The 111334-nt window shown below is 71.0% G+C and carries 122 protein-coding genes (2 of these 122 only partly in view); 81 read left to right on the top strand and 41 right to left on the bottom strand.

Going from position 1 to position 111334, the window contains the following annotated elements:
* From EWH70_RS10405 to EWH70_RS10390, 4 genes are all read right to left on the bottom strand, one after another.
* On the bottom strand, positions 1 to 318 hold the start of the coding sequence (locus tag EWH70_RS10405) for a DUF3987 domain-containing protein (RefSeq protein ID WP_240686904.1). 1059 nt of this gene lie to the left of the window's left edge; only the first 318 of its 1377 coding nucleotides appear in the window; it begins with the start codon at positions 316 to 318; the stop codon falls past the left edge of the window.
* A gap of 278 nt (positions 319 to 596) precedes the next feature.
* The gene (locus tag EWH70_RS10400; protein WP_130475081.1) at positions 597 to 992 is read right to left on the bottom strand and encodes a hypothetical protein; all 396 of its coding nucleotides are present in this window, start codon (positions 990 to 992) and stop codon (positions 597 to 599) included.
* Positions 989 to 1396: a hypothetical protein gene (locus EWH70_RS10395; RefSeq protein ID WP_130475080.1), complete on the bottom strand. Its 408-nt coding sequence runs from the start codon at positions 1394 to 1396 to the stop codon at positions 989 to 991. The genes EWH70_RS10400 and EWH70_RS10395 overlap by 4 nt, the downstream gene beginning before the upstream one ends.
* Before the next feature lie 2 nt (positions 1397 to 1398).
* Positions 1399 to 1671: a helix-turn-helix domain-containing protein gene (locus tag EWH70_RS10390; RefSeq protein WP_130475079.1), complete on the bottom strand. Its 273-nt coding sequence runs from the start codon at positions 1669 to 1671 to the stop codon at positions 1399 to 1401.
* Between the two features lie 181 nt (positions 1672 to 1852).
* On the opposite strand from EWH70_RS10390, the gene EWH70_RS10385 reads away from it, so the two are divergent.
* Positions 1853 to 2206, top strand: a complete 354-nt coding sequence (locus EWH70_RS10385) for a GntR family transcriptional regulator (protein ID WP_130475078.1) — start codon at positions 1853 to 1855, stop codon at positions 2204 to 2206.
* Here EWH70_RS10385 and EWH70_RS10380 read toward each other — a convergent pair.
* Positions 2203 to 2403, bottom strand: a complete 201-nt coding sequence (locus EWH70_RS10380; RefSeq protein WP_130475077.1) for a hypothetical protein — start codon at positions 2401 to 2403, stop codon at positions 2203 to 2205. The two genes, EWH70_RS10385 and EWH70_RS10380, sit on opposite strands and share 4 nt — an antisense overlap.
* 291 nt (positions 2404 to 2694) lie before the next feature.
* Between EWH70_RS10380 and EWH70_RS10375 the strand changes: the two genes are divergently transcribed.
* From EWH70_RS10375 to EWH70_RS10350, 6 genes are all read left to right on the top strand, one after another.
* Entirely contained in the window at positions 2695 to 4152 is a 1458-nt protein-coding gene (locus EWH70_RS10375; protein ID WP_130475076.1) for an XRE family transcriptional regulator, read from the top strand.
* Complete coding sequence (locus EWH70_RS10370) at positions 4149 to 5027, top strand: phosphotransferase family protein (RefSeq protein ID WP_205669078.1); 879 nt, start codon at positions 4149 to 4151, stop codon at positions 5025 to 5027. The genes EWH70_RS10375 and EWH70_RS10370 overlap by 4 nt, the downstream gene beginning before the upstream one ends.
* A 107-nt stretch (positions 5028 to 5134) precedes the next feature.
* Positions 5135 to 5413 (top strand): hypothetical protein, encoded by a 279-nt coding sequence (locus EWH70_RS10365; protein WP_130475075.1) that lies wholly within the window; start codon positions 5135 to 5137, stop codon positions 5411 to 5413.
* 256 nt (positions 5414 to 5669) lie between these two features.
* Positions 5670 to 6383 (top strand): type IV toxin-antitoxin system AbiEi family antitoxin domain-containing protein, encoded by a 714-nt coding sequence (locus EWH70_RS10360; RefSeq protein WP_130475074.1) that lies wholly within the window; start codon positions 5670 to 5672, stop codon positions 6381 to 6383.
* Entirely contained in the window at positions 6380 to 7273 is an 894-nt protein-coding gene (locus tag EWH70_RS10355; RefSeq protein WP_130475073.1) for a nucleotidyl transferase AbiEii/AbiGii toxin family protein, read from the top strand. The genes EWH70_RS10360 and EWH70_RS10355 overlap by 4 nt, the downstream gene beginning before the upstream one ends.
* 34 nt (positions 7274 to 7307) lie before the next feature.
* Complete coding sequence (locus tag EWH70_RS10350) at positions 7308 to 8123, top strand: MBL fold metallo-hydrolase (RefSeq protein WP_240686903.1); 816 nt, start codon at positions 7308 to 7310, stop codon at positions 8121 to 8123.
* On the opposite strand, the gene EWH70_RS10345 is transcribed toward EWH70_RS10350, so the two are convergent.
* Together EWH70_RS10345 and EWH70_RS10340 are read right to left on the bottom strand one after the other, a co-directional pair.
* A complete protein-coding gene (locus EWH70_RS10345; protein WP_130475072.1) occupies positions 8116 to 9543 on the bottom strand; it encodes an amino acid permease in 1428 nt (475 codons plus the stop codon). The genes EWH70_RS10350 and EWH70_RS10345 overlap by 8 nt on opposite strands.
* Before the next feature lie 10 nt (positions 9544 to 9553).
* Complete coding sequence (locus tag EWH70_RS10340) at positions 9554 to 10183, bottom strand: TetR/AcrR family transcriptional regulator (RefSeq protein ID WP_205669077.1); 630 nt, start codon at positions 10181 to 10183, stop codon at positions 9554 to 9556.
* 80 nt (positions 10184 to 10263) lie between these two features.
* Between EWH70_RS10340 and EWH70_RS10335 the strand changes: the two genes are divergently transcribed.
* Complete coding sequence (locus tag EWH70_RS10335; protein WP_130475070.1) at positions 10264 to 10881, top strand: maleylpyruvate isomerase family mycothiol-dependent enzyme; 618 nt, start codon at positions 10264 to 10266, stop codon at positions 10879 to 10881.
* Here EWH70_RS10335 and EWH70_RS10330 read toward each other — a convergent pair.
* Complete coding sequence (locus tag EWH70_RS10330) at positions 10837 to 11334, bottom strand: nucleoside 2-deoxyribosyltransferase domain-containing protein (protein ID WP_130475069.1); 498 nt, start codon at positions 11332 to 11334, stop codon at positions 10837 to 10839. The two genes, EWH70_RS10335 and EWH70_RS10330, sit on opposite strands and share 45 nt — an antisense overlap.
* Positions 11331 to 12470 carry an epoxide hydrolase family protein gene (locus EWH70_RS10325; RefSeq protein WP_130475068.1) on the bottom strand — a complete coding sequence of 380 codons (1140 nt, stop codon included), beginning with the start codon at positions 12468 to 12470 and terminating at the stop codon, positions 11331 to 11333. The genes EWH70_RS10330 and EWH70_RS10325 overlap by 4 nt, the downstream gene beginning before the upstream one ends.
* A gap of 77 nt (positions 12471 to 12547) precedes the next feature.
* Between EWH70_RS10325 and EWH70_RS10320 the strand changes: the two genes are divergently transcribed.
* Positions 12548 to 12925: a VOC family protein gene (locus EWH70_RS10320; RefSeq protein WP_130475067.1), complete on the top strand. Its 378-nt coding sequence runs from the start codon at positions 12548 to 12550 to the stop codon at positions 12923 to 12925.
* Here EWH70_RS10320 and EWH70_RS10315 read toward each other — a convergent pair.
* A complete protein-coding gene (locus EWH70_RS10315; protein WP_130475066.1) occupies positions 12922 to 13323 on the bottom strand; it encodes a hypothetical protein in 402 nt (133 codons plus the stop codon). The two genes, EWH70_RS10320 and EWH70_RS10315, sit on opposite strands and share 4 nt — an antisense overlap.
* Positions 13324 to 13485: 162 nt before the next feature.
* On the opposite strand from EWH70_RS10315, the gene EWH70_RS10310 reads away from it, so the two are divergent.
* A complete protein-coding gene (locus tag EWH70_RS10310) occupies positions 13486 to 15258 on the top strand; it encodes a tetratricopeptide repeat protein (protein ID WP_130475065.1) in 1773 nt (590 codons plus the stop codon).
* Here the strand turns inward: EWH70_RS10310 and EWH70_RS10305 are convergent.
* The 3 genes from EWH70_RS10305 to EWH70_RS10295 all read right to left on the bottom strand — a co-directional run bounded on the left by EWH70_RS10305 (position 15223) and on the right by EWH70_RS10295 (position 20861).
* The gene (locus tag EWH70_RS10305; protein WP_130475064.1) at positions 15223 to 16791 is read right to left on the bottom strand and encodes a hypothetical protein; all 1569 of its coding nucleotides are present in this window, start codon (positions 16789 to 16791) and stop codon (positions 15223 to 15225) included. The two genes, EWH70_RS10310 and EWH70_RS10305, sit on opposite strands and share 36 nt — an antisense overlap.
* A gap of 231 nt (positions 16792 to 17022) precedes the next feature.
* Positions 17023 to 20001 (bottom strand): PQQ-dependent sugar dehydrogenase, encoded by a 2979-nt coding sequence (locus EWH70_RS10300; RefSeq protein WP_130475063.1) that lies wholly within the window; start codon positions 19999 to 20001, stop codon positions 17023 to 17025.
* Between the two features lie 188 nt (positions 20002 to 20189).
* Complete coding sequence (locus tag EWH70_RS10295; protein ID WP_130475062.1) at positions 20190 to 20861, bottom strand: TetR/AcrR family transcriptional regulator; 672 nt, start codon at positions 20859 to 20861, stop codon at positions 20190 to 20192.
* A gap of 114 nt (positions 20862 to 20975) precedes the next feature.
* On the opposite strand from EWH70_RS10295, the gene EWH70_RS10290 reads away from it, so the two are divergent.
* Positions 20976 to 21419 carry a nitroreductase family deazaflavin-dependent oxidoreductase gene (locus EWH70_RS10290; protein ID WP_130475061.1) on the top strand — a complete coding sequence of 148 codons (444 nt, stop codon included), beginning with the start codon at positions 20976 to 20978 and terminating at the stop codon, positions 21417 to 21419.
* 159 nt (positions 21420 to 21578) lie between these two features.
* Here EWH70_RS10290 and EWH70_RS10285 read toward each other — a convergent pair whose 3' ends face one another.
* From EWH70_RS10285 to EWH70_RS10260, 6 genes are all read right to left on the bottom strand, one after another.
* A complete protein-coding gene (locus EWH70_RS10285) occupies positions 21579 to 21875 on the bottom strand; it encodes a hypothetical protein (protein WP_130475060.1) in 297 nt (98 codons plus the stop codon).
* A gap of 63 nt (positions 21876 to 21938) precedes the next feature.
* Positions 21939 to 22592 (bottom strand): response regulator, encoded by a 654-nt coding sequence (locus tag EWH70_RS10280; RefSeq protein WP_130475059.1) that lies wholly within the window; start codon positions 22590 to 22592, stop codon positions 21939 to 21941.
* Entirely contained in the window at positions 22589 to 23713 is a 1125-nt protein-coding gene (locus tag EWH70_RS10275; protein WP_130475058.1) for a sensor histidine kinase, read from the bottom strand. The genes EWH70_RS10280 and EWH70_RS10275 overlap by 4 nt, the downstream gene beginning before the upstream one ends.
* The gene (locus EWH70_RS10270; RefSeq protein WP_130475057.1) at positions 23710 to 24546 is read right to left on the bottom strand and encodes an alpha/beta fold hydrolase; all 837 of its coding nucleotides are present in this window, start codon (positions 24544 to 24546) and stop codon (positions 23710 to 23712) included. The genes EWH70_RS10275 and EWH70_RS10270 overlap by 4 nt, the downstream gene beginning before the upstream one ends.
* Before the next feature lie 2 nt (positions 24547 to 24548).
* Complete coding sequence (locus EWH70_RS10265) at positions 24549 to 25085, bottom strand: TetR/AcrR family transcriptional regulator (RefSeq protein WP_240686902.1); 537 nt, start codon at positions 25083 to 25085, stop codon at positions 24549 to 24551.
* Complete coding sequence (locus EWH70_RS10260) at positions 25082 to 26440, bottom strand: amidase (RefSeq protein WP_130475056.1); 1359 nt, start codon at positions 26438 to 26440, stop codon at positions 25082 to 25084. The genes EWH70_RS10265 and EWH70_RS10260 overlap by 4 nt, the downstream gene beginning before the upstream one ends.
* Before the next feature lie 66 nt (positions 26441 to 26506).
* Here EWH70_RS10260 and EWH70_RS10255 point away from each other — a divergent pair, with 66 nt between their 5' ends.
* The gene (locus EWH70_RS10255; protein WP_130475055.1) at positions 26507 to 27973 is read left to right on the top strand and encodes a hypothetical protein; all 1467 of its coding nucleotides are present in this window, start codon (positions 26507 to 26509) and stop codon (positions 27971 to 27973) included.
* A gap of 72 nt (positions 27974 to 28045) precedes the next feature.
* Here the strand turns inward: EWH70_RS10255 and EWH70_RS10250 are convergent, their stop codons facing one another.
* Together EWH70_RS10250 and EWH70_RS10245 are read right to left on the bottom strand one after the other, a co-directional pair.
* Entirely contained in the window at positions 28046 to 28708 is a 663-nt protein-coding gene (locus tag EWH70_RS10250; protein ID WP_130475054.1) for a DUF998 domain-containing protein, read from the bottom strand.
* A gap of 74 nt (positions 28709 to 28782) precedes the next feature.
* Positions 28783 to 29544 (bottom strand): PP2C family serine/threonine-protein phosphatase, encoded by a 762-nt coding sequence (locus EWH70_RS10245; protein ID WP_130475053.1) that lies wholly within the window; start codon positions 29542 to 29544, stop codon positions 28783 to 28785.
* A 63-nt stretch (positions 29545 to 29607) separates the two neighbouring features.
* Here EWH70_RS10245 and EWH70_RS10240 point away from each other — a divergent pair, with 63 nt between their 5' ends.
* Together EWH70_RS10240 and EWH70_RS10235 are read left to right on the top strand one after the other, a co-directional pair.
* Positions 29608 to 29817, top strand: coding sequence for an RNA polymerase sigma factor sigma-70 region 4 domain-containing protein (locus EWH70_RS10240; protein ID WP_130475052.1), 210 nt, complete (start codon positions 29608 to 29610; stop codon positions 29815 to 29817).
* 1 nt (position 29818) lies between these two features.
* Positions 29819 to 30379 carry a Clp protease N-terminal domain-containing protein gene (locus tag EWH70_RS10235; RefSeq protein ID WP_130475051.1) on the top strand — a complete coding sequence of 187 codons (561 nt, stop codon included), beginning with the start codon at positions 29819 to 29821 and terminating at the stop codon, positions 30377 to 30379.
* Here the strand turns inward: EWH70_RS10235 and yczE are convergent.
* A complete protein-coding gene (yczE, locus tag EWH70_RS10230; RefSeq protein WP_130475050.1) occupies positions 30376 to 31026 on the bottom strand; it encodes a membrane protein YczE in 651 nt (216 codons plus the stop codon). The genes EWH70_RS10235 and yczE overlap by 4 nt on opposite strands.
* 62 nt (positions 31027 to 31088) lie before the next feature.
* On the opposite strand from yczE, the gene yczR reads away from it, so the two are divergent.
* Positions 31089 to 32528, top strand: coding sequence for a MocR-like transcription factor YczR (gene yczR / locus EWH70_RS10225; RefSeq protein WP_165436223.1), 1440 nt, complete (start codon positions 31089 to 31091; stop codon positions 32526 to 32528).
* 375 nt (positions 32529 to 32903) lie between these two features.
* Here the strand turns inward: yczR and EWH70_RS10220 are convergent, their stop codons facing one another.
* Complete coding sequence (locus EWH70_RS10220; protein ID WP_130475049.1) at positions 32904 to 33905, bottom strand: hypothetical protein; 1002 nt, start codon at positions 33903 to 33905, stop codon at positions 32904 to 32906.
* A 338-nt stretch (positions 33906 to 34243) separates the two neighbouring features.
* On the opposite strand from EWH70_RS10220, the gene EWH70_RS10215 reads away from it, so the two are divergent.
* Complete coding sequence (locus EWH70_RS10215; RefSeq protein WP_130475048.1) at positions 34244 to 34792, top strand: RNA polymerase sigma factor; 549 nt, start codon at positions 34244 to 34246, stop codon at positions 34790 to 34792.
* On the opposite strand, the gene EWH70_RS10210 is transcribed toward EWH70_RS10215, so the two are convergent.
* Positions 34768 to 35955 (bottom strand): pyridoxal phosphate-dependent aminotransferase, encoded by a 1188-nt coding sequence (locus EWH70_RS10210; protein ID WP_130475047.1) that lies wholly within the window; start codon positions 35953 to 35955, stop codon positions 34768 to 34770. The genes EWH70_RS10215 and EWH70_RS10210 overlap by 25 nt on opposite strands.
* A 29-nt stretch (positions 35956 to 35984) precedes the next feature.
* On the opposite strand from EWH70_RS10210, the gene EWH70_RS10205 reads away from it, so the two are divergent.
* Positions 35985 to 37280, top strand: a complete 1296-nt coding sequence (locus tag EWH70_RS10205; RefSeq protein ID WP_130475046.1) for a DUF445 domain-containing protein — start codon at positions 35985 to 35987, stop codon at positions 37278 to 37280.
* 200 nt (positions 37281 to 37480) lie between these two features.
* Here the strand turns inward: EWH70_RS10205 and EWH70_RS10200 are convergent, their stop codons facing one another.
* Entirely contained in the window at positions 37481 to 38107 is a 627-nt protein-coding gene (locus EWH70_RS10200) for an LppU/SCO3897 family protein (protein WP_165436222.1), read from the bottom strand.
* Positions 38108 to 38164: 57 nt separating this feature from the next.
* On the bottom strand, positions 38165 to 38638 hold the full coding sequence (locus tag EWH70_RS10190; RefSeq protein ID WP_240686901.1) for a CGNR zinc finger domain-containing protein: 474 nt from the start codon (positions 38636 to 38638) through the stop codon (positions 38165 to 38167).
* A 77-nt stretch (positions 38639 to 38715) separates the two neighbouring features.
* On the opposite strand from EWH70_RS10190, the gene EWH70_RS10185 reads away from it, so the two are divergent.
* From EWH70_RS10185 to EWH70_RS10175, 3 genes are read left to right on the top strand one after another with little or no spacing between them, the layout of a single operon-like run.
* Positions 38716 to 39084, top strand: a complete 369-nt coding sequence (locus EWH70_RS10185; protein ID WP_130475042.1) for a VOC family protein — start codon at positions 38716 to 38718, stop codon at positions 39082 to 39084.
* 22 nt (positions 39085 to 39106) lie between these two features.
* Positions 39107 to 39484: a TFIIB-type zinc ribbon-containing protein gene (locus EWH70_RS10180; protein ID WP_130475041.1), complete on the top strand. Its 378-nt coding sequence runs from the start codon at positions 39107 to 39109 to the stop codon at positions 39482 to 39484.
* A complete protein-coding gene (locus EWH70_RS10175) occupies positions 39484 to 40170 on the top strand; it encodes a nucleoside kinase (RefSeq protein WP_240686899.1) in 687 nt (228 codons plus the stop codon). The genes EWH70_RS10180 and EWH70_RS10175 overlap by 1 nt, the downstream gene beginning before the upstream one ends.
* Here EWH70_RS10175 and EWH70_RS10170 read toward each other — a convergent pair.
* Entirely contained in the window at positions 40100 to 41263 is a 1164-nt protein-coding gene (locus EWH70_RS10170; RefSeq protein WP_130475040.1) for a methyltransferase domain-containing protein, read from the bottom strand. The genes EWH70_RS10175 and EWH70_RS10170 overlap by 71 nt on opposite strands.
* Positions 41264 to 41374: 111 nt before the next feature.
* On the opposite strand from EWH70_RS10170, the gene EWH70_RS10165 reads away from it, so the two are divergent.
* From EWH70_RS10165 to EWH70_RS10135, 7 genes are all read left to right on the top strand, one after another.
* On the top strand, positions 41375 to 41809 hold the full coding sequence (locus tag EWH70_RS10165) for a helix-turn-helix domain-containing protein (protein WP_130475177.1): 435 nt from the start codon (positions 41375 to 41377) through the stop codon (positions 41807 to 41809).
* A gap of 5 nt (positions 41810 to 41814) precedes the next feature.
* A complete protein-coding gene (locus tag EWH70_RS10160; RefSeq protein ID WP_130475039.1) occupies positions 41815 to 42504 on the top strand; it encodes a hypothetical protein in 690 nt (229 codons plus the stop codon).
* 81 nt (positions 42505 to 42585) lie between these two features.
* Positions 42586 to 42882 (top strand): DUF2516 family protein, encoded by a 297-nt coding sequence (locus tag EWH70_RS10155; protein ID WP_130475038.1) that lies wholly within the window; start codon positions 42586 to 42588, stop codon positions 42880 to 42882.
* A 14-nt stretch (positions 42883 to 42896) separates the two neighbouring features.
* Positions 42897 to 43451 (top strand): YbaK/EbsC family protein, encoded by a 555-nt coding sequence (locus tag EWH70_RS10150; RefSeq protein WP_130475037.1) that lies wholly within the window; start codon positions 42897 to 42899, stop codon positions 43449 to 43451.
* Positions 43452 to 43462: 11 nt separating this feature from the next.
* A complete protein-coding gene (locus EWH70_RS10145) occupies positions 43463 to 43900 on the top strand; it encodes an SRPBCC family protein (protein ID WP_130475036.1) in 438 nt (145 codons plus the stop codon).
* The gene (locus EWH70_RS10140; protein ID WP_130475035.1) at positions 43897 to 44898 is read left to right on the top strand and encodes an NADP-dependent oxidoreductase; all 1002 of its coding nucleotides are present in this window, start codon (positions 43897 to 43899) and stop codon (positions 44896 to 44898) included. Before EWH70_RS10145 ends, EWH70_RS10140 begins: the two co-directional genes overlap by 4 nt.
* Positions 44891 to 45133 carry a glutaredoxin family protein gene (locus tag EWH70_RS10135; protein ID WP_130475034.1) on the top strand — a complete coding sequence of 81 codons (243 nt, stop codon included), beginning with the start codon at positions 44891 to 44893 and terminating at the stop codon, positions 45131 to 45133. The genes EWH70_RS10140 and EWH70_RS10135 overlap by 8 nt, the downstream gene beginning before the upstream one ends.
* Here the strand turns inward: EWH70_RS10135 and purU are convergent.
* From purU to EWH70_RS10115, 4 genes are all read right to left on the bottom strand, one after another.
* Positions 45130 to 45972 carry a formyltetrahydrofolate deformylase gene (gene purU / locus EWH70_RS10130; protein WP_130475175.1) on the bottom strand — a complete coding sequence of 281 codons (843 nt, stop codon included), beginning with the start codon at positions 45970 to 45972 and terminating at the stop codon, positions 45130 to 45132. The two genes, EWH70_RS10135 and purU, sit on opposite strands and share 4 nt — an antisense overlap.
* Complete coding sequence (locus tag EWH70_RS10125; RefSeq protein WP_130475176.1) at positions 45969 to 46631, bottom strand: DedA family protein; 663 nt, start codon at positions 46629 to 46631, stop codon at positions 45969 to 45971. Before EWH70_RS10125 ends, purU begins: the two co-directional genes overlap by 4 nt.
* 50 nt (positions 46632 to 46681) lie before the next feature.
* Positions 46682 to 47488 carry a class I SAM-dependent methyltransferase gene (locus EWH70_RS10120; protein ID WP_130475033.1) on the bottom strand — a complete coding sequence of 269 codons (807 nt, stop codon included), beginning with the start codon at positions 47486 to 47488 and terminating at the stop codon, positions 46682 to 46684.
* Positions 47489 to 47615: 127 nt separating this feature from the next.
* Positions 47616 to 48113, bottom strand: coding sequence for a DUF2505 domain-containing protein (locus EWH70_RS10115; RefSeq protein WP_130475032.1), 498 nt, complete (start codon positions 48111 to 48113; stop codon positions 47616 to 47618).
* A gap of 26 nt (positions 48114 to 48139) precedes the next feature.
* On the opposite strand from EWH70_RS10115, the gene EWH70_RS10110 reads away from it, so the two are divergent.
* From EWH70_RS10110 to EWH70_RS10015, 20 genes are all read left to right on the top strand, one after another.
* Positions 48140 to 49219, top strand: coding sequence for a UDP-N-acetylmuramate dehydrogenase (locus EWH70_RS10110; protein ID WP_130475031.1), 1080 nt, complete (start codon positions 48140 to 48142; stop codon positions 49217 to 49219).
* 113 nt (positions 49220 to 49332) lie between these two features.
* Positions 49333 to 50493: a L,D-transpeptidase gene (locus EWH70_RS10105; RefSeq protein ID WP_130475030.1), complete on the top strand. Its 1161-nt coding sequence runs from the start codon at positions 49333 to 49335 to the stop codon at positions 50491 to 50493.
* Between the two features lie 379 nt (positions 50494 to 50872).
* Positions 50873 to 51715 (top strand): alpha/beta fold hydrolase, encoded by an 843-nt coding sequence (locus EWH70_RS10100; RefSeq protein WP_130475029.1) that lies wholly within the window; start codon positions 50873 to 50875, stop codon positions 51713 to 51715.
* Between the two features lie 21 nt (positions 51716 to 51736).
* A complete protein-coding gene (mshA, locus tag EWH70_RS10095; RefSeq protein ID WP_205669076.1) occupies positions 51737 to 53053 on the top strand; it encodes a D-inositol-3-phosphate glycosyltransferase in 1317 nt (438 codons plus the stop codon).
* Positions 53053 to 53544 (top strand): type III secretion system chaperone family protein, encoded by a 492-nt coding sequence (locus EWH70_RS10090; RefSeq protein ID WP_130475028.1) that lies wholly within the window; start codon positions 53053 to 53055, stop codon positions 53542 to 53544. Before mshA ends, EWH70_RS10090 begins: the two co-directional genes overlap by 1 nt.
* Before the next feature lie 46 nt (positions 53545 to 53590).
* Complete coding sequence (locus EWH70_RS10085; RefSeq protein WP_130475027.1) at positions 53591 to 54439, top strand: DUF4349 domain-containing protein; 849 nt, start codon at positions 53591 to 53593, stop codon at positions 54437 to 54439.
* 414 nt (positions 54440 to 54853) lie between these two features.
* On the top strand, positions 54854 to 55597 hold the full coding sequence (locus EWH70_RS10080; protein WP_130475026.1) for a phosphoglyceromutase: 744 nt from the start codon (positions 54854 to 54856) through the stop codon (positions 55595 to 55597).
* 159 nt (positions 55598 to 55756) lie between these two features.
* The gene (locus EWH70_RS10075) at positions 55757 to 56668 is read left to right on the top strand and encodes a GNAT family N-acetyltransferase (protein ID WP_130475025.1); all 912 of its coding nucleotides are present in this window, start codon (positions 55757 to 55759) and stop codon (positions 56666 to 56668) included.
* 578 nt (positions 56669 to 57246) lie between these two features.
* Positions 57247 to 58449 (top strand): sensor histidine kinase, encoded by a 1203-nt coding sequence (locus EWH70_RS10070; protein WP_165436221.1) that lies wholly within the window; start codon positions 57247 to 57249, stop codon positions 58447 to 58449.
* Positions 58446 to 59135 carry a response regulator transcription factor gene (locus EWH70_RS10065; protein ID WP_130475024.1) on the top strand — a complete coding sequence of 230 codons (690 nt, stop codon included), beginning with the start codon at positions 58446 to 58448 and terminating at the stop codon, positions 59133 to 59135. The genes EWH70_RS10070 and EWH70_RS10065 overlap by 4 nt, the downstream gene beginning before the upstream one ends.
* 37 nt (positions 59136 to 59172) lie before the next feature.
* Positions 59173 to 60174: a Ppx/GppA family phosphatase gene (locus EWH70_RS10060; RefSeq protein WP_130475023.1), complete on the top strand. Its 1002-nt coding sequence runs from the start codon at positions 59173 to 59175 to the stop codon at positions 60172 to 60174.
* Between the two features lie 109 nt (positions 60175 to 60283).
* Positions 60284 to 61639, top strand: a complete 1356-nt coding sequence (locus tag EWH70_RS10055) for a hypothetical protein (RefSeq protein ID WP_130475022.1) — start codon at positions 60284 to 60286, stop codon at positions 61637 to 61639.
* On the top strand, positions 61636 to 62427 hold the full coding sequence (locus EWH70_RS10050; protein ID WP_240686898.1) for a sugar phosphate isomerase/epimerase family protein: 792 nt from the start codon (positions 61636 to 61638) through the stop codon (positions 62425 to 62427). Before EWH70_RS10055 ends, EWH70_RS10050 begins: the two co-directional genes overlap by 4 nt.
* Positions 62428 to 62473: 46 nt before the next feature.
* Positions 62474 to 63397: a proline dehydrogenase family protein gene (locus EWH70_RS10045; protein ID WP_130475021.1), complete on the top strand. Its 924-nt coding sequence runs from the start codon at positions 62474 to 62476 to the stop codon at positions 63395 to 63397.
* A gap of 41 nt (positions 63398 to 63438) precedes the next feature.
* Positions 63439 to 64212, top strand: coding sequence for a thioesterase family protein (locus EWH70_RS10040; RefSeq protein WP_130475171.1), 774 nt, complete (start codon positions 63439 to 63441; stop codon positions 64210 to 64212).
* A 10-nt stretch (positions 64213 to 64222) separates the two neighbouring features.
* Positions 64223 to 65023, top strand: coding sequence for a pyrroline-5-carboxylate reductase (proC, locus tag EWH70_RS10035; protein ID WP_130475020.1), 801 nt, complete (start codon positions 64223 to 64225; stop codon positions 65021 to 65023).
* A gap of 159 nt (positions 65024 to 65182) precedes the next feature.
* On the top strand, positions 65183 to 65395 hold the full coding sequence (locus tag EWH70_RS10030) for a helix-turn-helix domain-containing protein (RefSeq protein ID WP_130475019.1): 213 nt from the start codon (positions 65183 to 65185) through the stop codon (positions 65393 to 65395).
* 105 nt (positions 65396 to 65500) lie between these two features.
* A complete protein-coding gene (locus EWH70_RS10025) occupies positions 65501 to 65602 on the top strand; it encodes a 30S ribosomal protein bS22 (protein WP_017986394.1) in 102 nt (33 codons plus the stop codon).
* Positions 65603 to 65852: 250 nt separating this feature from the next.
* A complete protein-coding gene (locus tag EWH70_RS10020) occupies positions 65853 to 66914 on the top strand; it encodes an NAD-dependent epimerase/dehydratase family protein (RefSeq protein WP_130475018.1) in 1062 nt (353 codons plus the stop codon).
* A 31-nt stretch (positions 66915 to 66945) separates the two neighbouring features.
* Entirely contained in the window at positions 66946 to 67902 is a 957-nt protein-coding gene (locus tag EWH70_RS10015; protein WP_130475017.1) for a lysophospholipid acyltransferase family protein, read from the top strand.
* Positions 67903 to 67908: 6 nt separating this feature from the next.
* Here the strand turns inward: EWH70_RS10015 and EWH70_RS10010 are convergent, their stop codons facing one another.
* Genes EWH70_RS10010 through EWH70_RS10000 form a run of 3 tightly spaced genes read right to left on the bottom strand, consistent with a single transcriptional unit; the run spans position 67909 to position 70352 of the window.
* A complete protein-coding gene (locus EWH70_RS10010) occupies positions 67909 to 68832 on the bottom strand; it encodes an HAD family hydrolase (protein ID WP_130475016.1) in 924 nt (307 codons plus the stop codon).
* 54 nt (positions 68833 to 68886) lie between these two features.
* Positions 68887 to 69678 (bottom strand): DUF5667 domain-containing protein, encoded by a 792-nt coding sequence (locus tag EWH70_RS10005; protein ID WP_130475015.1) that lies wholly within the window; start codon positions 69676 to 69678, stop codon positions 68887 to 68889.
* Between the two features lie 44 nt (positions 69679 to 69722).
* On the bottom strand, positions 69723 to 70352 hold the full coding sequence (locus tag EWH70_RS10000) for a sigma-70 family RNA polymerase sigma factor (protein WP_130475014.1): 630 nt from the start codon (positions 70350 to 70352) through the stop codon (positions 69723 to 69725).
* Between the two features lie 192 nt (positions 70353 to 70544).
* Between EWH70_RS10000 and EWH70_RS09995 the strand changes: the two genes are divergently transcribed.
* The 18 genes from EWH70_RS09995 (at position 70545) to EWH70_RS09910 (ending at position 89259) form a co-directional block, all read left to right on the top strand.
* Positions 70545 to 72086: an AMP-binding protein gene (locus EWH70_RS09995; RefSeq protein WP_130475013.1), complete on the top strand. Its 1542-nt coding sequence runs from the start codon at positions 70545 to 70547 to the stop codon at positions 72084 to 72086.
* Between the two features lie 11 nt (positions 72087 to 72097).
* Positions 72098 to 72355 (top strand): glutaredoxin family protein, encoded by a 258-nt coding sequence (locus tag EWH70_RS09990; RefSeq protein WP_130475012.1) that lies wholly within the window; start codon positions 72098 to 72100, stop codon positions 72353 to 72355.
* 46 nt (positions 72356 to 72401) lie between these two features.
* Positions 72402 to 73919, top strand: a complete 1518-nt coding sequence (locus tag EWH70_RS09985) for a molybdopterin-dependent oxidoreductase (RefSeq protein WP_130475011.1) — start codon at positions 72402 to 72404, stop codon at positions 73917 to 73919.
* Between the two features lie 659 nt (positions 73920 to 74578).
* A complete protein-coding gene (locus tag EWH70_RS09980; protein WP_130475010.1) occupies positions 74579 to 75364 on the top strand; it encodes a redox-sensing transcriptional repressor Rex in 786 nt (261 codons plus the stop codon).
* Positions 75364 to 76665, top strand: a complete 1302-nt coding sequence (locus EWH70_RS09975; protein WP_130475009.1) for a glutamyl-tRNA reductase — start codon at positions 75364 to 75366, stop codon at positions 76663 to 76665. Before EWH70_RS09980 ends, EWH70_RS09975 begins: the two co-directional genes overlap by 1 nt.
* A complete protein-coding gene (gene hemC / locus EWH70_RS09970) occupies positions 76662 to 77606 on the top strand; it encodes a hydroxymethylbilane synthase (protein WP_165436218.1) in 945 nt (314 codons plus the stop codon). The genes EWH70_RS09975 and hemC overlap by 4 nt, the downstream gene beginning before the upstream one ends.
* A gap of 67 nt (positions 77607 to 77673) precedes the next feature.
* Positions 77674 to 79206 (top strand): bifunctional uroporphyrinogen-III C-methyltransferase/uroporphyrinogen-III synthase, encoded by a 1533-nt coding sequence (locus EWH70_RS09965; RefSeq protein ID WP_130475008.1) that lies wholly within the window; start codon positions 77674 to 77676, stop codon positions 79204 to 79206.
* Between the two features lie 53 nt (positions 79207 to 79259).
* Complete coding sequence (gene hemB / locus EWH70_RS09960; RefSeq protein ID WP_130475007.1) at positions 79260 to 80231, top strand: porphobilinogen synthase; 972 nt, start codon at positions 79260 to 79262, stop codon at positions 80229 to 80231.
* Positions 80232 to 80294: 63 nt separating this feature from the next.
* Positions 80295 to 80756 carry a hypothetical protein gene (locus EWH70_RS09955; protein WP_130475006.1) on the top strand — a complete coding sequence of 154 codons (462 nt, stop codon included), beginning with the start codon at positions 80295 to 80297 and terminating at the stop codon, positions 80754 to 80756.
* Positions 80753 to 81199: a hypothetical protein gene (locus EWH70_RS09950; RefSeq protein ID WP_130475005.1), complete on the top strand. Its 447-nt coding sequence runs from the start codon at positions 80753 to 80755 to the stop codon at positions 81197 to 81199. Before EWH70_RS09955 ends, EWH70_RS09950 begins: the two co-directional genes overlap by 4 nt.
* Positions 81196 to 81507: a hypothetical protein gene (locus EWH70_RS09945; protein WP_130475004.1), complete on the top strand. Its 312-nt coding sequence runs from the start codon at positions 81196 to 81198 to the stop codon at positions 81505 to 81507. Before EWH70_RS09950 ends, EWH70_RS09945 begins: the two co-directional genes overlap by 4 nt.
* A gap of 29 nt (positions 81508 to 81536) precedes the next feature.
* A complete protein-coding gene (gene hemL / locus EWH70_RS09940; RefSeq protein WP_130475003.1) occupies positions 81537 to 82844 on the top strand; it encodes a glutamate-1-semialdehyde 2,1-aminomutase in 1308 nt (435 codons plus the stop codon).
* Positions 82841 to 83467, top strand: coding sequence for a histidine phosphatase family protein (locus EWH70_RS09935; RefSeq protein WP_130475002.1), 627 nt, complete (start codon positions 82841 to 82843; stop codon positions 83465 to 83467). The genes hemL and EWH70_RS09935 overlap by 4 nt, the downstream gene beginning before the upstream one ends.
* The gene (locus EWH70_RS09930; protein WP_130475001.1) at positions 83464 to 84039 is read left to right on the top strand and encodes a TlpA family protein disulfide reductase; all 576 of its coding nucleotides are present in this window, start codon (positions 83464 to 83466) and stop codon (positions 84037 to 84039) included. Before EWH70_RS09935 ends, EWH70_RS09930 begins: the two co-directional genes overlap by 4 nt.
* A 551-nt stretch (positions 84040 to 84590) precedes the next feature.
* Positions 84591 to 85364 (top strand): cytochrome c biogenesis CcdA family protein, encoded by a 774-nt coding sequence (locus EWH70_RS09925; protein WP_130475169.1) that lies wholly within the window; start codon positions 84591 to 84593, stop codon positions 85362 to 85364.
* A 47-nt stretch (positions 85365 to 85411) separates the two neighbouring features.
* Positions 85412 to 86917, top strand: coding sequence for a cytochrome c biogenesis protein ResB (gene resB, locus EWH70_RS09920; protein WP_130475168.1), 1506 nt, complete (start codon positions 85412 to 85414; stop codon positions 86915 to 86917).
* Positions 86918 to 86919: 2 nt separating this feature from the next.
* Entirely contained in the window at positions 86920 to 87882 is a 963-nt protein-coding gene (gene ccsB / locus EWH70_RS09915) for a c-type cytochrome biogenesis protein CcsB (RefSeq protein WP_130475000.1), read from the top strand.
* A gap of 63 nt (positions 87883 to 87945) precedes the next feature.
* Positions 87946 to 89259 carry a MinD/ParA family ATP-binding protein gene (locus tag EWH70_RS09910; protein ID WP_130474999.1) on the top strand — a complete coding sequence of 438 codons (1314 nt, stop codon included), beginning with the start codon at positions 87946 to 87948 and terminating at the stop codon, positions 89257 to 89259.
* Between the two features lie 9 nt (positions 89260 to 89268).
* Here the strand turns inward: EWH70_RS09910 and EWH70_RS35430 are convergent, their stop codons facing one another.
* Both EWH70_RS35430 and EWH70_RS09905 read right to left on the bottom strand, forming a co-directional pair.
* Positions 89269 to 89445 carry a hypothetical protein gene (locus tag EWH70_RS35430; protein ID WP_165436217.1) on the bottom strand — a complete coding sequence of 59 codons (177 nt, stop codon included), beginning with the start codon at positions 89443 to 89445 and terminating at the stop codon, positions 89269 to 89271.
* Between the two features lie 90 nt (positions 89446 to 89535).
* A complete protein-coding gene (locus EWH70_RS09905; RefSeq protein WP_130474998.1) occupies positions 89536 to 89736 on the bottom strand; it encodes a BldC family transcriptional regulator in 201 nt (66 codons plus the stop codon).
* 135 nt (positions 89737 to 89871) lie between these two features.
* On the opposite strand from EWH70_RS09905, the gene EWH70_RS09900 reads away from it, so the two are divergent.
* From EWH70_RS09900 to cds1, 3 genes are read left to right on the top strand one after another with little or no spacing between them, the layout of a single operon-like run.
* Positions 89872 to 90345: an Lrp/AsnC family transcriptional regulator gene (locus tag EWH70_RS09900; protein WP_130474997.1), complete on the top strand. Its 474-nt coding sequence runs from the start codon at positions 89872 to 89874 to the stop codon at positions 90343 to 90345.
* Positions 90346 to 90356: 11 nt separating this feature from the next.
* Entirely contained in the window at positions 90357 to 90629 is a 273-nt protein-coding gene (locus tag EWH70_RS09895) for a DUF4229 domain-containing protein (protein ID WP_130474996.1), read from the top strand.
* On the top strand, positions 90626 to 91702 hold the full coding sequence (gene cds1, locus EWH70_RS09890) for an L-cysteine desulfhydrase Cds1 (RefSeq protein WP_130474995.1): 1077 nt from the start codon (positions 90626 to 90628) through the stop codon (positions 91700 to 91702). Before EWH70_RS09895 ends, cds1 begins: the two co-directional genes overlap by 4 nt.
* 4 nt (positions 91703 to 91706) lie before the next feature.
* Here cds1 and EWH70_RS09885 read toward each other — a convergent pair whose 3' ends face one another.
* The 4 genes from EWH70_RS09885 to EWH70_RS09870 all read right to left on the bottom strand — a co-directional run bounded on the left by EWH70_RS09885 (position 91707) and on the right by EWH70_RS09870 (position 96319).
* Positions 91707 to 92579 carry a 1,4-dihydroxy-2-naphthoate polyprenyltransferase gene (locus EWH70_RS09885; RefSeq protein ID WP_130474994.1) on the bottom strand — a complete coding sequence of 291 codons (873 nt, stop codon included), beginning with the start codon at positions 92577 to 92579 and terminating at the stop codon, positions 91707 to 91709.
* Positions 92580 to 92612: 33 nt separating this feature from the next.
* On the bottom strand, positions 92613 to 93647 hold the full coding sequence (locus tag EWH70_RS09880; RefSeq protein ID WP_130474993.1) for a hypothetical protein: 1035 nt from the start codon (positions 93645 to 93647) through the stop codon (positions 92613 to 92615).
* Positions 93648 to 94286: 639 nt separating this feature from the next.
* On the bottom strand, positions 94287 to 95396 hold the full coding sequence (gene menE / locus EWH70_RS09875; RefSeq protein WP_130474992.1) for an o-succinylbenzoate--CoA ligase: 1110 nt from the start codon (positions 95394 to 95396) through the stop codon (positions 94287 to 94289).
* A complete protein-coding gene (locus tag EWH70_RS09870; RefSeq protein ID WP_130474991.1) occupies positions 95396 to 96319 on the bottom strand; it encodes a 1,4-dihydroxy-2-naphthoyl-CoA synthase in 924 nt (307 codons plus the stop codon). The genes menE and EWH70_RS09870 overlap by 1 nt, the downstream gene beginning before the upstream one ends.
* Positions 96320 to 96388: 69 nt before the next feature.
* Between EWH70_RS09870 and menD the strand changes: the two genes are divergently transcribed.
* The 4 genes from menD to EWH70_RS09850 all read left to right on the top strand — a co-directional run bounded on the left by menD (position 96389) and on the right by EWH70_RS09850 (position 101787).
* On the top strand, positions 96389 to 98056 hold the full coding sequence (gene menD, locus EWH70_RS09865; RefSeq protein WP_130474990.1) for a 2-succinyl-5-enolpyruvyl-6-hydroxy-3-cyclohexene-1-carboxylic-acid synthase: 1668 nt from the start codon (positions 96389 to 96391) through the stop codon (positions 98054 to 98056).
* Between the two features lie 71 nt (positions 98057 to 98127).
* Positions 98128 to 99627 (top strand): M1 family metallopeptidase, encoded by a 1500-nt coding sequence (locus tag EWH70_RS09860; RefSeq protein WP_130474989.1) that lies wholly within the window; start codon positions 98128 to 98130, stop codon positions 99625 to 99627.
* Between the two features lie 117 nt (positions 99628 to 99744).
* Positions 99745 to 101286, top strand: coding sequence for a M1 family metallopeptidase (locus tag EWH70_RS09855; RefSeq protein ID WP_130474988.1), 1542 nt, complete (start codon positions 99745 to 99747; stop codon positions 101284 to 101286).
* A gap of 69 nt (positions 101287 to 101355) precedes the next feature.
* The gene (locus EWH70_RS09850) at positions 101356 to 101787 is read left to right on the top strand and encodes a DUF3592 domain-containing protein (protein WP_240686897.1); all 432 of its coding nucleotides are present in this window, start codon (positions 101356 to 101358) and stop codon (positions 101785 to 101787) included.
* On the opposite strand, the gene EWH70_RS09845 is transcribed toward EWH70_RS09850, so the two are convergent.
* Positions 101784 to 102614 (bottom strand): inositol monophosphatase family protein, encoded by an 831-nt coding sequence (locus tag EWH70_RS09845; protein ID WP_130474986.1) that lies wholly within the window; start codon positions 102612 to 102614, stop codon positions 101784 to 101786. The two genes, EWH70_RS09850 and EWH70_RS09845, sit on opposite strands and share 4 nt — an antisense overlap.
* 121 nt (positions 102615 to 102735) lie before the next feature.
* Here EWH70_RS09845 and EWH70_RS09840 point away from each other — a divergent pair, with 121 nt between their 5' ends.
* The 9 genes from EWH70_RS09840 to nuoE all read left to right on the top strand — a co-directional run.
* Positions 102736 to 103854, top strand: a complete 1119-nt coding sequence (locus tag EWH70_RS09840) for a glycosyltransferase family 4 protein (protein ID WP_165436216.1) — start codon at positions 102736 to 102738, stop codon at positions 103852 to 103854.
* Between the two features lies 1 nt (position 103855).
* A complete protein-coding gene (locus EWH70_RS09835) occupies positions 103856 to 104962 on the top strand; it encodes a glycosyltransferase (protein ID WP_130474985.1) in 1107 nt (368 codons plus the stop codon).
* A 37-nt stretch (positions 104963 to 104999) separates the two neighbouring features.
* Positions 105000 to 105704: a demethylmenaquinone methyltransferase gene (locus EWH70_RS09830; RefSeq protein ID WP_130474984.1), complete on the top strand. Its 705-nt coding sequence runs from the start codon at positions 105000 to 105002 to the stop codon at positions 105702 to 105704.
* Positions 105701 to 106984 carry a geranylgeranyl reductase family protein gene (locus EWH70_RS09825; RefSeq protein ID WP_130474983.1) on the top strand — a complete coding sequence of 428 codons (1284 nt, stop codon included), beginning with the start codon at positions 105701 to 105703 and terminating at the stop codon, positions 106982 to 106984. Before EWH70_RS09830 ends, EWH70_RS09825 begins: the two co-directional genes overlap by 4 nt.
* A gap of 579 nt (positions 106985 to 107563) precedes the next feature.
* On the top strand, positions 107564 to 107962 hold the full coding sequence (locus tag EWH70_RS09820) for an NADH-quinone oxidoreductase subunit A (RefSeq protein WP_130474982.1): 399 nt from the start codon (positions 107564 to 107566) through the stop codon (positions 107960 to 107962).
* Positions 107963 to 107965: 3 nt separating this feature from the next.
* Positions 107966 to 108514 (top strand): NuoB/complex I 20 kDa subunit family protein, encoded by a 549-nt coding sequence (locus EWH70_RS09815; RefSeq protein ID WP_130474981.1) that lies wholly within the window; start codon positions 107966 to 107968, stop codon positions 108512 to 108514.
* A gap of 6 nt (positions 108515 to 108520) precedes the next feature.
* Positions 108521 to 109273, top strand: a complete 753-nt coding sequence (locus EWH70_RS09810; RefSeq protein ID WP_130474980.1) for an NADH-quinone oxidoreductase subunit C — start codon at positions 108521 to 108523, stop codon at positions 109271 to 109273.
* Positions 109270 to 110580: an NADH-quinone oxidoreductase subunit D gene (locus EWH70_RS09805; protein WP_130474979.1), complete on the top strand. Its 1311-nt coding sequence runs from the start codon at positions 109270 to 109272 to the stop codon at positions 110578 to 110580. The genes EWH70_RS09810 and EWH70_RS09805 overlap by 4 nt, the downstream gene beginning before the upstream one ends.
* Positions 110577 to 111334: the 5' portion of an NADH-quinone oxidoreductase subunit NuoE gene (gene nuoE, locus EWH70_RS09800; protein ID WP_130474978.1), read on the top strand. The gene runs 97 nt beyond the window's last position; the window shows 758 of its 855 coding nt (coding positions 1–758); the start codon lies at positions 110577 to 110579; its stop codon lies beyond the right edge, outside the window. The genes EWH70_RS09805 and nuoE overlap by 4 nt, the downstream gene beginning before the upstream one ends.

The following is a 111334-nucleotide window of genomic DNA, read 5'->3' as shown; positions in this document are numbered from 1 at the left end:
CACGATCAGCGGCCACACCAGCAGCGGGTGCAGGTCATCACCCGCGCGCACGTGCGGGCCTTGCCCGAGGTTCACCCCGGTCACGCAGATCAGCGACGCCAGCACGTTGACCGGGTCGCCCTCGGTCCACTCGGCCACCGACCCGACGACGTCACCGAGGTAGCAGTCGAACGCGGCCGGGTCGATCGAGGGCAGTCCGGCGCGAGCCTGAGCGATCTCGGCCGCCATGCGATCCGCCAGCGCGGCCCGGTCGGCCGGGCCGGTCGGGGTGTGGTCGTTCACCGCCCGCAGGCGGCGATCTGGATGCGGCGAAGGCACAAGCAACTCCCTTGACGTACGAGAGGGGTCGGGGTCGACCGATGCAGGTCAAGCCGGTCGGTCGGGCCGACATGGGCGGCCGGGGCAAGTCGGTGGGCTCCGGTCGGTGGGCGCGTTCAGCACCGTGGGCCGGGGTCGGCTGGTGTGGTGGGTCGGATGGGTCCCACCGGCCGGAGCCGGGGTCGACGTAACCCGGTGAGCCGGGGGGTCGGCCGGGTAGCTGGCAGAAGGGGCGTCGGGGTCGACGGTTGCTGGTCAGCCGGGTCGGCTGAGCCTGTTCAGTCGAGTCGGGGGCCGCGGTGCGCCTTGCGTGCCAGCTCGTCGGCTTGGCGCAGGCACTTGGTCTGGTACCCGGCCGGCCAGATCTCCAGCTCGTTGCCGACCCGCCACCGCTCGACCAGTCGGGCCAGCTCGCCCCGGCCGATGGCTGCGACTCCTGCCAGCGTCTTGCGGGCGGTGTCGTCGAGCAGCCGGTAGCCCCACTTGCTGGGGGCTTCCCCGCAGTGGGCCAGGGCGAGGGCGACCTCATCGGTGGACAGCACCACCGGCCCCCGCCGGGTGACCGGGTCGTCGTCGGCCCAGATGCCCACCCGGTCGACCGGCTGCCCGTCCGGCCCCGGCCGCGCCGGTGCGGGGACCAGGCGTACCCCGCTGGTGGTGGTCAGGCAGCTCACCGACCCACCCCCGCAGTACGGGCGCGGCGCGGTGACGGGACGGTCGGCCCGAACACGTCGGCAGCCAGATGGCGGAGCCGGTCGGCGACCTCACCACGATGGGTGCCGCGCCGCGCCTGGCTCAGTTCGTCGGCAGCGGCAGCGATGTCCACGCTGGCTTCGTCCAGCAGCGCTGAGACAACCAGGAACCGGGCGTCGGCCGGGTCGGCCAGGTCGGCCAGGGCCACACCGCCCCGCCATACCAAGAACCACAGCGCGCCCTCGATCTCCCGCAACGACACCGGAACCGTGAACGTCAGCCGCAGGTCAGCCGCGTTGTCCGCACCGTCACGCAGTGCGGTCGGGAACTCAGTGTCGCGCCCGCCGATGGTCGCGGTGGCCAGCTGCGAAGTCCGCTTCCCCATGATCAGGCCACCTCCACCGTCTCGCCGCCGTCGACGTCGGCCAGCTCGGGCGACTGGTCACCCTCCACGAACTGGGCGTACGCAGCGTCGAAGCACTCGCCCAGCCAGGCGTTGACCGCCCAACCCGGCAACCGCAGCGCACCCTTGCTGGTGGTCCCGAACTTCAGCGCGGACAGCTCACCGGACTTCACCGCCCGGTACACCGTCGACCGGTGAATCTTCAGCCGGTCCGCAACCTGCTTCACGGTGAAGAACTCGTTACGCTCGAACTGCATCGTTTCCTCCGAGGGTTTCGGTGCAGGCCCCGGCCGGTGCTGCAACACCGCCGGGGCCGCTTGCGTTTGGTGCGCCTTGTGCGACAACAGGAACGTTAGCCAACGTAGAATAAAGAGCCAAGCTAGCTCGGCTGTTATCACTCAGATGGAGTAGTCGACTGAGTGACGTAGGCTGCTCGTCATGGACAAACTCGACCCCAGCGACCCCCGCGCGCCCTATGTACAGGTCGCGGAGCGACTGCGCGGCCAGCTCCGCGAAGAGGCGTACCGCGTCGGCGACAAACTTCCACCGCACCAGGCGATAGCCGACGAGTTCGGCGTGTCGGTTGGAACCGTCAAGCGCGCCTACGGCTTGCTCCAGGAAGAGGCCCTGATCGTGACTCGGCAGGGACAGGGGACCTTCGTGCGGGCCACGGGCGCCGATGTGCCGGCCGATGCCCCCGCGCCACCGGATGCACTGACCCGGCAACTCGCTGACGTGCAACGACGGCTTGAGGCGCTTGAACGTCACGTTGGGCTGCGTCCGCATGGCTAGCTCCCGATGCCCCGGAAGAACGCGACGAATCCGTCGATGCCGTCAGCCACCGTGCTGCCGATGCCCTTGGCCCACGATGCAGCGTCGCTGGGGTACTTGACCACCAGGACCACCAGTGCGATGAGCACAGCCACGCCGATCAGCTTCGAGAGGATGCCGCGGGATGTCTCCAGACCCGGGATCTTCTGCTTCGCCATGATTCCTCCACGTTCGCTTCGAGCGCTGCGGGCTTCTCGTGTTGCCCGTGTCTCAATTCAAGGCCGTTCGCGGTTGAATCACCCTCCCCGCTCGGGGAGACTTAACCCCCATGATCAAAGGGCGTTGACCTGCGGAAACGGTGGAACTGAGGTCGGTTTTCCCGCCGGGGGATGTACCGTGCGTCTCAGTGGGTCGTGTTGCCTGCCAGTCGTGTGAGTTCCGGGGAGGGAATCCACTTGGTACGAGCGAAATCAGGGAGCAAGAGCGAGCGGGACGCGCTACGAACGACCATGCTCGGGCAGGGATGCGACGTCGATGCGATCGCAGCGGAGATGCGCGCACGCTGGGGCTTCGGCATCCGGGCCGCTTACCGGTACGCCAACGGCCTGACGCTCGATCAGGCAGCTGAGCGGTTCAACGCCGCTGCGAACGACTCAGAGGCGCGCACGACTGGGGCCCGGGTCTCTGACTGGGAGGGGTGGCCGCAAACCGGGAGACGTCCATCGGCCTTCAACCTCGTGGTCCTGGCGCGGGCGTACGGCACCGCGGCCCGTCGGCTGATCGCGCCGGACGAGTGGGACGGACTGGACGAACGCGAGCGCCTGATCCTGGACGAACTGAACCACCAACCGGCCGATGGGCAAGGCGCGCTGGAGTCGGGAATCGTCGTTGCTCATGGGCGGGCCGACGTGGTGGCGGCCGTCGAGGAGCACGACGAACGGCAAGATGCGTCGGCCTTGGCGGCGGACGCGGCCAAGGCCGCGCTGGACTTCGCCACCTGGGCAGAAGCATCGAACGTCAGCTCAGGCACCCTGGATCACCTGGCGTACGAGTTGGGGAGGATCGCGACCAACTACGTGCATGCTCCGCTGGTTCCGTTGTTCCGGGACCTGACCGAGCTGCGTGGGATCGCCTTCGACCTGCTCAAGAATGGCCGCCAGCATCCGTCACAGGCCCGGGAGCTGTTCTTCCTGGCAGGCACGAGCTGTGTCCTGCTCGCGCACGGAGCCCAGAACCTCGGTGACTCCCACTCAGCCATGGCGCAGGTGCGAGCAGCCCTGACCTGTGCCGAACAGGCTGACCACGACGGTTTGCGGGCATGGACGCACGGGACCGCCGCGCTTATCGCTGAGTGGACCCACCAGCACCGGCGAGCGCTCGACTTCGCAGAACGAGGCCAGCAGTTCGCCGTCACTGCGGATTCCCGGGTTCGCTTGGCCTCCCTTGAGGCTCGGGTCGCGGCGCGTGCCGGCCACCGTGACCGCGCCATGGCCGCACTTGAGCGCGCCCTCCATGCGCGGGATACCGCCAGCGTGGGCGACGAGCTGGAAGAGTTCGGTGGGCTGCTGACGTTTCCCATCGTGAAGCAGAGGTACTACGCAGGGAGCGCGTACGCGCTTCTCGGGGAAGCGGAACAGGCAGAAGGGAACGCGCTGTGGGCGATCGAGCAGTACGAGACCGGACTACCAGAGGAGCGATCGTACGGTGACGAAGCGATAGCGCGGGTGGACGTATGTACCGCACGGCTGACCCTCGGTGACCTGGAAGGAGCGCAAGAGGCTCTGCGTCCGGTTCTCGACCTACCAGCGGAACGGCGAATCGAACAGCTGGCGGTCGGGCTGGGAAGGGTGCGCAGCGCGTTGACGAATCCCCGATATACCCGGGTGCATATCGCGCGTAACCTGACGCAGGAGATTGACCAATTCAAGGCGGAAGCCATGAGTAGGAAGCTGCTAAAGGATAGATGACTGTACGCGAAGCGATCGTTACAGCTCTACACGAAGCATGTGCACAGGTCGGTGTTGAACACGAGGAACCTATTTCGTTGCGGGAGCATGCGAATTCGTTGTTTCTCCTGCCGTCGCAGCAAATCGTTGTGCGCCTATCGGGCGATTCGAGCACGGTAGAATGTGCGCGGCGGAACGTTTCTCTTTCCAAGTGGCTCATAAGTCAAGGTTTTCCGGCGCCTGCACCGTCGAGCGTGGAACAACCCGTGCAGGTCGGCAACAACGTGGTGACTTTCTGGCGGCATTACCCGCAAGGAGATAGGCCCCGGCCGGGTGCGAGTGCGCTCGGTGTACTTCTCAGGCAGCTTCACCAATTGCCTTCGCCGCCCGTGAAGCTCGAACCGTACCAACCGCTCCAGTCGTTAGGTGTCACGCTCGAAAAGAGTGTCGGGCTTTCGGATAGTGACAAGACGTGGTTGTTCGAACGTCGTCATGTGCTGCTCACGGAATACGGACAGCTAGAATTTCCGTTGGGCGTCGGCTTCATTCATGGTGACGCTTATCCGGGAAACACGCTGTGGGATGGTTCTCGTCCATTGCTCGGCGACTGGGACGAATTTGGCACCGGGCCGCGCGAACTCGACCTCGCTAATACCCATCAAGGAGCGCGGTTTGGTCGCACGCAAGAAGAGCGCGATGCCTTCGCCGCGTCCTACGGGTATGACGTAACTTCCTGGGAAGGCTTTGGGGTGCTTCGCGAAATGCGGGACCTTCACACCTTGGGTGCGTACATTCGCCGCGCCGACGCGGGCGACGATGATGCGGCAGCCGAACTGGCCTTCCGCGTGGACACCCTCCGTCGCGGTGATACGGCCGCGCGGTGGAACGCCCGCTAGCAGGGGCGTGAAGCAGGGGCCCGCCAGCACCCTCCCCAGCTGGCGGGCCCCGAACGAGCTGGACGTTGGGCGCCTTGTCGGCGAGGGCAGGAAGTAGGATCAACGACATGGCTGACGAAGACCTGGCTGGGCGTGTAGCCCGCCTGGAACGGCAGGTGGCTGAGCTGGCTGAGCGGGCCGCCGACAGCGCCGCCGCTCGCGTGCTCGCGGCCGGGGCTGACCGCGACGTGGCTGAGGTGCGCGCAGAGCTGCGGGCCCACACGGGCGCCCTCAATGCACTTCGAGAGAACCAGATCGACCTCCGCGAAGAGATGCGACGGGGCTTCGCCACCGTGAACACGTCACTCAGCCAGATCATCGAACTTCTGGGCCCTGGCGGCCGGTAGCCCGTCTCAGTCTCCGTCTCAGTTCAGGTTTGTCCACGGTGTCGCCGAGGTTCCAGGCGTTGCGTGTCTGCCCAGGTCAGGGCCGTTCTGAACGACGGTGGACGGACGGCCCGAGATCTGAAAAGCGGAAGGTCGCCGGTTCGACCCCGGCCCTGGCCACTCCAGATAGCCCCTGACCAATGGTCAGGGGCTTCTTTATTGACAGCGCAGCGGCTGCGGTGCTGCAAAATGTAGCGATACCGCTATACTATGCAGCATGCCGCGGGCTCAAACGCTGGGTTTGCTCTCTGATCTCGCTGAGGACCAGTGGGGCCTCTTCACGCGACGGCAGGCTGAAGCGACCGGGATGGCGTGGAGCACTCTGGCTCGGCTGGCTGCCGAGGGCGGCCCTGTGGAACGCGTTGCCCACGGGGTGTACCGCCTCAGGGGGGCACCCGCTGTCGAGCACGTCGACCTGCGGGCGGCCTGGCTGCAGCTTGCCCCGGACGTGCCGTCCTGGAGTCGCGCGGCCGACACCGGTGTGGTGTCCCACCGGTCCGCGGCCGCCATCTACAACCTTGGGCACCTGGCTGCCGACTTCCATGAGTTCACCCTGCCGGTCCGGCGGCAGACCCGGCGTACGGACGTGCGACTGCATCGGGGCTGGCTCGAGCCTCGGGAGTGGACTACGTTGCAAGGATTGCCCGTCACCCGGCCGGCCCGGATCGCCGCGGACCTGCTCGCCGAACGAGAGGATCCGGGAGCCGTCGGGTATCTCCTGGCTGACGCCTTGCGCGCCGGCCACGATCACCCCGGCGACGTCGCCGCTTCCCTCGCTCCACTCGCTGCTCGATTTCGCCTGCCCGGCAACGACGGTTCGGCCCTGCTGCGCTGGCTTCTCGAACTGGCCGACGCGCCGGAGACAAAGCAGTGGCTCGCCGAGGCAACGGGGCAGGGCGGCATCGTGGAAGGAACAGACGCGACCCGATGACCCTGCCCTACGGTTCACCCGCCGCGTTCCGCCGAGCCCTCACGGATCGACTGCGTCGGATGGCCCGGCCGCACGGGACCTGGACGTTGCCCGATCTGCAACGGCAGTTCGCCTACGACCGGTTGGTCGCGCGACTGTATGCGGTCGACGACCGGTGGATCATCAAGGGCGCCACCGCGCTGCTGGCTCGTGAGATCGCGGTCCGCCACACGATCGACATCGACGTGTACAGGGCGGTCAACCGGGATCAGGCTGAGCGTGATCTACGGGCTGCTGCCGAGCAGGACCTCGGTGACTGGTTCCGCTTCGAGACCGGACAGGCCATCCGGGTGGCCGACGTGGCCCAAGGCGTCCGGGTACCGGTGGTGGCCGTCCTCGGCGCGACGCCGTGGACGAGATTCCACGTCGACGTTGTCTGCGAGGGTATTCGGATGACCGGGGTTCCGGATGACGTGACGTCGCTGGTTCCGGTCATGATTCCCGGGCTTGAGCAGCCCGCCTACCGCGTCTACCCGTTGGTCGACCACATCGCGGACAAGCTCGCCGCCATCTTCGAGCTGTACGGCGAGCAACGGCGTCCGTCAGCACGCTTCAAGGACCTGGTCGACCTCGTCGCGGTTGTCGGTCAGGCCAGTGTGGACGGACGGGCGCAGCGGGAGGCGCTCCGATCGGAAGCCGTTCGCCGTGGGCTTTCCTTACCGGCGCGGTTCGATGTGCCCGACCGGGCCTTGTGGAAACCCGGATACGAAGCAGAGGCCCGGCGAGCCGCGGGCCTCTCCGCCCGCACTCTGGATGACGCCCTGCGGCTCGTGGTGCCGTTCGTCGATCCGCTACTGGACGGCACCGCCGCCGGCCGGTGGAACCCGGCCACCGGAGCCTGGGAGGCTTGACCTCCAGCGCGCTGGAGGTTGCACGCTGTCGATCATGTGGATTTGCGACAGGTGCGGCATCGAACATCCCGGCACCGCGGAGCCGGCCCGCTGCGTACTGGACCGGGGCGAGGTCGGCATCGAGGAAGCCGGGGACCTCGGCGCGCACACGGGGCGGTGGTGGACCCACGAGGAGCTGACCGCCGAGCCGCACAAGACCCTGCACCGCGACCACGGCCGCGGCCTGCACAGCGTGAAACGGGAGCCGCACTTCGCCATCGGGCACTGGTCGTTCATCGCGGTCACCCCGGCGGGCAACCTGCTGTGGGACCCGCCGTCCTGGCTGGACGACGAGGTACTCGACGTCGTCCGCGGCCTTGGCGAGGTCGCCGTGATCGCCACCAGCCATCCGCACATGTTCGGCGCCCAGCTCAGCTGGAGCCGGGCGCTGGGCGGAATCCCGGTGCTGGTCAACGAACGCAACCGCGAATGGCTGCCAGCGGCCGATCCGGCCTTCGACTACTGGGACGAGCACATCCAGCCGCTGCCGGGCGTCGACCTCGTGCGGCTCGGTGGGCACATGCCGGGCAGCGCCGTGGCCCGCACCCCGGACGGCAGCATCCTGGCCGGGGACACCATCAGCGGCGGGCTCGCGCCGAACTGGGTGTCGTTCCAGCGCAACTTCCCCAAGCACATCCCGATGTCCGCCGCGGTGGTCCGCCGGATCGTCGACCGGCTCGACGACTTCCCCTACGACCGGTTGTACACGCTCGGCGGCGACACCATCGACAGCGACGCCCGGGCCGTCGTGCACCGCAGCGCCGAGACCCACATCCGCTGGGTGAGCGGCGAGTTCGACCACCTCACCTGAGCTTCGACCGCCGGATGCCGTAGGCGAAGTACAGCACCAGGCCGAACGCCATCCAGCCGGCGAAGGTGAGCCAGGTGGCGACGTCCAGGCTGAACATCATGTACCCGCAGCACAGCACGCCCAGCAGCGGCGTGACCGGCGCGAGCGGTACCCGGAACGTCCGGGGCATGTCCGGACGCCTGCGGCGCAGCACCAGCACGGCGACGTTGACCAGGCCGAACGCGAACAGGGTCCCGATGCTGGTCGCATCGGCCAGGTTGCCGAGCGGCACGAACGCGGCGAGCACCGCGACGAAGCCGGACACCACCAGGGTGTTGATCCGCGGGCTGCCGGTCTTCGCGTGGACCTTCGACAGCGCCTTCGGCACGAGGCCGTCGCGGGACATCGCGAACAGGATGCGGGTCTGTCCGTAGAGGACGGTCAGCACGACGCTGGAGATGGCCACCAGCGCGCCCACCGCGAGCAGGATGGCCCACAGTTCGTTGCCCAGCACGGTGGTCACGACGTAGGACAGCGCCGCCTCGGCGCCCTCGAAGGCGGTCCAGTTCAGCGCGCCGACGGCGGCCAGCGCGACCAGGCAGTAGAGCAGCGTGACGATGCCGAGCGAGAGCAGGATGGCGCGCGGCAGGTCGCGCTGGGGATCGCGGGCCTCCTCGCCCGCGGTCGACGCGGCGTCGAAGCCGATGTAGGAGAAGAACAGCTTCGCCGCGCCCGCGCTCATCCCGGCGAGGCCGAGCGGCAGGAACGGGCTGAAGTTGCCCGCCCGCACGGCGGTGAACGCGATCACGCAGAACAGCACCAGCGTGGCCACCTTGATGACGACCATGACCGCGTTGGCCCGGGCGCTCTCCCTGGCCCCGGCGAGCAGCAGGAACATGGCCAGCACCACAATCACGATCGCGGGCAGGTTGACGATGCCACCGTCGCCGGGCGGGCTGCTCAGCGCGGCGGGGATGGACACGCCCAGCGTGAGGTCGAGCAGCTCGTTGATGTACTGCCCCCAGCCGACCGCGACCGAGGCCACCGACACCCCGTACTCCAGTACCAGGCACCACCCGCAGATCCACGCGGTCAGCTCGCCGAGCGTGGCGTAGGCGTAGGTGTAGGACGAGCCGGACAGCGGGATCATGCCGGCCAGCTCGGCATACGACAGCGCGGAGAACAACGCGGTGATCCCGGCGAGCACGAACGACAGCACCACGGCCGGACCGGCCACCGGAACGGCCTCGCCGAGGACGACGAAGATCCCGCTGCCCAGCGTCGCACCGATGCTCAGCATGGTGAGCTGGCTCAGGCCGAGCGTCCGCCGGAGCGTGCCGCCCTCGCCGTGGCCACCCTCGGCGAGCAGGACGTCCACGGGCTTACGACGCGTCAGCGCGGCTCGTAACCCGACGCCGGACTTCTCGGTAGGGCGGTTCACCGTACGAACGTTATCGTTTCCGCCTGTAGCGGCTCAGGAACAGGTCCACACCCTCGGTGACCAGGCGTTCGGTGAGGTCGCGGGGGAACTCGCCACCGATGGACCCCGCGATCAGGTGCGGGTAGATGGTCAGGCTGAAGAACTGGATGACGGCCACCTCGACGTCCGCGATCTCCAGCAGCCCGCGGCCGCACAGGTCGCCGAACAGCTCACCCAGCGCCGACGCCGAACGCGCCGGGCCGCGCTCCTGGTACGCGCGGCCCAGCTCGGGGAAGCGGCGCAGCTCGCCGGTGACGAGGTTGCGCAGTGCCAGCCGCGACGGGTCGGTCGCCGCCGCCAGCAGGACGCGGGCGGTGTGCAGCAGGGCGTCGCGCACGTCCGCGGTGCCGGCGAGGTGGGCGCGGACCTCGGCCATCGTCGTGTGCGCCTCACCCATGGCCTGCCCGACGACCTCGGTGAACAGGTCCTCCTTGGTGCGGAAGTGGTTGTACACCGTCACCTTGGACACGCCCGCCGCCGCGGCGACCTGGTCCATGCTGGCCTCGAACCCCTCGCGGACGAACACCTCGCCCGCGGCGGTCACGATGGCCTGCCGGCTGCGTTCGGCGCGCTTGCCCGTGGGGCCGTTCTCCTTGCTCACCTCCAGCATTCTAAGGCAACTGAACCCTTGAGTACAGGAGCATCTGTCCTGTACGGTTCAGTTCAGTTGAGGGAGGAAGCATGAACGAACTCTGGACCGTGGTCCACGCCGAACGCGAAGCGCTGATCGCCGACCTGGAGACGGTGCCGGCCGACCGGTGGAGCACGCCGTCGCTGTGCCCCGGCTGGGACGTGCACGACCTGCTGGCGCATCTGGTCGACGACGCCAGGACCACGAAGGCGAGCTTCCTGTTGCGGTTCGCCGCCGCCCGCTTCGACTTCGACCGCTACAACAGGGCAGGCGTCGAGCGGGAACGCGCGAGCGAACCACGGCTCACGCTCGACGCGTTCCGCGCGGCCAGCCGCCGGACCACCGGCGCGCCCGCGCCGAAGGCCACCCGGCTGGTCGAGGCGTTCGTGCACGGCGAGGACATCCGGCGGCCGCTCGGTATCAGCCGCGACTACCCGGTCGAGCCGGTCGTCACCGCGCTGCGGTACCAGCTCCGCACCAGCGTGGGCGCGGGTGGCGGCAAGCAGCGGGCACAGGGCCTGCGGCTGGTGGCGACCGACTCCGAGGTCGACCACGGCGACGGACCCGAGGTCCGCGGGACCACGCTCGCGCTGCTGCTGGCGGTGTCCGGACGGCCCGTCGGCTCAGCCGAGCTGACCGGCTCCGGCGTCCCGGCCCTGACGCGCTGACAGCAACGCCAGCGCAGCCTCGACCGTGCCGGGCAGCGTCGTGGTGACCGGAACGCCGTGGCGGCCCGCCAGCCAGATCAGGTAGCGGTTGCGTTCCGGGTTCGGGCAGTCCGGTGGGCAGCCGAGCACGACCTTCCCGGACCGCACCCAGAGGCCGAACTCGACGTTGGTCGTGAAGCCGGGCATCGTGGCCAGGTCGCGGGGAATCCAGAACAGGATCACGTCGGCGGCCTCGAGCGCGGCCGCCTCCCAGTCGACCTGGTGGTGGTACTCCCGCGGACGCTCGTCGTGCCGCGACTCCGGGCTGAACACGGTCAGCCCGCGACCGGCCAGCTCGGCCAGCGCCGCCGGACGCCACGACGGCACGGTGCTGCTGCGGGGCGTCGGCCCGGCGAGGAAGACGCTCGGGCCCGGCTGGGCGGGCAGCGGCTCCCGCGCGTACACCACGTTCATGGCCGCACTGTACGGAAGAACTGCCTGACCTCGCCGACGAACAGCTCCGGCTGCTCGAACGCGCCGAAGTGGCCACCGCGGTCCAGCTCGTTCCAGTGGCGGATGTCCGGGTACCGCCGTTGGGCCCAGCGGCGGGACGGTCTCGGCAGCTCCTTCGGGAAGATCGAGCAGCCCGTCGGTACCTCGACCGTGTCCACTGTGGACTCGGTGAACAGCCGTTGCACGTCACGGATGCTTTCCCAGTACAGCCGCGCGGCCGACGCCGCGGTGCCGGGCAGCCAGTAGAACATCAGGTTGTCCAGCAGGTCGTCCCGGGCGAGCACGGCCTCGAGGTCGCCGTCGTGGTCGCTCCAGGTCCAGAACTTCTCCAGCAGCCACGCGCACAGTCCCGCCGGCGAGTCGACGAGGCCGTAGCCGAGGGTCTGCGGCCGGGTGGACTGCTGCACGCTGTAACCGTCCTCCCACTCCTGCCTGCGCCGCAACGCTTCCAGGGACGCGTGCTCGTCGGCGGTCAGCTCCTCGCCAGGCAGCGGCGCCGCCAGTGGTGGTGTCAGGTGGATCCCGGCGACGTGCTCGGGATCCTGCTGGGCGAGGCTCGTCGTGATGGTCGTGCCCCAGTCGCCGCCCTGCGCGCCGTAACGCTGGTAACCCAGCCGCGCCATCAGGGTCTTCCACGCGCCGGCGATCCGCTCGACGTTCCAGCCGGTCGTCGCGGGCTTGTCGCTGAAGCCGTACCCGGGTAGCGAGGGGCACACGACGTGGAAGGCGTCGGGGCCCTCGGTGAGCGGGCCGATCACCTTCAGGAACTCGACCACCGAGCCCGGCCAGCCGTGCGTGAGCACCAGCGGCAGTGCGTCCGGCCGCGACGAGCGGACGTGCAGGAAATGAATTCCGAGTCCGTCGATCGTGGTACGGAATTGCGGCAGTGCGTTCAACCGTGCTTCGGTCGCCCGCCAGTCGTATTCCTCCGCCCAGTACCGGCACAGTTCCCGCACGTAGTCCAGCGGCACGCCCTGCGACCAGTCCGGCACCGTCGCCGCCTCGGGCCATCGCGTCCGGCGTAGTCGTTCGCGCAGGTCAGCGAGTTGTTCTTCGGGGATGGCGAGCTGGAACCTTGTCACGGCGGCGTCGTCCATGGTCAGATAGTGCCAGCGTCGCGTGTCGGTGGCGGGCAGCGTCAGGCATGGAGGCGTGGGATTTCGAAAGGTCATTTGTGACCACTCTGTTCAATCACACCATTGTCGCCGCGCGCGACAAGAAAGAATCATCAACCTTTTTCACCGAGATGTTCGGGCTGGCTCCTGCCGAGGACAGCCCCATCTTCAGCACCGTCCGTCTCGACGGTGGGGTCATGCTCCAGTTCGCCGAGCCGGGGATCGAGTTTCCCCCGCAGCACTATGCCTTCCTGGTGACCGAAGAGGACTTCGACGCCATCTACGGGCGGATCACCGAACGCGGGCTCGAGCACTGGGCCGACCCGAGGGGCGAGGTCAGCGGCCGGTACAACACCAACCACGGCGGGCGCGGGGTGTACTTCTGTGACCCGTCGGGTCATTACCTGGAAGCGATCACCCAGCCCTACCGCGACTAATGGTGCCGGGCCGCGTCCAGCTGACTCCACCCGCCGCCACGCGCCAGCGCGTCGAGTACCTGCTCGACCAGTTCGGCGACACCGGCGAGGTCGGCGTGCAGCAGCGCGGCCCGGTCCGCGTCCAGCGGTAGCTCGTCGTCGGCCCACAGCTCGATCGCGGCGCCGGTCGACATGAACAGCGACTGGATCAGCGGCGTCAGCGTCGACCGGCGTTCCGGCTGGGTGGCCAGCAGCCCACGCTCCACCTCGTCACACCGGGCGAGCTGGGCACGCACCCGCTGGATGATCTCGGCAGGCGTTCCGGTCCAGTCAGCGGTCGGCCAGACCTGGTCGCTCAGCGCCAGCCAGAGCTGCCAGCCGGCGACCAGCTCGGCTTCGTCGCGCGGCGTCCAGTCCATGTCCCAACGGTGAGCCCACCCGGCCGGTGCGGCCAGTCGGCCGTGCGGTTTCTCACAGCGACACCACTAGAGTGGTCGCGCGACGCCGGACGGTGAGGGAGGCGCGATGGCTGACTGGGTGGCCCGACACCGCGGCAGGTGCCGCCGGGCACGGCACAGTACGTGAACAACGAACCTCAGCTCCGGCGGATCGACGAGGCGCTGCGGCGGGGCGATCAGGTCGTGTTGCTGCGCGGCGAGCCCGGGGTCGGGGCCACCGAACTGGCCTTCCAGGCGGTCCGTCGCTTCGGCGACAGGTTCGGCGACGGCCAGTTCTACGTGCCGCTGGCCGGCGCCACCGGCGACGCGGTGTTCGCCTGCCTGCGTGAGCTGCTGCGCTCGGTCGGCTGCCCGCGGGAGGACATCCCGCACAGCGCCGACGCCTGCGCCAGCCTGTTCCGGTCGTGGAGCACGGGCAAGGACGTCGTCGTGGTCATCGACGGCGCCACCAGCCTCGCGCAGGTCCGGGCGTTCCTGCCGGGCGCGGGCCGGTCCGCGGTGCTGGTGACCGAGGCGGCCCGCCTGTCCGGGGCCGCCCTCGGCGCGACCGTGGTCGAGCTGGATCCGCTGTCGGACGAGGCGGCACGCGAGCTGCTGACCCGGCTCAGCGGCCGGACCGAGGGCCTGGACGACCTGGTCCGCCTGTGCGGCGGATCGACGGTCGCGCTGTGTGCGGCGGCCGCGGTACTGGAGGACTGGCTGGTCGACCGGATCACCCGGATCGGTGCGTTGCGCGGACTCGCCAACGACGACGTGGACCCGAAGGCCGTGCTCACGGCCGCCTACGAGCAGCTCCCGCCCGAGGCGCGGCCGTGTTACGCCGCGCTGGGACGGCACCCGGGACCGCACGCGGTGCCGGTGCGGGCGCTCGCCGCCGCGCTCGAGGTCGGCGAGGACGAGGCCGAGGAACTCGCCGACGCCCTCGTGAAGCGACGGCTGGCTCGCCGCGACGACGGCCGCTACGTGATCGGCCCGCTGGCCCGCGAGCACGCGGCCGAGCAGGACGGCGACGACTACCGCGCCCGCTTCTCGGCCTTCTACCTCAGCCACGCCACCAGGGCAGCACAGGCGTGGCAGCCGCGGCCGTGGTTCAGGCACCTGTGGAACCTGACGGTGCGGCCCGACCTGACGGCCGAGCAGGCCAGGCAGTGGCTGACCACCGAGCGCGCCAACCTCATGGCGCTGGCCGGGCTGCTCCACGACCAGGGTGACCCCGAGCTGTGCAGGCTGGCCGTCGCGTTGTTCCCGCTGCACGACAAGGACCAGCTGCTCGACGACATGGACCTGATCAACGATCACGCCGAACAGGTCGCCGAGGCCAACGACCTGCCCGCCATCCGCAGCCTGCTGCTCACCCAGCGCGGGTTCGGCTGCCGGCACCGGGGCGAGTTCGACAAGGCTGTCGAGTTGTTCGAGCGGGCCCGCGCGGTGGCCGGTGACGACCGCGAGCTGCTGGGCAGCGCTGTCGAGGGACTGGGGCTGAGCCGCCGGGAGCAGGGCCGGATCGACGAGGCCAGGGCGGCACTGCGGCACAACCTGGAGCTGGCGGACGAGATCGGCGATCCCCGGCGGTCGGCGATGGCCCGGCTGCACCTCGGTTCGGTGGCCGAACCCGAGCTGCTGGCCGACGCCCGGCGGTACTTCGAGGACAACGGTGACGCCCACAACGCCACCAAGGCCCGGATGTGGCAGGCGATCCGGGCGGAGTCGGTGGCGGATCTGCTCGCGGCCCGTGACGAGTTCGAGCGTCTCGGTTACCCGGCCGACGCCGTGCGGTGCCTGCTCGCGCTGGCCCGGTTGACCGGCGACCGCGAGTACGCGCGGGCGGCGCTGGACGTGGCGGTCAAGCGCGGCTACCAGCTACTCGCCGAGCAGGCCAGGAGTCTCCTCGACTGAGCAGGTCACGGTCCGCCCGCCGAGCGTGAACCGCGTCGTGGGCCCGAAGTGCTGGAACGCCGCGTAGACGTGCCCGAGGTCGTCCGGGCCGTGCACCCGGACGATCCGGCCCGCGCGGTCGCCGACCAGCCAGCGGCCCGGCTCTTGCTTCGCGGCGGCGTACCGGCAGCCGGGCAGGGAGCGCAGCGTCGCACCCATCCAGGCACCCGGGTCGGCCAGCGGTCCACTGTGGACAACCGAGTCGGCGGCCTGCAGCCACTCGCGGGACGGCTCGTCGGTCGACACCACCAGCACGGTCTCCGGGACGCCACCACTGCGCAGCGCCTCCGCGGGGAAGCGCCGGACCGTGCCGTCGGCACCGACGCCGACGAGCTGGTGGGCAGGCAGCGCCGAGTCGACGACCGGTGGTGCGGCGGCGAGGGTGACGGCGGGTGTCTCGGGTTCGGTGAGGCCGATTTCCTTGTACACCAACGTTCTGATCAGAGCCGCCGCCTCACCGGGGACCGACGTGGCCAGGTCGGTGTCGTGCCGGTAGGCGGCGGCGTCGAGCTGCGGCCGAAGCGGCGCGGCAGGGTCGAGCAGGGGAGCGGCACGTAGCAGCGCCGCGATGGGTGAGGCTGGGTCGAGCGTGTCGTGTGGCGCGCTGGCCAGCAGGACCGGGGTTCCGGTCGCCGCGGAGTAGAAGCTGACCGAGCTGTGGTCGCCGATGGTCAGGTCGGCGGCGGCCACGGCGGCCTGCCAGCCCCGTACCGGCGGCAGCACGGTGACGCCGGCCGCCGAGCACGCCGCCAGCCAGCGGCGGAGCTGCCATGGCGAGTGGCCGAACCAGATGTTCGGATGCAGCGCGACCACGATGCGGTACTCGTCCAGTGGCAGCTCGGTGGCCAGCCGGAGGACCAGCCCGGGGTCGCGGCCGAACAGCGACCGCTCGCCCCAGGTCGACGACACCAGCACCAGCCGCTGGTCGTGGGCGGCGCCGAGGGCTTCCCGGTAGGTCGCCCGCAGCGGGGCACCGGCGAGGATGCGGTCGTAGGTGGGATCGCCCGCGACCACCGCGATCCCGGTCGCTTCCGGGCACGCCGCCCGCAGGCGGTCCAGCTGCTCGGAATGGGACAGCACCAGTACCGACGGAATCAGCTCACCCTCGTGCAGCAGCCACGGCGGCGAGAGCCCGAAAACGTGGTCGGCCAGCAGCTTGTTGTAACCCATTCCGTGCGGGAGGACGATCAACGGCGCACGCAGTTCGTGCAGGGGACCGCCGTGGCTGGCCGCGATGGCCAGGTCGAACTCGGCGCCGACGGCGTCGGCCCAGTCGAGCACGGTCATGCCCTGCCCGGTCAGCCACTCCACGGTGCCGCTGGTGAACGCGCTGGAGCCGACGCAGGTGAACACGGTCTGCACCCGGGTGTCGTCGGTCCACAGCGGCAGTACGTCGAGCAGCCGGGTCGCCGCGGTGACGTTGTGCACCACGGCCAGCACCAGGCGTTCGACCGGAACGGTTCGCCACGCCGGCGCCAGGGACTCGATGGGCACGACCGGCGATCCTAACAACGAGCGGGACCCGCCCTTCCGACGTGGAAGAGCGGGCCCCGCTCGTGTCCTGCGCCGGAAGTCCGGCGCGTAAGTCGGCGAGTCCAGGTTTTCGCTGGCAAGGCGCCGGTTCGCCCTCGTACTGGACCGTACTCGGGCGGACCGGCAACGCCGTCAGCGGGAAGCTGGGCCCGGCGAATTGCACGGCGGATTTCCGGCGCAGGACACTAAGGCTCAGTAGCGGCGGTCGGTCACCGCGCCGTTGCTGGCCATCCAGGTGATGTAGCCGTTCTGGAAGTTGCTGCGCCGTCCGCCGGGGATGCTGAACTCGTCACTGGTCGGGTAACCCAGGTACGAGCGCTCCCAGCCCAGCGCCGCCCAGCGCCTGCGGATCTCGCCGTACACCTCGTGTGACCCGGTGGTGGTGAACCAGTAGACCGAGCCGCCCTTGGTGAAGTGGCTGTACCGCCCGATGCCGTCCGGTGTCGGTGCCTCGTTCGTGGTCGGGTAGCCGAGCCGCCCGGTCGCCCCGCCGAGCTGGAACCACTTCTCCCGGTTCTGGCAGCAGAGCCAGCGGGCACCGGTCGACGGCGTCCAGTAGATCGAGCCGTTGTTCTCGAAGTTGAAGTACTTGCCCCAATTGTCCGAGACCGACAGCTCACTGGTGACCGGGTAACCCAGCACCGACCGCTCCGAGCCCAGCGACGACCACAGCGCCCGGACCTCACCGTTGATGCTCTGCGCACCGGTCGTCTCGGTCCAGTAGATCGCGCCGTTGGCGCCGGAGAAGTTGTTGTACTTCCCCCGGCCGTCCGGCGTCGACAGCTCGCTGGTGCTGGGGTAGGCGAGGTACGAGCGTTCCCAGCCCATCGACGCCCACTTCGCCCTGATTGGGCCGGCGATCGCGTTCGCCCCGGTGGACGGCGACCAGTAGACCGACGCGCCCATGGCGAAGTGGTTGTACCGGCCGACGCCGTCCGGCGTGGCCAGCTGGTCGGTGACCGGCGGGCCGAAGCGGGCGGCGCCGCCCTGTTCGAGGTACCTCGCCAGGATCTCGCCGTGCACCACACGCACGCCGCCGTTGGGCGACCAGTACAACCTGCCGTTCTGGTACGGCTTGTGCCTGCCGCCGCCGTCGACGACCTCCGGCCCGGTCGCGGTGCCGAGCAGCTGGCGCAGCGCCGGTTCGGCGTTGTACCGCTTGTCGATGGCCGTGACGTAGGTCGCGGTCAGCGTGGTGTCCGCCGCGGGCATGGTGATCCTGCGGGTGGCCTCCCTGCTGCCGTCGGACCACGAGTCGAACGTCGACACGCCGTCGGACGCGGTCGGCGGCGCCGAGATGTCGACGGGTGCCTTCTCCGCGACCATCGCCGAGCTGACGCCGCCCTCACCGGCGATCTGCAGCGCGGCAGGCACGTTGCTCTTCAGCGTGAGCCGGTGTTCCCTCGGCTTGGCGACGTAGGTCGCGCTCGCCGTGACGCCCATGCTGTCGGTCACCTTGGCGATGAACTCCATGCTGGAGTCCTGGTGGTCGGTGAACGTCGTGTGGTAGGTCGGTCCGCTGCCCGGGGAGCCCTTGTGGGTGTGGCAGGCCGCGGCACGCTGGCAGTGCACGACGCCCATCTCCCAGCTGATCGGCAGGGCGCCGTCCTCGGTGTCGGTCGCCGTCGCGCTGACCGATACCGGGTCTCCGACGGCGTAGTCGGCCTGGCCCGCCGCGGCCAGCGTGACCTTCGGCGTGTGGTTGGACGGAGCCACCGTCAGCTCGGTGGTGGCACTGGCGTTCTCCCGGTCGGTGACGGTGAGTTTCGCGGTGAACGTCGGCGTGCTGCCCGCGTAGCGGTGCGACGCCGTGACACCGGTGCCGGTGGTGCCGTCACCGAAGTCCCAGCGGTAGGTCAGGTCCTCCCGCTCGGGGTCGTAGGACTCGCTCGCGTCGAACGTCACGGTGCGGGTGGCCGGGTCGGTCGTGCTGGTGGCGATTGCGACCGGCGCGGCGTTGCCCGGGGCGTAGACGATGCGCCGCAGCGCGGAGCCGACGTTGTCCGCGTACACGACGTCACCGTTGGGTGCGGCGGCGAACTTGACCGGGCCGCCGATGTCGGTGCCGAACGGACTCTGCGGCGCCTGCAGCAGCGTCCCCTGCGGACTGTAGGTCAGCGTCCAGATCTTGCGGGCTTCCCAGTCGCCGAAGAAGTACGCGCCGCGGTACTCGGCCGGGTAGTTCGTGCCGTTGTAGATGATGCCGCCGGTGACGCTGGTGCCGTCGATCGGGCCGTCGGCGTGCCGGTAGGTCCATAGTGGACGGTTGTTGACCACGCCGTTGCACTGACCCCAGGTCGAGTACCCCGGCGTCGGGTTGTTGCCCTCGAAGCAGGGCCAGGAGTAGTGCTGGCCGGGCTGGACGAGATTGATCTCCTCCCAGTCGTTCCAGCCGACGTCGCCGACGACCGGCAGGCCGCTGCGCTCGTCGATGGTCAGCCGGAACGGGCTGCGGAAGCCGCCCGCGTAGGTGCGGCTGCGGACCGAGTTCGGGTTGGCGGCGTCGTAGAACGGGTTGCTCGGCACCCCGGCACCGGTGTTGGTGACGTGGAACAGCTTGCCCTCGGGCTTGTTCGGGTCGAGCACGTCGAGCGCGCGCGGGTCGGCGTAGCCGGGCGTCGCCCAGTCGCCGTTGGTGATCCACAGCGTGCCGTCCTTGGCCGCGACGACGCCGGTCAGCGCGTGCGTGGGGTACTCGCCGGGGATCTCGAAGATCGTGCGCGGGTCGGTGATGCCGGTGGGCTCGCTGCCGCCGGTGACCGTCCACCGCTCCACCCGCGCCACGAACGCGCCGTTCACCGGCGGGGTCGAGCGGACCAGGTAGATGTGCTTGGAGGTGGCGTAGTCGGGTGCCACCTCGACGCTGACGAGACCGAGGTCGCCGTCGGAGTTGACCGGGATGTTGGCGATCGTCTTCGGCTGCCCGGTCTTCGACACCCACGCCAGCCGGCCGTTCTTGCCGGTGGTGAGCACGGAGTCGTCGGGCAGGTACACGAAGTCGGTCATCTCCCACGGGCCCTGACCGGAGGGCGTGTCCTTGAGGACGAAGTTCGGCCGCAGTGCGGGGGCCGCGGCGGCCTCGGGTGCCGGCAGTGCCACGAACAGCCCCGCGGCTGCCAGGGTGGCGCAGGCAGCCCCCAGCACTGCCCTGCCGAACGATCTGATGGACATGTCGGCCCTTTCTCGCAAGCGTCATGCGCTCTTCGGCCGTACACGCCCTTTCGTTGCCGGACAGGGGATCCGGTTATCCAACCGTGTCCACAGTGTGCGGGAACCTAGATCGTTCCGAAGTGGTTGCCCGTTCACCGAACCACCGGTGAAGTGCCGTTTTCCGCTCAACCACACCGACCGTGACGGGTTCAGCGCAGACCGACGAAGTCGGCCAGCTGCAGTGTCGTGTACTCGAAGAAGTCGTCGGCCGGGTCGACGCTGTTCACGTACTGCCCGTAGAGCTCGAAGCTGATCATCCCGAACAGCTGCGTCCAGGAGATGAGCAGCCGGGTCACGGTCGCGGGCTCCGCGTCGAAGCCGACGCCCGCGAGTACCCGCTCCGCCTGCTCGCGCAGGGCAGGCGACAGGGGCGGTCCGTCGAACGCGGGCCGGAGTGGCTCCTGCGCGACCACCCGCGCCAGCGCCATCGCCACCCGCGCTGCCGGGGCGACGGTGTCCTGCGGGGCCTGGTAGCCGGGAATCGGCGAGCCGTAGATCAACGCGTACTCGTGCGGGTGCTCCAGTGCCCAGGCTCGGGTCGCCGCCCAGATCAGCTGCCACCGCCACCGCGGTGACGCGCCGGGGTCGTCGGCCCGCTCCGCTGCCGCCCCGATGGCATCGTAGGCGTCGATGATCAGCGCGGTGAGCAAATGGTCACGGCTGGGGAAGTAGCGGTAGAGCGCTGAGGACACCATGCCGAGTTCGCGGGCCACCGCGCGCAGCGACAGCCCGGTGCCGCCGGACTCGGCGAGCTGGCGCCGGGCCTCCTCCTTGATGTCCCTGGTCAGCTCGGCGCGGGCACGTTCCCTGGCGGTCGGCATGACGGCAGTGTAGAGCACCGCTCTTTTTCGAGAGCAGCGCTCTTGACTTCGCGGAGCGCCGCGTGTTCACTGATCTCTAACGAGAGCAGTGCTCTCTCAAATCGAGGAGGCCCCATGGACACCAGCACCCGCTACCTGCGTCCCGGCAAGGGCGACCTGCTGCTCGCCCGGGTCGTCGCCGCGCTGACCCGCCGGGGTATGAGCCTGTGGGGCAGCCGCATCCTGTCGGTCCGCGGCCGCAACACGGGGGAGTGGCGCAGCACGCCGGTGAACCTGCTCGACTTCGACGGCGAGCAGTATCTGGTGTCGGCGAGGGGGCACACCCAGTGGGTACGCAACCTGCGCGTGGCCGGCACCGGACGGCTCCAGGTCGGCAGGCGGATCGAGGCGTTCGGCGCCACCGAGGTCGCCGACGACGAGAAGGTGGCCATCCTGCGCGCGTACCTGAAGCGCTGGCAGTTCGAGGTCGGCCGGTTCTTCGACGGGGTGGGCCCGAAGTCCGGTGACGACGAGCTGCGCCGCATCGCTCCGGGCCACCCCGTGTTCCGGGTGTCCTAGTGCCGTGAGTCAGGAGTTGCTGCGCGGATCGGCGGATCCAGGTTTTCGCCGGCAAGGCGCCGGATCGCCCTCGTACTGGACCGTACTCGGGCGGTCCGGCAACGCCGCCGGCGGGAAGCTGGGCCGGCGAGGCGCACAGCGCATTTCTGACTCAGGGCACTAGCAAAGTTTTTTGACCTCGGCGGCGGCTTTGGCGAACTTGGTCTCGTCCGGCGACAGCAGCGCCTTGGCCGTCTTGACCAGCTCGCCGAGGTTCGCCTCGGTCGACTTCGCGGCCTCGTCGATCGCCGCGTTGAGCGTGCCGCTCAGGCTCTGCCGCACGCTCTTGTCGGCCTCGATGACCGTCTGCGCGGCACCGCAGATCATGTCCTTCTTGTCGGTGAGCGCACTGCAGCCCGCCGTGAGCAGGACGACGCCTGCGACGGCCGCGGTGACCGGGAGAAGTCTCTTTCGCATGGCGAACAGCCTGGCGTCACCCGGGTCCGGCACACGTCATCGCACGGACTGACACCGCCGTCATCACTTCGGATGAGTGGCAGGCAGCCCGGCCGCCCAGGCCCACGCCGCGATCTCCACCCGGTTGCGGGCACCCAGCTTGCCGCTGACGTTCGCGAGGTGCGTCTTCACCGTGCCGGGCGAGATGAACAGGTCCGCGGCGATCTCCGCGTTGGTGCGTCCGGCGGCGACCAGCGCGGCGATTTCCCGTTCCCGCTCGGTCAGCGGCTCGCGGGGTTCCGCGGGTGGCTCCCGGTCGGCCAGGCCGCGCAGCAGCCGGACGGTGACCTGCGGGCTGATCAGCGTGTCCCCGGCCATCGCGGCGCGAATGGCCTCGATCAGCAACGTCGGCCCGGACCGCTTCAGCAGGAATCCGCACGCCCCGTTCCGCAGGGCGGTGTGCACGTACTCGTCGTGGTCGAACGTCGTCACCACGATCACCCTGGTGGTCCCGGACAGCCTGCGGGTCAGCTCCAGACCGTCCACTTTGGGCATCCGGATGTCGGCCAGCACGACGTCCGGTCGCAGCAGCGCGGCCTGCTCCAGCGCGGCCGCGCCGTCGGCGGCCTCCCCGACGACGCTCATGTCCGGCTGGGCGTCGAGCACCAGCCGGAAGCCGTTGCGCACCATGGCGTGGTCGTCGGCGATCAGAACGCGGGTCGGGGCCACGCCGGTCATCGTGCCACCGGAAGCCGGGCCGCCAGCCGCCAGCCCGTGTCCGCAGGCCCGGCGGTGAGCGTCCCGCCGAGTGCCTCCGCCCGCTCGGTCAGGCCGACGATCCCCAGCCCGCTACTGCGCTCACCCACCGGCCCGCGCGTGTTGTTCCACACCGTCACCGCCAGGTCGTCGTCCTCGCGGCAGACCCGCACGCGGACCTCGGTGGAGTTCGGCGCGTGCCGCCGGACGTTGGTCAGCGCTTCCACGACGATCCGGTACGCCGTCGTGCCGACCTCCCTCGGCACGTCCACGGCGTCGAGGTCCAGCGTCGCGGGCGGCCCGAAGCCGGCGACCAGGTCGGCCAGCTCGTCCAGCCCGGGCAGCCGGTGCCGGGACGCGCCGGCGTCGTCGGTGAGCATGTGCACGGTCCGGTCCATCGCCGCGAGCGCCTGGAGTCCGGCCTGCTCGATGCGGTGGAACACATCGCGCGCCTCGTCCGGGTCGGTCCCGGCCACCACCTGCCCGGCCTGCGCCTGCACGACCATCCCGCTGACGTCGTGGGCCACGAAGTCGTGCAGGTCGCGTGCCAGGTCCAGACGCTGGGTGCGGCGGGCGTCGGCGATCATCCTGGTCCGCCGGGCGTCCAGCGACCGCAGGTAGGCGCCGAGCGCGGCACCGCCGATCGCGGGCAGCGACCACACGCCGACGGTGAAGGCGACGACCCCGATGCCCAGCGGCGACACCAGCCGCATCCCGATCAGTGCCTCGGTCATGCCCAGAACGACCGCGACGGCGACCGCCGCGCGTGCCGGCGCCAGCCGGCAGGCCAGGACGATCAGTACCACCAGCGCCGCCGACTCCAGCGGTGCCCACAGCACGATGCGCGAGCCGGTGTCGGTGTCCAGCGAGCGTCCGAACGCCAGCCACGTCCACGCCGAGGTGGCCAGTGAGACGGCCGCCGTCGCGGCGCAGACGGCGAGCAGCCCGCGCACCCCCAGCCGTGGCCACCACGCGAGCAGGCCGAGCACCAGCAGCAGGCACCCGGCCGAGCCCAGCCGCAGCACCGGCGTGTCGCCGTAGAACAGCCCGCCTGCCGCGACCGCGACGGCCGCGACCAGAACGGCGGGCCATCCCCGCGTCACGACAGGAAGGCGAGCAACTGCTCGGTCACCGCGTCCGGCTGTTCCTCGGCGAGGAAGTGCCCGCAGTCGGGGATGCCGAGCGCGGTGACGTCCTCGGCGTAGGACCGCCAGATGTCGGCCGTCGGCAGCGACCCGAGCAGGCCGTGGCTGCCCCACAGCGCCAGCACGGGCATCGGCAGCAGCCTGCCCGCGTCGGCCTCGTCGTGCTCGGCGTCGTCGGGGAAGGAGGCGCGGTAGTCGTCGAACCCGGCCCGCAACGCGCCGGGCGCGGAGAACGCCCGGACGTACTCGGCGATCGCCTCCGGTTCGAGGCCGTCACGGCGGTGGGTCCAGCGCTCGAAGAAGTAACCGAGGTAGGCGCCGACGTCTTTGCCCGCCAGCAGTTCCGGCAGATCCGGCTGCAGGTGGAACAGCCAGTGCCAGTACCCCCGGCCGATCCCGGCGTCCAGCCGCCGCCACATCTCCCTGGTCGGGATGATGTCCAGTACCGCCAGCCGCCGTACCTGCTCCGGCCGGTCCAGCGCCCACCGGTGGGCGACCCGGCCGCCGCGGTCGTGGCCGACCACGTCGACGGTGTCGAAGCCCAGCGAGGTCACCAGCTCGGCGACGTCGGTGGCCATGGTGCGCTTGTCGTAGCCGCCCCGCGGTTTGTCGCTGCGGCCGTAGCCACGCAGGTCCGGCGCCAGCACGGTGTGCTGCTCGGCCAGTGGCGGGATGATCTTGCGCCAGCAGTACGACGTCTGCGGCCAGCCGTGCAGCAGCACCACCGGCGGCCCGTCGCCCGCCCGCTCGTAGTACATCCGGATTCCGTTCACCACCGCGACATCGGCCATGCTCACGACACTAGCCGCGTCAGCGCCTCCGCGGCCGGTTGCGGCTCGCCGGTGGCCAGGCGGCGCAGCTGCATGCCGACGATGAGCGCCACCACCTGCGTGGCCGTCCGCTCCGGCTCGGGGACGCCGAGCGCGGTCAGCACCGTCGTGGCCAGCTCGTCGTACCCGGCGAAGCAGCGCCGCGCGGACTCCCGCAGCCCACCGTCCCGGCCCGCGTGCAGGTACAGCTCCAGCGCGGCGATCTCGTTGGTACCGAACGGAAGCTGCTCGATCACCCGCTCCACCAGCCGCGCCACCTCCTCCAGGCCGAGGCCTTCGGCGCGGTGTGCCTCCGCCAGGGCGGTCAGCTGGGCGGCCTCCTGCTCGGCGAACCGCAGCATCGCCTCCCGCAGCAGCTCGGTCTGGCTGGCGAAGTGGTAGGTCAGCGACCCCAGCGACACACCGGCCGCGGCGGCGATCCGCCGGTTGGTGAGCCCCGCGACGCCCTGTTCGCCGACCACGGTCAGCGCCGCTCGGAGTATGTCGTCCCGCGTGCTCACCGCGGCGGCCGCCGGTCCTGCCAGCGCTCGGCCGACTCCAGGTGCGCGGCCAGCGAGATCAGCCGGGCTTCGGACTCGGCGGGACCGAGCAGCTGGGCGCCCAGCGGCAGGCCGTCCTCGGTGAGCCCGGCCGGGACGTTGACGCCCGGCCAGCCCAGCACGTTCCACGGCCAGGCGTACGGGCAGGCCGCGGTGATCGCCTGGTCGGTCTCCCAGTTGGTCAGCCCGTCGAAGTGGCCGATCCGCGGCGGCGGGGTCGCGGTCGTCGGCGCCAGCACGACGTCCACCTTGCGGAAGATCGACCGGAACTGCCGGTGCAGCAACGGTTCCGCGGCCCGGACGAGCCGCAGCGCCGGGGCGAGGTGCTTGCCGTGGCGCATGTTGGCCAGCGTGCGCGGGTCCAGCAGCGAACGGTCCGGCACGCGCAGGCACCAGTCCCGGACGCCGGCCAGCGACCGTGGCAGGAAGTTCACGCCCACCAGTGAGAAGTTCGGCCGGATGTCGACGACCTCGTGCCCGAGCCCGGCGAGTACGTCGGCGATGCGGCGGGTCGCCTTCTCGACGACCGGGTCGAGGCTGGTCCGGGTGGCCGTGAACGGCAACACCGTGGACAGGCCGATCCGGAGCCTGCCCGGGTCCCGCCCGGCCGCCGCGGTGAACACGCCGTCGGTACCGGACGCCACGTCCAGCAGCAGCGCGGCGTCGCCGACCGTGCGGGCGAGTGGGCCGATCACCGTCAGGCCGTGGAACAGCTCCCTGGCCGGGGCGACCGGGACCCGGCCGGTCTGCGGTTTGATGCCGACCAGGTTCGTCCACGCCGACGGGATCCGGATCGAGCCCGCGCCGTCGGAGCCGAGTGCGGCTGGCACCACCCCGGCGGCGACGGCGGCGGCCGACCCGCCCGACGACCCGCCCGGCGTGTGATCGAGCTGCCACGGGTTGCGGGTCGCGCCGAACGCCGGGCCCTCGGTGAACGGCCACTGCCCCAGCTCGGGGGTGTTGGTCTTGCCGATGATCACCGCGCCCGCGGACCGCAGGTTGTGCACGACCGCGGAATCGCTTGTGGCGACGGGAAAGTCGCCGGGACAGCCGAACGCCGTCGGCAGGCCGGTGATGTCGACGTCGTCCTTGATCGCCACCGGCACGCCGAGCAGGGGCGCCCGCTCACCGCGAGCGAGGCGACGGTCGGCCTCGGCTGCCTCGGCCAGTGCGTCCTCCCGGCGCAGCCGGCGGAAGGCGTTGAGCTTCGGCTCGGTGGCGTCGAGGTCGGCGAACGTCCCGGCGGTCAGCTCGGCGGACGTGACCGTGCCGTCGGCCAGCCGTGCGGCCAGGTCGGCGAGTCCGGCTTCGGGCATCGGCGCCTCCTCGTTCGTTCGAACGAACGATACGTGGGGCGCAGGGTCGCTGGCTAGGCTCGATTCGTGGAGTGGGAACCGGACAAGCGGGAGAACACCGGTCGTGGGCCGGGTCTGATCGCGAGTGCGCGCATCGACGAGCTGCGGGAACGCGCCGAGGCGGGAGACAAGTCCTGCACCTACTGGTACCTGTGGCTGCTCCGGAAGGCGGGCCGGATCGAGCCGATGCGTGCGTTCATGGAGGCCGGTGCCTACCGGGCGGCGGAGATGGTCATCGCCCACTACTGCCGGCGCAGGGATCTCGGCGAACTGCGTGCGCTGACGCAGGCGGGGTATGAGGGCGCTGCCCGCGAGCTGGCCTGGGTGGCACGCGACCTCGGCGAGGCCGACGTGCTGCGTGAGCTGGCCGCCACGGGGGACAGCTGGGCGGCGTACCTGCTGGCGACGCTGCTGGCCGACCGGGGCGAGCTGGCGGAGATACGTGCCTACCTCGGCGGCAGGGATCCGTCCGTCAGGAAGCTCCTGGTGAAGGCGCTGACGGAGCGAGGGGAGATCGACGAGGCCATCGAGATGGCCCGTGCGCTGCCGCGAGATGACGAGGCTCTGCCCGCCCTGCTGGCACGCCGTGGCGCCATCGACGAACTGCGTGCCGGTGCCGCCGAGGGGTTGCATTACTACCTCCGCCACCTGGCCGACCTGTTGGTGGAGCGCGGCGAGATCGACGAGTTGCGGTCGTTCACCGACAGCCGCGCTGCACAGTCGAGGCTGGCCCGGCACTACCGGGAGACCGGCAACGAGGCGGAGTTGGTCACGCTGGCCGACACGGGATCGTGGCACTGCGAGGACGAACTGCTCAAGTTCTACCGGGAGCGCGGCGATGTCGAAGGGCTTCGCCGCCGGACGGGTCGCAAGGCGCGGGACGCCCTCGTCGAGACGCTTGCCGACCAGGGGGCGGTCGCCGAGCTGTGGGAACTCGCCCGCGAGGGCCACGGGCACCATCGCCTGGGAGAGTTGCTGAAGGAGCGGCGGGACGTGGACGGCCTGCGTGAGCTGGCCGCGATCGAGAAGTACGGCTCGGCGAAACGGACTCGGCTGAAGTTGCTCGACGAGGAGCAGTTGCGGGCCGAGGGCACCAAGGATGCCCAGGACGAACTGGCGATGCGGGTGGTGCGCAGGGGTGACCTGACGGAAATGCTGGCCTACGACTGGCCGGACACCTTCGGAGCCCCGTACGCGTTCGTCAAGGTGCTCGTCGAGCACGGCATGGAGGACGAGCTGCGCCGCCGGGCGGCGGACGGTTTCTCAGGCGCCACAACGGGTTTGCACGACCTGTTGCTGGATCAGGGGCGGGAGGACGAACTGCTGGGCGACCCCGCCGGCGAGAAGGCACTGGCGTGGCGGATGGTCAACAAACGGCGGTTCGAGGACCTGCTCGCCTGGGCCGAGCGGGGCTCCGTCGTCGCCGGGGAGGCACTGTGGGACCACCTCGACCCCGGCGACCCGAACGACGAGGAACGGCTCAGCTGGGCCTGACCGCTCGCGTTCCCCATCGACCGAGGCACGTGAAGGCCACCTTCATTACGTCTCACGTGGTGAAGGTGGCCTTCACGTGGTTTGCGGCCTGCGGGCCAGTTGCAGCAGGAAGATCAGCAGCGCGATGTCCATGCCGAGCACCACGCGCTGCACCAGGCCGATCGGCAGCAGGTCGGTCAGCAGCTCGACCTCGATCCAGTTGGCGAACGCGTAGCTCAGCCCGAACAGCGCCAGGCAGACGAGGCTCCACCGCAGCATATTGGCGAGCTGCCTGCCCGCCGCGGTGCCCCGCAGCCGGTCCAGCATGGAGAACCCGATGCCGGGCACGCTGAGGAACGCGACCAGGCTCGCGTAGAAGTGGATCATCCCGCTGGTGGCGCTGGAATCGACCGCGGTGCTGGTCGGGAACGCCGCCGCCATGGTCAGCCCGACCGCGGACGAGCCGAACAGCGTCGCCGTCGTGCGGCTGACCGGAGCCGGGCCCGCCCGCAGCATGCCGAGCACGGCGATGGTCCCGATCGCCAGCGACAGCAGCGCCGCGGCCAGCAGGCTGCTGCCGACCTCGGTGATGGCGTAGCTGCTGATCGGATCGGTCAGCGGGTTACGCAGGCCGAGCAGATGCAGCACGGCCAGCATCAGGAGTCCCCAGCCGAACGCCGCCGTGCCGGCGACGCTCCAACGTCTCAACCGGGCGGCCGGTACCGCCCTCGCTCTGTCCCCATCCACCTTCCCCATGGCGACAAGGATGACGCGAAATCGGACGATTCGGCATCCGGGAAACCCCCTGACACCTGGTAGGGGTAGCGGGTCTAATCGAACCGCAGTAGGACGAGGGCCTGGTCGTCGTGCCGCTTCGCCCTCGGCCACCGGTCGCCGTCCGGGTCGGCCAGCTCGGCCTCCCGCACCACATCCAGTACGGCCGCCGGACCCTGCCGGGTGGCGAGGTCCAGCGCGGTCTCCCAGTCAAGGACGCGGTACTCGTCGACCCCGACCGAAACCCCGTCGGTGGCCATCAGCACGGCCCGCACCTCGGCCACCGGCCAGCTCGCGCGGACGGCGTGCGTGGCGGCGTCGGGGTCGGCCTCGGCCACCCAGAATCCGCCTGCGGTATTACGCCGGTCGTGTACCGCCCCGCCGGTCTGCAGCTGGCCACCGGCACGTAGATCGGCCAGGCGGTCGTCGGAGATCACCCGCATGCCGTCCGTGGTGAACACGACGATCGGGCTGTCCGCGAGCACCAGCGCGTCGACCCGGTCGGCGCACCACCGCAGCATCGCGACGGTGCTGGACGGTGCCGACCGCGCCCGCAGTCCGTTGTCGGTGGCGACCTCGGCGATGGCGTCGGCGAGGACGTCCGCGAGGTCGGCGTCCGGGGCGGCCCGCAACCGCTGGGCGAGCGCGGTGGACAGCTTGTCCGCGTACCAGCCACCACTGGGCAGTCCCGGCCGGGTCGAGGTGGCGCCGTCCAGCAGCACCACGGCGTTGTCGAGGACGACCACGTAGTCCTCGGTGGGGCGCGGCCTGCCGTCGAGGCCGACCCCTGGCTGCTCGGCGACCTGGATGTGGGGCACGCGCGCAGCTTAACTCGTCAACGAAGGTTGACATCACCATGATGTCAACGTAGGTTGACGTACATGACCGAAGCGACAGATCTGGCCGCGCGGGCCGGCGACCGCGATCCCCGGGTGGGGTTGCGTGCCGTCGCGGCGCTGCGCCGCCTACTCGAACAACTGGAGGCCGTGCAGGTACGCAGCGCCCGCGTGCAGGGGTGGTCGTGGCAGGACATCGCCGCCGAGCTCGGGGTCAGCAGGCAGGCCGTGCACAAGAAGTACGGGAGGAGTTGACATGTTCGAACGGTTCACCCGCGAGGCCCGGATGGCCGTCGTCGACGCACAGGGGGAGGCCGTCCAGGGCGGCGAGCCGGAGATCGACGCGCTGCACCTGCTCACCGCGTTGCTGCGCAGGCCGGGCCCGGTCGTCGAGCGGCTGCTCGCCGACGCCGGAACGCGCCCCGCCGACCTCCTGGCCGAGATCGGCCGGGTACGTGGCCGGGCCGGGGTGAGCGACCAGGAGGCACGGGCGCTGGAGGAGATGGGCGTCGACGTCGAGCAGATCCTCAGCCGCATCCAGGAGCTGCGGGAGGAGACCGCCGGGATCGACCTGCCCCGGCCGCGCCGGCGCTGGTTCCGCGGTGGCGACCGGCAGCACAGGCCGTTCGCCAGGGAGGCCAAGCAGAGCCTGGAGCAGACCCTGCGGGAGGCATTGGACCTGCGGGACGACTACATCGGACTGGAACACCTGCTGCTCGCGCTGCTCCACCGCGGCGGCCCGGCCGCCGACGTGCTCACGTCGGCTGGGCTGGACTACCTGGTGTTGCGCCGGGCCCTCATCGCGGCGAGGACCTAGTGTGGCCCGCCGTCCTGCTGCTGCTCCGGCCGCGGCTTCCAGGCGACCCGCGGCAGCAGCCACTGGGTGAGCGGCCCGATCGCCAGCGCGTAGAGGACGGTACCGACGCCGACCGTGCCGCCCAGGGTCCAGCCCAGGGCGAGCACGGTCACCTCGATCATGGTGCGGACCAGTCGCACCGACCAGCCCGTCCGCGCGGCAAGGCCGGTCATCAGGCCGTCCCGCGGGCCAGGGCCAAGCCGCGTGCCGACGTAGACCGCCGTCGCCAGCGCGTTCAGGGCGACCCCGCCCACCAGTAGAACGACCTGCCACGCCAGGGTGTGCTGATCGGGCAGGACGGCCCGGACCAGGTCGACGGTCACCGAGATGATCAGCACGTTGAGCACCGTGCCGATCCCGGGACGCTGCCGCAGCGGAATCCACAGCAGCAGCACGAAAACCGACGTCACCGCCACGCTGGTGCCGTAGGTGAACCCGGTGATCTTGGTCAGGCCCTCCTCCAGCACGCTCCACGGGCTGAGGCCCAGTCCGGCCCTGGTGAGCATCGCGATGCTCGCGCCGTACAGCGCGAGGCCGCCCACCAGCTGGGTCAGCCGGCGGACGGGGTCACGACGCACACCAACGGGACGGAGATCGACTGTAGCCATGTGTCCCACTATCGAGAGGATTGGCTGTTATAACCAGAGCCAATTGTGAATAATTGGCTTTCATGAACGGCGAGATCCCACTGGGTGGACGTGTATCGGGCACGCGGTTGGCTGACCTGCTCGGCAACTGGCGTCGGCACGGCAACCGGCGAGGGGCCGCCGACCTGGCCGCCGCCATCGAGCTGCAGGTCCAGGACGGTCAACTGCCCCTGGGCACCCGCCTGCCCGCCGAGCGGGAACTGGCCGAGGCGCTCGGGGCGAGCCGGACGATGGTCGCCGCGGCACTGGACCGCCTGCGCGAGTCGGGGATGGTGGCCAGCCGCCGCGGTGCCGGGTCCTGGGTCGCGGCCAGGGCGTCCGGCCTGCCGCCCGCTCCCGCCGCCGACACCGGGCTGATCGACCTGACCAGGGCGTCACCGCCTGCCATCAGCGGACTGGTGCCCGCGTTCGACGCCGCCCGGCAACGCCTGCCCGAGCAGCTGTCGAAGACCGGCTACACCGGCCTCGGCCTGCTTGACCTGCGGGAACGCGTCGCCCAGCGCTACACCGACCGCGGCCTGCCCACCACCCCGGACCAGGTGATGATCACCAACGGCGCGCTGCACGCGTTCGTGCTCGCCCTGCGGTTGCTGGCCGGCCCCGGAGACCGGGTACTGGTCGAGCAGCCCAGCTATCCCAGCGCGTTCGAGGCCATTCGCGCCGCACACGCGGTGCCGGTGCCGGTGGCGCTCGGCGAGCGTGGCTGGGACCTCGCCGGGATCGAGGCCGCGCTGCGGCAGGCCGGTCCGCGGCTGGCCTTCCTGATCCCGGACTTCCAGAATCCCACCGGTCTCCGGCTGGACGCCGAGGGCCGGGAGCGGATCGGTACGGCACTGGCCAGGGCACGCACGCCGGTCGTGGTGGACGAGACGCTGGTCGACGTCGACCTGACCGGTGACCCCGGCGCCGCTCCACCGCCGCTGGCCGGCACCGCTCCGGACTGGGTGATCACCATCGGGTCGGCGGCGAAGTCGTTCTGGGGCGGGCTGCGGCTGGGCTGGCTGCGGGCGTCGGAGGACCTGCTCGGCCGCCTGCAGGCCGCCCGGTTCGCCGTCGATCTGGGATCCCCGGTCCTCGAACAGCTCGCGCTGAGCGAACTGCTCGCCGACGCGGAACCGTCGCTGGCCAAGCGCCGCGAGGAGGTCACAGCGCTGCGGGACGCACTCGTCGGGGCGTTGCGCTGGTACTGCCCGGACTGGGAGTTCCGGGTGCCCGACGGGGGTTTCTCGCTGTGGTGCCGGCTGCCGGAGCCGATGAGCACCCGGCTTGCCGTGGCCGCCGCCGGTCATGGCGTCCAGGTCGTGCCGGGGGCCCGGTTCGGCGCGCACGGTGGGCTGGAGCGCTGGGTGCGGTTGCCCTACTCGCTGCCGGCGGAGCAGCTGTACGAGGCCGTCCGGCGCCTGTCGGCCGCCGCCGCGTCGGTTCGCGGTTCGGCCTGTGCGCTGGACGCGCAGATCACCTGAAAAAGTGCGCCGGTGCGCTGGATGGGGGTCCGTCGCTCCAGGGAGGGAAACGGCGAGGGTCATCCAGCGCACCGGCGCATCGGCCGCGGCTCCTTCCCGGCACCGCCCCTCGACGTGCCGGAAAGTGCGCGGCTATCTGGCGTGTTCCGGGTGAACTCCGTCGCTCGGCGCGGTGAGCGACGGCACCCGGTACACGCCCTGTTCGGGCTCCGGCGTCACGGGGGCAGCGTGACGCCGGGCCCAGGCCCCGTCCCGGCCAGGCGCGGTAGGCCGGGCGGGAAATCCAGAGGTCATGACAGAAGGAACCCCGAGTTCGAAAGACACCAAGAGTTGATCTTGGTTTGGACGCACCGGTCCTGTGGGAACCGGGTCGGGTCAGTCCGGGAAGGTGCTCGGCAGGGCAGCGTCGGTGCCCACACCGGCGGCCGCGTGATCGCGGCTGGTGCCGATCAACCGCAACTGGGTCACGGTGATCTCGTTGGCGAGTACGGCGAGCAACTGACGGTTGCCGCCTGGATCATGGCCCGCGCTCGCGGCGCAGGTCGGTGCGACGGCGCCGCTGAGCGGCACGGAACGCGGACCGCCACCGGAACCGCCGCCACCGGGCAGCCCGGCGCGAACCGTCGACGGGTCGTCGGCTTCCTGCGCGGGAACCGGAGTGGGCCGCTGCCAGGTGGCCGCGGTCGACTGCGTGGCCCGCGGCTGGGCAGGCGCGATCGCGGCCGGTACGTCGGGAAGGGCTGCCGCGGCCTGCTCCGCGGCGGCGGCAGCGGCAGCCGCCGCGGCAGCGCGCTGGGCCTCGGAGCCGGGAATCAGTTCGGGAACGGCGATGGTCACCGTTCCACCGCTGGAGTCCGGTTTGGACGCTGCGGGCGGCGAGCCGACGCCGGGCAGGATGTCACCGAGGCCGGGACCGTCGGGCGCGGGCCCGCTGGGAGCCGGGTCGAGCACGCCGCCGACCGTGTCGACGAGGCCGCCGAGCAGCCCGCCGACCGCGTTGCCGACCAGGCCCAGCAGACCACCGGACTGCGGCCGGTCCTCCGGCGCCGTGCTCTTCGGCTTCGGCTTGGGCTTGGCCTTAGGTTCGGCCGACGTCGCGGCGAACGTCGACGCGGCAGGTTCTTCCTCTTCCGGCTCGGTCGCCGTGGGCGCGGCGGGCTTGTCCTCCGCGGGTTTCTCCGGTTTCTCCTCGGGGGCTGTCACCGAGGTCGAGCCCGACCCGCTGGAGGTGGTGCCGTCGGTGTCGCCGGCGGACGCGCTCGCGGATCCGAGCACCGCGCCGAGTATCCAGGCCGCCAGTACGAGCCCTCCGGTGGCCAGCACACGGACGAGGGCATGACGCAGCCGGCTGCTGGAGCGGCGTCCCCTGCTCCGCACCGCTACCACCACCGTCCGGGCCTCGGCTCACGCGGATCGCCCGCGGCCTGCCTGCGTCGTTCTTGGGCCTGTCGAAACTGCCTGATCACAGTCCCCGTGGCTGCCTTCTTTCTAGCACCGCTGGAAAGTCTTACACCTGATTTGACTTCGATCCACCCCGGAAGGCGCAACGGTCGTACCGGTCACGGTGGCGACGCGGCCGTTGTTGATCACAGAGGGTGCCGAATGGAGCAGCCCCGATTGGGCTGAGTGGTTCTACCCGATTTCGGGCGGGCCGGGAGCCGTCGTCGCACCGGTGTCGTCCCAGTCGCACTCGGTATTCGAAAGGGGATGATCCCGTGTTCGACAATGCCACGGGCGACGTTCTCGCCCGCGCGGCCGCCGGCGACTCCGGGGCACTGTCCATTGTGGCCCGGACCTGCGTGAGGACGACATTGCGGGTAGCCCGCGGGCTGCGCCTGGCGACACCCGACGCGTGGGATGTCTGCCAGGAAACCTGGCTCGCGCTGGCCTCGAAACTGACTACCGTGCGTAATGTGGGGCATTTGTCCGGTTGGCTGATCACGACGGTCAGACGGCTCGCCAACCGGCTCGTGTTTCGCAGGCGAAGACCGCCGAATCTTCCCGCATGCTGGGAAGATTCGGTCGAGACCAGGCTGCTGGCCGCCGAGCGTGACCGGGTGTTGTGGCGGTTGGTCGCGCAGCTGCCCGCCCGGCACGGGCGGCTGCTGATCCTGCTTGCCCACCGCCCCGAGCTCGGTGCCGCGGAAATGGCCGCCGAGCTGGGGATCGCCGAAAGCAGCGTGGGGCCGCTGCGCCGCCGTGCGCTCGCCCGCATGCGGAGGCTGCTGGCGGCCGAGGGCTACGACGCCGGTGACTGCCGCTGAGTGGCCAGACCGCTCAATCGGGTGATCGCCTCGTCAAGAACTTGATCGGTTTTGCAGAAGGCGAAACGCAGCACGTGTTTCCACTCTTTCGGGTGGTCTGTGAAGACCTGAACGGGTACCGCGGCGACACCCACCCGCTCGGGTAACTGCCACGCCAGCTCGGTCGCGTCGGCGAAGCCGAGCGGCCGGACGTCGACGCAGACGAAGTAGGTGCCGGCACTCGGCCAGACGGCGAAACCCGCGTCGGCGAGACCGGCGGACAGCCGGTCGCGTTTGGCCGCGAGTCCGGTCCGCAGCCGTTCTACCCAGTCCAGTTCGGACTCCAGCGCGTACGCGACGGCGGGCTGGAGCGGGCCGCCGGAGACGAACGTCAGGAACTGCTTGGCCGCCTTCACCGCGCCGACCAGTTCGGGCACCGCGCACACCCAGCCGATCTTCCAGCCGGTGCAGTTGAACGTCTTGCCCGCGCTGGAAATGCTGACCGTCCGCTCCCGCATGCCGGGCAGCGTCGCCAGCGGGATGTGCTCGGCGTCGTCGAACACGAGATGCTCGTAGACCTCGTCGGTGATCGCCACCAGGTCGTGCTCCACGCAGACGGCCGCGACGGAGGCCAGTTCGTCCCGGGTGAACACCGTGCCGGTCGGATTGTGTGGCGAGTTCACGAGAATCGCTCGCGTTCGTGGGGTGACCGCGGCACGCAGGGCGTCGGTGTCGAGTGCGAACCTGCCATCGGTCTCGCGCAGCGACACGGTCCGCCGGGTCGCGCCGGCCATGGCGACCGCGGCGGCGTAGGAGTCGTAGTACGGCTCGATCACCAGCACCTCGTCGCCCGCCTCGGTGAGGGCGAGCAGGCTGGCGGCGATGGCCTCGGTGGCGCCCGTCGTGACGAGGATCTCGGTGTCCGGGTCGTAGTGCAGGCCGTAGCGCTCGCGGTGCCCGGCGATGGCGGCGCGCAGCTCCGGCCTGCCCGGGCCGGGCGGGTACTGGTTGGCGCCGCCGTACAGGGCGTCCCTCGCCGCGTCGAGCATCTTGGCCGGGCCGTCGGTGTCCGGAAAGCCCTGGCCGAGGTTGACCGCGCCGGTCCGGACGGCCAGTGCCGTCATCTCGGCGAAGATGGTCGAGGTGAAGGGCCGCAGGCGGGGGATCAGAGCTGGTTCACGCACGAGGACCGATCCTTGAGGACAATGGGGGTGTGGAGCAACTGACCTCGTCGACCCGGCTGGCCGACCCGCCCGGCGGGACCGCGGCGCAGGAGGCCAAGCGCCAGGGCCTGCGCAGGATGAAGCTGGTGGCACTGTCGTTCCTGCTCGGGGCGACGGTGATCTTCCTGCTGGCCAGCTGGGCACAGTCGCGGGGCTGGGGGCCGTGGGTCGGCTACGTGCGGGCCGCGGCCGAGGCTGGCATGGTCGGCGCGCTGGCCGACTGGTTCGCCGTGACCGCGTTGTTCCGGCATCCGCTGGGCATCAAGATCCCGCACACGGCGATCATCCCGAGCAAGAAGGACGCGCTGGGCAGCAGCCTCGGCGAATTCGTCGGCACCAACTTCCTGTCCGAGGCCGTCGTCCGCGACAAGGTCCGGCGAGTGGACATCTCGCGCAGGCTGGGTGCGTGGCTGTCCCAGCCGGACAACGCCGAGCGGGTCACCTCCGAGCTGGCCACCGTCGTGCGTGGCGTGGTGACCGTGCTGCGGGACGAGGACGTCCAGGCGGTGATGGAGCAGGCCGTCGCCCGGCGGATCATCGACCGGCCGTGGGGCCCGCCGCTGGGCAAGCTGCTCGGCCGGGTGTTCGCCGACGGGGCGCACCACAAGCTGGTCGACCTGATCTGCGACCGCGGCTACGAATGGGTGCGCGACAACCACAGCACGATGCTGCGCGTGGTCTCCGACCGGGCGCCGAGCTGGTCGCCGAAGTTCGTCGACGAGATGCTCGCCGACAAGGTCTACGGCGAGGTCCTCTCGTTCGCCTGGGCGGTGAAGACCGACGTCAACCACCCGATGCGGCTGGCGCTGGACAAGTTCCTCACCGAGTTCAGCCAGGACCTGCAGACCGACCCGGACACGATGGCGCGGGCCGAGCAGGTCAAGCAGCAGGTCATCGAGCACCCCGAGGTGGAGAAGCTGATCGGCTCGGCGTGGTCGACGGCCAAGGACATGCTGCTGACCGCCGCCGAGGATCCGAACAGCGAGCTGCGCAAGCGGGTCCGCGAGGGCCTGGTCGTGCTGGGCAGCAGGCTGGAGTCCGACGACAGCCTGCGTGGCAAGGTCGACGGCTGGACCGAGGGCGCGGCGGCCTACGTGGTGAAGAACTACTCGGCCGAGATCACCACGATCATCACCGACACCGTGGAGCGCTGGGACGCCGAGGAGACCTCGCGGAAGATCGAGCTGCAGGTCGGCCGCGACCTGCAGTTCATCCGGATCAACGGCACCGTGGTCGGCGCCCTGGCCGGCGTGGTCATCTACACGGTCGCCCAGCTCCTGTTCTGAGCGTCCCCGGCCTGGGCACAAAGCTCGTGAAGGCCACCTTCATTACGTGTGACGTGGTGAAGGTGGCCTTCACGTGCTTGGGGTGCCCGTTTCGCCCGAACCGTCTTCTGTCCGCTAAAGCCGCTCGGGGCGGGCGGGTGACACCCGAGTGGGGGGTTTATCCACAGGCTGGCCGGTTGTGCACAGGGTTGTCCACAGGGTCAGAGCGTGTCCAGGCAGATCGTCCCCGGAACGTGGCTGAACTGCTCACCCTGGAGCACGTACGAGATGTAGCGGTCGGCCGCCTCGCCGCACTCGCTGCCCATCACCGACATGCCGGGCGCGGTCTTCACGACCTTCACCGCCGCCCGGCCGCAGTCCACCAGGGCGGGTGGCTCGGTGCCGTCGACGTTGTCGAAACAGTCGCCGACCTTGGCGTTGAGGGCGAAGCAGAACGCCAGGTTGCCGCCGCGGTTGGGCAGCTCCAGCTTGTAGAACCCCTCGGAACAGCCCCAGCCGTCGCGGGGCTCACCCTTGTTGACGACCACGTACGGCGTCGCGGGCTGGGCGCAGTCGGTCTTCGCCAGGTCCAGCTCCTTGCCGCTGCCGGTCATGCTCACGCAGTCACCCTCGGCCAGGTTCGCGGCCTGCTTCGCGGGCGGCGCGAGCACGGACGCCACGATCAGCAGCGCGCCGACGCCCAGCACGAGGACCGCCGCACCGGCGCCGATCCACACCTTCGCCTTGGTGGACAAGCCCTTCTTCGGCGGCGGCCACTGCTGCTGCGGTGGCCACTGTTGCTGGGGGTGGACAGGCTGCGGCCACTGGCCGGGCTGCTGGGGATGCATGGCGTCTCCACGGTGATCACCGATATCGACGCGGATGATACATCTAGAGGCGAAGTGTCACTCCGAACTTCGGGAACGCCATGCCCTGGCCTTCTCCCGGTTGCCGCACACCCGCATGGAGCACCAGGTCCGGGACCGGTTGCGGGACTGGTCGTAGAAGGCCCAGCGGCAGTCGTCGGCGGGGCAGATCTTCACCCGGCGCCATTCGCCGAGGACCTCCAGCCGTGCCGCCGCGGCGAGGACCGCGCCCGCCGCGCTGTCCGCGACCAGGGCAGGCCCGTCCGGGGTGAGCTCGACCCGGACGGCCGCACCGGCGGCGTCGCGGGGAAGTCCGGGATCGCCGACGGCGGCACGCAGGGCGTTCCGGGCCTGCCGGGCCGCGCCGAGGGCGCCCGGCCGCAGCCCCCGTTTCGCCGCCCACGAACGCCACGAATCGGCCTGCTGCAGGACGTCGGTTCCCGCCTCGACATCGAGGGTATTCAGGAAGTCCAGCACCAGGCGCACGTCGTCGCCGGTGGGAGTGCCGCTCACGGCGACCAGTGTATGGCGCCACCGCTTGATAACCCCCATAATCAGTTAGCAGGTTATTCGACGAACGGGAGGTTCCCATGGGTGCCGTGCCCACCTTCGGATCAGTGGTCCTGGACTGTGCCGACCCGGAACGCGTCGCCGGCTTCTACGCCGAGCTGCTGGACTGGCCGAAGGCCACCGGCCGCGCCGACTGGCTGACGTTGAACGGGCCGGGCGGCGCGCAGATCGAGTTCCAGCGGGCCCCCGACCACCAGCGGCCGACCTGGCCGACCGGCGAACGTCCCCAGCAGCTGCATCTCGACCTGCGGGTGACCGACCTGCCGGCGGCCCACGACCGCGCACTGGCGCTCGGTGCGGAACTGCTCGACGACCAGGGGATGAAGTCGACGGGCTTTCGCGTCTACGCCGACCCGGCCGGGCACCCGTTCTGTCTGTGCGCCTGCTGAAAGTATGCGTAGTCTGTGATTCGTGATTTGTCCGAAGTGCCAAGGCAGCATGAGAACGTTCGACAAGAACGGCATCCACATCGAGCAGTGCTCGGGTTGCCGGGGGATCTTCCTCGACGGTGGTGAGCTGGAGCAGATCATCAGCGCCGAGAACTCCTACTACTCGAACGCCGCCCCGCCGCCGTCGTACCAGCCGGGGCCGCCCCCGCCGATGCCGCACGGTGGGCACGCCCCGACGATGCACCACGGCTACTCCGACTCGCCGCGGGCCTACCGCGGCGGCTACGCGGACTCGCCCCGTGGCTACCGCGGCTACGGCGACTCGCCGAAGCCCTACGGGCACCACGGTCACTACGGCCACCGCCGCCGCAAGAGCTTCCTCGAGAACCTTCTCGATTAGTGCTCGACCTGAAGATCTGCCCCGCGTGCGGGGACAGGGCGCAGCGTCCTGTCGCACGTGGGGCGGTTCTGTTCTGCGTGGTCTGCGGGCACGACTGGCCGTTCCGGCGGCTGCCGCTGTTCGCGCTGACCGGGCCGAGCGGCGCCGGTAAGTCGACGGTCGGCCCGCTCGTGGCGGACGCACTCGCCGACCGGGTCGTCGCCGTGGAGCAGGACGTCCTGTGGACGGGCGCGCTGCGGGAGAGTTCGCCGGACGGCTACGGCCACGGCCCGTTCCGGTCCACCTGGCTGCGCATGGCCGCGATGATCGGGCAGAGCGGACGGCCGGTGCTACTGGTCGGCACGGTCGCCCCACCGGAGTTCGAACCGTTGCCCGAGCGGGTCTTCTTCTCCGCCATCCACTACCTGGCGCTGGTGGCCGAGCCCGAGGCGCTGGCGCGGCGGCTGCGGGCACGGCCGGCGTGGCGGGAGTGGGACGAGTCCCGCATCGCCGAGATGCTGGAGTTCAACGACTGGCTCCGCGCCCGCGCGGCCACCCTCCACCCGCCGGTCGACCTGCTCGACACCACCGGCGTGCCGCTGGAGTCGACGGCCGAGGCCGTCCGTGAGTGGATACTCAACCGCCTAGCGGCCACCGATGTGGCGAGTCCGGGGCGTCCAGCCACAGGTACTGCGCCTCCTCGGTGACGGTGATGCCGAAGCGGTCGCGAAGGGGCCGGCCGAGCGCCCGCCAGTCACCGTCGGCCCGTTCGACCGCGTCCCACAGCTGACGCGGGCCGCCCTGCTCGACGAACTCCGACCCGTCCCGCAGCAGGTGCCGGACCCACGAACCGTCCGGGTGCACGAGGTAGGTGACGCCGGACGCGTCGGGCGGGAAATGCGGCAGCACGCCGTCCAGCACCAGCCCGGCGTAGAACTCGAACGGGCTGGCCGGGTCCATGACCGTCCGCAGCGCGAGGTTCGCCCGCCGCCGCGGCCCACCGGCTCGCGCCCGGGCCAGCACGGCGTCGTCCGCGCCGAATCGGTGCGCGCGCAGCGGCATGAACCGCCCGTCCCGGGGCAGCACCCGGCCACGGCCGGTTCCGTCGCCGCCCGATCTCACCCGCACCAGCCCGGCGCCGATCGGCCGGTTCAGCGTCGTCACCACCAGGCCGCCGGGGCGGGTCTGCCGCAGCCACTCCGGCGGGATCGCCGACACCGAGCAGGTGCACAGCACGCGGTCGTACGGCGCGCGGGCCGCGAACCCGCGCAAGCCGTCGGCGACCTCGCACACCGGCGCGAGACCGATTCCCGCCAGCGCGGCGCGGGCCGACTCGACCAGGCTGCCGTCGATGTCCACAGTGGACACGTTGCTCTCGTCGAGACGGTGCGACAGCAGGGCCGCGTTGTAGCCGGTCCCGGTGCCGACCTCCAGCACGTTCTGGCCGGCCGACGCCAGCAGCTCCTCGAGCATGATCGCCATGATCGTCGGCATGCTCGACGAGCAGGTCGGCGTTCCGGCGATCGGACCGTCCCGGCGGGCTCGTTCCCAGGCGTGTGGGTCGTCGTCGAGCTGGGTAACCAGTACCCGGTCGGCGTACACGAGATCGGACCAGCCGGGATCGGTCCGGTCGACGGCCCGCCAGCGCCAGCCATGCGGCAGGAAGAACCGCTCCACGAACGGTTCCCTCGGTATCGCGCGGAACGCCGACAGCCAGTGCGGGTCGGCGAGCACCCCGGCCCGGCGCAACCCGGCGACCAGCCGCCGGCGCTGCCGGTCGAGACCGTCGCGCGGGCGCATGGAGTCACCGTAGCCGCTGGTGACGTAGTGCACACCCGATAGTGCATGCAGGGTGCTTGCAAGAGTTAGCACTCGGGCGTACCGTTGTCGGTGACGGAGGAGGTGGCCGGAATGGCCGACAAGGAGCAGGTCCCCGACGGGACCGGCCCCATCGACAAGGTCGCCGACCTCGGTCGGGATATCGGCGAGTACATCCGCCAGCAACGCAGCAACGCGAAGATCTCGTTGCGTCAGCTGTCCAAGCTCGCCGGGGTGTCCAACCCGTACCTGAGCCAGATCGAGCGCGGCATGCGCAAGCCGAGCGCGGAAATCCTGCAGCAGATCGCCAAGGGGCTGCGGATCTCGGCCGAGGCGCTGTACGTGCAGGCCGGAATCCTCGATCTGCCGACCGGTGGACCGGTGCCCGACGCGATCCGCGCCGACGCCGACCTGACTGAGCGGCAGAAGCAGGTTCTGCTCGACATCTACGAGTCCTTCCGGCGGGAGAACCAGGCCGGGGGACGCCCGGAGCAACAGCACGAGGCAGCCGCCGAAACCAAGGAGTGAAACCCATGACCACCAAGACCGACTCCAGGACCGACGACGTCCGCAAGGCCGTGAACACCGCTCTCGAGCAGGTCCGCACCCCGCTGCTCGCCGCGCTGGGCGCCGGCAACCTGGCCAGCCAGGCCGTCGTCGACGCCGTGAACAAGGCCAAGGAGCGCGTCAGCGAGGGCAGCGAGACCGCCCGCAAGAACCTGGAGGAGCTGCCGACCGACGTGCAGAGCCTGCGGGAGAAGCTGGACCCGGCCGAGCTGCGCAAGGTCATCGACGAGTACACCGAGGCCGCGCTGAAGCTGTACAACAAGCTGGCCGAGTCCGGTGAGCAGGCCTGGGACCAGATCGTCGCGCAGCCGCAGGTCAAGCGTGCCCTCGAGCAGCTGGAGGACGCCCTGCAGAACGCGCAGGAGAAGGTGGGCGAGGTCACCACCGACGCCCGCGAGCGCGTCGAGGACGTGCTGGGCAAGGTGACGAAGAAGACCCGGTCCGTCGGTGAGAAGACCGCGAACGCCGTCGAGAAGGCCGCCGACGCCACCGCCACCGCCGTCGAGGACGCGGGCGAGGACGTCGCCCACGAGGTGCGCAGCACCAGCCGCAAGGCCGCCAACCGTACCGCGCCGAAGACCACGGCCCCGGCCAAGCGCACCACCCCGGCCGCGAAGAAGACCACCACGACGAACACCACCAAGACCGACAAGTAAACAGCGGTTCCACCAGGACCCCCGGTGCCTCGTCGGCGCCGGGGGTCCTGCTGTGTCCGGGTTCTGACGTACGCTGGTCTCGTGCCTACCGTCGCGTTCTGGATTACCTGGGTGATCGACCAGATCGGCACCCTGGCCGCGATCTTCGCGTTCGGGCACTGCCTCATGCAGCGCGCGGACGCGTTCACCGCGGCCGACCGCAAGACGAAACCGCTCTGGCTCGCCATCACCGCCGCCAGTGCCGTCGTCATGGGCCTTGCCGGGTTCTACGGGCAGGGCATGATCTTCTGGCTCGCCGGGGCGGTGGCCTCGCTGGTCTACATCGTGGACGTGCGGCCCAAGCTCATCGAGGTGCAGCGGGGCGGCTCCAGCTGGTAGCTAGGCTGGGGCTCGTGACGAACTGGACCATCGCGGGCTCCCTGCGGGTCGAGCCCGCGCGAGAGCGCACCGACCTGCTCGCCGAACCGGTGGCCAAGGCGCTGGCCGCCCTTCCCGCCGACGCCGCGGCCGGCGTCGCCGAGATCGATCCCGAGCTGGCCGACACCGCCAAGTTCTGCGCCACCTACGGCTCGCCGCTGACGGCGTCGGCCAACTGCGTGGTCGTCTCCGGCAAGCGGGCCGGTGAGGTGCGGTACGCCGCGGCACTCGTGCTGGCCACCACGCGTGCCGATGTCAACGGTGTCATCAAACGGCGGCTGGACGTGCGCAAGGCGTCGTTCGCGCCGATGGACGAGGCGGTCGAGCTGACCGGCATGGCCTACGGCGGGATCACCCCGCTCGGGCTGCCCGACGGCTGGCCGATCCTCGTCGACAAGGCTGTCGCCGACGCGCCCGAACTGGTCGTGGGCAGCGGAATTCGCGGCAGCAAGCTGCTGGTTACCGGGGCGACGCTGGCCGCGCTGCCCGGGGCCGAGGTCATCGAGGGGCTGGCCCGCGCGGCCGGCTGAGAAGGAGAGTCATGGGCAAGGTCACCGCCACCGCGGAACGCACGATCGACGCGCCGGTGGACAAGGTGCGTACCGCCGTCGCCGACTACGCTGGCGTGCGGCCGAAGCTGCTCACCGAGCAGTACAGCGAGTACGAGGTCGTCGAGGGCGGCCAGGGCGCGGGCACCGTCGTGAAGTGGCGGCTGCAGGCGACGTCGAAGCGGGTGCGGCACGTCGAGGCCACGGTCGCCGAACCCTCGCCCGGCACGCTGGTGGAGACCGACGCCAACTCCAGCATGGTCACCACGTGGACGGTGCGTGAGGCAGGCAACGGCAGCGTCGTGCGCATCGAGACCAGCTGGGACGGTGCCGGCGGCATCGGCGGCTTCTTCGAGAAGACGTTCGCCCCCGGTGGCCTGCGGCGCATCTACGACGGCGTGCTGGCCAACCTCGAGGGCCAGGTCAGGTGAGCGGCGCGACCGAGGTCAGGCTCGCGGCGCGGCCGGAAGGCACCCCGAAGCCCAGCGACTTCGACGTCGTGGCGACCGACGTCCCCCGGCCGGCCCCTGGCCAGCTGCTCGTGCGCAACCTGTGGGTGAGTGTCGACCCGTACATGCGCGGGCGGATGTCGGAGGCCAAGTCCTACGCCGAGCCCTACGCGCTGGGCAAGGTCATGCACGGCGGCGCCGTTGGCGAGGTTGTCGAGTCCACAGTGGACGGCTACGCACCCGGCGACACCGTGCTGCACATGAAGGGCTGGCGGACGCACGCCGTGCTGACGCCCGACCAAGCGTCCAAGGTGGACGGTTCGGTGGCGCCGCTGAGCACGTACCTCGGCGTCCTCGGGATGACCGGGCTCACGGCCTGGATCGGCCTGCTCGACCGCGCTTCGTTGCGGGCGGGTGACACCGTGTTCGTGTCCGGCGCGGCCGGAGCCGTCGGCTCGGTCGTCGGGCAGCTGGCGAAGCTGAAGGGCGCCGGGCGGGTGATCGGCAGCGCCGGGTCGGCGGAGAAGGTGCGCTGGCTGACCGAGGACCTCGGGTTCGACGCGGCGTTCAACTACAAGGACGGCCCGGTGGCCGGGCAGCTGCGGGACGCGGCGCCGGACGGCATCGACGTCTACTTCGACAACGTCGGCGGCGAGCACCTCGAGGCCGCCATCGACTCGGCCAACCTGCACGCGCGGTTCGCCGTGTGCGGGATGATCTCCGGCTACAACGCGACCGAGCCGAACCCCGCGCCGCGCAACCTCATGCAGATCGTCGGCAAGCGGCTGCGTATCCAGGGCTTCCTGGTCGGTGACCACTACGACCGGCACGCCGATTTCGTCGCCGACGTGGCGCCGCTGGTGGCGTCGGGCAGCCTGCGGTATTCGGAGACCGTCGTCGAGGGTATCGAGAACGCGCCGAAGGCGTTCCTCGACATGCTCGCCGGCGCCAACACGGGGAAGATGCTGGTCCGTGTCTGAGCTGGTTGTCTACGGGGCCTCGTGGTGCCCCGACGTGAAGCGCAGCCGGGCGCTGCTGGACCGCGAGGGCGTGGCGTACCGCTATGTCGACGTGGAGGCCGACGCCGAGGCGGAAGCGCTGGTGCGCGGGCTGCAGGGCGGCGAGCGCCGCATCCCGACCATCACCTTCGGCGACGGCACCCACCTGGTGGAGCCCACCGACGAGGCCCTGATGGCTCACCTGTCCGGCCGCTAGAAGACCACGGTGCGGTTGCCGTGCACGAGGACCCGGTTCTCCAGGTGCCAGCGCAGGCCCCTGGCCAGGGTGACCTTCTCGATGTCGCGGCCCTTGCGGACCATGTCGGCGACCGAGTCGGCGTGCCCGACGCGGATGACGTCCTGCTCGATGATCGGCCCGGCGTCCAGGTCGGCCGTCACGTAGTGACACGTGGCGCCGACCAGCTTCACCCCGCGCGTGTGCGCCTGGTGGTACGGCCGCGCGCCGATGAACGAGGGCAGGAAGCTGTGGTGGATGTTCAGCGCCCTGCCCGCCCACGCCTCGCACAGCTCCGGCGGCAGGATCTGCATGAAGCGGGCCAGCACGACGGCGTGCGGCTCGTGCTCGTCGACCAGCTCCCGCACCCGCGCGAACGCCGCGGCCTTCTCGCCGGGGGCGAACGGCACGTGGTGGAACGGGATGCCGTGCGCCTCCGTGATGTCGCCCAGCGAGGCGTGGTTGCCGATCACCGCCCGCACGTCGACGTCCAGCTCACCGGACGCGACCCGGCCCAGCAGGTCGTACAGGCAGTGGCCCTCCCGCGACACCAGGATCACCACCCGGCGGCGTTCGCTGGTGTCGTGCACCGACCAGTCCGACTCGGCCCCGAGCGAACGGGCCACCCCGGCGAAGCGCGCCCGCAGCTCGGTCACGTCGAACGGCAGCGAGTCGGCCCGCACTTCCTGCCTGGTGAAGAACCAGCCGGTCTCCAGGTCGGTGTGGTAGGCGGCCTCGACGATCCAGCCGCCCGCCTCGGCGAGGAACGACGAGATCCGCGCGACGATGCCGGTCCGGTCGGGGCAGCCGAAGGTGATCACGTAACGGTGTGTGTTCGCTGGCACGGTTGGTCATCATCCTCCGTGGCCTGCCTGCCGGACCGGGCGGCCCGGCGCACACCGGCCAGCACTCCGACCATCAGCAGGCCGACGCCGAAGGCGACCAGCAGCCCCAGCAACGGCCGATCCGCGAACCCCGCGCCGCCGACGTACCCGATCACGACGCTGTACACCGCCCACAACACGCACCCCAGCGCGTCCAGCGCCACGAATCTGCCGATCGGGTAACGCATGCTGCCGGTCGCCAGCCCGGCCGCGACCCTGCCGCCGGGCAGGTACCTCGCGGCCACGATCAGCAGCACCGCGTGCCGGTCGACCCGCTCGCGTGCCCAGGCGTAGCGGCGCCTGCCCTTCTCGCCCCGCTGCAGCCGTGCCACGACGTGCGGACCGGCAGTTCTGCCGACCAGGTGCCCGAGACAGTCGCCTGCCAGCGCACCGACGGCGGTCACCAGTACCAGCAGGAGCAGGCCGGCGTGGTCGTCCTGCCCGGCCAGGAGCACCGCGACGGCGATCACCGTGCCCTCGCTGGGCATGAACGGCAGCAACGCGTCCAGCCCGGCGACGGCGAACACCACCAGCCACAGCCACGGCGAGCCCAGCGAGCCGCGCAGTAGCTCGGTCAGGTGCGTGAGCAGGTCCACCACACCTCGATACTGCACGGCCGGGTTGACCTGGTGGTGAACACCGACGGTTAACCAGGTGCCACGCAGGAGTAGTCGACGGTCAGCTCGCCGAGCCGCCAGCGGTCCCGCCGGTCGCGGACCGGCCAGCCGCGCGCGGCCAGCAGCCGGACGGCCTCGGTCCACCGGGCCCGTGCGCCGAACGTCGCCAGCGGTGCCGCGACGTCCCAGCAGGAGTCCAGGGCGGACAGAAAAGTGTGCACACGTTCACCGGGAACGTTGCGGTGTATCAACGACTTCGGCAGCCGTTCAGCCACAGTGGACGGACGGTCCAGCGACGCAGGCCGCACCGAGACGGTCAGCGTCAGCGGCCCGTCCGCGGACAGCGTGACCCAGCAGCACCGCCGCCCGATCTCGTCACAGGTGCCCTCGACGAGCAGCCCGCCGGGTGCCAGCCGGTCCAGCATCGTCCGCCACGCGCCGGCGACCTCGCCCTCGTCGTACTGGCGCAGCACGTTGAACGCCCGCACCAGCGCGGGCCGCGTCCCGGCCAGCTCGAACCCGCCGCGCCGGAAGTCCAGCCACGGTGGCCGAGCGGCAGTTCTGCCCGCGGCGACCCGGTCCGGGTCCAGCTCCAGTCCCAGCACCCGCACGCCGGGGAACCGGGTGCGCAGCCGGTTCGCCAGCTCGACGGTGGTCACCGGCGTCGCGCCGTAGCCGAGGTCGACGACGAGCGGATCGGGCACGGAACCGCACGAACGGGCAACCCGTGGCGAGTAGGTGAGCCAGCGGTCCACCCGGCGCAGCCGGTTCGGGTTGGTCGTGCCCCGGGTCGGAGTTCCGAGTGCCCCGCGCCGGAAACCCGCCGTGTAATTCACCGGCCCGGATTCCCGCTGGCGGCGTTGCCGGTCCGCCCGAGTACGGTCCAGTACGAGGGCGAACCGGCGCCTTGCCAGCGGAAATCCGGACTCGCCGACTTACGCGCCGGGTTTCCGGCGCAGGGCACTAGTGCTCGCTCAGCCATCGCCGGGTGAACTGGGCCTCGGCCTCCAGCAGCTTCGTCACCTGCTCGGCGATCACGCTCTCCAGCTTCGCCCCGAACAGCGGAATCCGGACCTTCACCTCGCCGATGGTGCGCAGCACGCTGCCCTCGCCGTCGGACACCAGCTCGGTCCGCGCCGTGATCTCCCCGGGAACCCCGTTGACGTGCGCCGTCGCGGTGCCGGCGTACCCCTCGCCCGACCGCGTCCACTGCTGCTCCCGGTGCACGATCAGGTCACCGGAGTGCAGGGTGCGCACAGCCTGCGGCAGCTGCTCCGCGCCGATGCCCTGGACGAGCTTGTAGCGCACGCCGTTGTCGTCCTTGCTGTGCTCGGGCAGGGCGCCGTGCTTGCCGCCGAGCAGGTCCAGCCGGGCACGCAGGACGGTGTCCTCGGACAGTGCCTGGAACACGTCGGCCACGGGCCGGTCGAACTGCGCTCGGTGGTCGATACGGGATGCCATGGGCAGGGACAGTACCGTTCGTGGCTGTGAGTGCAGTGCAAACGCCCACCCAGCAGGCCCTGGCCGACCACACGACGTTGCGGCTCGGTGGCCCGGCGCGATCGTTCGACGTGGCCACCACCGACGACGAGGTTGTCGAGGCCGTCCGCGACGCCGACGGGTCCGGGGAGCGGCTGCTGGTGCTCGGCGGCGGGTCGAACCTGGTCGTCGGCGACGACGGCTTCGACGGCCGGGTGCTCAAGATCGCCACCACCGGCCGGTCGTGGAAGCAGGACCCCTACGGCGGCGTCACGGTCTACGTGGACTTCGCCGCAGGGGAGAACTGGGACGACGTCGTGGCCTGGTGTGTCGAGAATCGCTTCGGCGGCCTGGAGTGCCTGTCCGGCATCCCCGGCTCGGTCGGCGCGACGCCGCTGCAGAACGTCGGCGCCTACGGCTTCGAGGTCAGCCAGCTGCTCAGCCACGTCACCTACTACGACCGTGAGCAGGGCAAACGCACCGGCGCCGGAAGCAAGGACCTCACGTTCGGCTACCGCACCAGCTCGCTGAAGAACACCGGGCACGTCGTGCTCGGCGTCCAGTTCGCCACCCATGGCGACGGCCTGTCCTCGCCGATCCGCTATCCGGAACTGGCGAACAAGCTGGGTGCCGAGCTGGGCTCGCGGGTACCGACGGCCGACGTCCGGCAGGCCGTGCTGGAGCTGCGCCGCGGCAAGGGCATGGTGCTCGACCCGGCCGACCACGACACCTGGAGCGCCGGGTCTTTCTTCATCAACCCGATCCTGCCCGAGTCGCAGCTCGCGGGCGTGCTGGAGCGCATCGCCGAGGTGGTCGGGGCCGGAGTTCCGGTGCCGCAGTACCCGGCCGACGGCGGCGTCAAGCTGTCCGCGGCCTGGCTGATCGAGCGCGCCGGATTCGCCAAGGGGCATCAGGGACCGGGTGGCCGGGTGTCGTTGTCGACCAAGCACACGCTGGCGCTCACCAACCGGGGTGAGGCGACCACGGCGGACCTGCTGACCCTCGCGGGTGAGGTGCGCGACGGCGTCCGCGAGCGGTTCGGCGTGACGTTGCACCCGGAACCGTCGCTGGTCAACTGCACCCTGTGACCCGCGGCCGCCCGAGCAACCCGCCCGCCGGGCTCGGCGTCTAGCCAACGTCGAGGAAACAACGGCGGAGTACCGTCGGTTTCCGCAGGGGTGGAAAGACGGAGGTTCGTGGGGTGTTCCAACGGCGAACGGCATTCAAGGCGGCGCTGGCGGTGGGGGCCGGCGTCGCGGTGGCCGGGTGTTCGGGTGACGACGGCGGCGGCAGCGGTGGCCAACCGCCCGCCGCCGAGGCGCCCAAGGCCGTCATCACCGCCGAACCGGCGGTGAACGCGAAGGACGCGCCGGTGGCGAACCCGGTGACCGTCAAGGTCGCCGACGGCACGCTCACCGACGTCAAGGTCACCAACCCGGAGGGCGAGGCCGTCAAGGGCGAGCTCAACCCGGAGAAGACCGTCTGGACGGCGTCCGAGCAGCTCGGCTACGGCAAGACCTACACCTACGCGGCGAAGGGCACCGGCAGCGACGGCAAGCCGGTGGAGCTGACCGGCACGTTCGACACGGTCAAACCGGCCAAGGTGATCCGCGCGACGGTCAACCCGGGCGACGACGCCGAGGTCGGCGTCGGCATGCCGGTCAGTGTGAAGTTCGACGCACCGGTGACCGACCGCAAGGCCGCGCAGGCGGCGCTGAAGGTGGAGACGTCCAAGGACGTCGAGGGCGCGTGGGGGTGGCTCTCGGACCGGCAGGTCGACTGGCGGCCGAGGGAGTACTGGCCTGCCAACACCGAGGTCACCGTCACCGCGAAGTTGTACGGGGTCAACATCGGCAAGGGCGTCTACGTCAAGGCCGACGTCACCACGAAGTTCAAGATCGGCCGTAACCAGGTGGTCAAGGTGAACACCCCCGACCACGTGATGAAGGTCTACCGCAACGGCGAGCAGTACGCGAGCTACCCGTGCAGCAACGGCAAGGACGCCGACCCGAACCTGAACACGCCCAACGGCACGCTGATCGTGATGACGAAGGAACCCACGTCGATCTTCGACAACGCGCGTTACGGGTACACCGACGTCAAGAAGAAGTGGTGCTGCCGGATTTCCAACCACGGCGAGTACATCCACGAGAACGAGGAGAACCGCGCCAACATCGGCAAGAACAACACCTCGCACGGGTGCGTGAACCTGCTGGAGGCGGACGCGAAGAAGTACTTCGACTCGGCGCTGATCGGCGACCCGGTGGAGATCACCGGCTCGAAGGCGAAGATGCCGACCACGTCTGACGTGATGGACTGGCTGCTCGACTGGGAGACCTGGAAGTCCAAGTCCGCTCTGTAGGGGGCCCGGCCGTGCAGCAAAGCACGTGAAGGCCACCTTTATTACGTGGGCGGATAGCCCGCTGTCCGGTGTGAAGGCCGAGTTTCTGTCGTCTCATGTGATGAAGGTGGCCTTCACGAACATCCCGTCCTGGGGTCGCGGTCTCAGCAGTCACATCCGGCCCAGCAGACGCAGCCGTCACCACGAAAGAGATCCAGCAAAGTTCCCCAATGTGGCATTGGGGAACTTGAACTCCCCCAATGCCACATTGGGGGCGCACAGCACCCGGACTTTGCCGGGACCCTGACGTGAGACGTGGTGAAGGTGGCCTTCACGTGCTCTGGTGCCAACGCAGCCGGGTGGTTACGCGGGTGGGCGCCGGTGTAGCAGTATCCAGGGTGTGCTGACCGAGGTTGTGGGATCCGGCGGAGTCCGGCTGGGGTTGCGGGTTGCCGGTGCCGAGCGCACTCCGGCGATAGTGCTGGTGCACGGCTGGGCGCAGTCGTCGCTGGCCTGGTCGGCTCAGCTGGCCGACCCCGACCTGGCCGAACGGTTCCGGCTGGTGGCCGTCGACCTGCGTGGACACGGCAACTCCGACGTGCCGGTCGAGGGCTACGACGACTCGCTCACCTGGGCGACCGACCTGGCCGCGGTGCTCGACTTCGCCGGCGCGGGCGCCCCGGTGGTGCTGGTCGGCTGGTCCTACGGCGGCCTGGTCATCGCCGACTACCTGCGCCACCACGGCACCGAGGGCGTCGCCGGCATCGTGCTGGCCGGCGCGATCACCGAGATCGGCAGGGACCGGCCCGGCGGCGCGACCGGCCCGGCCATGCGGGCCGCACTACCCGCCGCGCTGTCCGACGATCCGGCGGTCGCCGTTCCCGCGCTGACCATGCTGAGCGCGCACATGGCGGCCGAGCCGGTGGACGGCGCGCTCGCGCAGGCCCTGCTCGGGACCAGCCTGTCGGTGCCGCCGAGGGTCCGCGGCGCCCTGTTCCGGCGGAAGGTGGACAGCGGCGAGGTACTGGCCGGGATCGACGTTCCGGCCCTGGTCGTGCACGGGGACGCCGACGAGGTCGTCGACCCGAGCGCGGGCGAGTACGCGGCAGGGAAGATCCCGGGGGCCCGCCGGCGTTGGTTCGAGGGGGCGGGGCATCTGCCTTTCGTCGAGCGGGCGGCCGAGTTCAACGACGAACTCCGCCGGTTCGCCGAGCAGCTGCTCCCCGGTGCGTCCCAGCGCTGACCAGACCCGAGGAGCCATCAGGTGACCATCTCGCTGCACCCGAGTTCCGCGCGCTCACGTCCGGCCAGATCCCGGCTACGCCGGGTGGCGGTGCTGTCGCTGCACACCTCGCCGCTGGAGCAGCCGGGGACCGGCGACGCGGGCGGGATGAACGTGTACATCAGCCAGACGGCCGCCGAGATGGCCCGTCGCGGTGTCGCGGTCGAGGTGTTCACCCGGGCCACGTCGTCCGATCAGCCGCCGGTGGTGGAGCTGGTCCCCGGCGTGCAGGTGCGGCACGTGCCTGCCGGCCCGTTCGAACCGCTGGATCGCGAGGAACTGCCCGCTCAGCTGTGCGCGTTCGCCTCCGGCGTGCTGCGTACCGAGGCGTTCCACGACCCCGGCCACTACGACGTCATCCACTCGCACTACTGGCTGTCCGGGCAGGTCGGCTGGCTGGCCAGGGACCGCTGGGGCGTGCCGCTGGTGCACACCGCGCACACGCTGGCGAAGGTGAAGAACGCGCAGCTCGCCGAGGGGGACACCCCGGAGCCGCGCAGCCGGGTCATCGGGGAGGAGCAGGTCGTCGCCGAGGCCGACGGCCTGGTCGCCAACACGGCGGTGGAGGCCCGCGAGCTGATCGGGCTGTACGGCGCCGACCCCGCCGCGGTCCGTACGGTGGCGCCCGGCGTCGACCTGGCCAGGTTCACCCCCGGTTCGAAGGCCGCCGCGCGGGCCGCGCTCGGCCTGCCTGACGACGCTGTCGTGCTGGCGTTCGCCGGCCGGATCCAGCCGCTGAAGGCGCCGGACGTGCTGCTGCGGGGTGCGGCCGAGCTGCTGCGCGGCAGGCCCGAGCTGGCCGGCCGGCTCGTCGTGCTGGTGGTCGGCGGGCCGTCCGGGACCGGCCGGGACCAGCCGAGGCAGCTGCGGGAACTGGCCGTGCGGCTGGGGATCGCCGACCGGACCCGGTTCCTGCCGCCGCAGGCCGGGCCGGCGCTGGCGGAGGTGTTCCGGGCGGCCGACGTCGTCGCCGTGCCCAGCTACAGCGAGTCGTTCGGGCTGGTGGCACTGGAGGCGCAGGCCTGCGGTACGCCGGTGGTGGCCGCCGAGGTCGGCGGTCTGCCGGTGGCCGTCGCACACGGGACGACCGGCCTGCTGGTGCCCACCCACCGGGCCGACGACTGGGCGGCCGCGCTGGGCAGCCTGGTCACCCGGCCCGCCCGGCTGGCCGAACTCGCGTCCAACGCGGTGCGGCACGCGCGCCGGTTCTCCTGGCGGCACACTGCCGACGCGCTGCTGGACGTCTACGCTTCGGTGGTGACCAGTTTTCGTTCGCCGCGCGCGGAGGTGGCCGTCTGATGGACGTCGACTCCGTCATCCAGTCCACTGTGGACGCAGCCGGGCTGAAGTACGAGAAGAAGGGGCCGGGCCGGTACTTCGTCACGTTGCCCGGCACCAAGAAGCTGCAGACCAACTGCTGGCTGATCGCGGGCGAGCACGCGTTCATGGTGGAGGCGTTCGTCTGCCGCAGGCCGGACGAGAAGCACGAGGACGTCTACCGTTTCCTGTTGCGCCGCAACGCGAAGCTGTACGGCGTCGCGTACACGGTCGACGAGATGGGCGACATCTACCTGGTGGGCCGGATTTCGCTCGACTCGGTGTCCGAAGTGGAACTGGACAAGATCCTCGGCCAGGTGCTGGAGGCCGCGGACAACGATTTCAACACCTTGCTGGAGCTGGGTTTCGCCAGCTCGATCCGGCGGGAGTGGGACTGGCGGGTGTCCCGCGGTGAGTCGCTGGCGAACCTGAGCGCGTTCGAGCACCTGGTCCGGTCCGAGACGGATTCGTGACGTCTCGGGTGCAACCGAGCTGAACCCGCCGCCCGTCAATGGGTCCATGACTGGGAGACGGGTAATCACCGGACTTGTGCTGGGGCTGCTGCTGGTGTCGGGGTGCACCGCGCAGTCCGGGTCGGAGAACTCCGCCGCGCAGGTCGCGCGGCCGGAGGCGGGCGCGGGACAGTCCGCGCCGAAGCAGCAGGCGCCGGCGGAGCCGGGCAAGGCGCCCGGCGTCGCCGTGGGGCAGGTGGACCGCAAGCTGGCCCGCTCGGCGACGTTGTCGGTCAAGGCGGGGGACGTGTCCGGCGCGGTGACGCGGGCGCGGCAGGCCGCCACGACGGCGGGCGGGTACGCCGGGACGGAGCGGACCGAGACGCGGTCGGCGACGGTGACGCTGGTGGTCCCGGCCGAGCGGCTGGACGCCGTGCTGGGGGAGCTGTCCGCGCTGGGTGAGGTCACCCGGCGCGAGCAGCAGGTGGAGGACGTCACCGAGCAGGTGGTCGACGTGGACACCCGGCTGGCGTCGCAGCGGGCGAGCGTCACGCGGGTACGGGCGCTGCTGGAGCGGGCGACGTCGATCAGCGAGATCACGTCCATCGAGCGGGAGCTGACCACCCGCGAGGCCGAGCTGGAGTCGCTGCAGGCGCGGCAGAAGGCCCTCGCGGGCAGTGTCGCCATGTCGACCATCACGTTGAACGTGGCCGCGGGCGCGGTCGCCGCGGAGGACGACGACCGGGGATTCCTCGGCGGGCTGGCCGCGGGCTGGCGGGCGTTCCTGGACTTCGGCTCGGGCGCGCTCACCGTGCTCGGCGCGGTCGCGCCGTTCCTGGTGCTGGTGGCGATCCCCGTCGCGGTGTGGTGGGTGCGCCGTCGCCGGAAGGTCGCGCCAGCCGCCGCTGCCGAGTGAGCAGGCGGGACGGCTCGAGGGAGGGGGAGTCGCGAACTCGAGCCGCCCCGCTGATGCTCCCGCCGCTATGGACCCGGTGACGAGGGGGGTGCCAACGGGGCCGGCGGGGTCGCAGCTCGGCAGGGGGAGACGAGCTGCGGTTCAGCCCGCATTGGCCGGGGAGTGCGTGGATTCCGGCCGTGCGGGTCGGTTGCCAACTTGTCAGAACCGGGTCTGTAATCACAAGACTACCGGCTACTCCATTCGAGTGAACTTGTAGCGAAGGTCTCACGCACCGCAGTGTTCGCTGCCAGGTGGACGGCGGGTGAGTCATCGGGTTGCCATCCGGGTGAGCCCTCTACCAGGGGGTAACACACTCTCGGTAGAGGTCAGGGTCGGGACTTTCCGCAGTTCGGACTCTGGCAGGCTGGGGCCATGGCCGACCTTGGGACCCTGGTACTGCTGCGTCACGGGCAGAGCACGTGGAACGCCGAAAACCTGTTCACCGGCTGGGTGGACGTCCCGCTGTCCGAACTCGGCGAGGCCGAGGCGCGGCGGGGCGGCGAGCTGCTCGCCGAGTCGGGCCTGCTGCCCGACGTCGTGCACACCTCGCTGCTGCGGCGGGCGATCGCCACGGCGAACCTGGCGCTCGACGTCGCCGACCGGCACTGGATCGACGTGCGCCGGGACTGGCGGCTCAACGAGCGGCACTACGGCGCGCTGCAGGGCAAGAACAAGAAGCAGACCCTCGACGAGTTCGGCGAGGAGCAGTTCATGCTCTGGCGCCGTTCCTACGACACCCCGCCGCCGCCGATCGAGCCGGGCAGCGAGTTCAGCCAGGACCGGGACGCCCGGTACGCGGGGCTGGACGCGCCGCTGACCGAGTGCCTGAAGGACGTCGTCGGCAGGCTGATGCCGTACTGGGAGTCGGCCATCGTGCCCGACCTGCGGGCCGGCCGGACCGTGCTGGTCGCCGCGCACGGCAACTCGCTGCGCGCGCTGGTCAAGCACCTCGACGGCATCTCCGACAGCGACATCGCCGGGCTGAACATCCCCACCGGCATCCCGCTGCGGTACGACCTCGACGAGAACCTGAAGCCGCGTAACCCGGGTGGCACCTACCTCGACCCGGAAGCCGCCAAGGAGGCCGCCGCGGCGGTCGCCAACCAGGGGCGCTGAAACTCGCTGGCGCGTCGCGGCCGGCGCCGGATAGGGTCGGCCGCGACGCCCTGACGTAGCGAGGAGGTGAGAGCCGTGAACACCACCACGTTCCCGTGCTCCCGCCCCGCTGTGGCGTCCTCTTCTGCCTGACGGGAGCACACTTCCGAAAGGCTCTTCATGACCGATGTGGTCTTCCGTCCGCTGCGTGCGGACGAGATGTCTGTTTTCTCCCGGCACGACGATCCGGCCCTGGTGGGGTTCGGGGCGTTCGGCCGTAGCTTCGGCGAACTCTGGCGCCGCGGCGAGTACCGGCCGGAGTGGACCTGGGTCGCCCAGCGCGGTGACGAGGTCCTGGCCAGGGCCGCCTGGTGGGGCGGTCCCGACGATCCGGAGCCCGCCGCGCTGGACTGGTTCGACTTCGGCGACCGGCCCGACCTCGGCGCCGGCCTGCTGCGGGAGGCGCCGTGGCGGGTCGAGTACCAGCTCGCCCTGCCGCCGGACTGGCGGGAGCGGCCGGACGTGCGAGCCGCCCGGGACGCCAGGGTCGAGGCCGCCGAGCGGGCCGGGATGCGGCTGCTGGTGGAGCGGCTGCGGTACCACTGGACCGCCGGCGACGGCCTGCCCGCGCGGCCGGGTCGCCTGGTGTACCGGCCGGAGCCCGACGACGAGGTGTTCCTCGACGTCCTGCGCAGGATCAACGTCGGCACCCTGGACGCGCACGCGCTGCTGGTGATCAGCAAGGGCGGGATCGACCTGGCCGCCAGGGAGGACCTGGAGTTCCTGCGGTGGATGCCCTCGCCGAGGGACTGGTGGCGGCTGGCCTGCACGCCCGACGGCGAGGTGGCCGGCCTGACCGTGCCCGGCCGCAACTACGCGGGCCCGGTCGTCGGGCTCATCGGCGTGGTGCCGGAGCAGCGTGGCCACGGCTACGCCTACGACCTGCTGGTCGAATGCACGCACCTGCTGGTGGAGGCCGGCTGTACCGAGGTCATCGCCGCCACCGACTGCGGCAACGCACCCATGGCGGCGGCCTTCGCCAGGGCGAACTACCCGGTGACCGAGGAACGCGCGGTCCTGCACTGGCCGTGATCCAGTTCGCGCCAGGGCACGTGAAGGCCACCTTCACCACGTCTCACGTCAGGGTCCCGGCAAAGTCGGTGTGCAGCGGGGGTGGGCGGTGGTCCCGAGCGCAGAGTTCGCGGGCCGGAACGCAGAACTCGCGTGCGTGAGCGCAGAACTCACGATGTGGATCGGGTTCTCACGTGGCGCCAGTCGTCAAGCTCGTGAAGGCCACCTTCATTACGTGTGACGTGGTGATGGTGGCCTTCACGTGCTTTGGTGCTTGCTGAGTTGTCTCGTTCGTGGTGGCTGGTGGGGTGGTTGTGGTGTTCGAGGCTGGTGGGGCGGGTGTGCCGGGGTGAGGGCGGATGTGGTGGCGTCTGATGCCGTGAAGGGGCCCTCGCGGCAATCGCCCACGACTCCCGACTTTGCCGGGGCCCTGACGTCTCACGCCTGGTGGCCTTCACGTGCTTTCGCGGCCGCGGCGCGACCGGCAGGTGAACGGCGGCTGACCAGGACGGGAACAATTAACCCAAAGGTGTCGCGGCCGTCACGACAGGGCATCCAGGACTAGGCCAACCACCCGTTCGGATGCTTACGATCCACTCGTGACCGTGCCTGCCTCGCTCGCCATGGCCACCGGCGCACTGGTGGTCGGCGCGGTCGTCGGTTTTCTCCTGGCCCGTTCGCGGCGCCGCCGCGAGGAGCGCCGGCCAACCGGCCCCACCGTCGCCGAGCTGCTGCGGCGCCTGATCAGCTCGTCCAACAACGGCGTCGTGGTCCTGAACCGGTTCGACGACCTGGTGCTGCACAACCCGAGGGCCCTCGCGCTCGGCGTCATCCGCAACAACCAGGCCGACCCCCGCGCCCGCTCGGCAGCCGAGCAGGTGCGGGAGACCGACGAGCCGATGGAGATCGACCTGTCCCCGCTGGAGGCCCGCGGCCGCCAGCCCGAGGCGGTGCTGGCCGAGGTCCGCCCGCTCGGCGACGGCTTCACCGTGGTCGAGGCCGTCGACCACTCCGAGGCCGTCCGGCTGGAGGCCACCCGCCGCGACTTCGTCGCCAACGTCAGCCACGAGCTCAAGACCCCGGTCGGCGCGATCGCGCTGCTCACCGAGGCCGTGCTGGACGCAGCCGAGGACACCGACGAGGTCCGCCGGTTCGGCGAGAAGATCCTGCGTGAGTCGACGCGGCTGGGCCAGCTGGTCACCGAGCTGATCGCGCTGTCCCGGCTGCAGGGCGCCGAGCGGCTGCCCGACCTCAACGTCGTCGAGGTCGACGCCGTCGTGCGCGAGGCACTGGGCCGCACGCAGCTGTCGGCCGAGTCCGCCGAGATCAACGTGACCACCGACGCGCCGAGCGGACTGCTCGTCGAGGGCGACCGCACGCTGCTGGTCACGGCACTGTCCAACCTGCTGGAGAACGCCGTCGCCTACTCGACGGCGGGCAGCCCGGTCTCGATCAGCAGGCGGCTGGTCGAGGGCATGGTCGAGATCGCCGTCACCGACCGGGGCCTCGGCATCCCCGAGGACGAGCAGCAGCGGGTCTTCGAGCGCTTCTACCGCGCCGACAAGGCCCGTTCGCGTGCCACCGGCGGTACCGGGCTCGGGCTGGCGATCGTCAAACACGTCGCCGCCAACCACGGCGGCGAGGTGCGGCTGTGGAGCCTGCCGGGCACCGGGTCGACGTTCACCCTCTGCCTGCCCGCCCACCTGGGTGTCGAGCCGGAGGAACAGCAGGAGAAGACGCCCGAGCGGACAACCCGCCTCGTGGTGACCGGGACCGAACCCACCGATGGAGGAACGTTGTGACCAGGGTTCTCATCGTCGAGGACGAGGAATCGTTCGCCGACCCGCTCGCGTTCCTGCTGCGCAAGGAGGGGTTCACCGCCGCGGTGGCCTCGACCGGCCAGCAGGCGCTGGAGGAGTTCGACCGCAACGGCGCCGACATCGTCCTGCTCGACCTGATGCTGCCCGGCATGAGCGGGACCGACGTGTGCAAGCAGCTGCGTCAGCGCTCGACCGTCCCGGTCATCATGGTGACCGCGCGGGACAGCGAGATCGACAAGGTCGTCGGCCTCGAACTGGGCGCCGACGACTACGTCACCAAGCCGTACTCCGCCAGGGAGCTGATCGCCAGGGTCCGGGCCGTGCTGCGGCGCGGCGGCGAGACCGGCGGCGAGGGTGAGCTGGCGCCGCCGGTGCTGGCCGCCGGACCGGTCCGGATGGACGTCGAGCGGCACGTCGTCACCGTCGGTGGTGCCGAGGTGTCGCTGCCGCTGAAGGAGTTCGACCTGCTGGAGTACCTGCTGCGCAACGTCGGCAGGGTGCTCACCCGCGGCCAGCTCATCGACCGGGTGTGGGGAGCCGACTACGTCGGCGACACGAAGACGCTGGACGTGCACGTCAAGCGCCTGCGCTCGAAGATCGAACCCGATCCGGGCTCGCCGAGGCACCTGGTCACCGTCCGCGGTCTCGGTTACAAGTTCGAGACCTGACGCGGCGCCCCCGGCGAGCCGGGTACCGTGGTTGCTCGTGCGCCTTGGGGTACTCGACGTCGGTTCCAACACCGTCCACCTGCTCGTGGTGGACGCGCACCGTGGTGCCCATCCGACGCCGATGCACTCGGAGAAGACGGTCCTGCGTCTCGCCGAGCAGATCACCAAGGCCGGTGAGCTGAGCCGGGCGGGTGCGGATGCCCTGGTGGAAGCGGTCGAATCGGCCAAGGCCGCGGCCGTCCGGCTGGGTTGCGAGGAGCTGATGGCGTTCGCCACCTCGGCGGTCCGCGAGGCGGAGAACGCGCCGAAGGTGCTGCGCAAGGTGACCGAGCACACCGGCGTCGACCTGCAGGTGCTCTCCGGGGCGGACGAGGCGCGGCTGACGTTCCTCGCGGTACGCCGCTGGTACGGCTGGTCGGCAGGCAAGCTGCTGGTTCTCGACATCGGTGGCGGCTCGCTGGAGGTCGCCATGGGCATGGACGAGGAGCCGGAGCTGGCCGAGTCGCTGCCGCTGGGTGCCGGGCGCACCACGCGGACGCGGTTCCGGCACGATCCGCCCAGCCGCAAGGAGCTGATCGAGACCTCCGCGTGGCTGGAGGACGAGCTGGCTCCGCTGGCCGCCAAGGTGACCAAGCTCGGTCAGCCGGACCGGGTGGTCGCCACCTCGAAGACGTTCCGTTCGCTGGCGCGGCTGACCGGCGCCGCGCCGTCGGCGGCCGGGCCCCGGGTCCGCCGGGTGCTCACCGACACGGCGTTGCGGCAGCTCATCGCGTTCGTCTCACGGATGACCGCCGCCGACCTGGCCGAGCTGGAGGGCGTCAGCTCCAGCCGGGCACACCAACTGGTGGGTGGCGCACTGGTGGCGCAGGCCACCATGCGAGCGTTGTCACTCCAGGAACTCGAGATCTGCCCATGGGCGTTGCGCGAGGGGGTCATCCTGCGGCGGCTGGACCATTCCAACGGCACCGACCACACTGCAGTAAGACACCTGGGCCCCGCGCCCGGACTGGACGCAGGCGACCGGCAACGGGCACGGTAGAGATGAGCGACTCCGAAGGGTGGTGCGACAGCCAGATGACCATGGTGACGGTGGGTCGGGCCCGAGTCCGCCCACGAACCCAGGTTGACGGCCGCGTGGGGACCGCAGGATGACCGACGAATCCGGCGACCAGCGCAAGTCGCAGAAGACGGTGGCCGAGCTGCTCGCGCAGCACGGCCAGACGCAGGGCGGCGGCCGGCGCAGACGGCGCCGCGCCGATGACGACGAGACCCCCGAGGGCGGCCGCAAGCCGGGGATCAGCGACACCGCGCCCCAGGCCATCATCGACCGGGTCACCGCGGACACCCCGCCGCCGCCCAACCGCCGCAACGGCGCCCCGGGCAGGCAGCAGGAGTCCGGCGCGTACCGGCGGCCGCAGCCGGAGTCCGGCGGCTACCCGCTGCCCGGCACGGACACCGGCGGCTACCCGGTACCGGGTACCGACACCGGCGGCTACCCGAGGCCGCCGCAGCAGTCCGGCGCGTTCCCGCAACCAACCCAGCCGCCCCAGCGTTCCGGTGCCTTCCCCCGGCCGCCGCAGGAGTCGGGTGGCTTCCAGCGCCCGGCCGCCCCGCCGGAGCGCAGGCAGCCGCCCCGGCGACCGGCTCCGCCGCCGCCCGAGCCGACCGGACTGTCGTCGCGGCTGGACGGTGACGTCGACGAGGCGCCCGAGGCCCCGCCGATGGGCAGCGGCTACCACCAGGCCCCGCCACCGGCGCCCCCCGCGCCGCCGAGGCGCAGGCCGCTGGGCCGCCGCCCGGCGCCGAAGGTGGAGCCACACACCGAGCAGATTCCGGTCGTCGAGGACGAGCCGGACCTCGCCGCGGAGGAGCCACCCGCCGGCCTCGCCGACTGGCGGCACCGCAGGGAGCAGGCGCGGCTGGAGGAGACCCAGGCGTCGATGCCCGCGCTGGACGACGACGCCCCGGCAGGCATCGACCGGTCCGCACTCGACGGTGGCCCGCCGACCGGCGCCTACCCGGCACCCGCGCCCTACGACACCGGCCAGTTCGGCGGCTACCAGGAGACGTCCGGGCGCTTCAGCACCGGCGACTTCGAGGCAGTTCAGCGGCCGGTGGCAGGCGACCTCGGCCAGCAGCAGGACGACTACGACGCGGACTACGCCGACGAGGACTACGTCGACGACCCGTACGACGAGCCCGACGACCTGCCGGAGCCGGAGTACGAGGAGGAGCAGGCCTCGGCCGGCAAGCAGTGGCTGGCCATGGCCGGTCAGCTCGCCCTCGGCGTCGCGGGTGGTGCCGCGGTGTGGCTCGGCTTCAACTGGCTGTGGGGCCAGCTGTCCGTCGCCGCGCTGATCGCCGCGGTCCTGGTGATCGGGGCCCTGGTGTGGATCGTCCGCAAGATCCGCGGTGCCGACGACCTGCAGACCACGGTGCTGGCCGTCCTCGTCGGGCTGGTGGTCACCGTGTCGCCCGCCGCGTTGCTGTTGTTGTCTAAGTGACCGTCCCGATCGGGCTGTCGACCGCGTCGGTCTGGCCGTTGCGGGCCGGCGCCGGGTTCGAGCTGGCCGCCGACCTTGGCTACGACGGCGTCGAGGTGATGGTCTGGGCGGACTCGGTCAGCCAGGACGTCGCCGCGCTGCGCCGGATCAGCAGGGGCACCGGGATGCCGGTGCTGTCGATCCACTCGCCGTCGCTGCTGATCACGCAGCGGGTGTGGTCGCCGGACCCGGTCGTACGGCTGCGCCGCACCGTCGACGCCGCCGTCGAGCTGGGTGCGCCGACGGTCGTCGTGCATCCGCCGTTCCGCTGGCAGCGCCGCTACGGCGACGGCTTCGCCGACCTGGTCGCGGAGCTGGAGGAGTCCAGCGGCGTGCGGGTGGCGGTGGAGAACATGTTCAAGGTGCGCCCGCCGGGTGGCAGGCGGGACGCGCGGGTGTCGGCGTTCCGGCCGTCGATCGACCCGACCGACGTCGGCTACCGCAGCTACACGCTGGACCTCTCGCACACGGCGGCCGCCGGAATGGACGCGATGGAGCTGGCCCGGCGGATGGGCGACGGGCTGACCCACGTCCACCTGGCCGACGGCACCGGCCTGCCCAAGGACGAGCACCTGGTGCCCGGGCGCGGCACGCAGCCGTGTGCCGAGCTGCTGGAGTACCTGGCCGGCCGGGAGTTCGCCGGTCAGGTGGTGCTGGAGGTCAACACGCGGCGGGCACCGGAGCGGGCCAGGCGGCTGAAGGACCTGGCGGAGGCGTTGCTGTTCGCGCGCTTCCACCTCGGTCAGTAGCGCGTCACGCTGACCACGCGTACGGCGAACACGTAGAGTTCGGCGTGTGGATCCCCTCCGTTCGCTGATACTCGCCGCCGCCGGTAACGACTCGATCCGCCGACTGGTCGCCACGACGCCGGGCAGCAGGGACGTGGTGCGGCGGTTCGTCGCGGGCGAGACGATCGGCGACGCGGTCACGGCCGTGCGGGGACTGGCCGCCGACGGCAGGTACGCCACCCTGGACTACCTCGGCGAGGACACCACCGACGCCGACCAGGCCGAGCACACCGTCCGCACCTACCTGGAGCTGCTGGACCGCCTGCACGGCGAGGGACTGTCGGCCAGGGCCGAGGTGAGCGTGAAGCTGTCGGCGGTCGGGCAGGCGTTCGACGAGAAGCTGGCGCTGGACAACGCCTACCGGATCTGCGCGGCCGCCGAGCAGTGCCACACCACGGTCACCCTGGACATGGAGGACCACACCACCACCGACTCGACGCTGGGCATCCTCGCCGAGCTGCGCCGGACGTGGCCGTGGGTGGGTGCCGTGCTGCAGTCGTACCTGCGGCGCACCGAGGACGACGCGAAGGCACTGGCCGGGCCGGACTCGCGGGTGCGGCTGTGCAAGGGCGCCTACGCGGAGCCGCCGGAGGTCGCCCACGACGGCGCCGATGTCGACCTCGCGTACGTGCGGTGCGCGAACGTCCTGCTCGAAGGCGACGGCTACCCGATGTTCGCCACGCACGACCCGCGGCTGGTGTCGATCGTCGGCGAGCGGGCCCGCTGGTACGGCCGCAAGCAGGGCAGCTACGAGTACCAGATGCTCTACGGCGTTCGTCCCGACGAGCAGCGCAGGCTGGCGGCCGACGGCGACACCGTGCGGGTCTACGTGCCGTTCGGCGAACAGTGGTACGGCTACCTGATGCGGCGGCTGGCCGAACGTCCCGCCAACACCGCCTTCTTCCTGCGCGCGCTGGTCAGCCGTTCGTGAGCGCGGTCGACGACGCCGCGTCCTTCGGCGGCGCCCTCGCCATGCGTTCGCTCGGCGACGGGACATTCACCGCGGACCTGCGTGCCGAATGGTCCATCGGCAGCCATCCACACGGCGGCTTCCTGATCGCGCTGCTGGCCAGGGCGGCCCAGGCGGCACTGCACGAGCGCGGCGAGCCGCATCCCGACCCGCTCGTGGTCGCCGCCGACTTCCTGCGCCCGCCCGCGATCGGCCCGGTTCTGCTGCGCACCGACCTGGCCAGGGCGGGCCGCCGGGTCGCCGTCGTCGGTGTCCGGCTGGAGCAGCGGGGCCGCACCTGCGTCGAGGCGCGGGTGACCGCGGGCAGGCTGCCCGCCCGGCCGGACTGGACCGACGTCCCGGCGATGCCTGCCGAGCCGCCGCCCGGCGCGCTGGCCATGGGCGGGGCCACGCCGGAGGGCGTGTTCCACCTGTCCAAGGGCTGTGACGTGCGGCTGGACCCGGCGACGGCGGGATTCCTGGCGGGCCGGACGGCGGATCCGCCGCGGATGCGGCTGTGGGTGCGTCCCCGGGAGGGGCAGCCCGACCCGTACTTCGCGTTGCTGGCAGGCGACGTCAACCCGCCGGTGGTGTTCAACCTCGGCCGTTCGGGCTGGGCGCCGACCGTGCAGCTGACGACGTTGCTGCGGGCCCGGCCCGCGCCGGGGTGGCTGCGGGTGCAGGTGGACTGCCGCGCGGTCTACGACGCGTGGTTCGACTCCGACGCGACCGTCGTCGACTCGGCGGGCAGGCTGATCTGCCAGGCGCGGCAGCTCGCGCTGTCCTCCACCGCCTAGGGTGGGCGCCATGAGCGTGATCGCGGTACTGGGTGCGGGCAAGATCGGCGAGGCGTTGCTGTCCGGGCTGCTGCACGGTGGTCGCAAGCCGGGTGACCTGCTGTTCACCGAGCGGCACCCGGAGCGTGCGGCCGAGCTGACCGCGCGCTACGGCGTGGCAGGTGTCGACGTCCCCGACGCCGCGCGGCGGGCCGACGTGCTGGTCGTGGCGGTCAAGCCGCAGGACATCGATCCGGTGCTGGCCGAGCTGGCGCCGCTGCTGCGCCCGGAGACGCTGGTGGTGTCGCTGTGTGCCGGGCTGCCGACGTCGCTGTACGAACGCAAGCTCCCCGAGGGCACCCCGGTCGTGCGCGTCATGCCGAACACCCCGATGGTGGTCGGCGAGGCGATGAGCGCGATCTCGCCCGGCAGGCACGCCACCGGTGAGCACCTCGCGGTGGTCGAGGAGCTGCTGAGCTGCGTCGGCGCGGTCGTGCGGGTGCCGGAGGCGCAGCAGGACGCCGTGACGGCGCTGTCCGGTTCCGGGCCGGCGTACTTCTTCTTCCTGGTCGAGGCCATGATCGACGCCGGCATCCTGCTGGGGCTGCCGCGTAACGTGTCCGAGCAGCTGATCATCCAGTCCGCCAAGGGAGCGGCGAAGATGCTCGCCGAGACCGGCGAGCACCCGGTGACGCTGCGCGAAGCCGTCACCTCCCCGGCAGGCACGACCATCAACGCCATCCGTGAGCTGGAGAAACACGGCGTCCGGGCCGCCCTGCTGGCCGCCATCGAAGCCGCCCGCGACCGTTCCGTGGAGCTCGGCAAGGGCTGAAGCCTCCGGCGTCCGACGGGTGCCTCGGAAGGGACCAATGCAGTGACAGGCGTCGCATGAGTCCCATGAGTCCCGCTACCCTCACTAGAAGCACGTGCGTGTCGGTACCGCCGGTGGGGAAGCCGAGCGGCGCGACACGTGTCGAAGGACGCGGTGACGATGCCGACGAAGAAGAACGAGGTGCCGCCAGGGCGCCATGTCCAGTTCCTGACGGTCGCCGAGGTGGCCACGCTGATGCGGGTCTCCAAGATGACCGTCTACCGCCTGGTTCACTCGGGCGAGTTACCGGCTGTGAGAGTCGGCAAGTCGTTCCGGGTGCCCGAGAAGACGGTGCACGAGTACCTGAACAACGCCTACTACGACGTGGGCTGATTCAGGGGCACTATCCAACGCCAACCGGCCCTTGGGTAACCTGATAGACCGCTCGACCCGGTGCTCCCGGGCCGGCGGTCAATGACGAAACGTTAAGGAGCACCTGTGGGCTCGGTCATCAAGAAGCGCCGCAAGCGCATGTCGAAGAAGAAGCACCGCAAGCTGTTGCGCCGCACGCGGATGCAGCGCCGCAAGCAGGGTAAGTGAGCCGCAGGTTCTCCCGGCCGGTGCCGGACTGGTGGCCCGTCCACATTGTTGGGCGGGCCACAGCCATTCGAGTGAGAAGTCGCTGACCAGGGTTAACAGGTTGTAAGACCTCTCCAGATGACCTTTCCTGCGCGGTAGGATCCGTGGTGCGTCCGCGCACCGCCCCCATACCCCGACGGGCTTCGCGCGCGCCCCGCCACAGCGCCGTGCGCTGACAAACGCCTGTTCATCCAACCCAGCAGGGGGCCGAATGCCGTCCAATGTCGTTCTCGTCACCGGTGTGGGGGGAGAGCTGGGCGGAAAACTGCTGGCCAGGCTGGGCAACAACCCCGAGTTCGAACGGGTCATCGGCGTCGACACGACGCCGCCGGCCAAGGCCGTTCTGCACCGCATCGGCAACGCCGAGTTCGTCCGCGCGGACATCCGCAACCCGCTGATCGCCAAGGTGATCAGCACGGCGAAGGTCGACACGGTGGTGCACGCGTCGACGACCTGCCATCCGGCGGGCCCCGGCCGTCGCGCGCTGATCAAGGAAGTCAACGTCATCGGCACCATGCGGCTGCTCGCCGCCTGCCAGCGTTCCCCGCGGGTACGCAAGCTGGTCGTCAAGTCGACGGCGGCGGTCTACGGTGCCGGCTCCCGCTCGCCCGCGGTGTTCACCGAGGACTCCGAGCTCATCCCCACCTCGTCCAGCGGGTACGCCAAGGACGCGGTGGAGATGGAGGGCTACGTGCGGGGCATGTCGCGGCGGCGGCCGGACATCACGGTCAGCCTGCTGCGTTTCACCAACCTGATCGGGCCGGAGATGGACACGGTGCTGGCCCGCTACTTCGCCCTGCCGGTCGTGCCGACCGTGCTGGGCTACGACGCCCGCATCCAGCTGCTGCACTCCGCCGACGCGCTCGCGGTGCTGGAGCAGGCCACGCGGGACGACCTGCCCGGCGTCTTCAACGTCGGCGCCGACGGCGTGCTGACCCTGTCCCAGGCGGTGCGCCGCGCGGGCCGGGTCGAACTGCCGGTGCCCAGGGGCGTGGTCCCGTCGGTCGGCAAGGTGCTGCGGGGTGCGCGGGTGGTCGACTTCTCCGCCGACCAGCTGCGGCTGCTCAACTTCGGCCGGGTCGTCGACAACACGAAGCTCAAGGAGTCGTTCGGGTACATCCCGCGGTGGACCACCCGCGAGGCGTTCGACGACTACGTACAGGGTCGCGGGCTGCGGCCGGTGCTCGACGGCGAGCGGCTGGCCGGGCTGGCGAGCAAGGTGATGGCCGCGGCGGCCTCGGGCCAGGCCGTGCCGCGGCGGGTTCCCCGGTGACCGGATCTGAAGGGAAAGAAGGTCGGAACAGGTGACGACCAGCTTGCACGCACAGGTGATTCCGCTGCACGCGCCGGGCCGAGAACCGGAGCAGGTCGAGACCGACGAGGTAGCCGTCGAGGCTCCCGTCGTCCAGTTCCCCGCCCAACCCGCCGCCGAGGAGCCCACACCGGCGGACCTCCTCGGCTTCCTGCGTAGCAGGCTCACCGGCGACTACGCGGTCGACGAGTTCGGCTTCGACGCCGAGCTGACCGAGACCCTGCTGCTGCCGCCCGCGCGGATGCTGTACGACAAGTGGTTCCGGGTCACCACCCACGGCGTGCACAACCTGCCCGCCGAGGGCGGCGCGCTGCTGGTGTCCAACCACTCCGGCACGCTGCCGCTGGACGCGGTGATGACCGCCGTCGCGGTGCACGACGAGACGTCCGGGCGGTTCCTCCGCGGCCTCGGTGCCGACCTGGTGTTCCGGCTGCCGCTGGTCGGGTCGCTGGCACGCAAAGCGGGGCAGACCCTGGCCTGCTCCGCGGACGCCGAGCGGCTGCTGCGCTCCGGCGAGCTGGTCGGCGTGTGGCCGGAGGGGTTCAAGGGCATCGGCAAGCCGTTCTCCGCGCGGTACCGCCTGCAGCGGTTCGGCCGCGGCGGGTTCGTCTCGGCCGCGATGCGGGCCGGGGTGCCGATCATCCCGTGCTCGATCGTCGGCGCCGAGGAGATCTACCCGAAGATCGGCGACATCAAGCCGCTCGCCCGGTTGCTCGGCCTGCCGTACTTCCCGGTGACCCCGTTCTTCCCGCTGCTCGGCCCGCTGGGCGCGATCCCGCTGCCGACGAAGTGGGACATCGAGTTCGGCGAGCCCATCCGCACCGACACCTACGACGCGGACGCGCAGGACGACCCGATGCTGGTGTTCACGCTGACCGACCAGGTGCGTGAGTCGATCCAGCAGACCCTCTACCGCCGCCTGTCCCAGCGCCGCGGCCTTTTCCGCTAGCGACGGTCAGCGGCGGCGGTAGGCGATTCCGGCCGCGACGGCGCCGGCCACCGCGCCGGCGCCGAGCACCGACGGCACGCCGATCTTGGCCGCCTTGCGGCCGGTGCGGAAGTCGCGGATCTCCCAGCCGCGGGCCCGCGCGACCTCGCGCAGCCCGGTATCCGGGTTGACCGCCACCGCGGTCCCGACCACCGACAGCATCGGGATGTCGTTGGACGAGTCCGAGTAGGCACTGCACCGCCGCAGGTTGAGGCCCTCGCGCGCGGCCAGCGCCCGTACGGCGTGCGCCTTCGCCCTGCCGTGCAGCAGGTCGCCGACGAGCCTGCCGGTGTACACGCCGTCGTTGCTCTCGGCGACCGTGCCCAGCGCGCCGGTCAGCCCGAGCCGCCGGGAGATGACCGCGGCCAGCTCCACCGGCGTCGCGGTGACCAGCCAGACCCGCTGGCCCGCGTCGATGTGCATCTGCGCCAGCGCCCGGGTGCCAGCCCAGATCTTGTCGGCCATCAGCTCGTCGTAGATCTCCTCGCTGACGGCGACCATCTCGTCGACGGTCCGCCCGGCGACGAACGACAGCATGCCCTCGCGCGCGGACCGGATGCTGTCCTTGTCCTCCCTGCCGCCGACCCGGAACTTCAGCTGCTGCCAGGCGAACCGCATCATGTCCGAGGTGGTGACGAACTTGCGCGCGGCGAGTCCGCGGGCGAGGTGGAAGATCGACGCGCCCATCATCATCGTGTTGTCAACGTCGAAGAAGGCGGCGGCCGTCAGGTCCGGCGGCGCGGGCGCGGGCGGGGCCTCGGCGAGGTCGCCCTCGCGTACCTCCATCGCGACGGCCGCGTCGGCGGAGGCTTCGCCGGCCAGCTCGGCGAGCCGTTCGAGCTCGTGACTCCTATCCCTGCCACGCCGACGCGCCACGCACACCGCCTCCAGGTTCCCGAGACCAGTCCCTGTGGCACAGCGTAGCGAGCCCCGGTGACCTGCCGGTTACCGGACGGCCACCGGCTTGACCGACGGCGGCGAATCGGCGCAGGTCCCCGCGGCGGGCAGCGCGCCGAGGTCGTCGGACCAGCCGGAGGTGATCCGGTAACAGGCCATCCGGTCGGACAACGCGAGCGCCCGCTGCCCGGCCCGGGACACCAGTTCCTGGGACGCCCGGTGCGCACTCGCCGCACCGGCGGGGACGAACGGGCCGATCGCGGCCAGCCGGGCGGCCTGCCGGTCCGCCCACGTCCGCAGGCTCGCCAGCGGACGTCCGTCGGTACTCGTCGACACGGCGGTCAGCGCGCGCACGCCGGTGCGCACGGCGGCGTCGAACTCGGCGAACCCGGTGCGGAACGCCTCGGCGTCGGCCGGCCCGAGCCTGCGCAGCTCGTCCAGCCGGGAGGCGGCGAGGGTCAGCCTGCGGTCGGCGCGGGCACGGTCGTCGAAGGTCAGCCCGATCGAGACCGTCTCGGTGGCCAGCTTGACCGGGTACAGCGGCTGACCCGGTACGGCCGTTCCGGCCACGGTCACCCCGATACCGACGGCAGCGAGCAGCAGGACCGCCACCGCCACCACGGCTGCGCCGACCCGTGGCCGTGGTGCCTCGGCGGGTTCGGCGGTGGCCATCCGCTCGACGGCGGCCTGGTCGGGGACGGTCTCCGCACCCAGCCTGCGCAGCGCGGCGACGACCGCCAGCTCGTCGGAGAACTCGTCGTCGGGCATGCCGGAGTCCACGACACGAGCGAACCGCTCGCGTTCGGCCCGCTCGCGCGGTGACCACCGCGGACTCTTCACGGCGGGTTAAACGATGAACAAGGTTTCCGGTTATGGCCGGACCGTTATCGCAACCCGGTCGGCAACAGCTGCGCCAGCCGCCGCACCGCGCGGTGCTGCAGTGCCTTCACCGCGCCCTCGTTGCGCCGCATGACGGCGGCCGTCTCGGCGACCGAGAGGCCCTGCATGAACCGCAGCACGATGCATTCGCGCTGGTCCTGGCCCAGTTCGGCGATGCAGCGCAGCAGCTCGGAGTTGGTGGCCCTGCTCAGTACCTGCTGCTCGGGACCGGCGGGCGGCGCGACGCTGGGCCCGGCGAACGTTCCGGACTCGGCCACCTCGTCGGTGACGACCTCCAGCCGGAACCGGCTGGACTTCACGTGGTCGAGCACCAGGTTGCGGGCGATCGTGATGAACCAGGCGCCGACGTCGCGGCCTTGGTAGCTGACCGACGTGATCCGCCGCAGCGCTCGCAGGAACGTCTCGCTGGTGACGTCCTCGGCGAGATCGCGGTCGCCGAGGCGCAACAGCACGTACCGGTAGACGACGTGCACGTAGCGGTCGTAGAGCTGCCCGAATGCCGCCGTGTCGCCCGCCTGCGCGGCGTGCACCAGCTCCCACGCCGGTGAGGGAGCTTCGCGAGCCGGGCTCACGCGAAGAGGCGCGGGACCGTCGAACGCGACCTGCAGGCTCATCCGCAGCACCTCCCTCGAGTGATCAAGACCACCCCAGCCGGGCAAGGACTAGGGCAGCATACGTGTTGTTACCGCGAAGTAGGTAGTGGTGGGTTTGTTGCGGAAGTGCGACGAAGGTGCTTTCCGGCCATTACGTCGTCCCCGGATGACAGACTGGTCACGGTCTCGACGATGTGGTGAGAGGAGCCAGAATTGTCGGCTGAACAGGGCAATCACGGCCGCCGGCCGGAGGCGGGTGGCAACGTCGCCGACCTCGTCGCGGACGCGGCACGGCAGTGGCCCGATTCGCTGGCCCTGATCGATTCCGGAACCGGAATCACCCTCACCTGGGGGGCGGTCGACGCGGCCGTGAACGCCGAGGCCCGCAGGCTGCTCGACGCCGGGCTCACCGCGGGCGACCGGGTCGCCGTCCGGCTGCCGACGTCCACCGCCTTCGCGGTGACGTTGTTCGGCGTGCTGCGGGCGGGCGGCGTCGCCGTCCCGCTGTCGCCGCAGGCGCCCGCGGCCGAGCTGATCCCGTTGCTGGAGCACTGCTCCCCACGGCTGCTGGTCAGCGCCGAGCCGCACGCCGACGACCTGCCGGAGGGCGTCCGCGGGCTGGAACCACCCGACGTGCGTGGCGAGCCGGGTGAGCGCGTCGAGCCGGCCGGGGCGGGCGAGGACATCGCGGTCATCTCCTACACCTCGGGCACCACCGGGCCGCCGCGTGGCGTGATGCTGTCGCACCGGGCACTGCTGGCCAACGTCGAGCAGCTGAGCGCCATCGAACCGCCGGTGCTGGAGCACGCCGACCGTGCGTTCGTCGCCATCCCGCTGTTCCACGTCTACGGCCTCGGTCCGGGCCTGCTGCAGTCCACCGCCGTCGGCGCGACCGTCGTGCTGGCGCAGCGGTTCGACGCCAGGCAGGCACTGGCCGACTGCGTGACCTACCAGGTCACCTCCATCGCGGGCGTGCCCGCGATGTACGCCGAGTTCGCCGCGCTGCCGCCGGAGGAACTGGCCGCCGGGCTGGCCACCGTGCGCAGGCTGACCTCGGGCGCGGCGCCGCTGCACCCCAAGGTCCTCGCCGCGGTCAGGGAAGCCACCGGCATCGACGTCTACGAGGGCTACGGCCTGACCGAGGCCGCGCCGGTCGTCACCACCACGCTGGTCACCGGGTACCCGAAGCCCGGTTCGGTCGGCAGGCCGCTGCCCGGTGTCGAGCTGCGGCTCGTCGACAGCGACGGCGGCGCGGGCCCGGTCCCGCTCGACCCGGACGACCTGGCGGACTCGTTCGACGAGGAGGACGGCGGCACCGGCCTGGTGTCGCTGCGCGGTGCCAACCTGTTCTCCGGGTACTGGCCCGACGGCGACCACGGACCGGACGATGAGGGCTGGTTCCGCACCGGCGACGTCGGCTACCTGGACAACGAGGGCGACCTGCACCTGGTGGACCGCGCCAACGACCTGATCATCGTCAACGGGTTCAACGTCTACCCGAACGAGGTGGAGCAGGTCATCGACGAGCTGCCCGAGGTGGAGGAGTCGGCGGTGGTCGGCGTGCTGGACGAGCGCAGCGGCGAGGCGGTCAAGGCCGTCGTCGTTCCGGTGTCCGGCGCGTCGCTGTCCGAGCAGCAGGTGATCGACCAGTGCACCGGCAGGCTGGCGACGTACAAGGTGCCGACCACCGTCGAGTTCGCCGAGACCCTGCCGCATTCGCCGACGGGCAAGCTGCGCCGCATGCGCTTGCGCTAGAAAGGGGCCCCATGGAACACCAGGTGACCGTGGTGACGCGGGAAGGCTGCTCGGCCTGCGTGAAGGCGGAGCAGGACGTGGAGCGCATCTGCGGCGAGATGGGCGTCGAGTGGTCGACGCTGGACGTGGACAGCGACCCGGAATGGCGGGCGGAGTACGGCGACCGGGTTCCGGTGATCCTGGTCAACGGCGAGGAACACGGCTACTGGGCCGTCGAGGAGGACCGGCTGCGGGCGGCGCTGCGTCCCTGGCGCGTAAGCAATTCGTAAGTCGGCACGGGCCATCTTCGGGGCCGCGGGCTCCGAAGATGGAGGCATGAACGACAGGAAGGCCGCCGCTCTCGCCGGTGTGCTGTCGGTGGCCGCCGCGATCGCGGCGGGGCACCTGGCCGCCGGGTTCCTCGGCGGCGCCACCTCGCCGCCGGTCGCCGTCGGCAACTGGGTGGTCGACCTCTCCCCGCACTGGCTGACCGAGTTCGCCAAGGAGACGTTCTACCTCTACGACAAGCTGGCGCTCGGCGTCGGCATGGCCGTGGTGATCACCGTGCTCGCGGCGGTGGCCGGGCTGGTGTCGAGGCGGACGCCGACGCCCGGCGTGGTGATCATCCTGGCGTTCGGCGCGCTCGGCGTCGCCGCCGTGTTCCGCCAGCCCGAAGCCGGGCAGCTCGGCGTGCTGGCGCCGCTGGTGAGCGTGGTCGTCGGCGTCCTGGTGTTCCGGTGGCTGCACCGGCTGGCCGCCGAGCGTGCCGAGGCCGGGTTCGACGGCCTGAGCAGGCGGCGGTTTCTCCGTGGTGCGGCCGGTGTCGCGGCGGGTGCCGGTGTCGCCGGGCTGGCCGGGCAGCTGGTCGGCGCGGGGGCGAACGCCGAGAGTTCCCGCGCCGCGGTCGGCCCGCTCGTCCCCGCCCGGCCCGCGCCGCCGATCCCGGCCGACGCTGACTTCGCCAAGCTGGGCACGCCGACGTTCCTCACCCGCAACCAGGACTTCTACAAGATCGACACCGCGCTGGTGCTGCCCCAGGTGCCCGCCGAGGACTGGCAGCTGCGCATCCATGGCCTGGTCGAGCGGGAGCTGACGTTCAGCTACGCCGACATCCGGAACCGGCCGCTGGTGGAGCGGCCGGTCACGTTGTGCTGTGTGTCGAACGAGGTCGGTGGCGACCTGATCTCCACGGCCAACTTCGTCGGCGTCGAACTGCGTGATCTGCTGAACGAGGCCGGGGTGCGGCCCGAGGCCGAGCAGCTGTTCTCCACCAGCGCCGACGGCTGGACCTGCGGCACCCCGGTGGCGACGCTGCTGGAACCCGACCGCGGCGCGTTGCTCGCGCTCGGCATGAACGGCGAGCCGCTGCCGATCCGCAACGGGTTCCCGGCGCGGCTGGTGGTCCCTGGGCTGTACGGCTACGTGTCGGCGACCAAGTGGGTCACCGACCTGGAGCTGACCACCTGGGACGCGCGGCGGCCGTACTGGCTCGACCGCGGGTGGGCGCAGCGGGCGCCGGTCAAGACGCAGTCCCGGATCGACTCACCGCGGGGATTCGACCGGGTTCCGGCCGGGACCGTGCGGGTGTCCGGCATCGCCTGGGCGCAGCACACCGGCGTCGACAAGGTCGAGGTCCGGGTCGGCACCGGCCCGTGGCAGCCCGCCACGCTGTCGGCCGAGGTGAGCAGGGACACCTGGCGGATGTGGTGGACCGAGCTGCGGGTGCCGGTAGGCACGCACCAGATCAGCTGCCGGGCGACCGACCGCTCCGGCTACACGCAGACCGGCGAGCGGGCGGACACGGTGCCCGACGGCGCCACCGGCTGGCACAGCGTGACAGTGACCGCCGCCTGAATGCCGTGAAGGCGGCCCTCACGGCATCCGCCGGGTTCTCACCTGGTGCCGATCGCCCGCGTGAACGGGCCGTTCGCGCGAGTCGTACGTTCTGGGGCGCGAGTCGTAGGTTCTGACGCGCGAGTTGTACGTTCCCGACCGCCTGGTCCCACTGTCCGGCACGTCGGTTCCAGATAGCGAGACCAGCCCGTCGGGGCGGCCGAACGGGCCGCTCGCGCGGCCCCGCCGGGCCGGAGCACGAGTTTCGCGTTCCTGAACACGTCACTCGCGTTCCCGAACACGACACTCACCATCCGGACCCCGCGTCCCAGCCCGTGAACCCACCCACGCCAACGGGCCACACGCCGCGAGTCTCGCGCTCAGGAACGCGAGTCTCGCCTTCCGGAACGCGAATGACGCGCTCCGGACCACCCGACGCCGTGAGGGCCCCCTTCACGGCATCGGCCGCAGGCGCTTTGGACGGCTGCTTGAGATCTGCTTCACGTCGGCTCAAGGCTCTGACCACCGACTTTGTGCCTGCGTTCACAAGTAGCTACCGTTAGGAGCAGCACCGGCGAGGGCGAAGCATCGAACACCTTCTGGCCCGCCGGGTCAAGGCTTGATTTCGAGTGCCGTTCTCGCATTGCCGGATCGGTACCTGCGTGACGAGGAGTGTGGGCGTGGCGGCACAACGTGGCCGGGCTGGTGGCCCGGACGCCGACAACGCGCCCACAGCGGAGATGCCCGCCGTGCCGGCCGGGGCCGAGGTCGTCCGGTCGCGTGCCGCGATCCCCGAGGCCGCCGTCGCGCGGCTGGCCGTCTACCTGCGGGTGCTGTCCGCCATGGCCGAGCAGGGCGCGACCACCGTGTCCAGCGAGGAGCTGTCCTCGGCCGCCGGGGTGAACTCGGCGAAGCTGCGCAAGGACCTGTCCTACCTCGGCTCCTACGGCACCCGGGGCGTCGGCTACGAGGTGTCCGTGCTGGTCGGCCAGATCGAGCGCACGCTCGGGCTGACCCGCCAGCACCGCGTCGCCGTCGTCGGGATCGGTAACCTCGGGCACGCGCTGGCCAACTACGGCGGGTTCCCCGGCCGCGGCTTCCCGGTCGAGGCGCTGTTCGACCTGGACCCCGACCTGATCGGCGTGCCGGTCGGCGGGCTGCCGGTCTCGCACGTCGACGACATCCCGAAGGTCTGCGCCGAGCGGCAGATCTCCATCGGCGTCATCGCCACCCCGCCCACCGCGGCCCAGTCGGTCTGCGACCGGCTCGTCGCGGGCGGCGTGCAGTGCATCCTGAATTTCGCCCCGGTCGTGCTGCAGGTGCCGGGGCACGTGGAGGTCCGCAAGGTGGACCTGGCCGTCGAGCTCCAGATTCTGTCGTTTCACGTGGCCCGCCGGGCGGACCATGTGAACAACGGCAGCCTGGAACTGGACGGGGCCGGCGGTAACGGAGTGGTGGTGCGCTGATGAACGTCCTGGCCATCGGTCTTTCCCATCGCACGGCGGAGCTGGCCACCCTGGAGCGGGTGGCCGTTCCCGCCGCGGAGATCGGCAAGGTGCTGCACGAGCTGCAGCAGGCGCGGCACGTCAGCGAGGCCATGCTGCTGTCGACGTGCAACCGCATCGAGGTCTACGCCGTCGTCGAGACGTTCCACGGCGGCCTGGCCGACATCGCCGAGGTGCTGGCCCGGCAGGCCGGCGTCGAGCCGGCCTCGCTGTACGAGAACTTCTACGTGCACTACGCCGGTGCCGCCATCGAGCACATCTTCTCCGTCGCGTCCGGCCTGGACTCGATGGTCGTGGGGGAGACGCAGATCCTCGGCCAGGTGCGTGCCGCCTACGCCACCGCCCGCGAGCAGGGCACGGTCGGCCGGGTGCTGCACGAGCTGGTCCAGACGACGCTGCGGGTCGGCAAGCGGGTGCACACCGAGACCGGACTCGGCGCGCTGGGTGCCTCGGTGGTGTCCGAGGCGCTGGCCGCCGCCGGTGACCTGACCGGGCGGCACGCGCTGATCGTCGGCGCGGGCTCGATGGGCGCGCTGGCCGCCAGCCAGCTGCGGCAGGCCGGGATCGGCTCGGTCACCGTGGCCAACCGCACCGAGGCCAACGCCGAGCGGCTGGCCCGTTCGGTCGCCGAGCAGGGGATCGGCGCGACGGTCGTGGCCATGGCCGAGCTGGCCGGTGCCGTGTCCGCCGCCGACGTCGTCGTGTGCTGCACCGGTGCCCAGGGTGCCGTGCTGACCGCCGACCTGGTGAGCGAGCGGTCCGTCCGGCCGCTCGTGGTGTGCGACCTGGCCCTGCCGCGCGACGTCGACCCGGCCGTCGGCGAGGTCGCCGGGGTCACCCTGGTCGACCTGGAGACCGTCCGGCGGATGGCAGGCAACTCCACGCACACCGACAAGCAGATCGCCAGGGCGACCGGGATCGTCCTCGACGAGATCCGCGACTACCTCGCCGGCCAGCGCAGCGCGTCGGTCACCCCGACCGTGACCGCACTGCGCAAGCGGGCCGCCGAGGTCGTCGACTCCGAGCTGCTGCGGCTGGACCACCGGCTGCCCGAGCTCGACACCCGCACCCGTGACGAGGTCGCCAGGACGGTGCGCCGCGTGGTCGACAAGCTGCTGCACACGCCCACCGTGCGGGTCAAGCAGCTGGCGGGCGAGTCCGCCGGCACCGACTACGCCGACGCGCTGCGCGAGCTGTTCGAGCTCGACCCGCAGGCACCGGCGGCGATTCGTAAGTCCTCTGTGGACGGTGAGCAGGTATGACCAGGATCATCAGGATCGGCACCAGGGCCAGCAAGCTCGCCCTGGCCCAGACCGGGACGGTCGCCGCGGCGCTGGAGGCCGCCGGGGCGACGGTCGAGATCGTCAAGGTCTCCACGCCCGGCGACCGCTCCAGCGCGCCCATCGCCGAGATCGGCGTGGGGGTGTTCACCTCCGCGCTGCGCGAGGCGCTGCTGAGCGGGCAGATCGACGTCGCCGTGCACTCGTACAAGGACCTGCCCACCGCGCCGCAGGACGGGCTTTCGCTGGCGGGCGTGCCGCAGCGGGAGGACCCGAGGGACGCGCTGTGTGCCCGCGACGGCCTGACGCTGGGCGAGCTGCCGCCGGGCTCGCGGATCGGCACCGGCGCGCCGCGCCGGACCGCGCAGCTGAAGGCGCTCGGCCTCGGCCTGGAGATCGTGCCCATCCGCGGCAACATCGACACCAGGCTGGGCAAGGTAACCAGCGGTGAGCTGGACGCCGTCGTGCTGGCCAGGGCCGGACTGTCCCGGTTGGACAAGCTGGCCGTGGTGACCGAGACGCTGGACCCCATCCAGATGCTGCCCGCTCCCGCACAGGGTGCGCTGGCCGTGGAGTGCCGGGCCGACGACGTGGACGTCGAGCACCTGCTTCACTCCACTGTGGACGACCCGACCACCAGGGCCGCCGTCGCGGCCGAGCGGTCCATGCTGGCCGCGCTGGAAGCGGGATGCAGTGCGCCGGTCGGCGCGCTGGCCGAGGTGGTCGAGGATCTGGACGAGAACGGGTCCGTCGTCGAGCGGATCTCGTTGCGCGGCACGGCCGCGGTCACGTCCGAGTCCGGCGCCGTGGAGATGCTGCGGGCATCCGGGGTGGCCGACATCGGCGACGCCGAGAAGCTCGGCCGCATGGTCGCCGACGAACTGCTGGACCTCGGTGCCGGCGCCGTCCGGCCAGGCACCTGATCCCCGCCCAGGTTTTCTTTTCAGGCCGAGCGCAGAACCGGCCGACCGATCAAGGAGATACGCACAGATGACCCCCGCGCGTAAGACCACCGGGCGCGTCGCCTTCGTGGGCTCGGGCCCCGGTGACGCCGGACTGCTGACCGTCCGCGCCCAGGAACTGCTGGCCAAGGCCGAGGTCGTGGTGACCGACCCCGACGTGCCCGCCGGTGTGCTGGCGTTCGCCACGTCCGACGCCGAGGTCCGCCCGGCCGTCGGCGAGCCGGCCGAGGTGGCCAAGGACCTGGTCAACGAGGCGAAGTCCGGCCGGCTGGTGCTGCGCCTGGTCGCGGGTGACCCGCTGACCCAGCCCGCGGTCGTCGCCGAGGTGCAGGCCGTCGGCAAGACCAGCGCGGTGTTCGACGTGGTGCCCGGTGTCTCGCCCGGTGTCGCGGTGCCCGCCTACGCCGGGGTGGCGCTGGGTGGCACACACACCGAGGTCGACGTCCGGTCCGAAGTGGACTGGGCGGCGCTGGCTTCGGTGCCGGGGCCGATCGTGCTGCACGCGACGTCGAGCCACCTGGCCGAGGCCGCGGGCGCGCTCGCCGAGCACGGCGTTGCCGGGACCACGCCGGTCGCGGTGACCAGCAACGGCACCGTCAACACGCAGCGCACCGTCGACACCACGCTGGCGTCCCTCTCGGCCGACGCCGGTGAGCTGGTCGGCCCGCTCGTGGTGACCGTCGGCCAGGCGGCCGGCGCGCGGTCGAAGCTGTCCTGGTGGGAGTCGCGGGCGCTGTACGGCTGGAAGGTCCTGGTGCCGCGGACCAAGGAGCAGGCCGGTGACATGGCCGACCGGCTGCGCAGCCACGGCGCGACCCCGCACGAGGTGCCGACCATCTCCGTCGAGCCGCCGCGCAGCCCGGCGCAGATGGAGCGCTCGGTGAAGGGCCTGGTCGACGGCCGGTACCAGTGGCTGGTGTTCACCTCCACCAACGCCGTGCGCGCGGTGTGGGAGAAGTTCGAGGAGTTCGGCCTGGACGCCAGGGCGTTCTCCGGGGTGAAGATCGCCTGCGTCGGCGACGCCACCGCGGCGAAGGTCCGCTCGTTCGGGATCATCCCGGAGCTGGTGCCGACCGGTGAGCAGTCCAGCGAGGGCCTGCTGGCCGAGTTCCCGCCCTACGACGACGTGCTCGACCCGGTGGACCGCGTGCTGCTGCCGCGGGCCGATATCGCCACCGAGACCCTGTCGGCCGGGCTGCGGGACCGCGGCTGGGAGATCGACGATGTGACGGCGTACCGCACCGTGCGTGCCGCGCCGCCGCCCGCCGAGACCCGCGAGATGATCAAGACCGGTGGGTTCGACGCGGTGTGCTTCACGTCGTCGTCGACCGTGCGCAACCTGGTCGGCATCGCGGGCAAGCCGCACGCGCGCACGCTGGTCGCCTGCATCGGCCCGAAGACCGCGGAGACGGCGACGGAGTTCGGCCTGCGGGTCGACGTCCAGCCGGAGACGCCCAACGTCCTCACGCTGGTCGACGCCCTGGCCGCGCACGCCGCGCGGCTGCGGGCCGAGGGTGCCCTGCCGCCGCCGCGCAAGGCCAAGCGCGCGCGTCGTTCCTGACAGCGCTTCGCCCGGAAGAAGAGGCAGCCGGCGGGCGGCGTACCCTCGGGAGAGTGTTTCCCGAACACCGCCCCCGCCGGCTCCGGACCACACCCGCGATGCGCAGGCTGGTCAGCGAGACGACGCTGCGGCCGCGCCAGCTGATCCTGCCGATGTTCGTCGCGGAAGCCGCCGACGAGCCCAAGCCCATCGCCAGCATGCCCGGCGTCGTCCAGCACACCCGCGACAGCCTGCGCAAGGCCGCCGTCGACGCGGTCCGGGCCGGTGTCGGCGGGCTGATGCTGTTCGGCGTGCCCGCCACCCGTGACGCCATCGGTTCCGGCGGCACCGACGAGAACGGCATCCTCAACGTCGCCCTGCGCGACCTGCGCGCCGAGCTCGGCGACGAGACCGTCCTGATGGCCGACACCTGCCTCGACGAGTTCACCGACCACGGCCACTGCGGCGTGCTGGACGCGAACGGCGAGGTCGACAACGACGCCACGCTGCAGCGCTACGCCGAGATGGCGCTCGCGCAGGCCGACGCGGGGGCCCACCTGCTCGGGCCCAGCGGGATGATGGACGGTCAGGTCGGCGCCATCCGCGCCGCGCTCGACGACGCCGGTCACACCGGCACCGGCATCCTGGCCTATTCGGCGAAGTTCGCCAGCGCGTTCTACGGCCCGTTCCGGGAAGCCGTCGACTCGCAGCTCACCGGCGACCGCAAGACCTACCAGCAGGACCCCGGCAACGTCCGCGAGGCGCTGCGGGAGATCGAGCTGGACCTCGCCGAGGGCGCCGACGCCATCATGATCAAGCCGGCGCTGGCCTACCTGGACGTCGTGCGCGCCGCCGCACAGATGTCGCCCGTTCCGGTGGCCGCGTACAACATTTCCGGCGAGTACGCCATGGTCGAGGCGGCCGCCGCGAACGGCTGGCTGGACCGGGAACGCACGATCCTGGAGGTCCTGACCTCGATCCGCCGGGCGGGCGCCGACATGATCCTCACCTATTGGGCGGCGGAGGCGGCGCGCCTCCTCGACTAGGCCGTCCTCAGCCCCACCACCACCCTCAGCGGAAACGCTGCGCGTAGCAGTACTCTCTCTGGGGTGACTGAGAGCACTCCCGCAGCGCAAACGCGCGGACCCGAGCCGCAGGTCGTCAAGGTCGCCTTCTATCTGTGGATCGCGTCCGCCGTGGCGATGATCGGCGGCGCCGCGATGTCGCTGGCCATGAAGGACCGGATCGTCGAGCTGACCCTCGAGGTCAACCGCGACCCCCGGCTCACCCCCGACCTGGTCAGCCGTGGCACCAACACGCTGCTGTGGACGTTCCTCGTCGGCGCGGTGGTGTTCGGCGTGTTGTTCGTGCTGTTCGCCTGGAAGTCCCGCGAGGGCACCCGCTCGGCCCGCACGGTGCTGGCCGTCCTCGCCGTGGTGACCGCGTTGTTCCAGATGCTGATCTTCCTCAACGAGGTCAAGGTCCTCGCCATCGTGCTCTCGATCGGCGCCGGTGTCTGCATGTTCCTGCCCAGCACGACCGGCTACTTCGAGAAGCTGCCGAAGAAGTGACCGACGAGCCGGTGCTGTTCGACGAGCCGGGTGCCGGCGGCGCCCCGCTGCTGTGGGGCCCCGGTTTCGCACTCGCCGGCTACCTGTCCGAACTGGCGCTCGGCGGGCCGACGCACACGCTGGCCTGGATCCTGATCGGCATCGGGCTGCTCGCGGTGAGCGCGGTGTGGGTCACGGCCCGGCGCCGGTTCCTCAGCGTCCGGCTCACCACCGAGACGCTCACGCTGGGCCGCGAGGAACTGCCGGTGGCCCGCATCGCCGAGGCGGGTGGCGAACTGGGCGCCCCGCTCGGTGCGCGGGTGCTCGGCGGCGCCTATACGGTTCCCCGCAAGTACGACGAGCTGCCGTTGCGGCTCGACGACGACAGCATCGTGCTGGCCTGGGCCAAGGACGTCGAGGGCCTGCGGGACGCCCTGACCAGGGCGAAGGGAGCGCAGAAGTGACCGAGCCAGTGTGGCCAGCCGAGCCGTTCCCCGCCCAGCAGAAGCTGCACCAGCCGTGGCGGGTGGGCCTGGCCGCGACCGAGGTCGTGCTCGCCGCGCTGGCCCTGTGGGGGGCGTTCGCGCTCTGGCCGATGGGCATCAACGACATCGTGCTGCGGCTGAACAACGGCGAGGAACTGGTGTCGACCCACTACACCGGCAGCTGGATCTTCACCGCGATCGTGGTCGGCACGCTGGCCGCGGTCCTGGTGGTCGACGCCCTGCGTCAGCTCGCGCTCGGCCTGCGGGTGCGTACCCGCGGCCGGTAGCCCGCCGCCGTTTTGCGAGACTGGCTCGCGTGACACGACGAGTCGATCAGTCGAAGGCGTGGTTCGACCGGGCGAGTGCCGCGACACCCGGTGGGGTGAACTCCCCGGTGCGGGCGTTCAACGCCGTCGGGGGCACGCCGCGGTTCATGGTCCGGGGCTCCGGCGCCTACCTGTGGGACGCCGACGACAACCGCTACGTCGACCTGGTGTCGTCGTGGGGGCCGATGATCCTCGGGCACGCGCACCCGGACGTGGTGAACGCCGCCACGCGGGCCGCGGCGGGCGGGCTGTCGTTCGGCACGCCGACCACCGGCGAGGTGGAGCTGGCCGAGGAGATCATCGCCAGGGTCGAGCCGGTGCAGCAGGTCCGCCTGGTCAACTCCGGCACCGAGGCCACGATGAGCGCGATCCGGCTGGCCAGGGGGTACACCGGGCGCACCAAGATCATCAAGTTCGCCGGCTGCTACCACGGGCACGTCGACGCCCTGCTCGCGCAGGCGGGTTCCGGGGTCGCCACGCTCGGCCTGCCGACCTCGCCCGGGGTCACCGGCGCGCAGGCGGCCGACACGATCGTCCTGCCGTACAACGACATCGACGCCGTCCGGAAGTCCTTTGCGGACAACGAGGGGCAGATCGCGGCGATCATCACCGAAGCCGCGGCAGGCAACATGGGCGCGGTCGCGCCGGACGCCGGTTTCAACGAGGCCCTGCGTGCGGTGGCCCACGAGCACGGCGCCCTGCTGATCATGGACGAGGTGATGACCGGCTTCCGCGTGTCGGCGGCGGGCTGGTTCGGCCTGGAAGCCGTCGCGGGCGACCTGTACACGTTCGGCAAGGTCATGTCCGGCGGCCTGCCCGCCGCCGCGTTCGGCGGCCGTGCCGACATCATGGCCAGGCTGGCCCCGAGCGGCCCGGTCTACCAGGCGGGAACGCTGTCCGGAAACCCGGTCGCGGTCGCCACTGGGCTGGCCACGCTGCGGGCGGCCGACGACGCGGTGTATCGCGCGCTGGACGCCAACTCGCAGCGGCTGGGCGCGTTGTTCACACAGGCACTCGACGCCGCCGGGGTCGCGCACACCGTGGCCTACGCCGGCAACCTGGTCAGCGTGTTCTTCACCGAGCGGCCGGTGCGTAACTACGCCGACGCCGCGGCCACGCAGACCTGGCGCTTCCCGCCGTTCTTCCACGCCCTGCTCGAGCACGGCGTGTACGCGCCGCCGAGTGCCTACGAGGCGTGGTTCGTCAACGCGGCCATGGACGACGCGGCGTTCGAGATCATCGAGGCGGCGCTGGAACCCGCGGCCAGGGCCGCCGCGGCCGCGCGGGAGCAGGCGTGAGGACCATCGTCCACCTGCTGCGGCACGGTGAGGTACACAACCCCGACGGCATCCTGTACGGCAGGCTGGCCGGTTTCCGGCTGTCCGACCGGGGCAGGCGGCAGGCGCTGACCGTCGCCGAGGCGCTGTCCGGTCACGAGATCGTGCACGTCGTGGCCTCGCCACTGGAACGTGCCCAGGAGACCGCGGGGCCGGTCGCCGACGCGCACCGGCTCGACGTCGCCACCGACGAGGGCCTGATCGAGGCGGCGAACCTGTTCGAGGGCAAGCGGGTCGCCGTCGGCGACGGGGCGTTGCGGCACCCGTCGCACTGGTCGAAGCTGCGTAACCCGTTCCGCCCGTCGTGGGGTGAGCCGTACCTGGAGATCGCGCACCGGATGCTCGGCGCCGTCCACCGGGCGCGGGACGCCGCGACCGGGCACGAGGCGCTGTGCGTGTCTCACCAGCTGCCCATCTGGACGCTGCGCAGCTTCGTCGAGGGCCGTCCACTGTGGCACGACCCACGTCGGCGGCAGTGCTCGCTGGCGTCGCTGACCAGCCTGGTCTTCGAGGGCGACCGGCTGGACCGCGTCGTCTACAGCGAGCCGGCCGGGCGCACCGACCCGAAGGTGACCGGGGCATGAGGCTGGTCGCGGCCGTGTTCGCGGCGGTGCTGCTGGTCGCCGGGTGCAGTTCCGGCGAGGACGCCGTCGCCCGCGGCGGGGACTTCCAGTTCGTCTCGCCGGGCGGCAAGACCGACATCTTCTACGAGGGCGCCGACCGCCAGGCGCTGCCGGAGGTGTCCGGTGAGGACCTGATGGACCCGAACAAGCGCATCTCGGTGTCCGACTTCGCCGGCAAGGTCGTCGTGATCAACATCTGGGGCCAGTGGTGTGCGCCGTGCCGCACCGAGGCGCCCGAGCTGCAGAAGGTGTACGACCAGACCAAGGCGGCCGGGGTGCAGGTGCTCGGCATCGACGTGAAGGACCCCGACCGGTCGGCGCCGCAGGACTTCATGCGTGACCGCGGGCTGACCTACCCGTCGATCTACGACGAGCCCGGCCGCTCGCTGCTCGGCCTGCGTGGTTACCCGCGCAGCGTCGTGCCGTCGACGATCATCGTGGACAAGCAGCAGCGTGTGGCCGCGATCTTCCTGCGCGACCTGCTGGCCACCGACCTGCTGCCCGTTGTGAACCGGCTCACCGCCGAGTCCTGACGTGCCCGCACCCTCGTGCGATCTGGTGACGTCCTGATGCCGTGAAGGCCCCCTTCATTACGTGAGACGTCAGGGGCCCGGCAAAGTCCGGGCGGTCGGGCTCCCGGCGGTGCTACCAAGGGCACCTTGGTTGCGCGTTGCGCCACCAAGGTGCCGTTCGTGGCGTGGCGTTGGCTCGGTGTTGTCTCGTTGGTGGTGGTCGGTGGGGCTACCGGGCGTGCTGGGTCTGCTAGGGCCCAGGCAAAGTCGGGCTCTGTGCGTTCGAACGCAGAACTCGCGGGCCGGAGCGCAGAACTCATGATGTGGACCGGGTTCTCACCCTGTGCCGGTCACCCGCGTGAGCGGCCCGTTCGCGCGAGTTGTCCCGTCCCAAGCACGTGAAGGCCACCTTCACCACGTCAGAAGTAATGAAGGGGGCCTTCCCACCCTGGCCAGACCCGCGGACGGGACACACCCGCCACATCGGCACCGGCAGGCACAGCAACCGAGCTGCCGTCGCGGGGAAGCCGGGGACCCGAACCTGGGCTCTCAGGTTCGAGTCCTACCCTGATCTGGTGAACCTGACCGAGCTGGCGATCTCCGGACCGCTCCTGCTCGCCGCGGGGGTGGCGCTGCTCGCCGGCGCGATCTCGTTCGCGTCCCCGTGTGTGGTGCCGCTCGTGCCCGGCTACCTGGCCTACCTCGCCGCCCTGGTCGGCGCCGAGGCGCCCGCCGTCGGCGCGGACGAGGAGCGCAAGCGCGGCCGGTACGCCGTCGTCGGCGCGACCGGTCTGTTCGTGCTCGGCTTCACCGTCGTGTTCACCGCCGGCGTCGGCGGCATGGTGTGGCTGGTCGACGCGTTGTACGCCAACAACGAACTGCTGCAGCGCATCGGCGGCGTCGTCACCATCGCCATGGCCCTGGTCTTCCTCGGCCTGATTCCGTGGCTGCAGCGCGACGTCCGCTCGCACCGGGTCCCGCGGGGCGGCGTCTGGGGCGCGCCGCTGCTCGGCGCGGTGTTCGGTCTGGGGTGGACGCCGTGCATCGGCCCGACGCTGGCGGCCGTCCTCAGCATGGCGACGGCCACCGGCTCCAGCGGTGCCCGCGGCGTGTTCCTCGTCCTGGCCTACTGCGTCGGCCTCGGCCTGCCGTTCATCCTGATCGCGTTCGGCCTGCGCTGGGCGGTGCGGGCCACCGACTGGGTACGCAGGCACGGCCGCCAGGTCCAGCTGGTCGGCGGCGGGCTGCTGCTGATCGTCGGGATCCTGCTGGTCACCGGGCTGTGGACGGACCTGGTCGGCTGGATGCGCAACACCTTCATCTCCGACGTGGAGCTGCCCCTGTGAGCAACACGCTGGCGTTCCTGCGCAACACCTGGCGCGGCCTGACGTCGATGCGCACCGCGCTGATCCTGCTGTTCCTGCTGGCCCTGGCCGCGCTGCCCGGCGCGCTGCTGCCGCAGCGCCAGCTCAACCCCGGCAAGACCGCGGAGTACATCGCCGCACACGGCTGGTGGGGTGAGCTGCTGGACCGGGCGCAGTTCTTCGAGGTGTACGGCAGCGTCTGGTTCTCGGCGATCTACCTGCTGCTGATGATCTCGCTGGTCGGCTGCCTGCTGCCGCGCAGCCTGGAGTACGTCAAGGCCATGCGGGGCAAGCCGGTGCTCACGCCGCGCAACCTCGCCCGCATGCCGCACCACCGCAAGTCCGAAGTGGATGCTTCCGTCGACGAGGTGCTCGCCACCGCGCACGCCCGGCTGAAGGGCTGGCGGCGGGTGGAACGCGAGGAGGACGGCGGCGTCCGGACGATCAGCGCCGAGCGCGGTTACCTGCGGGAGACCGGCAACCTGGTGTTCCACTTCGGAATGCTCGGGCTCATCATCTTCTTCGCGCTGGGCAAGCTGTTCGGCTACGAGGGCCAGGTCGTGGTGCACGCCAACGGCTCGGAGTTCTGCAACGCCGGGACGTTCGCCTACGACTCGTTCCGGCCCGGCCTGCAGGTCGACGGCACCGAGCTGGACCCGTTCTGCGTCAAGGTGAACTCCTTCACCGCCCAGTTCGCGGCGAACGGCCAGGCCGAGGTGTTCCGCGCCGACGTCGAGTACCAGTCCGGTGACGACCTGGACACCGGCACCTGGCGGCCGTACGAGCTGCGGGTCAACGACCCGCTGCGGACCGAGGGCGAGCGGATCTACTTGCTGGGCAACGGTTTCTCCCCGGTGTTCACCGTCACCTATCCGAACGGTGAGGTACGCACGCAGGCCACCCAGTGGCAGCCGGTGGACCAGGCCACGATGCTGTCCGAGGGGGCGACGAAGTTCGACCCGCCCGGCGTCACCGACGAGGCCCAGCGCCGCACCCAGCAGCTCGCGGTCACCGGCCTGTTCGCCCCGACGGCGATCCTGCACGGCAAGGTGCTCAGCTCCGCCCGGCCCGAGCCGAACCGGCCCGCGGTGGCCGTCGACATCATGAAGGGCGACCTCGGCCGCGACTCCGGCAGGAGCCAGTCGATCTTCGAGATTGACCAGTCCATGGTGGACAGCGGCAGGCTCAAGCGGGTGGCCAGGGAGAACCTGGAACTCGGCCAGGAGTTGCGCCTGGAGGACGGCACCAAGGTCCGTTTCGACGGGGTCCAGCGCTGGGTCTACCTGCAGGTGTCGCACGACCCGGCGCAGACCGGGGTGCTGGTCTGCGCCATTGCCATGCTCGCCGGGCTGGGCGCGTCGCTGCTGATCAAACGGCGGCGCGTGTGGCTGCGGGTGACCCCGGTGTCCGGCGACGATGAGTTACGACGTACCGTAGTAGAGGTTGGCGGCCTGGCGCGCACGGACCAGGCCGGCTACGGCGAGGAGTTCACCAGGTTGTCGCGAGACCTCCTGAGTGTGCGGAAGGGGCATTGAGGATGCCGGTCAACGAGACGCTGGGCCAGTACGGCGACTGGGCGTACACCACCGCCGTCGCCATCTACGTGCTCGCCATGCTGTTCTTCCTGTTCGAGCAGTCCTTCGGGCGCAAGGGCAGGCAGGCCGCGGCCCGCACCCGCGTGCTCGCCGGTGCGGGCGGTCCGGACGAGGTCGAGACGACCGACGTACCCCAGGAGCCCGAGCGGGGCAGGGCCGAGCGGATCGGCCGGATGGGCGCGGCCCTCACGGTGCTCGCCGCGCTGCTGCACCTGGCGTCGCTGGTGCTGCGTGGCGTGGCCACCCAGCGGGTGCCGTGGAGCAACATGCACGAGTACATCAGCGCCATCTGCCTGGTCGGCGTGGTGACCTGGCTCGTGGTGCTGCGTAAGTCGCCGGTGCGGCACCTGTCGGCGTTCGTGCTGTTCCCGGTGGTCATGCTGATGTGGATCGGCGGGTCGCTGCTCTACGCCGAGCCGTCGCCGCTGACCCCGCCGCTGCAGTCGTACTGGATCATCATCCACGTGTCCGCCGCCGTCATCGGCTCGGGCGTTTTCCTGGTGCCCGGCGTGGCCAGCGTGCTGTACCTGATGCGGTCGCGGCACGAGCGCAACCCGGACAAGCTGGCGAAGTTCGGCCCGCGCCTGCCGTCGCTGGAGGTGCTGGACCGCATCGCCTACCGGACCACGGTGTTCGCCTTCCCGGTGTTCACCTTCGGCGTCATCGCCGGTGGCATCTGGGCCGAGGCCGCGTGGGGCCGGTTCTGGGGCTGGGACCCCAAGGAGACCGTCGCGTTCATCGCCTGGGTCATCTACGCGGCCTACCTGCACTCGCGGGCCACCGCCGGGTGGCGGGGCAACCGGGCGGCGATCATCAACGTCCTGGGCTTCTCGGCTACCGTGTTCAACCTGTTCTTCGTGAACCTGGTCACCGTCGGTCTGCACTCCTACGCCGGGGTGAGCTGACAGAGATCACCGGAGCGGTCTACCGTCGGGTGGTACAGCTGACGTAGTTGGAGGACCACGACGGTGACCGGACCTGGCGAGGAGTCGGCGCCCGCCCCGCAGCAGGAGCAGCAGGACGGGCTGACGTCCGAGGCGCCCACCCAGTGGGCGCCTCCACCTGGGCAGCAGCCCGCTGACGAGTCCCTGTTCGACGAGGAGAAGGCCACCGACTCGACCCCGCACCCGGAGCAGCCCGCGGCGGGCTACCAGCGGCCGTACGCGATGCCGTACGACCAGAACCTCCCGCCGATCAACCCGCAGCAGCAGGTGCCCCCACCCGCGCCCATGCAGCAGCAGGGGCCGGTGCTGCCGCAGCCGTCGCAGCCCGCCGGGCCGCCGCTGCCGCCCGTCCCGCCCGCGCCGATGCAGCAGCAGGGGCCTCCGCCGCCGCTGCCGCAGCCCGGCGGCAGGCACGCCATGGGCGACGACCTGTCCTCGGCGCACCTGGTCCGGCCGGTGAAGCGCAAGCCGCAGTCGGGCTGGCGCAAGGCCGTCTACCTCGGGTCGGGCAAGCTGATCAACCCGGGGGAGAGCCCGGCCGACCGGCACCGCAGGGAGCTGATCGCGCGGGTCAACCAGCCACTGCGCGGGTGCTTCAAGATCGCCATGCTCAGCCTCAAGGGCGGTGTGGGCAAGACCACCACGACGACCACGCTGGGCTCGACGTTCGCGTCGCTGCGGGGTGACCGGGTGGTGGCCGTCGACGCCAACCCGGACCGCGGCACGCTGTCGCAGAAGATCCCGATCGAGACCACGGCGACCGTCCGGCACCTGCTGCGGGACGCCGACAAGATCACCCGGTACAGCGACGTCCGGTCGTACACCTCACAGGGGTCGAGCCGCCTGGAGATCCTCGCCAGCGAGCAGGACCCGGCGGTGTCGGAGGCGTTCTCGGAGGACGACTACCGGCGCACGGTGACGCTGCTGGAGCACTTCTACAACATCGTGCTGACCGACTGCGGGACCGGCCTGATGCACTCGGCCATGAAGGGTGTCCTGGACGTCGCCGACGCACTGGTCATCGTGTCGTCCGGGTCGGTCGACGGGGCCCGCAGCGCGTCGGCGACGGTCGACTGGCTGGACGCCCACGGCTACGGTGACCTGGTGAAACGCTCGGTCGCGGTGATCAACTCGGTGCGTCCGAAGGGTGGCTCGGTCGACCTGGACAAGCTGTCCGCGCACTTCGCGGCGCGGGTGCGCGGGGTGGTCCGGATCCCGTTCGATCCGCACCTCGAGGAAGGCGCGGAGATCGAACTGGACCGGCTGAACCCGGAGACCAGGCTGGCTCTGCTGGAGCTGGCGGCCACTGTCGCGGACGGCTTCGCCATCCAACGGTAAAGGACCGGTTTACTTTTCCTCTTCGTCCTTGCGCTGCTGCTCGTTGAGCCTGCGCAGGAAGTCCGGGTCGTCGTCGGGTGCGAGCGTCGGCCGGCTCGAAGGTACGCCGGTGCGCTCGGGGCCGAACGCGCGCCACAGGATGAACGCGATGGTGAGCGCTCCGACCGCCGCGAGCAGGTAGAGCATGCTCGCTCCTTCCGGCTGGGGGACAAACTTGGTCCCACGAGGTTAACCCTTTTGCCGGGTTCGGTGCCGGAGGGATCGGTTTCGGAAGTGCTACGGACGCTCGGCGTCGGTGGTCAGCTCGGCCAGCAGCTGGTTGACCTCGGCCTCGCGGAATCGACGGTGTCCACCCGGCGTGCGGATCGAGCCGATCCGGCCCGCGGTGGCCCAGCGGGTCACGGTCTTGGGGTCCACCCTGAACAGCGAGGCCACCTCGCCAGGGGTCAGCAGCCGACCGCCGGTGCTCGTGGTCATCTCGTGCCTCCTTCTACCCATTCCGGATAGGGGCAATCGTGGCATCTCACCCTCCAGGTACTCGAACGGTTGTCGAAGGGTAAAGAGGTAGTAAGGGACAAAGCGGTCGTACTCGACACCTCTAGGGTGTGCCGGGTGGACATGCTGGATCGACAGATCATCGCCGCCCTCCGGGAGAACGGCAGGGCCACCTACGCCGAGCTGGGCCGCACCGTGGGCCTGTCGGCGTCGTCCGTGCACGAGCGGGTCGGGAAGCTGGAGGCGGCCGGCGTCATCACCGGCTACCACGCCGTCGTCGACCCGCGCCTGGTCGGGCTGGGGGTGACGGCCCTGGTCGGCATCCAGCCCACCGACACCGCCGCCGACGAGGAGGTCGCCGAGGCGCTCGGCGAGCTGGCGGAGGTGGAAAGCTGCTACGCGGTGGCCGGCGACGAGGCGTTCGTGGTGAAGGTGCGGGTGCCCACCGTCGACGATCTGGAGCGCACGCTCGGGCGGCTGCGGCGCATCCCCGGCGTCGCCCGCACGCGGACGACCGTCGTGCTGTCCACCCGGTTCGAGGGCCGACCCAACAACGAGGGGTTCGAGACCCCTGCCGACGGCGGCGCGTAGCCTGGCGGACTGTGAGTGAACCCCATCTGGCTCGGGATCTGACGCTGTACGTGGTGGCCAGGTTCGCCCTGGTCGCGGTGGTCGCCGCCGGGTTGACGCTGGCCGGGGTGCCGTTGCTGGTGGCCGTGATGGTCGGGCTGGTCGTCGGGCTGCCGCTGGGCATGCTGGTGCTGCGCGGGCTGAACGCGCGGGTCACCGCGGCGCTGGCCGCCCGCAACAAGGACCGGGCGCGGGAGCGGGCCAAGCTGCGGGCGCAGTTGCGGGGCGAGGAAGTCACCGAATGAACCGCGCCTGGGTGCGCGAGGCCGTCCGGATCATCGAGGCCGACGCCAACCGCAGCGCGGACACTCACCTGCACGTGTTTCCCCTGCCGCCGGAATGGGGCGTGGATCTTTACCTGAAAGACGAGTCTGTTCACCCGACCGGGTCTTTGAAGCACCGGCTGGCCCGTTCGCTGCTGCTGTACGGCCTGGTCAACGGGCAGATCGGGCCGGAAACGGTGCTGATCGAGGCGTCCAGCGGGTCGACGGCGGTGTCCGAGGCGTACTTCGCGCGGATGCTGGGGCTGCGGTTCGTCACCGTGGTGCCGCGCAGGACCAGCCCGGAGAAGATCGCGCTGATCGAGTTCTACGGCGGCGAGTGTCACTTCGTGGACGTGCCGTCGGACATGTATCCGGAGGCCGAGCGGCTGGCCGCCGAGTGCAACGGCCACTACCTCGACCAGTTCACCTATGCCGAGCGGGCCACCGACTGGCGGGGCAACAACAACATCGCCGAGTCGGTGTTCGCCCAACTGCGGGCCGAGCGGCACCCGGTGCCCGCGTGGATCGTGGTGGGCGCCGGCACGGGCGGGACGAGCGCGACGTTCGGCCGCTACGTCCGCTACCGGCGGCACACGACGAAGATCGCCGTCGCCGACCCGGAGAACTCGGCGTTCTACGGCGCCTGGCAGACCAGGCGGCTGGACCACACGACCGGCAAGCCGTCGCGGATCGAGGGCATCGGCAGGCCGAGGGTGGAGCCGTCGTTCGTGCCGAGTGTGATCGACGAGATGTTCCAGGTGCCCGACGCCGGGTCCATCGCGGCGATCCGGCTGCTGCGGGAGCACACCGGGCACTGGGCGGGCGGGTCGACCGGGACCAACCTGTACGCGGCGTTCCAGATCATCTCCCGGATGGTCGCCGAGGGGCAGGCGGGCAGCGTGGTGACGTTGCTGTGCGACGGCGGCGACCGCTACGCCCACACCTACTACGACGACGCCTGGGTGGCGGAGCAGTCCCTCGACCTGGCCCCGCACACGGCGGCCATCCGCGACTTCCTGGCGACCGGCAAGTTCGCCCCGCCGCCCGTTCCGTAGCGGGTCAGGTGACCGACAGGGCCAGCGTGGTGAGGGCCGCCCAGGCGAGCATGGCCAGGCCGGTGTCCTTCAGGACCGGGATCAGCGCCGGGCCGGTGGCGTCGGAGAGCATCACCCGCACCGGGCGGATCAGCAGCGCGCTGGAGATCACCGCCAGCACCAGCGCCGGGTTGCCGATGCCCAGCGCGAAGCTCACCAGGTACGGCACGGTCACCAGCACCAGGTAGAGCCGCCGGGTGCCGGTGTCGCCCAGCCGCACGGCCAGCGTGCGCTTGCCGGACGCGGTGTCGGTCGGGATGTCCCGCAGGTTGTTCGCGGTCAGCACCGCTGTCGACAGGCAGCCGACCGCCACCGCGCACCCGGCCGCCGTCCAGCTCAGCGTCCCGGCCTGCACGTACACCGTCCCGAGCACCCCGGCCAGGCCGAAGAACAGGAACACGGCCACCTCGCCGAAGCCGTGGTAGCCGTACGGCCGCCGCCCGCCGGTGTAGAACCACGCACCGGCCAGGCACAGCGCACCCATCGCCAGCAGCCACCAGCGCCCGGTCACGGCCACCAGCAGCAGCCCGAGCACCCCGGCCAGGCCCAGCGACACCAGCGCGGCCGAGAGGACCGCTCGCGGCGACGCCGTACCCGAGCCGACCAGTCGTAGCGGACCGACGCGGTTGTCGTCGGTGCCGCGCACGCCGTCGGAGTAGTCGTTGGCGTAGTTCACGCCGATGATCAGCGCCAGCGAGACGGCCAGCGCCAGCAGCGACTGCCACCAGGAGAAGGCGTCCAGCGCCACCGCCGCTCCGACCCCGGCCACCACCGGCGCGATGGCATTGGGCAGCGTCCGCGGGCGCGCCCCCTCGACCCACTCACTCACAGCCGCCATACGGCCATTCTCACCTGCCCCGATCGGGGGAGATCAGCAGGGTGCGGGCGTCTGCTCGGTCCGGACGTAGGCCGCCGAGACGTACCGGCCGGGCGTCAGCCGCAGCCACTGGTCGGTGCTGCCCTGGGTGCCGTCGACCAGCTCGCCCGCCTCGGCGCATTCCACCGGGATCCGGGCGTGCCGGGCGGCGATCCCGACCTGCCTGGCGGCGCTGTTCGTGCCGTCCCGCACGTTCAGGTGATCACCGGCAACGGTCATCACGGTCCCGCCACGCCACTGACCGGTCCACTCGTAGGTGACGTCCACCCACGCGTTCGTCTTCAGCTTCAGCCCGTCCCAGAACGTGCCGTCGGCGAGGTCGATCCCGGCCGGGTTGGCGACCTTGCGGCCGAACTGGTCCTTCCCGCCGTTGTGGCCCTTCTGGTAGGCGGCCTGTGCCTGCGGCATACCCCTGGGCAGGTCGGGCCAGGACGCGCGGCCGAGGTTCCAGTAGTCGTCCTTGGTGTTCCACGGCCCGACGTCCCACACCGGTGCCCACTCGCACCGCGCGCCGTCGGTGGTGCACACCCGCACCGTGTAGTCGCCGCCCGCGCGGGCGGACAGGCCGCGTCGCGACGGCAGCGCCACGAAATGGTCCCGCTGGGTGATGATGTGCCCGTTCGCGGTCTTGCCGCCCACCAGGCCCTCCCTGGTGGCGAACACGCGATAGGTGGCCAGGTCGCTGTCGATCCGGCCCGCTCGCCCGGTGAACCGCGCGTGCACGTCCACTCGTGGCTCCCCGGCACGTGGCCGGACCACTCGCGCCTGCACGGCGACCGAACGGGCAGGCAGGACGGCCTCCGGCGCCGCCGGGACCCACTCGGTCCACTGACCGTCCGCGGTGCGGCCACGAACGTCCACCTCGCCGCCGCCGCTGACGGTGACCGTGTCGACCACGGTGCCGAACTCGCGAACGGGCAGGTCGTGCACGGTGAGGGTGGGATCAGCGGGAGCGGACCAGGCCGGTATGCCCGGGGCGGTGAGGAAGCCGGCGACGAGAACGACAACAGCGAGGCATCTACCGATCACGGGAAACCACCCAAAACCGGCAGACGGCGCCCGTCAACGAGCCTGGCCGGGCACCTCGACCGAAAGTGTTACCCGATCCCGGCCGGTGCGCGTGCCCGGCAAGGCACGTGAAGGCCACCTTCATTACGTCTGACGTCACGGCCGCGGCGAAGTCGGTTGTCAGGCGCTGCCTTACGGGTGTGACTGGTGGGGCTGGTGTGGTGGCCTCGATGCCGTGAAGGCCGCACTCACGGCGTCTCATGCCGTGAGGGCCCCCTTCACGGCATGCTTGCCACGGAAGGTGGCCTTCACGAACACCCCGTCCTGGGGTCGCGGCCTCACCAGTCACATCCGCCCAACAGACGCAGCCGTCACCACGAAAGAGATCCAGCAAAGTTCCCCAATGTGGCATTGGGGAACTTGAACTCCCCCAATGCCACATTGGGGGCACACAGCACCCGGACTTTGCCGGGATCCTGACGTCTCACGTAGTGAAGGTGGCCTTCACGTGCTTCGAGGCTTGGCGGGTTGTCTCGTTCGTGGTGGCGGCTGGGACTGGTGGGGTGGGTGTTTCGGCGTGAGGGCGGATGTGGTGGCGTCTGATGCCGTGAGGGCCCCCTTCACGGCAGAGGCCGTCACGAGCTTTGCGCCGTTGCGACGTCAATCGGTCAGCAGGGCTGTAACGGCCGACCGGTCCACCTTCCCCGGCCCGCGCAGCGGCAGCGCGGGCACGGCGAGGAACCGCTTCGGCACGGCCGGCGCACCGGCGGCCTGCCGCACCAAGGCACGCAGCTCGTCGACCGGCAGCGGATCGTCGGCGACCAGCACCGCCTCGACCCGCTGCCCCCACTCGGCGTCCGGCAGCCCGACGACGCAGGCCGCCCGTACCGCCGGATGACCGGTCAGTGCCCGCTCGACCAGCGCGGGCGCGACCTTCACTCCGCCGGTGTTGATGACGTCGTCGGCCCGCCCGAGAACCTCCAGCCGCCCGTCCCGCAGCCTGCCGACGTCGGTGGTGCGGAACCAGCCGCCCGCGAACGCCTCGGCGGTCAGGTCCGGCCGCAGCCGGTAGCCGTGGGCCAGCGTCGGCCCGGCGATCTCCACCCGGTCACCGTCACCGAGCCGGACCCGCACGCCGTCCAGCGGGACGCCGTCGTAGACGCAGCCGCTCGCGGTCTCGCTCATGCCGTAGGCCGAGATCACCCGGGTACCCGCGCGAACGGCCCGCTCGCGCAGCAGCGGGTCGAGCGCGGCCCCGCCGAGCACGATGGCGTCCAGCCCGGACAGGTCGACCCGTGCCTCCACCAGCCGGGTCAGCTGGGTCGGCACCAGCGCCGAGTAGCGGGGTCCCTCGCCCATGCCCCGCACCGCGGCCGCGAACGCCTCGGGGGAGAAGCCCTTCGACAGGTCGAGCACCTCGGGCTCGGTGCCTGCCACCAGCGAGCGGACCAGCACCTGCAGGCCGCCGACGTACTGGGCCGGGGTGGCGAGCAGCCACCGGCCCGGACCCCCCAGCCGCGCGTGCGTCGCCTCGGCGGACGCTCGCAGCGCGGCCGCCGACAGCAGCACGCCCTTCGGTTCCCCGGTCGAGCCGGAGGTGGCGATGACGACGGCCGTGCCCGGCTCGACGGGCCGCTCGGGCGCCATGGCGGTGGTTATTGCCCCCGAACTGGAGGGCAGCACTGCCGGTCCGCCCTCCAGCGCGGCTGCCAGCGCACTCGTCAGCGAGCGGACCGCCTCCGGCCCGCCGTCCATCTCCAGTACCCGCATCAGTAGTAGTACGGGAACGCCGACCAGTCCGGCGCCCGCTTCTCCAGGAACGAGTCCCTGCCCTCGACGGCCTCGTCCTGCATGTAGGCCAGCCGGGTGGTCTCACCGGCGAACAGCTGCTGGCCGACCAGGCCGTCGTCGATCAGGTTGAACGCGTACTTCAGCATGCGCTGCGCCGTCGGCGACTTGCCGTTGATCTCCCACGCACACTCCAGCGCGACCCGCTCCAGGTCGGCGTGCGGAACGACCTCGTTGACCGCGCCCATCGCGTGCATCTGCTCCGCGGTGTAGGACCGGCCGAGGAAGAAGATCTCCCGCGCGAACTTCTGCCCGACCTGGCGGGCCAGGTAGGCCGAGCCGTACCCGCCGTCGAACGAGCCGACGTCGGCGTCGGTCTGCTTGAACCGCGCGTGCTCGGCCGAGGCGAGCGTGAGATCGCACACCACGTGCAGCGAGTGCCCGCCGCCTGCCGCCCAGCCGGGAACCACCGCGACCACGACTTTCGGCATGAACCGGATGAGCCGCTGCACCTCCAGGATGTGCAGCCTGCCCGCACGCGCGGGGTCGATGGTGTCCGACGTCTCCCCGCTCGCGTACTGATAGCCGGCCCGGCCGCGAATACGCTGGTCACCACCGGAACAGAACGCCCAGCCGCCGTCGCGCGGCGACGGTCCGTTCCCGGTGAGCAGGACACAGCCGACGTCGGAGCTCATCCTGGCGTGGTCGAGTGCGCGGTACAGCTCGTCCACGGTGTGCGGCCGGAACGCGTTGCGTACGTCCGGCCGGTCGAACGCGACCCGGGCGACCCGCTTGCCCGAGCGGACCTCAGCCGAGCGGTGGTAGGTGATGTCGGTGAAGTCGAAGCCTTCGACCGTGGTCCACGCGGCCGGGTCGAACAGCTCGGAAACCTGCGAGTCATCCACGTTTGCGAGAATAGGACGTGTGCGTTTGAGTAAGGATGGCCGACCCCGCGCGCCCAGGAGGGACGCCTGGTGAATCCGTCCACCGCTCAGGCCAGGGTCATCGTGGACGAACTCGTCCGCAACACCGTCTCCCACGTCGTGCTCTGCCCCGGCTCGCGCAACGCCCCGCTGTCGATCGCGCTCTACCACGCCGCCGCGGCGGGCAGGCTTACCCTGCACGTCCGCATCGACGAGCGCAGCGCCGCGTTCCTCGCGCTCGGCATCGCCGCGCGAACGGGCCGTCCGGTCGCCGTGGTGTGCACGTCCGGGACGGCGTCGGCGAACTTTCACCCGGCCGTGCTGGAGGCCGACCGGGCCGGCGTGCCGCTGATCGTGCTCACCGCCGACCGGCCGCCGGAGCTGCGTGCGGCGGGTGCCAGCCAGGTCGTCGACCAGCGGGGCATCTACGGAACGGCCGTGCGCTACAGCGACGAGCTGGCCGTCGCCGAACGCAAGGGTGGCCAGAACTCCTACTGGCGCAGCCAGATCTGCCGGGCCTGGAACGCCGCCTACGGCGAGTGGCGCAGCGGGCCGGTGCACCTGAACATCCCGTTCCGCGAGCCGCTGGTGCCCGACGCCGAGGACGGCGACTGGTTCGAGTCGCTGGAGGGCCGCCCCGGCGGGGAGCGCTGGACCGAGCTGCCCGACTTCGGCGCCCTGCCCGCGTTCGTCGTGCCGTCGGCGCGGCACGGGCTGGTCATCGCCTGCGACACCGGCGTGCACGCCGCGAACGAGTGGGCCGAGCAGCACGGCTGGCCGGTCGTCTCGGAAACCGGCGGGCTGGGCCTGGCCGGTGCGACCGGGATCGGCTCGGGTACCTGGCTGCTGGGGGTTCGAGAGTTCCTCGACCGGCACAAGCCCGAGCAGGTGCTCTGCCTGGGCAGGCCGACCGTGTTCCGCCAGGTCCAGGCCCTGCTCTCGGACGCCGACGTCGAGGTCCTGCTGGTCCGGCCCGACTCCGACTGGCCCGCTCCCGCACACAACGTGCGCCAGGTGGGCCAGTGGTTCGCCGAACCCACCAAACCCGCCGACCCCGAGTGGCTGGCCCTGTGGCAGCGGGCGGACGCCGCGGCGACCGCGGCCGTCAACGGCGTGCTGGCCGCCGAGCCGTGGCCGACCGGCCTGCGGGTGGCCGCCGAGCTGGTCGACGCCGTGCCACCGGACTCGCTGCTGGTGGTCGGCTCGTCCAACCCGACCAGGGACGTCGCGCTGGCCTGCCGGATCCGGCCGGACGTGCTGGTGCACCGCAACCGCGGGGTGGCGGGCATCGACGGCACGGTGTCCACCGCACTGGGCGCGGCGACCGTGCACCGCGGGCACTCCTACGCGCTGCTGGGCGACCTGACGTTCCTGCACGACGTCAACGGCCTGCTCACCGGGCCCGCGGAGACCAGGCCGGACCTGACCATCGTGGTGGTCAACGACGACGGCGGCGGCATCTTCTCGTTGCTCGAACAGGGCGCGCCCGAGCACAGCGACAGCTTCGAGCGCGTCTTCGGCACCCCGCACGGCGCCGACCTCGGCGCGCTGTGTGCCGGCTACCAGGTGCCCTACCTGCGTGCGCACTCCCGCGCGGAGTTCCGCGAGGCACTGCGCCCCGCGCCCGGCCTGCGGGTGGTCGAGGTGCGGGTGGACCGCGCCGGCCGGCGTGAGCTGCACGCCCGGCTGCGGAACGCGGTCGCCGACGCGGTCGGCTGAAGCGAAACTGAAGATCCCCGCGTTAACGTCGTTACGCCAATGTGGCTCAGCGAACTGTGGGGATATCGAACATGCGCAGAAGTACGCGTGCGGGCACGACCGCGCTCGCGGCGGGGATGGCGACGGTGCTCCTGGCGACGTCGGCGAGCGCGGCACCGGCACCGGGAGCGCCCGGGGTGGGTGACCCGTACTACCCGGGGGCCGGAAACGGCGGCTACGACGTGTCGCACTACTGGATCGACCTGACCTACGATCCGGCGACCGACCGGCTGTCCGGCAGCACCACCATCGATGCCACGGCCACGCAGGAGCTGTCCTCGTTCAACCTCGACTTCGGGCTGGACGTCAGCGTGGTGACGGTCGGCGGTCATCCGGCGACGTTCGTCAACGACGCCAAGGACCCGAGCGAGGTGATCGTCACTCCGGCGCGGCCGATCCCGGACGGCGACCGGATGCGGGTCGTCGTCACCTACAGCGGCATCCCGTCGCAGGTGAAGGTGGACGGCCGCACCGCGTGGACCCGGACGCCCTCCGGCGGCCTCTCGGTCAACCAGCCGAGGGCGGCCGAGTGGTGGTTCCCGTCCAACGACCACCCCTCCGACAAGGCGACCTACAACGTCTCGGTCGCGGTGCCCGACGGCACGTCGGCGCTGTCCAACGGCAAGCTGCTCGGGCGGTACCCGCAGCGGCCGGGCTGGACCACCTGGAGCTGGCTCAGCAGCCAGCCGCAGGCCAGCTACCTGGCGTTCATCGCCCTTGGCGACTTCGAGGTGCACGAGCAGACCTCGCCACGCGGCCTGCCGTTCGTCACCGCCTACGACCGCGCGCTCGGCGCCCAGCTCCCGATCGCCAAGCAGCACATCGAGACCACGCCGCGGGTGACCGACTTCCTGGCGTCGAAGTTCGGCCCGTACCCGTTCTCCGAGCTGGGCGGGGTCGCCACCAGCGGCTTCGGCTACGCCATCGAGAACCAGACCCGGTCCGTCTACGGCACCAGCTTCTGGAGCAACCCGGACCCGGCGTGGGTCGTCGCCCACGAGGTGGCCCACCAGTGGTTCGGCGACTCCGTCTCCGTCGCCACCTGGCGCGAGATGTGGCTGAACGAGGGCTTCGCCACCTACGCCGAGTGGCTGTGGTCGGAACAGCGGGGCAAGGGCACGGCCGACGAGCTGGCGCAGGCCTTCTACCAGAAGTACCCGACCGAGGATCCGTTCTGGCAGGTCGTGGTGTCCGACCCGGGCAACATCTTCGCCCCCGCCGTCTACGAGCGGGGTGCGATGGCGCTGCACGCCCTGCGCAAGGCCGTTGGTGACAAGGCGTTCTTCGCCATCCTCGGTGGCTGGCACCTGAGGAAGAAGGGCACGCACGCGACGATCGCCGAGTTCACCGAGCACGCCGAGCGGGTCTCCGGCAAGCAGCTCGACGAGGTGTTCGCGACCTGGATCCACAGCAAGGGCAAGCCGGCGACGAGCCCGAACGGGCCGGGTGTGGCGACGGTGGCCGCGCCGGCGTCGTTCGCGGCCATGGAACGTCTGCACGAGGAGTTCGCGGCGCACGGTCACGGGCACTGAGCACAACGCCGTCGCAACCGGTTTTCACGGGATAGGAAACCTTCTTTCGGCTGTTTCTCCCCGGCCATTTCCCGGATAGGTTGCGACGGCGTTTCGCCTCGACTCGGGAGGGTATCCATGCGGCTTCGAACGCGCGCCGGAATCGGCGCCGCGGCAACCGGCCTAGCGACGATCATGCTCGCCACCTCGGCAAGCGCGGCCCCATCACCTGGTGCGCCCGGTGTCGGCGACCCGTACTACCCGGGTGCGGGCAACGGCGGATACGACGTCGCGCACTACGACATCCGGCTCACCTACCAGCCCACGACGGACAAACTGTCCGGTCAGACCACAATTCTGGCGACCGCGAAGCAGGATTTGTCAACTTTCAACCTGGATTTCGGGTTGAAGGTTAGTTCTGTGCGGGTCAACAATTCGCTCGCCCAGTTCTCCAACGACCCGAAGGACCCGAGCGAGCTGGTGGTGCGGCCGGCCAAGCCGATCGCCCGCAACACCCCGCTGACCATCGTCGTCAGCTACGCGGACACCCCGTCGACGGTGAAGATCGACGGCTTCACCGCGTGGAAGCGCACCCCGGACGGCGGCCTCGCGGTCGACGAGCCCGCGGCGTCGGAGTGGTGGTTCCCCGCCAACGACCACCCGACCGACAAGGCGACCTACGACGTGTCGGTGGAGGTGCCCAACGGCTCGTCGGCGATCTCCAACGGCAGGCTGATCCGCAAGACCCAGCAGCGGCCGGGCTGGACCAGGTGGAACTGGCGCAGCACCCAGCCGCAGACGACGTACCTGGCGTTCATCGCCGTCGGCAAGTTCGAGGTGCTGGAGTCGACCACGCCGAGCGGGCAGCCGTTCCTCTCGGCCTACGACCCGGCGCTGGGCGAGCTGCTGCCCGCCGCCAAGGCCAGCATCGAGCGGACGCCCGAGGTCACCGAGTTCCTGGCGACCCAGTTCGGGCCGTACCCGTTCGAGGCGCAGGGTGGCGTCGCCTCCAACGGACTGGGCTTCGCGCTGGAGAACCAGACGCGGTCGGTGTACGGCAACAGCTTCTGGCGCTGGGGCTCGAACACCTCGGTGGTCTCGCACGAGGTGGCGCACCAGTGGTTCGGCGACTCGGTGTCGCTGGGCAAGTGGAGCGACATCTGGCTGAACGAGGGCTTCGCCAGCTACGCCGAGTTCCTGTGGTCGGAGAACATCGGCGAGGGCACGGCCGACGAGCTGGCGCAGTACATGTACGACAGCTACCCGGCCGATCACCCGATCTGGCAGACCGTGGTGGCCGACCCCGGTGCGGACAAGCAGTTCGACGCGGCCGTCTACGACCGCGGCGCGCTGGCGGTGCACGCGTTGCGCAAGGCCGTCGGTGACGAGGACTTCTTCACCATCCTGAAGACCTGGCAGGTGGAGAAGAAGGGCACCCACGCCACCATCCCCGAGTTCATCGCGCTGGCCGAGAAGATCTCCGGCAAGCAGCTCGACGAGCTGTTCAACGTGTGGATCTACAGCAAGGGCAAGCCGGCGGCGAGCCCGAACGGCGCGGCGCCGGTCGCCGTGGCGATGACCCACGCGGGCAAGCAGGCGGAGCCGAAGTCGTTCCAGAAGATCAAGCGGACCCACGAGCAGTTCGCCGAGCACGGCCACGGCCACTCGCACGGTCACTGAGGGTTGTCCGGAGGCCGTCTTCGTCCCGTCCCGGCGGGGCGAAGGCGGCCTTCGCTTATGCTCGGGCCCGTGGTGGGGCGCAGGGAGCGGGTACTGACGATCGGCGTGCGGGTGCTGATCGGCGTCGCGTGTGTGATCACGCTGCTCTGCGGCTCGCTGGTGTTCGCCGCGATCCGTAACGACAACGCCATCACCGGCAACCTGGGCACGGCCGACGCCGAGGTGGTGTCGGTCTCGTTCGACCGCACGATCGTGCGGTACTCGACGCCCGACGGCATCGCGCACATCCCGTCGCTCGGCGTGCTCTACCCGGCCGGGCTGGAGGCGGGGCAGCTGGTGCGGGTCGAGTACGACGTGACCGACCCGGAGCTGGTCCGGGTCGCCGGCCGGTCGGTGCTGGTGACGCTGCTGCCCGTCGGCAGTACTGCCCTGATCACCTGGCTCGTCGCCGGCCCGGCGCTTTGGTGGTACCTGCGCCGCAGGCGCGCCGCCAAGGTCTAGGCGTCCGCGGACTGCCACCAGGCCAGAACGTCCTCGGCGACGCCCGGTGCGGCGACCAGCAGGCCGTCCACCGGCAGCGCGGCGTCCTCGCCGCGGCGGTCCAGCACCACGGCACCCGCCTCGATGGCCATCGCCACGGCACCGGCGACGTCCCACTCGTGGTAGCGGTGCAGCACCGCCGCCACCGCGTGCCCCAGCGCGACCTGCGCGATCGACAGCGCGGCCGACCCCAGCACGCGAACTCCGGCGTGTGCCGTCGCGGCCCGTTCGATGAACTCGCCCATTCCCGGCCAGGGGCCGCGCCGGGACAGCTCGGTGCACACGATCGACCCCGCGGTCACGGCGCGGTCCGACAGCCGCAGCGGCGCCCCGTTGGCCCGTGCGCCCCGGCCGCGGGCGGCCGCGTAGATCTGCGCCCGGTACGGGTCGGCGACCACGCCGACCACCGGCCCCGAGGCGTCGACCAGCGCCAGGCTGTAGGCACACCAGGGCATCCCGGCGACGTAGTTGGCCGTGCCGTCCACCGGGTCGACCACCCAGCGGTACTCGGCCATCTCGGCGCCGACGTCCGCGCCGAACTCCTCACCGACCACGGGGATCCCGGGAAACTCCGCGGTCAGCACCCTGCGGGTGTGCCGTTCGAGCGTGCGGTCGGTGTCGGTGACCCAGTCGAACGGCGAGTCCTTGGTGTCCGGGCGCGCGCCACGCCCGGCCGTGGCGGTGATCACGTCGGTCGCGTCGTTGGCCAGTCGGCCCGCGACCTCGAGCGCCCTGGACAGCAGCCCGGGCTCGACAGGACGGGACGGACGGGAGGACAAGAGGGTCACGCCGTCTTAGAGTGGGCCTCCTCGGTGACCGGAACGCGACGCTGAGGTGTCCAGTGGCGGAAGACACTGGCGTTCCGGTGGAGTTGACGGTCCGTTCACGCATCGGTGCGACAGTGGGATCGTGCGCATCGCCATCGTCACCGAGAGCTTTCTCCCGCAGGTCAACGGGGTCACCAACTCCGTCCTGCGGGTCATCGAGCACCTGCGTGACCGTGCCCACGACGTGCTGGTGGTCGCCCCCGGAGCCGGCCCCGACAACTACCGCGGCGCGCCCGTCGTGCGCATTCCGGCGGTGGAACTGCCGCTGGTCAGCTCGCTGCCGATCGGTGTGCCCACCCGTACCGTGCTGACGGCGCTGGCCGGATTCCGGCCCGACGTCGTGCACCTGGCCTCGCCGTTCGTCGTCGGCGCCCGCGGCCTGGCCGCCGCCCGGCGGCTGCGTGTGCCGTGCATCGCCGTGTACCAGACCGACGTGGCAGGCTTCGCCGCCGCATACGGCCTCGGCCTCGGCGCCCGCGCCGCCTGGCGCTGGGTGCGCAGGCTGCACTCGCGGGCCGACCGCACGCTGGCGCCGTCCACCGACTCGGTGCGGGAACTGCGCGGACACGGCGTCCCGCGGGTGCACCGCTGGGGCAGGGGAGTGGACGTCGAACGGTTCGACCCCCGGCACGCCGACCCCGGCCTGCGGGCCCGGCTGGCCCCCGGCGGGGAGCTGCTGGTCGGCTTCGTCGGCAGGCTCGCCCCGGAGAAGGAGGTCGACCGGCTCGCGCCGCTGGCCGGGCTGCCCGGGGTGAAGCTGGTGGTCGTCGGCGACGGCCCCGACCTGCCCGCCCTGCGGGAACGCCTGCCCGGCGCGGAGTTCCTCGGCGCCCGCTACGGCGACGAGCTGGCCACCGCCTACGCCAGCCTCGACGTCTTCGTCCACACCGGACCACACGAGACGTTCTGCCAGGCCGTCCAGGAGGCGATGGCGTCCGGCCTGCCGGTACTGGCGCCCGCCGCGGGCGGGCCGAAGGACCTGGTGCTGCAGGGCCGTACCGGCTACCTGTTGCCCGCCGACCGCGGCGGGTTCGCCGCCGAGCTGGTCGAGCGGATCGAGCAGCTGCGGAATCCGGACCTGCGGGCACGGCTGGGCGGCACGGCACGGTCGGTCGTGCTCGGCCGGACCTGGCCCGCGGTGTGTGCCGAGCTGGTCGGGCACTACGAGTCGGTGACCGGCAGGGCGGTCGAGGCAGCTTGAGGTGCACATCGTCCAGCTCGCCAACTTCTACGGCCCCCGCTCCGGCGGCCTGCGCACGGCGCTGAACCACCTCGGCGCCGGGTACGTCGCGTGCGGGCACCGGGTCACGCTCGTCGTCCCCGGGCGACGCCACGCGGAGGAAGAACTGCCCACCGGCGTGCGGCGAATCAGCCTGCCTGCCCCGGAGATCCCCGGCACCGGCGGTTACCGCGCGGTCGACCCGCACCGCGTGCGGTTCCTGCTGCGCAGGCTGGCGCCGGACCGGCTGGAGGTCTCCGACCGGCTCACCCTGCGCGGGATGGGTTCCTGGGCCCGGCGCAACGGCATCCCCAGCGTGGTCATCTCGCACGAGCGGCTGGACCGGCTGCTGGAACAGTTCCTGCTGCCCGGGCCGCTGGCGCGCCGCGTCGCCGACGCCGCCAACCGGCGGATGGCCGCCAGCTACGACACGGTCGTCTGCACGACGGGGTTCGCGGGCGCCGAGTTCGACCGCATCGGCGCACCCAACGTCCGGCGCGTGCCGCTCGGGGTCGACCTGGGCGAGTTCACCCCGGCCCTGCGTGACGCGGACACGCGGCAGGAGCTGGCCGCCGGTGCCGACGCCCTGCTGGTCCACTGTGGACGCCTGTCACCGGAGAAACACGTGGAACGCAGCGTGGACACCGTCGCCGAGCTGGCGGAGTCCGGTGTGGACGCCCGGCTGGTGATCGCGGGCGACGGTCCCCGCAGGCGGGCACTGGAACGCCGGGCCCGCGGCCTGCCGGTCACCTTCCTCGGCTTCGTCTCCGACCGCGTCGCGGTCGCCCGGCTGCTGGCCAGTGCCGACGTGTCGCTCGCACCCGGTCCACACGAGACGTTCGGGCTCGCCGCGCTGGAGTCGCTGGCGTCGGGCACGCCGGTCGTCGTGTCGGCGTCCTCGGCGCTGGCCGAGATCGTCCGGCCCGCCTGTGGCGCGGCCGTCGCGGACACGGCACCCGCGTTCGCCGGGGCCGTGACCGGCCTGCTGGACAGCCCGGAACCCGCCCGCCGCGCGGCCGCGCGGGCCAGGGCGGAGGAGTTCGCCTGGCCCGAGTCGGTCGCCGCGATGCTGCACGTCCTGGCGGGCTGAGCAGTCACTCTCAGCCCGCCCGACGTAATGTGACTTCATGTCGCGAGCGAGTTTGGACAAGGATCCGCACGAGGTCGCCGCCATGTTCGACGGCGTCGCCTCGGGGTACGACCGCGCGAACTCGGTGATGACCTTCGGGTTCGACCGGCGCTGGCGGATCACCACCGGCAGAGTGCTGGACGCGCGGCGCGGGGAGAAGGTGCTCGACCTCGCGGCCGGCACCGGCGTGTCCACCAAGGAGTACGCCAGGGGTGGCGCCTGGTGCCTCGCCGCGGACTTCTCGCTCGGCATGCTGCGTGCCGGTAAGCACCGCAACGTGCCGATGGTGGCCGCGGACGCGCTGAACCTGCCGTTCGCCGACGACAGCTTCGACGCGGCGACGATCTCGCTCGGCCTGCGCAACTTCGTCGACACCAAGGCCGCGCTGGTGGAGATCGCCAGGGTGGTGCGGCCGGGTGGCCGGCTGGTGATCTGCGAGGTGTCGACGCCCACGTTCCCGCCGATCCGGTTCGTCTACCGCAAGATCATCCTGCGGCTGCTGACCTGGGCGGGGAGGCGTTCGTCGTCGAATCCGGAGGCCTACAGCTACCTGGCCGAGTCGATGCTGACCTGGCCCGCGCAGCGGGAACTGGGGGAGATCATCGCGTCGGCCGGCTGGGAGAACGTGGAGTGGTTGAACCTCACATTCGGGGTCGTCGCCATCCACCGGGCCCGTAAGCCCTCCGTAGACTCGGACGCATGACTACTTCCAGCCAGGACGCCGAGGTCATCGTCGTCGGTGCGGGACCGGCCGGCTCGACGGTGGCGACCTACCTCGCCCGTGCCGGGGTCGACGTGCTGCTGCTGGAGAAGACCGTGTTCCCGCGCGAGAAGGTCTGCGGCGACGGCCTCACGCCGCGCGGGGTGAAACAGCTGATCGACCTGGGGATCGACGTCAGCCCCGAGGCCGGCTGGGTGCACAGCCGTGGCCTGCGGATCCTCACCGGGGAGCTGACCCTCGAACTGGACTGGCCCGAGCTGTCCAGCTATCCGCCGTTCGGCGTGGCCCGTACCCGCCAGGACTTCGACGACCTGCTGGCCAAGACCGCCGTGAAGGCCGGGGCCAGGCTGCTGGAGCGCACCACCGTCACCGGGGCGATCACCGACGAGCGCACCGGCAGGGTGATCGGCGTCAACGCCAAGACCGGCGAGGACAAGCGCCCGGTCAGCTACCGCGCGCCGCTGGTGCTGGCCTGCGACGGCGTGTCCGCGCGGCTGGCCCTGTCGGTGGGCATCGACAAGCACGAGAAGCGGCCGATGGGCGTCGCCGTGCGCCGCTACTACCGCAGCCCGCGTCACGACGACCCGTTCATCGAGGGCCACCTGGAGCTGTGGGACCGCAGCGACCCGCGGCGGCCGAAGCTGCTGCCCGGCTACGGCTGGGCGTTCCCGCTCGGCGACGGGACGGTGAACGTCGGCCTGGGCATGCTGTCGACGTCGAAGGCGTTCCGCAGCACCGACTACCGCGCGCTGCTGCGGCAGTGGCTGGACGGCACGCCGGAGGAGTGGGGCTACCGCGAGGAGAACGCGGTCGGCAAGGTCGGCGGCGCCGGGTTGCCGATGGGGTTCAACCGCACCCCGCACTACCGCGACGGCCTGCTGCTGCTCGGCGACGCGGGTGGCATGGTCAGCCCGTTCAACGGCGAGGGCATCTCGGCGGCGATGGAGTCCGCGCAGCTGGCGGCCGAGTTCGTCGTGCAGGCGCTGGCCCGGCCGGAGGGACCGTCGCGGGAGAAGGCACTGCACGGCTACCCGCTGGCCGTCGCCGACCTGATGGGCGGCTACTACCGGCTGGGCAACGTGTTCGCCAAGCTGATCGGGAAGCCCGCGGTCATGCGGGCGGCGACGAAGTACGGGCTGCGGATCAACCGCATCCTGCCGCTGGTCTACAAGGGCCTGTCCGGCTGCTACGACGCGAAGGGCGGCGACCTGGTCGACCGCCTCATCGCCGCGGCCGCCCGCGCCACCCCCTCGCCGCGCTAGTTCCGCCCAAAGCACGTGAAGGCCACCTTCATTACGTCTCACGTGGTGAAGGTGGCCTTCATGTGCTTCGCGCCAGAGTCGGGGACGGCACCCGGTCGGGCCGTCGGCGTCTGGACTGACGAGCCCAAAGCTCGCTCCGCGAGCGACGGCGAGGAGGGAAGACGCCGACTGAAGGGCCTGACCGCGCCCGCAGCGAAGCAAGGGCAGAAGACACGGTGACAACGCTCACAACGGACAGACTTTGTCACCGGACCCGTGAAAGTCGCCCACCCCGTCAGACCTGCGCTTACGAACCGGACATCGCCAGCTCGGCGGCCAGAAGTTAGGGCACCCTTATACCACGGGCCATGCAGACAAGTGTGTGACTCGCGTCCTACACTCCCCCCATGGTTTGTGAACGGCTTCACAACGTCGACGGCACCCTTGTGAATGTTTTCACAAGCGGGTGACCACTGGCGGTAAGGCTGCCCTAACACTCGGCGGTGTGATCCGAGTCGCTTAGGGTTCGCCCGAAGCAACAAACCCGGCGGAACAACGTTCGACTCGCAGCGGCGCGGAAGGGAAGGCAAACCCGTGCTGATGTTGGCCCAGGGCCCGGAGGTCTCCGGCCCCACCCTGGACATGTACCTCCCTCTGGTCATCCTGTTCGTGCTGGCCATCGCGTTCGCGGTGTTCTCGGTGCTGCTCGGCCCACTGGTCGGGCCGAGCCGGTACAACAAGGCGAAGCTGTCGGCGTACGAGTGCGGGATCGAGCCCTCCCCGCAGCCGATCGTCGGCGCCGGCCGCATGCCGGTGGCCTACTACGTCACGGCGATGCTGTTCATCCTGTTCGACATCGAGATGGTGTTCCTCTACCCGTTCGCGGTGTCGGCGAACGCCCTCGGCCTGTTCGGCGTGGTGGAGATCGTCCTGTTCATCGCCACCGTCGGCTTCGCGTACGCCTACGTGTGGCGCCGCGGCGGGCTGGATTGGAACTAGATCATGGGTCTGGAAGAGAAACTCCCCAACGGAATCCTGCTGGCCAGCCTCGAAGGCCTGGTCAACTGGGCCCGTAAGAACTCGCTGTGGCCCGCCACGTTCGGCCTGGCCTGCTGCGCCATCGAGATGATGACCGTCGGCGGTTCCCGCTACGACATCGCGCGGTTCGGCATGGAGCGCTTCAGCGCCACGCCGCGCCAGGCGGACCTGATGATCGTCGCAGGCCGGGTGACCCAGAAGATGGCGCCGGTGCTGCGGCAGATCTACGACCAGATGGCCGAGCCGCGCTGGGTGCTGGCGATGGGTGTCTGCGCCTCCTCCGGCGGGATGTTCAACAACTACGCCGTCGTGCAGGGCGTCGACCACATCGTCCCGGTGGACATGTACCTGCCCGGCTGCCCGCCGCGGCCGGAGATGCTGCTCGACGCGATCCTCAAGCTGCACGCCAAGATCCAGGACGAGCCGATCAACGCCCGCCGCGCCGCCATCCGCGCGGCCAGCGGCGCTCGCACCGAGATCATCCCGTCGTCGATCAAGTACGCGAAGAAGTGATCGAGAGTGCCTGAAGAAAAGCCTGTAACCGGCGGCGAGCAGTCCAGCGCGCAGCGACCCGACACCGGACTGGAGCCGCGGGGTGCCCGCCCCGCCGAGCCGGTCGTCGCCGGCCGCGAGCGCAAGGGCATGTTCGGTGTCAGCGGCACCGGTGACACCTCCGGCTACGGCGGTCTGCGGCTGCCCGCCTACACCCCCGCTCCCGCGGAACGGCCCTACGGCGGCTGGTTCGACGCGTTCGCCGACGAGTTCTACGCCGCGCTGGCGGACAACGGCATCCCCGCCGAGGCCATCCAGCAGGTGACCGTCGACCGCGGCGAGATCACCTTCTACGTCGACCGCGCGCACCTGCTGGAGATCTGCCGCACGCTGCGCAACGACGGCGGCCTGCGGTTCGAGCTGTGCAGCTCGGTGTCCGGTGTGGACTACGGCCCGGACGTGCCGCAGCGGCTGCACTCGGTCTACCACCTGACGTCGATGACGTTCCGCAGGCGGATCCGCCTCGAGGTGGCGCTGGACATCGACGACCCGCACGTGCCGTCGCTGGTGGAGATCTACCCGACCGCCGACTGGCAGGAGCGGGAGGCCTACGACATGTTCGGCATCATCTACGACGGTCACCCGGCGCTGACCCGGATCCTGATGCCGGACGACTGGGACGGCCACCCCCAGCGCAAGGACTACCCGCTCGGCGGGATCCCGGTGGAGTACAAGGGGGCGGAGATCCCGCCGCCCGATCAGCGGAGGTCGTACTCGTGAGCACCGAATACGCGGAGTCAAGGCAGACCACCGAGGGCCCGGTCTACACCGTGTCCGGCGGGGACTGGGACGACGTGCTCGCCGACGCCCAGCACGACGACCGCATGGTCATCAACATGGGCCCGCAGCACCCGTCGACGCACGGCGTGCTGCGGCTGGTGCTGGAGATGGAGGGTGAGACCGTCACCCAGCTCCGCTCGGTCATCGGCTACCTGCACACCGGTATCGAGAAGAACTGCGAGTACCGCACCTGGACCCAGGGCGTCACGTTCGTGACGCGCATGGACTACCTGGCGCCGCTGTCCAACGAGATGGGCTACTGCCTCGCGGTGGAGAAGCTGCTGGGTATCGAGGCGCCCCGGCGGGCGCAGCTGATCCGGGTGCTGCTGCTGGAGATCAACCGCATCGGCTCGCACCTGGTCTACATCGCCACCGGCGGCATGGAGCTGGGCGCCACCACCGCGATGACGCTCGGCTTCCGCGAGCGCGAGGAAGTCCTGCACCTGCTGGAGCACCTCACCGGCCTGCGGATGAACCACGCGTTCATCCGGCCCGGCGGTGTCGCGCAGGACCTGCCCGACGACTACGACGAGGTCGTCTCGGCCTTCGTCAAGGTGATGGAGGAGCGGCTCCCGCTCTACGACAAGCTCTTCACCGGCCAGCCGATCTGGCGCAACCGCCTCAAGGGCGTCGGCTACCTGCCGGTGGACGCCTGCCTCGCGCTCGGCGTCACCGGCCCGGTGCTGCGCTCGGCCGGTCTGCCGTGGGACCTGCGCAAGACCGAGCCGTACTCGGCCTACGACGAGTTCACCTTCGACATCCCGACCTCCACCGAGGCGGACTGCTGGGCCCGCTACCTGATCCGCGTCGAGGAGATGCACCAGAGCCTGCGGATCATCAAGCAGGTGCTGAAGAAGCTCGAACCCGGCCCGGTGATGGTCGAGGACAAGAAGATCGCCTGGCCCGCGCAGCTGTCGATCTCCAGCGACGGCATGGGCAACTCGCTGGAGCACGTCCGCAAGATCATGGGTCAGTCGATGGAGTCGCTGATCCACCACTTCAAGCTGGTCACCGAGGGCTTCCACGTCCCGCCGGGCCAGGTGTACGTGCCCGTCGAGTCGCCCCGCGGCGAGTTGGGCTACCACCTCGTCTCCGACGGCGGCACCCGGCCGATGCGTGTGCACGTCAGGGAACCGAGCTTCGTGAACCTGCAGTCGATGCCCGCGATGTCCGAGGGCGGCCTGGTCGCCGACGTGATCGCCGCCGTCGCCTCGATCGACCCCGTCATGGGGGGAGTGGACCGATGACCGAACCGACCCAGACCCCCGAGCCGGGCATCCACCCGGCCGAGCAGACCCACGCCGCGGCGGGCGCGGACGTCGACGTCAAGGCCGTCGCCCCGCCCGGGTCGGAGTCCATTCTGGACACCGCGGTGCTGGAGAACCCGTTCGGCGCGGACATCGAGGCGAAGGCACAGGAGATCATCGCCCGGTACCCGTTCAGCCGCTCGGCACTGCTGCCGATGCTGCACCTGGTGCAGTCGGTGCAGGGTTACGTCAGCCAGGAGGGCATCGCCTTCTGCGCCAGGCAGCTGGACCTGTCCGACGCCGAGGTCAGCGCGGTCGCCACGTTCTACACGATGTACAAGCGCAAGCCGTGTGGCGAGCACCTGGTCAGCGTGTGCACCAACACGCTGTGTGCCGCCGTCGGCGGGGACGCCATCTACAAGCGGCTGCAGGACCACCTCGGCGCCGACGGTACGCCGCTCGGGCACGAGGAGACCGCCGGTGAGCCGGGCACCCCCGGCTCGATCACGCTGGAGCACGCCGAGTGCCTGGCGGCCTGCGACCTCGCGCCGGTGCTGCAGGTCAACTACGAGTACTACGACAACCAGACGACCGACAGCGCGGTCGAGCTGGTCGACGCGTTGCGGCGCGGGGAGAAGCCCGCGCCGACGCGGGGTGCCCCGCTGAGCGACTTCAAGGGCGCCGAGCTGCAGCTCGCCGGGTTCTTCCCGGAGGACGAGGCCACCTACCGCGCCGAGGTCGACGGGCCGTCGCA

The organism is Amycolatopsis suaedae (genome assembly GCF_004214935.1).
Taxonomy (GTDB): Bacteria; Actinomycetota; Actinomycetes; order Mycobacteriales; family Pseudonocardiaceae; genus Amycolatopsis; species Amycolatopsis suaedae.
This window is presented reverse-complemented; position numbering and strand designations above follow the sequence as displayed.

Bases quoted from the DNA above. Each gene is read 5' to 3' on its own strand.
- EWH70_RS10395 (WP_130475080.1), bottom strand. From the start codon at position 1,396: ATGGGGAAGCGGACTTCGCAGCTGGCCACCGCGACCATCGGCGGGCGC.
- EWH70_RS10390 (WP_130475079.1), bottom strand. From the start codon at position 1,671: ATGCAGTTCGAGCGTAACGAGTTCTTCACCGTGAAGCAGGTTGCGGAC.
- EWH70_RS10385 (WP_130475078.1), top strand. From the start codon at position 1,853: ATGGACAAACTCGACCCCAGCGACCCCCGCGCGCCCTATGTACAGGTC.
- EWH70_RS10380 (WP_130475077.1), bottom strand. From the start codon at position 2,403: ATGGCGAAGCAGAAGATCCCGGGTCTGGAGACATCCCGCGGCATCCTC.
- EWH70_RS10375 (WP_130475076.1), top strand. From the start codon at position 2,695: ATGCTCGGGCAGGGATGCGACGTCGATGCGATCGCAGCGGAGATGCGC.
- EWH70_RS10370 (WP_205669078.1), top strand. From the start codon at position 4,149: ATGACTGTACGCGAAGCGATCGTTACAGCTCTACACGAAGCATGTGCA.
- EWH70_RS10365 (WP_130475075.1), top strand. From the start codon at position 5,135: ATGGCTGACGAAGACCTGGCTGGGCGTGTAGCCCGCCTGGAACGGCAG.
- EWH70_RS10360 (WP_130475074.1), top strand. From the start codon at position 5,670: ATGCCGCGGGCTCAAACGCTGGGTTTGCTCTCTGATCTCGCTGAGGAC.
- EWH70_RS10355 (WP_130475073.1), top strand. From the start codon at position 6,380: ATGACCCTGCCCTACGGTTCACCCGCCGCGTTCCGCCGAGCCCTCACG.
- EWH70_RS10350 (WP_240686903.1), top strand. From the start codon at position 7,308: ATGTGGATTTGCGACAGGTGCGGCATCGAACATCCCGGCACCGCGGAG.
- EWH70_RS10335 (WP_130475070.1), top strand. From the start codon at position 10,264: ATGAACGAACTCTGGACCGTGGTCCACGCCGAACGCGAAGCGCTGATC.
- EWH70_RS10330 (WP_130475069.1), bottom strand. From the start codon at position 11,334: ATGAACGTGGTGTACGCGCGGGAGCCGCTGCCCGCCCAGCCGGGCCCG.
- EWH70_RS10325 (WP_130475068.1), bottom strand. From the start codon at position 12,470: ATGGACGACGCCGCCGTGACAAGGTTCCAGCTCGCCATCCCCGAAGAA.
- EWH70_RS10315 (WP_130475066.1), bottom strand. From the start codon at position 13,323: ATGGACTGGACGCCGCGCGACGAAGCCGAGCTGGTCGCCGGCTGGCAG.
- EWH70_RS10300 (WP_130475063.1), bottom strand. From the start codon at position 20,001: ATGTCCATCAGATCGTTCGGCAGGGCAGTGCTGGGGGCTGCCTGCGCC.
- EWH70_RS10295 (WP_130475062.1), bottom strand. From the start codon at position 20,861: ATGCCGACCGCCAGGGAACGTGCCCGCGCCGAGCTGACCAGGGACATC.
- EWH70_RS10290 (WP_130475061.1), top strand. From the start codon at position 20,976: ATGGACACCAGCACCCGCTACCTGCGTCCCGGCAAGGGCGACCTGCTG.
- EWH70_RS10285 (WP_130475060.1), bottom strand. From the start codon at position 21,875: ATGCGAAAGAGACTTCTCCCGGTCACCGCGGCCGTCGCAGGCGTCGTC.
- EWH70_RS10280 (WP_130475059.1), bottom strand. From the start codon at position 22,592: ATGACCGGCGTGGCCCCGACCCGCGTTCTGATCGCCGACGACCACGCC.
- EWH70_RS10270 (WP_130475057.1), bottom strand. From the start codon at position 24,546: ATGGCCGATGTCGCGGTGGTGAACGGAATCCGGATGTACTACGAGCGG.
- EWH70_RS10260 (WP_130475056.1), bottom strand. From the start codon at position 26,440: ATGCCCGAAGCCGGACTCGCCGACCTGGCCGCACGGCTGGCCGACGGC.
- EWH70_RS10250 (WP_130475054.1), bottom strand. From the start codon at position 28,708: ATGGGGAAGGTGGATGGGGACAGAGCGAGGGCGGTACCGGCCGCCCGG.
- EWH70_RS10240 (WP_130475052.1), top strand. From the start codon at position 29,608: ATGACCGAAGCGACAGATCTGGCCGCGCGGGCCGGCGACCGCGATCCC.
- EWH70_RS10235 (WP_130475051.1), top strand. From the start codon at position 29,819: ATGTTCGAACGGTTCACCCGCGAGGCCCGGATGGCCGTCGTCGACGCA.
- yczE (WP_130475050.1), bottom strand. From the start codon at position 31,026: ATGGCTACAGTCGATCTCCGTCCCGTTGGTGTGCGTCGTGACCCCGTC.
- yczR (WP_165436223.1), top strand. From the start codon at position 31,089: ATGAACGGCGAGATCCCACTGGGTGGACGTGTATCGGGCACGCGGTTG.
- EWH70_RS10200 (WP_165436222.1), bottom strand. From the start codon at position 38,107: ATGCATCCCCAGCAGCCCGGCCAGTGGCCGCAGCCTGTCCACCCCCAG.
- EWH70_RS10185 (WP_130475042.1), top strand. From the start codon at position 38,716: ATGGGTGCCGTGCCCACCTTCGGATCAGTGGTCCTGGACTGTGCCGAC.
- EWH70_RS10170 (WP_130475040.1), bottom strand. From the start codon at position 41,263: ATGCGCCCGCGCGACGGTCTCGACCGGCAGCGCCGGCGGCTGGTCGCC.
- EWH70_RS10165 (WP_130475177.1), top strand. From the start codon at position 41,375: ATGGCCGACAAGGAGCAGGTCCCCGACGGGACCGGCCCCATCGACAAG.
- EWH70_RS10160 (WP_130475039.1), top strand. From the start codon at position 41,815: ATGACCACCAAGACCGACTCCAGGACCGACGACGTCCGCAAGGCCGTG.
- EWH70_RS10145 (WP_130475036.1), top strand. From the start codon at position 43,463: ATGGGCAAGGTCACCGCCACCGCGGAACGCACGATCGACGCGCCGGTG.
- EWH70_RS10115 (WP_130475032.1), bottom strand. From the start codon at position 48,113: ATGGCATCCCGTATCGACCACCGAGCGCAGTTCGACCGGCCCGTGGCC.
- EWH70_RS10090 (WP_130475028.1), top strand. From the start codon at position 53,053: ATGGACGTCGACTCCGTCATCCAGTCCACTGTGGACGCAGCCGGGCTG.
- EWH70_RS10085 (WP_130475027.1), top strand. From the start codon at position 53,591: ATGACTGGGAGACGGGTAATCACCGGACTTGTGCTGGGGCTGCTGCTG.
- EWH70_RS10080 (WP_130475026.1), top strand. From the start codon at position 54,854: ATGGCCGACCTTGGGACCCTGGTACTGCTGCGTCACGGGCAGAGCACG.
- EWH70_RS10075 (WP_130475025.1), top strand. From the start codon at position 55,757: ATGACCGATGTGGTCTTCCGTCCGCTGCGTGCGGACGAGATGTCTGTT.
- EWH70_RS10055 (WP_130475022.1), top strand. From the start codon at position 60,284: ATGACCGACGAATCCGGCGACCAGCGCAAGTCGCAGAAGACGGTGGCC.
- EWH70_RS10040 (WP_130475171.1), top strand. From the start codon at position 63,439: ATGCGTTCGCTCGGCGACGGGACATTCACCGCGGACCTGCGTGCCGAA.
- proC (WP_130475020.1), top strand. From the start codon at position 64,223: ATGAGCGTGATCGCGGTACTGGGTGCGGGCAAGATCGGCGAGGCGTTG.
- EWH70_RS10030 (WP_130475019.1), top strand. From the start codon at position 65,183: ATGCCGACGAAGAAGAACGAGGTGCCGCCAGGGCGCCATGTCCAGTTC.
- EWH70_RS10020 (WP_130475018.1), top strand. From the start codon at position 65,853: ATGCCGTCCAATGTCGTTCTCGTCACCGGTGTGGGGGGAGAGCTGGGC.
- EWH70_RS10000 (WP_130475014.1), bottom strand. From the start codon at position 70,352: ATGAGCCTGCAGGTCGCGTTCGACGGTCCCGCGCCTCTTCGCGTGAGC.
- EWH70_RS09990 (WP_130475012.1), top strand. From the start codon at position 72,098: ATGGAACACCAGGTGACCGTGGTGACGCGGGAAGGCTGCTCGGCCTGC.
- EWH70_RS09985 (WP_130475011.1), top strand. From the start codon at position 72,402: ATGAACGACAGGAAGGCCGCCGCTCTCGCCGGTGTGCTGTCGGTGGCC.
- EWH70_RS09975 (WP_130475009.1), top strand. From the start codon at position 75,364: ATGAACGTCCTGGCCATCGGTCTTTCCCATCGCACGGCGGAGCTGGCC.
- hemC (WP_165436218.1), top strand. From the start codon at position 76,662: ATGACCAGGATCATCAGGATCGGCACCAGGGCCAGCAAGCTCGCCCTG.
- EWH70_RS09965 (WP_130475008.1), top strand. From the start codon at position 77,674: ATGACCCCCGCGCGTAAGACCACCGGGCGCGTCGCCTTCGTGGGCTCG.
- EWH70_RS09930 (WP_130475001.1), top strand. From the start codon at position 83,464: ATGAGGCTGGTCGCGGCCGTGTTCGCGGCGGTGCTGCTGGTCGCCGGG.
- resB (WP_130475168.1), top strand. From the start codon at position 85,412: ATGCGCACCGCGCTGATCCTGCTGTTCCTGCTGGCCCTGGCCGCGCTG.
- ccsB (WP_130475000.1), top strand. From the start codon at position 86,920: ATGCCGGTCAACGAGACGCTGGGCCAGTACGGCGACTGGGCGTACACC.
- EWH70_RS35430 (WP_165436217.1), bottom strand. From the start codon at position 89,445: ATGCTCTACCTGCTCGCGGCGGTCGGAGCGCTCACCATCGCGTTCATC.
- EWH70_RS09905 (WP_130474998.1), bottom strand. From the start codon at position 89,736: ATGACCACGAGCACCGGCGGTCGGCTGCTGACCCCTGGCGAGGTGGCC.
- cds1 (WP_130474995.1), top strand. From the start codon at position 90,626: ATGAACCGCGCCTGGGTGCGCGAGGCCGTCCGGATCATCGAGGCCGAC.
- EWH70_RS09885 (WP_130474994.1), bottom strand. From the start codon at position 92,579: ATGGCGGCTGTGAGTGAGTGGGTCGAGGGGGCGCGCCCGCGGACGCTG.
- menE (WP_130474992.1), bottom strand. From the start codon at position 95,396: ATGCGGGTACTGGAGATGGACGGCGGGCCGGAGGCGGTCCGCTCGCTG.
- EWH70_RS09860 (WP_130474989.1), top strand. From the start codon at position 98,128: ATGCGCAGAAGTACGCGTGCGGGCACGACCGCGCTCGCGGCGGGGATG.
- EWH70_RS09855 (WP_130474988.1), top strand. From the start codon at position 99,745: ATGCGGCTTCGAACGCGCGCCGGAATCGGCGCCGCGGCAACCGGCCTA.
- EWH70_RS09830 (WP_130474984.1), top strand. From the start codon at position 105,000: ATGTCGCGAGCGAGTTTGGACAAGGATCCGCACGAGGTCGCCGCCATG.
- EWH70_RS09825 (WP_130474983.1), top strand. From the start codon at position 105,701: ATGACTACTTCCAGCCAGGACGCCGAGGTCATCGTCGTCGGTGCGGGA.
- EWH70_RS09820 (WP_130474982.1), top strand. From the start codon at position 107,564: ATGTTGGCCCAGGGCCCGGAGGTCTCCGGCCCCACCCTGGACATGTAC.
- EWH70_RS09815 (WP_130474981.1), top strand. From the start codon at position 107,966: ATGGGTCTGGAAGAGAAACTCCCCAACGGAATCCTGCTGGCCAGCCTC.